The organism is Vibrio sp. KUL80 (assembly GCF_059725495.1).
In genome coordinates this window covers 1,672,124-1,787,466 of sequence record NZ_AP045842.1, presented here as the reverse complement: position 1 = coordinate 1,787,466, position 115,343 = coordinate 1,672,124, and the positions used below count along the sequence as shown (strand labels likewise).

Genomic DNA, 115,343 nt, shown 5'->3' with positions numbered 1-115,343 from the left:
TAAAGAAAACACACCTATTGTCAAACTTTGTATCAAGCCATAATCAGCGTTACGCCTTATTGTACTGCGAAAACGGATCAGAAAAGAAAAACGCCACAAAATGTTTCAATTTTATGGCGTTTATTGGTTCAAAGTATCATTGCGTTCTATGGCACACCATGTCCTTTAGATGCAACCCATACTCGGTACCATTGCTCACGCGTTAACTCGATATCAAGCGCCGCGATTGCAGCTTTAACGCGATCGATTTTACCAGAGCCAATGATTGGTAGTGGGTTCGATGGTAACTGCTTGACCCAAGCATAGATAACTTGATCAATACTTGTTGCACCGACTTCTGCACGAATTGCCTCTAGCTCACTACGCACTCGTTTTGCCTGCTCAGATTGACCATTGAAGATCTCACCACCAGCCAAGGTAGACCAAGCCATAGGAAGAACGCGCAGTTGCTGAAGTTGATCAAGAGTACCGTCGTGAGCAACCTCGAAATTAAGTGGATTAATCTCAACTTGGTTAGTAACCAGCGGCTTACTTAGGCGTGACTGTAAAAGCTCGAACTGACGAGGTGTAAAGTTTGACACACCAAAGTGCTTAACCTTACCAATCTTGTATAGTTCATTGAATGCATCCGCAACTTCGTCAGCATTCATCAACACATCTGGACGGTGGATGAGAAGCACATCCAACTCATTCACACCCAGTCTTTGCAATGAGTTATCTACCGACTCGTAGATGTGTTTTGCACTCGTATCGTAGTGGTTGATCTTACGATCCGGAAACTTGTCACTACAAAGTTTGATGTCGCACTTCGATACGATTTGGATTTCTTTGCGAACCGATGGGTCTAGCGCTAGCGCCTCACCAAACAGTGTTTCACACTCATAGTTACCGTATATATCCGCGTGATCAACAGTCGTCACACCTAACTCGATATGCTGCTTAAGGAAGGTAAGACGCTCTTGTGGTGTCATTCCCCAGTCAGCCAAACGCCAATACCCCTGAACCAACTCCGAAAAGTCAGGTCCACTTGGCGCCATCGTTACTTTAGAAACCATGGGTTATCTCCTTATTTAACTCTGCCCACATCCTAAGCTTGTTTACAGGTGCCCACAACGGCTAAAATTCGAAAAAACGAACTGGAGTACGAAGTTGTGAGCTTTGCTGAAAGACTTAAAGAATTGATTGGACAAGAAAGCGTCAGCGGATTTGCACGTCGCGTCGATCTGTCCGAAGCTCTCATTCGCAAATACCTTAAAGGTAGTGAACCAAGCTTAGCAAAAGCCAACCAAATCGCTATGAAAGCCAACTGCTCGCTAGAGTGGTTAGCAACAGGTTGCGGCTACTTATATAGACAAGCAGAAGTCGTCGACATGCCCGCCTATCAACTTGCCCATGAGACTGTTTTGGGTACAACCCTAGCACCAGAGGAGATTCTTACCCACCGTAAGCTCATTACAGCTTATCAGTACTTACGAGCCACCAAGAAAAGCGACGGTCATCTAGATGCTCATGGCATGAAAAGGCTTCTCGCCACCGTTGATAACTAATATATCTCTCAATATGACTTTCAGAGCATTTACACTAACAAAACAATCTCGATCATTTTGTTAACATCCATTTGAGAAACACGTAATAGTCCACTCATTCCATTCGAAATAAAAATAGATCATCATTCGCCGCTTAAATAAATGTGACCGAGATTAAACACACGTTTGAATAAAATACTTTACACTAATATCAACAAACAGATTTATTAAGAGCGCTGGAAATATTCCCTTTCTTGAATATAACCTCCTCTCCAATAATGTCCCCCAATAGTGGTATTCAAAAATAGAAATATTTTTTGAAGGGGATTCTTATATCCGAAGAAACGGAATAAATATAAAAAGGAACACATATGAAGACTCTATTCAAACTTTCTACATTGGCGGTGAGTGTATTTGCTGCCTCGCAAGTTGCGGCTGTAGAGCTATATAATAATGAAGGAACCTCTGTAGAACTTTCGGGGGTATTAGCGGCACACATGGCATCATATGGCTATGACGAAAACAGTGCTGCTGCTGCAGTGTTTGATAGTGAAAACATCACTATCGAAGATCCAGGTTCAAATTTTGCCCTAGATATCAGACATCAACAAGGAAAGGTGTATGGTTTAGGACGCCTAGCGTGGGATGTGAACTTCCAGACTTCATCGGCAGCTGAAACAACGATGAAAATAAACGAACCATTGACTGCTCGTGAGACATACATTGGTTTCGGCCACGATGATTTTGGTTCGGTCACTATTGGTCGTCAAACTAGCCCATATATGAAAACTGACAAAGGTTTCTACTCCATTTGGGCAGGTGGTTTCAACCAAAGCTTCTCGGATGAACTGGGCTCACGACGTGCTATCAATGCTGTGGTTTGGCAAAACGATTTCGACAACCTTTATGTCGGTCTTCAATATCAAGCAAAACGCGAAGTGGAAGGCATCGCATTTGGTAACGGTGGTACTTACGGCGAAGTATTCTTGGGTGATACGACAATCGACAGCGGTTATGCAGCTGCCATTGCATACACTTTCGAAAGCACTGGTACTTATGTAGCTGCAGCATATAACCGCTCAGATGATATTACAGGTGATGTTAACAACTTCTTTGGCGACCCTATCTCTCTTCGTAATGCTGAATTCTCTCAATACTCTATCGCGCTAGAGCAACACTTCATGGAAGGTGCAATATCTGTATCAGCGCGTTATGAGCACTATGACTCAAAGAATGGCGCATCAAGCACATTCTATGATGTCAGCGGTAACAGCTTTGGCGCGGGTGCAAACATGTATCTAAGTGATCAATGGCGTATCTATGCAAACTATGAGATGGGTGCTGAAGAGAACAACCAAGGCGGTCCTGACGTTTCTGACTTCAGTATGGTTGCTCTTGGTACAGGTTTCGCACCTGTTGCTTGGGGTGAAGTCTATCTAGAGGCGTACAACGATAAACTTAAGTTTTATGGTGAAGATGGCGGCAAAGGAACACACGTATTCTTAGGCGCTGCTGTATTCTTCTAAACCATCCTAGCTAAGACAATATATTTAAAAGCTCTTTGTAAGCTATGTATAAAGAGCTTTTTGTGATCTATCTGTAAAACTGTTGACCACAGTTATTTTATCAGCACAATAACAAAGGCACATTCCTTATATTCCACCATCAATAACGGACCCACAGTTAATTACAGAAACCACGATAAATATAAAAAGTCAAACACAGAAAGAGAAAACAATCGAGTTCATAAATATAAGTTCGGACAAGCTTGCCAGTACTGCCCAGCCACTTTAACCTGCTAAAAATCGAATAGAAACAACAACTATAATGACTGCTGATTTTGATAGCTACCGATTAACTAGCCACTTACGCTGAACGTTTTTCAAGTTCTTATCCGAGCCAAGAGAACTGAAAGGATTGATAAAGCGAGTCAACAATCGCCAGTAGAAGCCAAACGTATCACCACGTCGTCTTGGTATTAGATGCAAATGCACATGAGGAATGTGCTGCCCTGAAAGCTTTCCGTTGTTCACTAACAAGTTGTAGTCTTCAACCCCTTCCATGCAAGTAGGAAGTCGCCTCCCAAGCTCTCGGGCAAATTCAAACATGGCATGATACTCATCATCAGCTAAATGTTCTAAATGTGACTCATGAGTTTGGCTAATAATCAGTATGTGACATTCGGTAATGGGATAGCGATCAAGGACTGCTTTTAGTGGACCTTTCTGAGCGATTAACAGATGCTCCAACTTGTCGTCATTGATATCGCAAAAGATGCATGGTTTCATCGGATTTTAGCCTTTTCCTTGGTTGTAGTATCGGAACTCCTTGGTGTTGAGCGCGTGTTCTCTCGATCCTCACCCCACAGGCCGCTATTGAACACCTTCTTACATGAATTGCGATCAATATTCAGTCTGGAAATATTCCCTCAACAGCTTACAATGCATGCTAAAAATGCTAGCTAGAGTATACCACCAATGATCCCCGACTATACGTTCGACACCCTAAACACCATGCCACGCGAAGAACTAGAAGAATTTGCAGCACGCATGATCAGCCGCATGGTACCTGAAGACGTCATGAATGAGCTTTTCACATTCGACCAAGAGGAAGTCGATAATGAAGAGCGTATGATGGCGAGTCAGCTTGACGCTATTCTGAGAATGACGGCAATTGCGCTTAGCGAGATTCAGCAAGCTTTTGATGATTCTGAGAACGCCAATCAAAACAGTGAACGAATGACGCGCTTGGTGCTTTGGCACTTCTATGCAGTCTCTTTCAACCTAGAGAAAGCCATTCCACTGCAAACACACTGTAATCACGTAGAAGCTCTACTGGGTAATAGACCACAGGATGTTTTAGGCTGGGTCAAAGTACTCAATGACCTATTACATACCTACGCGGGAATCAACGAGGGCAAGTAATTAGCATTCGCAGTCGGTAATACCACTCCCAACCAACACATATTAGTGACCTTGGGTAGTCTATGCTTATGAGACGAAAATCTTCGTTAGCTTATGAGCAAAGGGGGAGTGAACATGTCAGAGATCGCTATACAGCTTGAACGCCCACGAGTTGAAATGCTCTTTAGTCGATACCAAGAAATCATTGGTAATGACTATATAGGATATAGAAACCATGTCTATCGCACCATTACTTACGCTATGCACTTTCTGAACAATGCCGAAGAGTACGAGCAAATTGTTGAGACCGCATTTGTGTACCACGATATTGGTTTATGGACAGATCACGAGCTTGCCTACCTTGAGCCTTCAGAAGCCGTAGCCTTAGCGGATAACGAACAATATGAATGGGGGCTAGACCCTGAATTACTTAGGGGTGCCATCCATTGGCACCATAAGATCACGCCGTACACCGGTCCACATGCAAAGGTGATTGAAGCATGCAGAAAAGCGGACTGGATCGATGCTTCCAAAGGTATGGTGCGCAAAGGACTAAGCAAAGAATCCATTGCCAAAGTAGAGGCAGCCTTTCCCAACCATGGATTTCATGACACCTTGCTTCGCTTAGCTAAAGACTATGGTGGTTCAACACTCGTTGGCGGTATTAAGGTCACCAAAGGCATTGTTAAGTGGTAGAGTTCAAAAAAGGTCGGGACATGCCGACCTTTGTCTCCAATATTTAATCTGTTAGCCAGTCCACGGCAGATTGATAATCACCAAATGATTCCATGTCCCCAGATATAAACCAACTCCCTACTTTAGCCGCAAGCTCTTGCCAATTTTTATCACCGTAGATTGCAATCTTGTCTATGCTAGTGCCGACCTTTAGACCAAGTTTGAAATCATCCCAAGCAGCTCTCAGTTCCCAGCCTGTTAGCTCTGTGATATCTACCAGCATCTTAAAACTCCCAGACGATAAGCCGGATAAGCTCGACTCCAATACGGGAACAATGGTTTCATAATCACTATGTGTTAGCTTGCCTGAAGCTTTCAGCACCAGAACGGATTCCGCATTAAGTCGCTCAATACCTATGGTGATACCGTGACGTTCTGTGTTCATAACCAATCCCCTTTTCTGTGTTTTCATTCTATAGCCTAGGATACATACGAGTTCACAAATGAGAGCGAACTAGCACTTGTAGCGTTTGATAAATGAGAAATGAAAATGCTAAAACGAGTAGGAATATGGAGGTACCTCGCTAGGTGAGATGTTGGATATGTGATAGTTGCATAAGAAAAACTCTAACAAGGTCGCTACAATCTAGCTCCCCCGAAAAGATAAAAAAATGGACCACGATGAAAGACCTTATTTATGAAACGCTTGTCAGCCTATCAAACCAAACCCCGGAGCAACATTCTAGAATTCGACAAAGTTTGTATGAGCAATTAGATTTGCCATTCGACAAGCAGTTGGATCTCTACGCTGCAGCATTAGGACCAGCGAGTTCAGGAAAACTCGACAGCGAGCAAGCGATGAACAGCGCAGTAGAAAGCGCGATTCGATTGCTAGAGACACCAGAGCGTTAAGCCCCTAAAACAGCCCATTCCCCCTGGGCTGTTTCTCTTTAAGAGCACCCTCTTCACTTTTCGGAAGTCATCTCGGACAAATCCATCTCTTCAATTCCACATACTGCTTGTATGGTTGGATTATCACACATTCTCCTCAGGTAGCGGGCTAAATGCTCGAATGTCATCGGTGACTTTGGTACAGGCAATGACCATTCAGCAAGCATAAACAAGAAATAGTCACAGGCCGACAGTTTGTCACCGAGTAAAAAATCGTTCTGAGCGAGCTGCGCATCAATAATCGCCAGTGCTTCAGCAATGCGGTCATCTTGCGCGGCGAGAATATTGGGTATGGTTGACTCATCATCAGTATGTCTATGCGGATAATACTTCACCATCAACTCGGCTTGGAGCGTATTAGTCAAAAACGCGAGCCATTGGAAAAACAATGGACGCTTTGGGTCACCAATTTTAGGCAAGAGCCCAGATTCAGGGTAAAGCTCACATATATGGATGCATATTGCCGCACTTTCAAATATCGGTTGGTCATTGACAACCAACGTTGGAATGCGACCTGCAGGGTTCAATCGCAAATAGTCTGGCGACTTTTGAGAGTTAGATGCCTTATCGACCAGAATCAACTCATAGTCAGCACCAACGTGATGCAGTAGAAAGTGAGGGGCTAAGCTTGCGTTGTTTGGGTAATAGTAAAGCTGGAACAAAGTATGACTCCATGTCTTGTACACTCAGTTTTTTATCATGCCTGCCTTAGCTAACCGTCACAACCTTTGATTTGTGCTTAAAAACGTTAGTTGCATACGAATTTACGAAATCAAAAGTCGCTTAGTGATTTTATATAATCTTCCTACACAATAAATGGTTCCATCGTCGAACCAATAACTTTTCCAATATAGGGCGATAGCTAATCATAAGGCCCTTCCCTATTTTGGTAAAATTGCACTGCTTTTGTTCATATCCCCCTAATATACGGCTAACCAAATCCTAATACGGTACTTAAATTTGGAAACACTCACCTCATAAGATACCGCATTTAACTTTAAAATAGTCGTACACCCAATCATCACGTTCTTAGATAGACTGAAAGGTGGTATGCCATGAATTACAAAGCTCAACAACTTCTTAAACATCTATGCTCTCAATATGATCAGCTATCAAAAAAGTATCAGTCTGAGCCCTTCCCTGTTTTCGCAACGACATTTAAAAGCGAATACGGACACTGCTTAGTGCGTAGCATGGCCGGCAGTCAACGCTTTAGTATCGTGTCGATTAACTTTTGTCCTTCAGCAAGAAGCCAAGGCGTACTGACTAAATTTATCGAGTATATTGAGAACCACCCCTACCACTACCGTGGTGTAGAGGTCGCGATTATTGAAAATGCAGGGTTAGCTGCTCGCCTAAAGCGTTTAGGTTGGGAGTATAAGTCACTGTTCAGCAAATTATTTTTTTCTAAGAAACCAACGCTAATCCATGACTTCTAATTCCTGTCGAACTGACTGGCTATACCAGTGATCATTGAAGACGCTTGATTTTTCCTGAATAGAGGATCATGCTAGCAACTATGAAAATTACTCTGACCAATGAACAGAAGCAGGAACTAAAAATCCAGCACAGCACAACGCGTGACGGACGAGTTCGTGACCGTATAAAAGCGGTTATTCATGCGAGTAATGGTTGGTGCCCCGAAGAAATTGCAGACGCACTTCTTATTCATGAATCCACTGTTCGTCAACATATCAAAGATTACCTAGAGTCGAACAAGCTCAAGCCTGAAAATGGCGGTTCACAAAGCTATCTATCGGCTCAGCAAACCCAAGAGTTGGTTCAGCATCTAACTGAAAATACATACCACCATTCGTCCGAGATTATTGCGTACGTATTTGAAAGGTTTCAGATTCACTATAGTGTTCCTGGCATGAACAAATGGCTTCATCACAATGGTTTCAGCTACAAACAGCCGAAAGGCGTTCCACATAAGTTCGATGAGGAAAAACAGCAAGCGTTCATAGAGGCTTATGAAGCACTGAAAGCAAGCTGTGGCGAGGATGAATCGATAGTGTTTATCGATGCCGTTCACCCCACACTGTCAACCAAACTCTCCCATGGTTGGATACGTACAGGTCAAAGTAAAGTTCTGGACACAACAGGTAATCGTAGCCGATTGAACATTGTTGGTGCTTTGAACCTATCAGATATTGGAGCGACCATTGTTAGCGAATACGACAGCATTAACAGTGAAAACATGGTTCGATTTTTCTGTAAACTCAGAGAGAGCTACCCGTTAAATCACAAGCTCCATGTCATCTTAGATGGAGCTGGATATCACCGCAGTGATTTAGTCAGAGATGCGGCATTTGTCCTTAATATTGAACTGCATTATCTCCCACCTTACAGCCCGAATCTTAACCCAATAGAGCGGCTTTGGAAGGTTATGAATGAGAAGTCAAGGAATAACGTTTACTTCAAAAGTAAACGGGATTTCAAGGAAGCCATTACCCAATTCTTTACTGTGACTCTTCCAGAGATTGCAGGCTCGCTGACGTCTCGAATTAATGATAATTTTCAGGTGTTCAAGCCTGCATCTTCAAGTTGATTGGGTATATAACAAAATCGTAGATACAAATGATAAAAAAAGAGCCGCTAATTAGCGGCTCTTCGATAATTCAAGGCTCAGATTTACTCTTTACCAAACACGTTGTTTTCTTGCTCTTGTACACGGATGAACGTAGTACGCTTAGTAAGCTCTTTAAGCTTAGCTGCACCTACGTAAGTACACGTAGAGCGAACGCCACCAAGAATGTCTTGGATAGTGTTGTTTACGTCGCCACGGAACGGAAGAAGAACTGTTTTACCTTCTGCTGCGCGGTAGTTTGCAACGCCACCAGAGTGCTTGTCCATTGCAGACTGAGAAGACATGCCGTAGAACTTCATGAATTTCTCGCCATCTTTTTCAATAACTTCACCGCCAGACTGTTCGTGACCTGCTAGCATACCGCCAAGCATTACGAAGTCTGCGCCGCCACCGAATGCTTTCGCTACGTCACCTGCACATGCACAGCCACCGTCACCGATGATCATGCCGCCAAGGCCGTGTGCTGCGTCAGCACATTCAATGATTGCAGAAAGCTGTGGGTAACCAACACCTGTTTTAACACGTGTAGTACATACAGAACCAGGGCCGATACCTACTTTAACGATGTCTGCACCAGCAAGGATTAGCTCTTCACACATATCGCCAGTTACAACGTTACCTGCAGAGATAGTCTTGTTAGGAAACTCAGCACGTACTTTTTGTACGTACTCAACTAGGTGCTCTGAGTAACCGTTCGCGATATCGATACAGATGAACTCTAGGTCTTCGCTTAGCGCTAAGATTTCTTTTGTTTTCTCGAAATCACGCTCAGATGTACCTGTTGATACGAATACTTTATTTAGCGTCTCTTTTGATGCGCCTTTTACGAACTCTGCCCACTGCTCAACTGTGTAGTGTTTGTGCATTGCAGTCATTACGCCGTACTGCGCAAGAGCCGTTGCCATTTCAAAACTACCCACTGAATCCATATTTGCAGCGATTACTGGTGTACCAGACCATTGACGACCACTGTGCTTGAATGTAAAATCGCGCGTTAAATTTACTTGAGAACGACTTTTCAGTGTTGAACGCTTAGGGCGAAACAGTACATCTTTAAAGCCTAACTTAAGTTCTTGTTCGATACGCATTGTAAAAATTCCTCGATTTATTAGTACATGTTCCAGTGGGCATATGTCTAAACATGATGCGTTGGCTTACCGTTGGCAGACGGTTTACCTTTCTTCGGACACAAAAAAACCGGAGCGTTGGCAGACGCTCCGGTTTTCAGCATTATAGGTCGCGAAAACTTTCTCGCAAGACTGATATTTCATTTTTTTTTGTGATACCATTCCGAAAAGCTACAAATTCGCCTCCAGCAAACTTCCAAAACCCTCTTATTTTCGAACACATACACTTATATTTCAACAGCTTAAATAAAAATCCACTAACTACTCGCAACAAAAACATGCCTAAGCAAACGTTTTTCTCCTGTTGATTTTGTCATCAAACGCATCAAATTGCGGCTTTTTGACCTAAAACTTGCGGTTAATTAGCGAGCATATCATCAAGAAAAAACAAACTTTTTTAATCCATACTGCACATTTCTTACGTCCAAAGGCCGTTGACACAAAGTCGAATCTCATCAAGCAAGTCAGAAGCCATTAACCCTGCTTCTCCGTATCGAGTCACATTTTTATCAGCAGCAAGGCTATGAACTAATGTACCAATTACAGCGGCCTTGAACATTGGATAGCCCTGAGCGAGTATAGAGGCAATTACACCTGCCAGAACATCTCCCATACCACCCGTCGCCATGCCTTCATTGCCTGCATGGCAAACAACTACGGTTTTTCCGTCACTGATTAAAGTCCCTGCACCTTTTAATACAACCACACCGCCATACTTTGCTTGAAGCCGTTTAATCGCATTGAAACGATCAGCTTCGATGTCAGTTGTCGCGCAGTTTAAAAGGCGCGCTGCCTCTCCGGGATGAGGGGTGAGTACGTAGTTTGAGTAAGCTTCCACCTTCTCTTCGGCAGCTAGCCAATAAAGTCCGTCGGCATCAATAACCATTGGCCTTTCATGTGAGAGAGCTTGATTAAATACATGGGAGAACACGTTTTTTCCCCACTCATCTCGACCTAAACCAGGACCAACACATACTGCTTTGCTCCACACGGAGCGTCGTGCCAGTTCCTGAGAATCCGCCTCGCTGACCATAGCCTCTGGCAGTAATGAACGTATTGAATGCAAACTTTCAGCGTGACATAGGGTTGCAACTAATCCTGCCCCTGCACGAAGCGCCGAACACGAAGCAAGATACGCCGCGCCGCCCATGCCATTGTTACCACCGACCAGCAAAACGCTTCCTTGAGTCCCTTTGTGAGCATCTAGCGGCCGTTTCTTTATAAGATTTAGCCATGAATGATTAGTGAGTAAAGCACTCGGTGCATTCTGCTGTGCGAAAATAGAATCAACCCCAAGACCTGCGAAGTGCAACTGACCAGTAAACGCTCGGGCTCTTGCCGTCACTAGCCCTTGTTTTGTTCCAATGAACGTAACGGTTGCGTCAGCGAGCACGGCATTACCGGCTATAGAACCCGTGTCGGTATTCAATCCAGATGGGGTGTCGACAGCAATCACAGAGGCTTTAGATTGGTTGATACGATCAATAACATGCGAGTAAAAATCGCGGACATCACCACTAATACCCGTTCCCAGCAAGGCGTCTACAATGACATCGGTATTTTCTGGGACGACATTCTTAGGTGATGAAATCGAGCCACCCGCAGCTAAAAAATCATCGCGCGCCCTCGCCGCATCTCCAACAAGTACGTTTGAAGACCCTAGCTGCCATAGTTCGACGTCAATGTTGTGCTCTAAGGCGAGCTTACCAACCACATAGCCATCACCACCGTTGTTACCCTTACCACAGCAGACCAAGATACGAGATACATTCTCAAATTGACTTATAAGACATTCAAATACCGATTGCCCAGCGCGTAACATCAAAGTGTACATATCGATATCACAAGCCTTAGCTGCAGCCCTTTCACCTTCTCTGACTTGAAGAGAGGTATAGAGCGCTTCAGGAAGTGTGGTGAAGTGATGATTGGTATTCATAGCGCATTCCGTTGTTGTCGTCACCAATGACTAGTTGGTATTAGCATAACAAACGTACTGCGCTACGAATGTGAGAAGAATAGACGAATCAGAAAAGCGTTGGCTTACAAGGTATATTGCGGCCACAGAACGTGCAGAGCAAACCTAAGTACAACTGCGAAAATAACAAAGGCAACGCCAAGACGATAACGCTTGTACTCGCCTACGTTCATTGGTACTCGCTTGTAGAACATGGTCACAACACCCTTCCAGTCATGACTGCGGCGTCCATATTGCACAATACCCGTGAGTATAAAGAGAACGCCGACTACCAATAGTGCCTTCTCAGTCCAAAATAACCCTAGTTCCATCATACAGGTACTCGCTCCTTAAATTAGTACCTGTTCAGTGTAAGACGTAAAGACTAAAAATTCTCTTGGACTATGGTCTAATGACATCGACGTCATCAGGTCTTCTGCAATGGTTTTCCACTCATCAATTTCTGACGCCAAATGAGATTGCTGCTTGGCATTAATACTGTTTACTGCAAGCGCAATGTACTTAGCAGCCAACGCGCGATTGTGCGCGATCTTAGAGGCAAGCTCTGGAGTGTAATAGCTTTCTGAATCATTCAAAAAACGCTGGAACTCAGGCTGGTAATAGGCAAGGTCTGCACGGCGGTTGAGAAGCTGACGCATGTAGTAATTCATCTGCTTACGGTGTTCCTGCCAGTCAAATACCGTGACTTTCATACTGCTTGCCCACTCTTTAGCTAACAGCTTTTGCGTATCATTGATAGAGCCGAACCAACGCTCGAAGTTTTCCTCTATGCGCTCGTGATAAATCTCCCGAACTTCATCATCATTCATACCTTCATATTTCTTTACGAAGTCTCGATTTTTTTCTTCAAAGTTCTCAATGAGTTCTTTTACTTGCTCATCACTCATTTGCTGAGTCAAAGCGTACAAGTCAGGAGTGATCTGCTCTACCAGGCGCTTGGTGTGTGTTTTGACCTCATCCATTTGTGCTAGCACATAGTCGCTATCTACTTGCTTAGGGTCTTTATTACTAATAGCATCGAGCTGTTTGACGTACTGTGGTAGCTCATTTTCTTTATGCCATTGCCCAAGCACAAGAATCCGTTCACTAAGAATGTCCTCCTGACCATCGTTGAGCGTCACATAGTCGTCAATATATTCCACCAACAACCAATCTAGGTTGCTATAGAGAAACTTAGTCGTACAACCCGTAATGACAAACAGCAAGCCAACCGCCCATAGCCTTGATTTCTTGAACACTTTGCTCTCCATTTCAATTCTGAAAACCCGACAAACGCTTATACGCTTTCTACAACAAGATTAGATTGAAAATGCAAAAAGCGCCCATCAAAGGGCGCTTCTAGTGCTTTATTTTTGAGCTAAAGGTTCTGTGGGGATTATGAGCGAAAGGCCATTGCTCCCTTGCCAACACCTTCATAAGCGACAACCTGCAATGACTGCTCAACGGGCATGGAAGCCTTCACTTCATCGGCTATAAAGTTTGCAAGTAACTCAACGGTCGTATCTGTATCAAGAATCTCAGTCTCTTGCTTTGAAATCGCGAGCTCAAATTCCCCTTGCGGTGCTTGATAGCGGAAACCAAAATGGGTTGAGTCATCGATTCCATTCGCTTGTTCGCTAAGACTTAATGTAGAAATATCGACTTGGTCTTCTTTGGACCCTAGATAAATGTCTTGCCAACGCTTTGCGAACGCTGACTCTTTTTCTTCATCTCGCTGACCATCGACGATAAGCTCAATCGGTGAACGGTGTCCATGAGCGATGCGTTGGCAGTTACCATCGTGTTTTTTCAAGCCGTGAGTGTAGTGATAAAACGCGCCATTAATGTTTTCATGGCGAAGCGTAATTTCAAGACCTTCAACGTTTTCTGGCAAGTTACCGTTTAGGATCTGGTAGATGTATTGCTTTACCGCTTCAATGGTGATTTCATCGGAATCGATCAAACAAAACGCTTCATCGGGGCTGTGTAGATGGATACTTTTGTCACCGCGCATAAAATCGAGTGTCGAATAGCCAGCTTTAGTGGCAGCGTGGTGAACGGCACTGCTTTTCATTGGTACGAGCAAGCGGTGATCGACATACTCATCGATAAGACGTTTGATCTGCTTCTTAACTTTGCCAAAGTCTAGCACCATGCTCATCTCGTTGAGCTCACCGGACAAAATGACGTCCACGATCCAACTTTCTCCCACCATGCCTCGTGTTTCGCAAAGGTAAGAAGAGTCGATAACGGTAAGATCTCTGACAAATAGATTCAAACTGGTTTCCTTATTGATAGTAGTTGTCATTACGCTCGGACTGCGCATTATACCTATGTCACAAAAAGAAGCATGCTATGCGTAAAGAAAATTTCTGATTTTTAATATCTTGAGACACATCAAGTCTAGTCTATGAGCGTTTATTGGTCTCAAAACGAACAAAAGCTCCCTATGGGAGCTTTTCAGACTGCTGACAAAGGTCTAGCTTTCGAGCCAGACCTTTGATCTAATAGGAGTATCGAAATATGGATACTCCGATATGCTTCAAGAACCTTCTCCTCAGCAATACGAACTTGAAATGGTCACTATGGAACAGCTTGTTCCACAAAATCATCTCGTACGAAAAATTGATAATGCCATCGACTTTGAATTCATCAGAGACGAAGTGGCACATCTATACTGCAAAGATAACGGCCGCCCGCCCGTAGACCCTGTTCGTTTATTCAAAATCATTCTGCTTGGCTACCTATTCGGCATCAAAAGTGAGCGCCAACTGGTCAAAGAAATTGAAGTGAACGTCGCCTATCGTTGGTTCTTGCGAATGTCACTGACCGAAAAAGTTATCCATGCTTCGACGTTAAGCCAGAACCGAATTCGACGCTTCAATGGTACTGAAGTCTTTGAGCGCATCTTCAATAACATAGTGCTTCAAGCGATGGAGAAAGGCTTAGTCGCAGGACAGGAGCTCTTCACTGACAGTACACACCTTAAAGCCAATGCTAACAAGAACAAGCACATGAATCGTCTGCGCCCAGTTAGTGCAGGCGCTTATCTTGATATGCTGAATGAAGATGTGGCCGCAGACCGAGAAGCCGAAGGTAAAAATCCATTCAAGGAGACGCCACCAAAGACAGACGTCAAAAACACCAAAGTCAGCACCACCGACCCTGAAAGTGGCTTCATGACCCGGGACAATAAGCCTCAAGGCTTCTTCTATCTTGACCACCGAACCGTGGATGGCAAGCACGGTATAATCATAGACACATACGCAACACCGGGGAATGTGAATGACTCACAGCCCTATATCCGTCGTCTCGACCACACGCTAGAGCAGTTCAACCTCAACCCCATCGCAGTTGGTATCGATGCAGGTTACTTCACAGCGCCTGTTGCTGAATCACTCGAGCGCCGCAGTCTATTAGGTGTGTTCGGGTATCGCCGCCCATCAAGAACTAAGAACAAATTTAAGAAGAAAGACTTCAAATACCAAAAAAGAGACCGATACCTATCGCTGTCCAGAAGGGCAGGAGCTCGTCTATAAAACCACAACACGCGCAGGCTATCGCTCATACGCTTCCGACCCGAAGCAATGTGCGTTTTGCCCCGTTCGGGACGACTGCACCAAGAGTGAAAACATGCAGAAGGTCATAACGCGTCACCTCTACAGCGAGGCGGTGGAGCGAGCCAATCAAATGCGACTCTCTTGCTACGGAAAAAAGACGTATCGGAGGCGAAGTGAAACGGTAGAACGAAGCTTCGCCGATGCAAAACAACACCATGGTCACCGTTACGCGCGCTACCGTGGTCTCGCAAAAAGTGCAGATGCAATGTTGGTTAGCCGCTGCCGCTCAAAACATCAAGAAGATAGCGTTGGTGGTGAGCTATCTGCGAAAAATGGGCTTAAATAGGGCAGAAATACGTCAAATACTGGCCTCTGTATGCCGGTTTAGGCTCAACTCACTTCAGAGCGCTATCTAACAAAAAATATCGCGATCGCGGCCTATGGCCGCTCAGAAAAAGAACCCCGCTTGAAAAAGCGGGGTTCGTCAGCAATCTGAAAAGCTCCCTATGGGAGCTTTTGACTCTTCAGTTTATCACTTTAAATCTGTGGTCTTGCTGTCTCATTAGTCGACGGTGGCAAATGAGGCAATGTGATTACAGGCTGCTCTCCGGTAAGAGAATGAAGGAACGCGGTGATTTTCTTCGCCTCTTGTTTTGTTACTGGAATGCCCAGTTGGATATCCGCCATCACCTCTACCGCTTCTTGTAAATCCCAAACAGAACCATCATGGAAGTACGGATAGGTGAGTTCGATATTACGTAACGTCGGCACCTTGAACACATACTTGTCAAAGTCATTACCTGTTATAGCGGCTCTACCAATATCTGTATTGTCGGTTTCAAACGTCTTCACCAAACCCATCTTTTGATACATCTGCCCACCAGCCAATGGGCCACTGTGACAAGAGGTACAGCCTTTCTGCTTGAAGAGTGCGTAGCCTTCAACTTGCTCTGTGCTAAGTGCGCTGTCGTCGCCCTTAAGCCATTGGTCAAAAGCAGAATTTGGAGTGCGAAGTGTTTTTTCAAACGTTGCAATGGCATCGGTGACTTCGGTAATAGTAAAGTCTTCTTTTCCATATGCTTCTTTAAACCATTCTCGATATTGCGGAATAGATTTTAAAGTGCCAATAGCTAAGTCATGAGAAAAAGCCATTTCAATTGGGTTTTCAATTGGTCCGGCCGCTTGTTCTTGCAAATCTTTTGCGCGTCCATTCCAAAACTGTACAAAATTCAAATCTGAATTAAGTACTGTTGGGGAATTAATTCCACCTACAGCCCATTTATGGCCAATTGAGCTAGGTAAATTATCCACCCCACCCTTTGCCACATTGTGACATGAATTACATGAAATCGTATTTGAAGCCGAAAGCCGAGGTTCAAACCATAGCGTCTTACCGAGCTCAACCTTTGCACTATCTAAGCCTTTGGCCGGCTCGATAACTTTGATAGGCTCACTGCTTTCGCGAGAAGCGTAGGCACTGCAAGACACAACCACCATCATTGATATAATAATATTTTTGTTCATGCTACTTCCTTTTGTGTATTCAACAACAATTTGGCATGCAAGTTTTAATAGAAATTTATAGTTATATTGACGCCGAATTTAATATTCGACTTAATCCATCCATTTGGTGTGGAAATAATAATTAACAGAGCGTCGCAAATATAATGCAAAAACTCGATTGGATTTATAGAAAAAAGGAATGTTAAAACCTATTCAAGCCTGTAGCCCTTGAAAATATAATGACTACGTCGTTAGTAATGATTTTGTTAGTACAATTTATTCACACATTCCTTACGCGTTCGATTGATTAAAATCAATTTGTTAGTCATTAGCGTACAGCACTTCGCAGTATGACCATACTCAGCTCATTATTGTCAATTAACACTGTAAATGCCCAGTATTACAAGGTTTCAGGCTCCCACCTATCAACAAAATGGTCGTCCGTTATTCTTCTGGTAATAATTGATATTCCAAAAGGTTTTTTACGTTGGATTACCATAGTAGCAAACCAATTAGAGTCGTGATTATGAAAAAAACTGTCTACGCCGTTGCACTTACCTGCCTCACTTCATTCTCTAGTTTTGCGAATGTGATTATCGATATGGAAGGTGTTGACGAGAAAGACTACGTCTATGACTTACACAAATGTGAAGAGATGGCCGGTCAAGTGCAGAAGCAACAAGCTTCAGGTGGTGCGATCAGTGGTGCAGCCAAAGGCGCAGCGCTTGGCTCAGCAGGCGTGGCTATTGCAGGCGGTTCAGGTACTGAGGGTGCGAAGAAAGGCGCAGCCGTGGGGCTTGCAGCTGGCGTTCTCGGTCGCGGGCGTGCCAACAGAGACAACGCAGAGCAATATAAACAAGACCAGCAAACTGTTGTCAAAAACTGCATGACCAATCGTGGATATGTCGTATTAAATTAACTCGTTCGAGTAAAGTTACATTTCTATTCTATACAAGGCATTGAGATACCCTGAATCTTCATATACGTTTATAATAATTTCATTCACTTAATGGATATCGACATATATGAACGATCTCAATGCCCTTCGCGTATTTCTCACTTTAATGGAGACTGGCTCTACCTCTAAAGCCGGTGTCGCTTTGGGTAGATCGCAGTCGTATATCTCCAAAGTGCTTGCCCAGCTGCGCGAAGAGCTCGATGACCCTTTGTTCATAAGAGATGCAAGCGGACTCACTCCAACAAGTTATGCGATTGGACTGGAGCCAAAGCTAAAGCATGCTATCAGCCAAATTACAGACGCTCTTAAGCCCGATACATTCGCCCCTAGCGCTGTCGATAAAGTAACAATACATTTAATCGAGCCTTACTTAATTTCATGTGGCAAAGAGATAATCCAAACCATACGCCGGCACACAAACGCGCCTATAGAATTAAGAAAATGGAGTAAGGTGTCCGAGTCATTGCTTCTCACCGAGCAAATTGACATTGGTGTTCATGCGCTAACAGACAGGCCGCAATCCATTTATCAGAAATACGTGCATACCGGCACCGGTGAACTGTATGGCAACAAGCAAGGCGAGTTTGTAAAGTACTTAGTCGATGACCTAAACGAGAATCTCAACTTATACAAACTCCTCCAAAGCGACGCAGAAGCTACCCTCTTTGTCGACAACCATGCCTTGATGACGCAGTTACTCGATGACTGCTACACACTCCGCTACCACATGTCTGAAGATCCGGAAAGTGCACCTGTACAACTAGACTTAGCAATACTAGCCAAAGCAACTCGCAAGAATGAACACAAGATCCAATGGCTAATTTCAATAATCGACCCAATTCTAAAACGATACAGGCCACTTTCCTACGAACGACTATCAGCAATTTCTGACAACTAACCAGCTACAAAACGTTCGTCAACCACCAAAAAAGCTGCAAAGTATATGAAACTTATTTGTTTATTTTTGAAAATGGCGAAAAGCTAACCTATTTTTATCATTGATGTATCGAATCGCATCGTTAACGATAAAAAGGACGTCATTATGAGAAAAACAGTGGTAGCAGCATCAATAATAGGTGCCATGACGGCAGCAGCACCCGTCTTGGCCGATGAAGGTTTCTACTTGGGTGGTCGTTTAGGGGGTTCGCAGCTCTCCGACGCCTGTAACATTTCTGGCGCTGAATGTACTGATAGTGGCTTCAGTGCAGGTTTCTTCGCTGGTTATGATTGGAATGATTATATCGCGTTAGAATTCGCTTACGATTGGCTAGGTAGCTATAAAACATCGTTTATCGAAGGTAGCACTGGTTATCGCCAAGACGCGAACATGAGCGCATTAACGCTCGCTCCTAAATTTGCTTATCCGTTTACTGAGGACTGGTCTGTATTTGGTAAGATTGGTGCGGCATACACTACTTATGGCGATCGTAACGCTACTGCCCTAATGGGGGGCGTTGGTGTTGAATACGATTTTGCAACGGCATGGTCCGGCCGCCTTGAATACCAACGTATTAACGATGCTAAAGATGATTGGTTTAATACCGACGTTGATACATTCTGGCTGGGTGTATCTTACTCATTTGGTAATGCAGCCGCCGCTGCTGCAGCTGCGACAGCTGCTGCAGTGACTCAAGCGCCCGCTGAAGAGCCACCAGTAGTAGAAGCTGTGGTTATGACCAAGACATTTGAACAAGTGTCTGGTCAAGAGACCTTCGCATTTAATAGCACAGAGCTAGACGAAGAGAAGAAAGCTGATTTTGATCCTCTCATCGCGCTAATGAAAGAGCATCCAGAAGCGACAGTGACTATTGTCGGTTACACAGATTCATCTGGTCCTGAAGAAGTAAACCAACGTATTTCTGAAGAGCGTGCTGAATCTATTGCGTCTTACTTAGAGTCTCAAGGTATTGATCGCTCAAGAATGTCTGTGAGCGGTATGGGTGAAGCTAACCCAGTTGCGGACAACTCTACGTCTGAAGGCCGAGCTCAAAACCGTCGTGTAGAAATTACAGTTCCGGAATTTGAGTACACAGTAGAAGAGATGATGGAAAAAACTCAATAGTTTCCAATAATCATCTAAAAGCGGGTCCATTTGGCCCCGCTTTTTTATCTCATTAGACTAGGCTTTGAGTGCCTGTTCTAGGTCAGCCAAAATATCATCAATATGTTCAATTCCGACAGACAGACGGATCATTTCAGGTCTTACGCCAGCTTCTAGCTGTTCACTTTCACTCATCTGACGGTGAGTTGTCGATGCCGGATGGCAGGCCAGAGATTTGGCATCCCCAATGTTTACCAAGCGTTTGAATATCTGCAGCGCATCATAGAACCTGACACCTGCTTCGTATCCATCTTTAAGACCAAAAGAGAGAATGGCGGAAGGTTTCCCCTTCATATATTTACCCGCCAACTCGTAGTATTTAGAGCTTTCGAGTCCTGCGTAAGACACCCAGCTTACCTTCTCATGATTTTGCAAGAACTCAGCAACTTTAATGGCGTTTTCAGTATGACGCTCCATTCTCAGTGACAAGGTTTCTAAGCCTTGTAGCAGCATGAAAGAGTTCAGTGGTGATAACGCAGAGCCTGTGTTACGTAGTGGCACGGTTCGAGCACGTCCAATAAACGCCGCAGGGCCAAATGCTTCGGTATAGACGACACCGTGATAAGAAGGCTCTGGCTGATTAAATACAGAAAAACGATCTTTGTGTTGATCCCAAGGGAATTTACCAGAATCGATAATAACGCCCCCGAGCGATGTACCATGGCCGCCAACGTATTTAGTAAGCGAGTGGACTACAATGTCCGCACCAAACTCGATAGGTTTACATAGCACAGGAGTCGCGACTGTGTTGTCCACAATGACCGGCACACCTGCTTTATGGGCGAGTGTTGAAATGCCCTCGATATCAACAATATTACCCGCAGGGTTACCAATAGACTCACAGTACACAGCTTTCGTGTTTTCATCGATTAGCTCAGCAATAGACTCAGGGCGATCATCTTTAGCAAACTTCACCTGAATGCCCTGCTTCGGCAGCATGTGTGCAAACAAGGTATATGTGCCGCCGTAAAGCTGTGGTGTGGAAACAATGTTGTCGCCCGCTTCCGCCAACGTCAAAATCGCATAGTTAATCGCGGCACTACCTGCGCTTACCACTAAACCAGCAATTCCACCTTCCAGCGCCGCCATTCTCTGCTCAAGCACATCGTTGGTTGGATTCATGATTCGAGTGTAGATGTTGCCAGGTACTTCTAGATTGAAAAGGTCCGCACCGTGCTGGGCACTATCGAACTCATAAGCGACCGTTTGGTAGATAGGAGTTGCTACCGACTTGGTTGTTGGATCCGTTTCGTAACCGTGATGTATTGATAGAGTCTCGTCTTTCATCGTTATTCCTTTCACGTAGTAGTCCAAATGGTTTAGGCGCAAGCCACTTCAAGCACAAAGCAAATTTTTGCGTTAGCCCCAAAAAAGTCTACCCCAAACCGCCTACAATAACAGAGACTAGGACCACTAATGTGATGTATGGACACGAGATGAACAGTGAAAACAATCGAGCTTTAAATTCCGTTATCGGTGCGTTGGTTGCCGATGCCGCTTCAATGGGCTTTCATTGGCTTTATGATCAAGTCGCCATCAAGTCCTTATCCAACGGCACTCCAGAGTTTCATGCGGCAAACGAAAAGGACTATATAGACAAAGGCCACTACGCACATCATGGCAAAAAACCTGGGGATTACTCTCAGTACGGCGCCCAACTGATCGCTATGTTGGACGCGATAGCCAGAAATGGAAAATACGATGAAGCGAGTTATATTCGAGCATTCCGTGATTGGTTTGATCTTGGTGGAAAATGGTGCGGATATATAGATAAGCCCACTAAACTCACCATACTCAATATTCATGCCCTAGAAGCTCAAGAAAAACCACTTCATCAAGTGGGCGCTGATGATACGCAAAACCCTGCCCTGTCAAAGCTACCACCACTTTTGGCAATTCATCACAGCGACAAAAAACTTAGTGACCTTGTCGAGTCTGCCGTTAGAGTCACTAACAACAATGACAATGCCGTCGATTATGCGCTAGCTTCTGCAATGATGATTAAGCAAGCGATAGCTGGGAAAACGCCAGCAGAGTGCGTGAAAACCGCTAAAGGGATTTCTGAAGTCTCTGATAAGGCGATACAAGCAGCCGAAGAGCGAATTCTGAAACCATCAAATGAAGTGGCACAAGAATTGGGAATGCACTGTGGGCTTGAGGCCTCATTAGCGGTGACCGCTCATCTTCTTCTCAATGCCACCAGCTACGAAGCATCGATTCGGGAGAACATACTGTGTGGTGGAGATAGTTGCGGCCGTGCGATTTTACTTGGCGCGGTGTTAGCCGCGTGCTATCAGAGAACAGACGAAGATATTCCACGTGACTGGGAATTGAAAGTATCGTTACCAAAATCGTTGCTAGCATGCCAAAGACTGCTGTTTACCTAGTATCTTTAGCTCTACGAAATCACTCAGGGGGTTGAGCTCCCCTGAGCTTGGTTATTTATCTAAGGTCGTGCGCAACATAGAAATTGAATGCTGGCTGAAGACTCTGATCTCGTTGGCTTCTAACAAAGCGGCTGTTACGCCAGCGCCATCAACTTTGATCCCTTGAAAGCTCCCATCATAAATCTTTGAGCTACCACAGGACGGACTCGCTTCAGCGAGAATCGCGTACTTGATATTCTGTTGCTGGCAGATTTCCAGTGCATTCCTCGCACCGACTAAAAATTGAGTTGTAACGTCAATACCATCATCTCCAACAACGCTCGCTGAGCCTCCAATTACATTGACCCCTTCTCCCCCGATGATCTCTGCAGGGGCCCTTGGCGTTGTTAAACCTGACGAAACTTCAGGACAGATAGCGACTAGTTCGAAGTTGGCGTTCAACCACTTAAGATCAGGCTCAGAGATTGATAAACAACTGCCATTGTATCTTACTTTATTTCCTAACAAGCAGGCGCTGACAAGTACCTTTTCCAACGATTTACTCCGCAACAACAAACTCAATCACGTACAACTCATCTTCTTCTGGATAAATTTCACGTATCACCTCTCGAAGCTGAGGAAGCGTCATATTTTCTTGGAGAGCATGCGTTTCGTTAATGTCGTCAAACGACATTGGTGTAATCGACAGGATCTTGAGGTTACCGAACACTCTACCATCCTCAAACGTAGCAACAGGTATAGTGCGGTTAAGCTCAAAGTCGATTTCTGACTTATCGCGGATAGTGATTGTCTTTTTACCCGATATGATATCGGCTTCAAAGCGTTCGAAAAAAGTGATTTGGTCACGCATTATTTTCTGTCTCCTAATTGACCAAACTTACGGTGCTACCTATTCGAGATGCATGGACATCTAAGCGAAGCGGCATTTGTTCTTTAAGCTCCGACACGTGAGAAATAATCCCTATCGTGCGACCTGATTGTTGCAGATCAACGAGTGTTTGAACGGCAAGATCTAGAGATTCCGGGTCTAAACTACCAAAGCCTTCATCGATAAATAGCGTATCAAGGCGAATACCGCCGCTGTATGACTGAACGACATCAGAGAGGCCCAATGCCAAGGACAGCGCTGCCATAAACGACTCACCACCCGATAGCGTCGCTACGTCGCGCCATTTACCTGTGTAGGCATCCTCGACAATAAGATCGAGACCGGAGCCTGCGTTACCTTTCGTTCGGGCTTCTTTGCGTTTTAAATCGTAGCGACCTTTACTCATCAGTCTTAAACGCTGTGACGCCTGAATCAGCACATCATCAAGCAGTACACCGAGTACGAAGCGATGCAGGCTGATTTTATTACCTGTGCGACCATTAGCGACGTCACTTAGCGTACCGACTACTTGATATTGTTTATCAAGCTCTTCATTTTGCTCACGTAGCGCATCAATACGCTTGCGCACTTGAGTAAGGTTATTGAACTGAGACTGGTGCATTTGGAACTGCTTGAGTGCAGACTGATACGTCTCCTCCATTTGCGACTTAACAAGCTTTAACTGCTCTACATCGGGCAGAGTCTGCTCGCCTATCTGAGCAGAGATAAGATTTAACTGCTCTTTGATACGAATGCCGTCGTGCTGATATTGCTCTATACGTTGGCTAAGCTCTTCAGCCTGAGCATCAACTAACTTAGCGTTCAGGAACGCGTTCTCATCAGTAAATGGACTGCTGGATAATTGCGATTGCCAATGGCTTTGAGCGTTAATTCGTTCTTTTTCGCGTTCATCGAGGTCTTTTTGTAAGGTCTCAAGATGTGATTCGAATTTGGCTAGCATTTCGCTCGCTTGATTCAAAGACTCTTGGGATTGTTCAAGTGCCTTAGCTTTTTGAGCGATATCTGACTCTAAAACTTGCTGACGCGCCACCACGGCTTGTGCATTATCAAATCCAGTGTTATTGCTTTGCGTTAACGAGCTTACGACACCTTGTAAGTGTTGCATCACGTTAGTGGCATCGGCAATTAATGTGGCCTGTTGTTCAAATTTAGCCTGTAGCTGCACACGCTTATCTGAGGATTGCTTCAACTGACGCTCCAAGCTATCGAGGTCGATAGCTTGGAGTTTCGCTATTTGGCTCGTGAGCTCGGTAATATATCTATTCACGGTTTCAGCAAAGCGTGGCAACTCGGTGGACTCAATACCAAGTGAACTCAGTGTGTCCTGTTTTCTTTCCGATAGCGAAGCTAGCTTACTTTCTAGCTCTGTCTGCTTTTGCTTGTATACGGTGAGTGCTTGGCTCGCGCGAGCTTCTTGGTCTCTTAACGCATTGACTTGATCAAGCGTCACAGCCTCTTCTACTGACTCGGCAACTTTAGGATGATCCAAACTACCACACACGGGGCAAGGCGAGCCGGTTTCTAAGCTCGCCGCAAGTAACGCTGCCTGACCTGTATGCCACTGTATTTCCGCTTCTGTCCTCATTTGTTGCGCTTGTTTAACCTCGGTCTCCTGCGCAGAGAGCGATGACATGAGTATTGCTTTCTGTTTAAGACCCTCCTGCAGAGAGGCTTCGATACTTGAAAGGCTGAGTAGCGACTGCTGCTTCTTGGTTTCAAGATCGAGTGCAAGGGTTAGTTCATTTAACTGAGCCTTTTCTTTTTGAGCAAGAGTAAGAGAGCTGTTCTGCTCCTCTTCCAGCTTAGTAATCAGCTTTAATTGATCGCTCAGAGCAGCTTGATTTGCCGTCAAAGATTGGACTTGTTGAGTTGCATTAGTAAGCTCGATTTTTTTCTCATCGAGTTCTTTCAATCGACCGACAAGGGCTTTGAGCTCATACAGCTCTTGGTGCGAAGCTTTCATCCCTTCATTTGCTTGGTGAGCGTGTTCAAAAGTCGCAGTCGCCTTCGTTTTCTCAGCTTTAGCTTCTGAAATCTTAGTAAGCCCATTCTTGATACGATCAGATAGTACCGACACCTCTTTGCCAAGTCGCACGCTGCTATCGTAGCTGCTCTGAATTGCCAAAGCAGATTTATGTGCATTGAGCTGAAGTGTCGCTTGTTGAATCTCATCCGATCTTTGACTATGCCTAGTTTGAGCTTGCTCTAGCTCCGCCTTAGCTGTGAACTTTTGCTCAATCTGCAGAGCAGCGTCTAAGGTTTGTTGAGCATTAGCCCTCGCCGTTTCTGCTTGTTTAAGCTCTGCTTCGGATTTTTCAATAATCGGCGTCAGCTCTGCTAAAACCTGAATCAGGTGCTGTTCTGACTCAATCGAGGCGACATCTAAAGCACCTTTGATCTGATTATCAAACTCTTCTTTAGCTTTGCGAATGCCCGCAGCACGTTCAAACAAAACACGCTCTATGGTGGTATAGATCTGAGTTTGAAATAGCTGACCAAAAATAGACTCGCGCTCTTTAGAGCTAGCAGTTAACAATTCTCGAAATTTGCCTTGTGGAATCACCATTACTTGACGGAACTGCTTAACATCCAGGCCAATAAGGGTTTGGACTTCTGTAGCGACCTGTTTAGGCTTACTGGCAATCAGCGTATCGGTATCGAGGTTAATCAACTCGGCAGAGTGAGACTTCTTGGTCATGCCCTCACCGCGCTGTTTTGGCACTTCTTGATCTGGACTACGAGTGATTTGGTAGCGCACGTTAGCGAGTTCAAACTCAAAGGTAATCGTCGTCAATAACTTGGCATCTGCGTAATCACACCGCATCTGGTCACCGGTGCGCTCACTACCCGTTGTTTCGCCATATAGGGCGTAACAAATGGCATCTAGAATCGAGCTCTTTCCTGAGCCCGTCGGACCGTTGATGAGAAATAGCGGCGATTCACCCAAAGAACGAAAGTCTATCTGTTCGACACCAGAAAATGGGCCAAAGGCTTGCAGAGTCAGTTTAATCGGTTTCATTCTACTTACTGCTCCTCTGTCTGTTTGCGCAGTGACTGTAATACATCCGAGACCATGTCGGTTTGGTCTTCTGTCATTGCATCACCCTGAACCTCAAGGAAGAAGTCTTGGAACATATCGATCTCTGAGCGCCCTAGCCTCGCTTGCCCCATTTCGGTCTCTACGCCAATCAGCATGCCAGGCTTCTCTAAATGAAGTACGTTAGGATACACCTCACGAAGCTTCGCCATTGGGTCTAGGATCGCGTGTTTGTCCGTCAGCCTGACTAACAGATAGTCATCTGCATTTGGGTCTTGCTTACCCTGCTCAATAAGGTCGAGGAGGTCACCTTCGATAATACGCATATCGTGAGGTGCAGTAAGAGGTATGGTTGATATCACAGGCTCACTTTGCTCAGGAGCAAGCTCAACCAAGGTCATACCTTTGTTGTGAAACTGCTCAGAGAAGGAATACTTCATTATCGAGCCAGAATATCGAATGTGCTCAGCTCCGCGCTTTTGCGCCTGATGCAAATGACCCAGAGCGACATAATCGAACTGCTTAAAGTGCTCATAACTGACTCGATCAGCACCACCAATTGAAAGCGTACGCTCAGATTCACACGTCTGCGCTCCATCTATAAAGCAGTGGCTCAGTAGGACATTTTGCTTTGAATAATCCACCACTGCATTTAACTGTTCAGCCATATGTTGGTGGGCTTCATCGTGATTACTGACCGAGACTTTGTAGTGATGGCGTACTTGCTCAGGATCGGCATAAGGTAAACCATAGAAATACACTGAATGACCTTGCTTATCGGTGATTTCTATCGGGGTGGTGATTTGTTCTAGTGAGCTAATGATATGCAGACCCGCTTGGCCAAACTGTCTTGAACCGAACCCAAGTCTTTTGGCCCCGTCATGATTTCCAGAGATCATGATGACAGGGATAGCAAGCTCTTGAACCACGTGATTCAAAAACTCATCCAAAACTTCAATGGCAGACGTTGGCGGTACAGAGCGATCGTAGACATCCCCTGCAATAAGCAGTACATCAATATCATGCGTAGCCAAGTAGTGTTTAATTTGTTCGAGGACGTGTTTCTGGTCATCGAGTAGAGACACGTTGTGAAACTGACGACCGAGGTGCCAATCGGAAGTGTGGATAAATTTCATTCAGTTCAATTTGTTATGGTCCAACCTTAGCATGCAGTATATCACTGGACGCGCAGCGACGTCTGCAAACATGCTAGAGGTTGGTCAAACATTGACGTGAATGGGAGCGCAAACTTTGCGCCTAGTTCGATGGCTCTTTTGGCAGAACTAAGGTGAAGCAAGCGCCGCCTAACTCACTATGGCTGACTTCTACATCGCCACTATGGCGGAGCATAATATGTTTAACGATAGCAAGGCCAAGTCCATAACCACCTGAAGCGCGGTCTCGTGCTTTGTCGACGCGATAGAAAGGGTCAAACAGACGCTCCCAGTGCTCTGGGTCAACACCAATACCGTCATCATGGACTTCAATCGCGACTTGATCATCATCTTCAGTGAGTTTTACAAGGATCTTGTTCTGTTTGTAACGCTTAGCATTACTAATTAGATTCACCAACGCGCGACAGACGAGGAATCTGTCCATATCCACTATGGTGTCTTGTACATCGACCTGTAGCTCGAAGCTCTGACCAAGTTGATTTTGCCATTTGTCTTGATGCTCAAGTAACCAAGCGGCAATATCGATACTTTCAACATCCAAAGCCGCGTCTGGTCGCTCTACTCGTGCATAGTACAAGAGCTCATCAACTAGATGTTCCATCTCTTCCGTATCTTCAATGATACTTGCGAGTTGCTTTTTCGCATCAGGGTCGGTGATTTGCTCCATCAACACCTCGCTTTGCCACTGAATTCGAAAAATCGGTGTGCGCAGCTCATGAGCAACGGCATTCGTTAGCGCCTTGTTACTCACCATGAGATTAGCGATTTTTGTCGCCATACGATTAAAGGTTCGATTAAGTCGACCTAGCCTCACCCACTGCTTTTCCGATGCTCTTGCCTCAAAGTTTCCACTCGCAAATTCGATTGCAGTCTTCTCTAAAACCCGCAATCGACGGCTTAAGAACCAGATAAGAACAAAGCTAAATGCCACGAATCCGGCAAGGAAGAATAACCATACAGAATCATTAGCAAATTCAATCGCCTTTAATAGCTCTGAGTCTGGATCATCAGACATATGGAAGTAGTTTGGATTGTTATCAAACTTGAGCCATAGATGATCATCGTCATCGAGCAGGAAATGGACGCCCGGATTTTGATTAAAGTGCTCTGCAATCTCTTCAGGAAGTTGCTCCACGGAATGGGCATCAAGAAGTCGATGGGTCTTTTCAGCAAAAGTGGTGAGCAGTTCAATTGCTTTCTCGTCGCTCTCATTGGTTGAGACATGATTCATGATGTCTCTGAATGCTTCAACTCTTAAGTTAGCATCCACCAGATCAACGTCAGTTTTACCGTAAATAACGTACTCATAGCCAAAAATACTCGCTGCGAACAGCAAGATAAGACCAATGAGTGACTCAAGAAACAGGCGCCACACAGTAACTAACCTTACGCTTTCCAGCCGTCAGCAACGAACAAATAGCCTTTACCACGAACAGTAATAATGCCTTTCGGGTTGGTCGCGTCGTCAAATAATTTTTTACGGAGCGTCACAATACGGTTATCAATAGTACGGTCGATGCCATCGTAGTCGATACCGCGCAGCTGGCGCGTAAGGTAATCACGCGATAGCACGTCTCCAGCAGATTTGGCCAATAGCCACAGCAAATCAAACTCACTATCCGTAAGCGAGACTGAGCTCTCTGCGAGATGACAACTGCGGCTACTTTGGCAAATCTTTAAGCGACCGATTTGAATCGTATTCGACTCAGCGGCTAGGCCTTCGTCCGTTGGGCGACGAAGTAAGTTTCTCACTCTGGCGAGCAATACTCGTGGTTTAATAGGTTTAGAGACAAAATCATCTGCCCCGGTCTCCAATGCGGCAACGTGGTCAAAATCGTCATCGCTCGCGGTAAGCATCAAGATTTTACCGTTGTAGCTATCACGCACTTCGCGGCAGATCGATAGACCGTCTTGGCCTGGGAGCATTAAATCGAGGATTGTTACGTCTGGTTGAAACGATTCAATCAGTTCCACTGACTCGTTTCCTTCATGAACTGTTTTTACTTCAAAACCTTGCGTTTTAAAGTAGTCACCAAGCATCGCGTTTAGCTTTTCATCATCTTCTACGATTAACAGTTTTTGATTTACCATCGTTCAATCCACTACATCTATCGAATTTGCCGCAAAGATACATAAATTTACAGAATACTACAAACCTCAGTCATTCTAGTTTTGTAGGTGTATTCTTATTGAGAATCCCGTTACAAATCACTAACAAATAAGAGATTAGCTTTATTTTACAGTCACTTAAAAACTGGCTATTAATCGCTCAATCAACGATGATGGTTAAAAAGGCTTGATTAACTGATTCTGTTGATAATGTAGAGAATTGTCAGGACACCTTGACAGTCGATTACAAAACAAAAAGCCCCTCCGAGGAAGGGCTTTTTAATGAGTTCTATGTTAATTACTCATCGTCTTCTAGTGGCACCAGTTTAGTGTTTCCACCATGGATCTTTTCACGGCGATGCTGGATAAGCGCATAGAAGCCAGGGATAAGGAACGTACCTGCCAATAGCACACACAATAGACCACCAACTAGGGAGATACCTAGTGAGTTTTGACTGATGTGACCTGCACCCGATGCAAAGATCAGTGGAATCATGCCTAGGATAAACGACCAAGAGGTCATGTTTACCGCACGGAAACGCAACATACCACCGCGCACTGCCGCATCATCAACTGGAACATCTTTCTCTTCACGTTCAATTTTGGCGAACTCCACGATAAGAATCGCGTTCTTCGCCGCCATCGCTATGAGTAGAACGAGACCTATCTGAGCGTATAAGTTCAACGGAATACCCGCTAGGTTCAATGCTATAAACGAGCCTAGTGTCGCCACCGGTACCACGAGTATGATGGCAAGCGGGATACCCCAACTCTCATACTGAGCAACCATGAATAGGTAGATAAAGATCAGAGCAAGCGCAAACGCATAGATGGCTTGGTTACCTGCTAGGATTTCTTGATAAGCCATACCTGTCCATTCGTACTGGTAACCCATTGGCAGTACTTCTGCAGCCACACGTTCCATTGCCGCGATCGCATCACCACTTGAGTAACCCGGTGCTGGTTGACCTTGGATAACCGCACTGCGGTACATGTTGTAACGCCACGCTACATCTGGTTCAAAGACCTGCTCGTAAGACACTAGCGTGCTTAGCGGGATCATCTCACCTTTAGATGAGCGAACGTGGAACAGCTGAAGATCGTCCATACCACTACGGTATTCAGCATCGGCTTGCATCGTCACGCGGAAGTTCTTACCAAACATGGTGAAGTCATTCACGTACAACGAACCTAAGTTACCCTGTAGCGTTTGGAATATCGACGATAATGGGATACCAAGTTGCTGTGCTTTCTCACGGTCAATGTCGACATAATAGTGCGGAACATTGGCACGGAAAGTACTAAAGGTATAAGCGATCTCTGGTTGTTGGTTCGCAGTTTGAATCACATCCTGCATTACCATCGCGAGATCCGTTCGGCTTCGACCCAGTGTATCCTCCAACACAAATTCAAAACCAGACGCCGCACCCATACCAGGAACTGCAGGAGGACCCATTGCAAACACAACCGCGCCCGGAATTTGCTGAGCAGCCATACCGTTAATACGCGCAGCAATAGCGTTCGAAGAGTGATCCCCTTCAAAACCATTACGGGTATCCCAGTCTTTTAGCTTGATGAACAGCGATGCACCATTCGATGCAGCCGCGCCAGTCATGAACGCGTAGCCGTTCGCCACAGTGATACCATCGATACCAGGCTCTTGCTCAACCAAGTTAACCAACTTGTCGGTTGTTTCTGTGGTACGAGACAGCGAGGCTGAATCTGGTAGCTGAACGTTAACCAGCAAGATACCTTTATCTTCCTGCGGTACAAACGCCGTAGAGGTGTTTTTCGCAAGGAAGGTTACTGCGCCAACCGCAATAATAAAGAAGGTAACCAGAAGTACTGCCTTCTTCACTAGGAACCCAGCAACTTGACCGTAGCGCAATGTAATACGCTCTAGTGCGCGGTTAAATGTTTGGAACCAGCGAGCCGTATTGCCACCACCCTTCTTCAGTACCAACGAACAGAGTGCTGGCGACAGCGTTAGTGCGTTGATCGAAGAGATAACTACCGAAATACAGATAGTCAGAGCAAACTGACGATACATAATGCCGGTAATACCTGGCAACAGCGTTACCGGAATAAATACCGCAAGTAGTACCAGCGTCGAGGTAATGATTGGACCCGTCACCTCTTTCATCGCGATAAGAGTCGCTTTTCTAGGTGACATATCTGGGTTGCGTTTCATGATGGTATCAACGTTCTCGATAACAAGAATCGCGTCATCCACCACGATACCAATCGCTAGAATGATACCAAACAACGTCACCGTGTTGACGGTAAAGCCCGTCATGTTCATCACAGCAAAGGTACCGATAAGCGATACTGGAATCGCAATAACCGGAATAAGCGTCGCACGAGCACTACCAAGGAACAGGTACGTTACCGCAATAACCAGAATAATCGCTTCGATTAGGGTCTTAACTACCCCTTTGATCGACTCAGCGACAAACAACGTGGTATCGTAGCTGGTTTCATAAGCCATACCCTCAGGGAAGTTCACACTTAAGCGTTCAAGAAGGTCCATCACCGCCTTGCCACTCTCCAGCGCATTCGCATCCGATTGAAGGTTTAGCGCAACGATAGAAGCATCTTCACCACGGAACTGACCACTACCATCGTAGAACTTCTTACCAAGTTCGACACGAGCGACGTCTTTAAGGTAAACCGTTGAACCATCTGAGTTTGCACGAAGAACAACGTTCTCAAACTCACCAACCGACTCTAGACGACCTTTGGTTACTAGATTGAACTGGACCTCTTGTGGGTTTGCATATGGCGCAGCACCTACACGACCAGCGGCAACCTGCACGTTTTGCTCAGCCAGAGCGGCATAAACATCAGAGGTGGTCATCTTCAGATTGGCGAGCTTATCTGGGTCTAACCAAACGCGCATTGCATACTCACCACCACCGATTACGTTAACTTCACTGATGCCCTTAACGCGAGCAAGCTGATCCTTAACGTTCAGGTTGATGTAGTTAATCAAGAACTTGTCATCATAACGACCGTCTGGCGAGTAGAAGTTCAGTACCATCAATAGGTCTGGCGAACGTTTTTTCACCGTCACACCAACCATACGAACTTCTTGTGGCAATTTTGACTCAATCTGTGACACGCGGTTCTGTACGTTGACCTGAGCCATGTCAGGGTCGGTACCGATATCAAACGTCACATTGAGGCTATAAGAACCATCATTTGCACTCTTTGAAGACATGTAAATCATATCTTCAACGCCGTTTACCGAGGTTTCAATTGGATCGGCTATTGCTTCCTCTACTACCTCAGCACTTGCACCTGTATAAAATGCCGAGACACTGACCGACGGTGGACTGATTTTAGGATACTCAGCAACAGGCAACACCATCAAAGAGATGGCACCTGCTAGCGTGAGTATGATTGAAATGACCAAAGCAAACTTTGGCCTTTGAATAAAGAAACGACTTAGCATCTATTACGCACCTTGATCTGCTGGCTTCGACTCATCGATTCGAACAGGCACGCCATTCCTTACACGCTGTAAGCCTTGAGTGATGACAACATCAGTCGGTTTCAATCCTGATTGAATGATGATGCCAGTTTCAACTTGAGTACCAAGTACAACATTGCGACGCTCAGCAACATTACCTTCCGTTACGACCATAACGAAATCGCCTTCAAGGTCGGTCTGAACCGCACGGCGTGGTACTGTTACTACATCAATCGCTTCTTTTTCCATCAGTTCAACGCGAACGTGCTGACCCGGAAGTAAGCGCTGCTCTGGGTTTTCAACAATGGCACGCATCGCTAATGTACCCGTGTTTAGATTAATACGGTTACCTAAGAAGTCGATCTGACCTTTTTGATCGAACACTCGACCATCTTCTAGGATAATATTTACCTGCACGCCATCAGACTTGTCCGAACCATCGCCTTCAATCTCATCCATACCAAGAGCCAGACGCTCACGCTCACTGATGCTGAACGATGCGTAAATCGGGTCCATGCTAACTAATGTAGTTAATACACCTGAGGATGGAGAAAGCAGATCACCTTTACTTACTTTACTGTCGGCAATACGTCCGGTAAACGGTGCAAGAATTGTGGTATATGAAAGGTTAACCTCAGCCACTTTTAGCTGAGCTTTACCTGCTTCAAGTTGCGCGCGAGCACTCATCAAGTTTGCTGTCAGTGCATCGAATTCAGCTTGAGAAATATTCTTTGACTTAACTAGGTTTTTACCACGTTCAAAGTCGAGTTCAGCTTTTTTAAGTGCTGATTCCGCTTCTGAAACAATGGCTTTCGCACTTGCTACTTGTGCTTCGAAAGTAGAAGGCTCTATGGTGTATAGCTTCTGACCCTTTTCAACTATTTGACCTTCTTGGAAATGACGTTCCATCAAGTAACCCGTTACCTGAGCGGTAATGGCAGTATCTTCAACCGCGTCCATACGTCCAATGTAAGACTTGCTTTGTTGATGTGGGACGACCTCTACGGCAGTAGTCTGCACAAGAGGTGCTGGCGCGTTTTGCGTCGCTGTTGTTGATTCACCGCAACCTGCTAAGAACAGTGCAGAGATAACGCTAGCAACTAGTATTTTTCTAGGCATTGAAACACCCTATTTATCTTCTGAAATTGGAACAAGCTTTGGCAGACTAACAAATCACAAGTCCGATGAATGTCCGAGAAGTATTAATAGTTACCATAAAAGTGTTTCAAAATACAACAAGCTGTTTTTACGACGCTTTTTCACTTTCCGGCGGGAACGCGAGATCATGTAATGTCATAAAATCAGAACGAATTTCTTGCTCTAGGTGTGTGGCCAGTTCCGTCGGGCAAAAAATCATGACATGGACGATTTGCTCGCCAGTCGCGCCACTTGAGATATGAATATGTGGCTCAGAGCCCGGTAGATCTACACCAGCATGTTTTTCTATGACGCCGTTGTAACGCCTAGCAACATCGATAAAACTCTCGCTATGGTGCTCTATTTTAGCCGTCAGTTTGGGTAACAATGGGAATAGGTTTTTAAACCCTGGAACAATGATAGAAAAGCCATGGTAGACATAGCGCTTCATAAAGTTAAGATTCTTTACCGGATAGGTAAAAAACATGCTGTTAGGTAGAGTTATGGTTTTTCCTGTGAAATGGTATTGACCGTGATAAAGATCGATCTCTTGTATCACGGTTGCCATCAGGTTGTGTTCGATGACTTCCCCACTCGTCTTGCCAACTTCAATCCAATCACCGATACGAAACGACCGAGAGCTCGCGCGCTGTATCGATCCCGTAAAACACAGAATAATTTCTTTGGACGCCACTACAATAGCAACAGCAATCGCCGTCACCGAGAGCGCAAACTCGCTAATTTCTGACTTCCAGACCAAGAACAAGGTCACTACGATAATGGCGAACGAGCCATTTTTAGTGCGCGACATCCATTTACGTTGGTCCTCAGACAAAAAAGCCACATCTCCCCGTATTCCTGACAGGGTAATACGGCGTATTAAGAGTATGAGAGTGACAACCAAGACGCTCAACAGCAGTTTGTTTTCTGCCAAAAATGTGATGATTTTCTGAACGTCTTCCATGGTCGCCTACTGCTGCATTATGAATGTCTCCTAACGATAACGAATCGCTGTGTCTTTCGCAATTTGCACTATCACATTCACAGCCAATTCCATCCCTTGAAGCGTAATAAACTCATGAATGCCATGGAAATTGTAGCCACCAGTGAACACATTTGGGCACGGTAAACCCATAAACGAAAGTCGAGCCCCGTCCGTGCCACCGCGAATTGGTTTGATGTTTGGTTTAACCTCACACGCTTCCATTGCAGACTTAGCAATTTCGATAATATGTGGGTGAGGCTCCACCTTCTCACGCATGTTCGAGTAGTTGTCAGTGATCGTTAGCGACACTTTGTCACCATGAGCATTAAACGCTGCTACCTTATCTTCTAGGTAGGCTTTACGTCTTTCTAGCTCTTCACTATCAAAATCACGAATAATGTAATTCAACGTCGACTTAGTGACAGACATCTCTGCATTGCTTAAATGATAGAAACCTTCATAACCAGATGTGCACTCTGGCGTTTCTGCTGCCGGCATGTCAGCATGGAATCTTGACGCTGCCGTCATCGCATTAACCATTTTACCCTTTGCGGTGCCTGGATGAACGCTCACGCCAAGAAACTCAACCACAGCTGCTGCGGCATTAAAGTTTTCATATTCAAGCTCGCCTACAGGACCACCGTCTACCGTATACGCCCACTCTGCGCCGAATTTCGCTACGTCAAATAGATCGGCACCGCGACCAATTTCTTCGTCGGGTGTAAAGCCAATTTTAATGTCTCCGTGAGGGATCTCAGGGTGCTGAAGAAGATACTCGACCGCTGAGATGATCTCTGCAATACCAGCTTTGTTGTCAGCACCAAGTAGAGTTGTACCATCTGTCGTTATAATGTCGTGACCGTGCAAATCGTGAAGGTCTGGGTATTGAATTGGGGATAAGACTTCATCACCTTTGCCAAGCGCAATGTCACCACCTTGGTAGTTCTCAACCAGCTGTGGTTTGACGTTTTTGCCTGACGCATCGGGTGCCGTGTCCATGTGGGCAATAAAGCCGATCGCAGGCACTTGCTCTTGGATATTCGATGGAAGGGTTGCCATCAGATAGCCATTAGCATCTAAAGAAACGTTTGATAATCCCAGTGAGTTCAACTCTTGCTCAAGAAAACGAGCAAAATCTATCTGTCCTGGAGTACTCGGACAGCACTCTTGCGACGGGTTGGATTGCGTGTCAAACGTGACATATTGAAGAAACCTGTCGAGAAGACTTGTCATATTTTCACCTATAGCTTTGGGGGGAATCTCTAAACTCATCATACGGATTAAGCCCCGAGGAAAATTGCGATGAATCAGGTTTATCTGATTTGAAGGTAACTTTCTTAACTTAATATACTCATTTACAAACAAATATACGCCTAACGACCTACGCCCTAGGTTCAGCGTTAGAGGGGGGATGTGAGTTATATATCTAACTGGAATAATAAGTGACAGTTCTATGACGATGAGAGCAGATACGATGAACCATCCACATTTTCTATCGACACCAATTGCGCGACAAACGCAAACGAAACGTCAAAGCACAGCTTGTCCAAAAGAGCTAGAGCGAATCGCACTGGTTAAACAGATGCAAAAGCAAGGCGGCTTAGACGCTCATACGCCTTGTCGTTAGACAACAGATACAAAAAAAGCACCTTAAAGGTGCTTTTTCTCAGATTGCTGACGAACCCCGCTTTTTCAAGCGGGGTTCTTTTTTCTGAGCGGCCATAGGCCGCGATCGCGATATTTTTGTTAGATAGCGCTCTGAAGTGAGTTGAGCCTAAACCGGCATACAGAGGCCAGTATTTGACGTATTTCTGCCCTATTTAAGCCCATTTTTCGCAGATAGCTCACCACCAACGCTATCTTCTTGATGTTTTGAGCGGCAGCGGCTAACCAACATTGCATCTGCACTTTTGCGAGACCACGGTAGCGCGCGTAACGGTGACCATGGTGTTGTTTTGCATCGGCGAAGCTTCGTTCTACCGTTTCACTTCGCCTCCGATACGTCTTTTTCCGTAGCAAGAGAGTCGCATTTGATTGGCTCGCTCCACCGCCTCGCTGTAGAGGTGACGCGTTATGACCTTCTGCATGTTTTCACTCTTGGTGCAGTCGTCCCGAACGGGGCAAAACGCACATTGCTTCGGGTCGGAAGCGTATGAGCGATAGCCTGCGCGTGTTGTGGTTTTATAGACGAGCTCCTGCCCTTCTGGACAGCGATAGGTATCGGTCTCTTTTTTGGTATTTGAAGTCTTTCTTCTTAAATTTGTTCTTAGTTCTTGATGGGCGGCGATACCCGAACACACCTAATAGACTGCGGCGCTCGAGTGATTCAGCAACAGGCGCTGTGAAGTAACCTGCATCGATACCAACTGCGATGGGGTTGAGGTTGAACTGCTCTAGCGTGTGGTCGAGACGACGGATATAGGGCTGTGAGTCATTCACATTCCCCGGTGTTGCGTATGTGTCTATGATTATACCGTGCTTGCCATCCACGGTTCGGTGGTCAAGATAGAAGAAGCCTTGAGGCTTATTGTCCCGGGTCATGAAGCCACTTTCAGGGTCGGTGGTGCTGACTTTGGTGTTTTTGACGTCTGTCTTTGGTGGCGTCTCCTTGAATGGATTTTTACCTTCGGCTTCTCGGTCTGCGGCCACATCTTCATTCAGCATATCAAGATAAGCGCCTGCACTAACTGGGCGCAGACGATTCATGTGCTTGTTCTTGTTAGCATTGGCTTTAAGGTGTGTACTGTCAGTGAAGAGCTCCTGTCCTGCGACTAAGCCTTTCTCCATCGCTTGAAGCACTATGTTATTGAAGATGCGCTCAAAGACTTCAGTACCATTGAAGCGTCGAATTCGGTTCTGGCTTAACGTCGAAGCATGGATAACTTTTTCGGTCAGTGACATTCGCAAGAACCAACGATAGGCGACGTTCACTTCAATTTCTTTGACCAGTTGGCGCTCACTTTTGATGCCGAATAGGTAGCCAAGCAGAATGATTTTGAATAAACGAACAGGGTCTACGGGCGGGCGGCCGTTATCTTTGCAGTATAGATGTGCCACTTCGTCTCTGATGAATTCAAAGTCGATGGCATTATCAATTTTTCGTACGAGATGATTTTGTGGAACAAGCTGTTCCATAGTGACCATTTCAAGTTCGTATTGCTGAGGAGAAGGTTCTTGAAGCATATCGGAGTATCCATATTTCGATACTCCTATTAGATCAAAGGTCTGGCTCGAAAGCTAGACCTTTGTCAGCAGTCTGAAAAAAAGCACCTTAAAGGTGCTTTTTCTCTCGCGATATTATCGATAAAGACCGATATCACGCTGCATATGGCTAGATAGCTCATTTGCGTGGTAAGTTGGTTCTACATCACCTTTACCGAACAAAATATCTAGGAAGTGTGCAATCAATCCTTTGAAGTTAACCGCGTAGGTTTTCTTATCCATAGAGGGTGCGATAGCGATGGTTTCGATGTTCATTGCTTGTGCCATGATTGCCTCTCTTAAAACTGGGTAACTCGTTGTTGTTGATGACAATATTAGGCAAAAAAACGCTGTTTAAAAAATGACAAATTTTGGATGTTCGGATTAGTTATTCTAATAAAACAGAACATTAACAAACACTTGTATGACACATGCAATAATGACGACTATTTATTCACAAACAAACAATTCCGCCGAATTATTACGCATTAACCTTGTTGAGTTGCACAAATTGTTACCAGAATGATAAAGAGAAACCTCTCATTAAATGAGAGGTTTTTCGCAATTAGCGTTAGCTATTCTTATTGACGACTTCAGGAAGCTGTTTTTCTTTATAGATAGAAGCGAGTGTCGCTACTGTCATCGTCGTCATAATGACGCACAGAGAGATCCAAGTTGGGATTTCCCAAGCCGATCCAACCAACGCCATCTTGATACCAATGAATATCATGATGAACGACAGAGCTGGCTTAAGGTACACGAAGCGATTCATCATTCCCTCTAACACAAAGTAGAGCGACCTTAGCCCCAATAACGCGAACACGTTAGCTGCTAACACCAAGAAAGGCTCTCTAGTCACCGCAAATATCGCAGGAATTGAGTCTAATGCAAACAAGATATCCATAAACGCGATGACACCAATAACGACCAACATCGGCGTAAACACGCGCTTGCCGTTTTCAATAATCGATAGTTTGTTGCCATGGTATGACTCAGTCACTGGCAATAAACGTCTGATTAAACGCTCTGGCAATGGATTAATTTCATCCTCACCATGGTCACGAGCTAATTGAATACCGGTCCAAATCAAAAACGCCGCAAACAGATACATCACCCAGTGGAACTGAGACAACAGCTGAGCTCCTACACTGATCATGATTGCTCTTAACACTAGCGCGCCAATTACACCCCAAAGCAACGCATGTGGGCGCAAATGCTGAGGTACTGTGTACTGATGGAAGATAATTGCAAACACAAATAGATTGTCGACACTCAGTGACTTTTCTAATAGGTAACCGGTTAAGAAGGATACGGTCGCCTTTTTAGCCGTGTAATCACTGTCCGGCGCGTAAAAGTCCCAAAAGAAATAGATAGTCGCTGCAAAAACAAATGCCAACACAAACCAAAAACCGCTCCAAATAGCTGCTTTTCGAATCGTGATTTGTCCGCCGCGAGTTTGATAAATATCCAGTGCCACCAACGTAAGCGTCAATAACAGGAAACCAAGATAGATTGATGGGCTCATAAGTCCTCCAGACGGAAGGACGAGGGATCTTGGGTCGACCTTCCGCAAACCAATAAAATACCAGTGCACTAGATACACTGATTCTATGATTGCGTTGGTCTCGTCAAAGCACGTTAGAGCGCTCTTATTTGCCGGATAAGTTGCTTGCTATACAGAGCAATAACTTAACGAGATGACGACAAATAAACGGGTGACTACTCCCCAAAACGGGTGAATTCTATGACTATAAATTAGTGGTGTCTATTAAAAAGATCCCAAAAACGAAAAAACCAGCATAATGTAGGATGCTGGCTTCACGTCTTGGTATGTAAAGTATTGATTATGCTTTAACTTTAGTCGTTGTTTTCTGGTTTGTTTCTTTCCAGTACTGAATACGACAACGATGAAGTTGGGCACGTCTCATTTTTTTCATGGTTAACTCCTTCTAAACTTTACGCAATCCACGTTACTCATCGAATGTAACAGTGAAATGACAACCGTAAGACCATTGTGTGACACAGTGAAGGAAGTCGTTGTTTGCCTCTAGTTGGCGTTCGACTCACGATTCCAAATAAGTTGAATGCTCTCTGTGTCGCTGGTCATCAATAGCGTTTCTGTTGCTAATGTATTTTGAATCTCATTTTTCCTGACCCAGGTAAATAATTTGGACGTGGAAATGGGATATAAGTTCAAAAATTCAATCAGTTTCTTATCCGCAGTTTGAGCTGTGCCCTGATTGAGCAATTCTTCAACAGTCACGTTTCCCCCGCCAACACTGGCTTTAATGAGGTGATAACTGTCTTTGCGAAGCGACGTTTGTACATGCGTGTAGTTATGTACATTGAATGGAAATGTGTAGGTAATTTTGCTCACCAAGTCGTCGGGCTCTACGTGAATTATCACATCTAGTTCGATGCCACGATAAGTCTGTTCGAAGCTGCAGTATTCGACGCCCTCGGTTTCACCACAGTCGTAGATCTCCGACAGGGTTTGTACTTGCTGTTTTGTACTGATATCGAGAGCACCAGAGACAAACTGTGTCACCCATTGTTCGCTCGCAAGCGATGCATTGCCATACAACAAAAGCAAAAGAAGCAGCGTTTTATTCATTGTACTCTCTTAAATGACATGACGAAGAAAAACGGCCTAAGATAGCCTATCAACTTATCTAACAACTCCCCTCCTCCCCTCACTCTCATCCCCTGAGGCGATTTTGTGAGCAACTGCAAATTATGAGGCGTAGTCATTCGGAAGGATGTGGCGATGATTCACTCAATCTATATTAGCGTTGGAAAACTAAAATAAATGGAATGAACATGAGACAAAAGACCCTACTTGCCTGCATGCTACTTGCTTCGCCAGCACTATTCGCATCACCGTATCTTACGGTTTCGACGTCGACGACAAGCCGTGACTATCCTATTGTTGCCGACGAACCACTAGTTATTCCTCTGACTAAAGACAAATACCAGCTTAAAATCTCTGGCATTGACGGTAACTGTACTCATGAGTTACCGAACAAAGTGAAGTTTAATACCCCAATTCCGCTGCTCTGTGGCAGCGACTCCGTGTTGCCACTAAATATACGTTTTACCGGAGATTATTCGTTTACTTACAGTGCAGAAGACAATTCTTTAGTTTTTAAACGACAACCTAAAAAAGTCGCTAAAAAAGAGTTCAAGCGGCCAATTCCAAATGTCCAGTGTGAAACTCTTCCAACTGAACCTCAAGTTATTGCGGTTGGAGACAGTTACTCTGATGGCACGCAATTGCGCGACGTGTTTACCAATGACATTGTGACCGTTAAGTCAGGCAAAGTCACAGTGAAACCGAATCAAGCTACTGGTGGCTTAACTTTACTAGAACCCGTTGAAACCACTCCAAAATCGGAAGCGCTTAACTATCGCAATGCCAACATCTATTTTGTCATGGTTGATAGGTTCAATAACTCGAATCCTGAAGCACCACAACCTTATGGTCGCCAATCTGATGGCAAGGATAACATTGGTACATTCCATGGAGGGGATCTCAATGGTATCACTGAGAAGCTCGATTACATTAAAGCACTAGGGACCAATGTCATCTGGCTCTCACCAATTGTTGAACAAGTCCATGGTTTTGTTGGCGGCGGTGATAGCGGCTCTTTTCCATTTTACGGCTACCACGGCTACTGGACACGCGACTTTACCAAAATTGATGAAAGCTTCGGTAACGATGAGGATCTAAAGCGTTTAGTTGATGAGGCACACAAGCGCGGCATTAAGGTTCTGCTAGATGCCGTGGTTAACCACCCTGGCTACTCCACGCTTGCAGACATTCAGTTTGATGAACTAAACGTACTTAAGCCAGAGCACCAACTGCCAGAAAACATCGCTACTTGGCAACCAAAATCATCAGAAAACTGGCATAGCTACCATTCTAATATCGACTATCAAAGTGATGAATGGACGCACTGGTGGGGACCAGACTGGGTGCGCACAGGCTTACCTGGCTATGAACAACCGGGGTCAAGTGCCATTACGCTCTCACTTGCTGGGTTACCTGACTTTAGAACCGAATCCACCAAAGCCGTAACGCCACCTAAATGGCTTCTAGAAAACCCTGGTACGCGTGTAAAAGCGAGAGAAAATCAGACCGTTGCGGATTATCTTATTGAATGGCAAACCGATTGGGTCAAGCGCTTTGGTATCGATGGCTATCGCGTAGATACCGTTAAACACGTTGAAGGTGAAGTTTGGCAACGCTTAAAAGCAGAAGCAACGACCAGCCTTGAACAGTGGCGCAAAGAAAACGGTAAGCAAGGCCAACCATTCTGGATGATGGGCGAAGTATGGGGCCATAGTGCTCACCGCACGCCTTATTTTGATGATGGCTTCGACGCATTGATCAACTTTGATATGCAGAAGAAACTGGATAAAGGCGCCGCGTGTTTTAGCCAAATGGCGGAGACATATCAGAACTATGCCAACTCGATTCAAGAGTCAAAAGATTTCAACCCAGTAAGCTACATGTCATCGCACGATACCGAGCTGTTCTTCAGTCGTTTCAAAGATTACACCATGCAGCAAAACGCCGCGAACGCGCTACTGCTTAGCCCTGGTGCCGTTCAAGTCTACTATGGTGATGAAGTGGGTCGAAACATAGGACCATACGCCGATGACTTCCACCAAGGTACTCGCTCAGATATGGTCTGGAAGCTTAGCAAAGACAAGCAAGCACTGTTAAAACATTGGCAGACTCTTGGTCAATTCCGAGACCGTCACCCAGCGGTTGGGGCGGGTGAGCACAAGGTCATCGATAACGATAACGCCTATGTTTTCTCTAGAGAACTAGGCCAAGATAAAGTCATCGTTGCTTACTTTGGTAAGTAGAGAAAAAGAAACGTAGAAGCATTAAAAAAGGCTCCTCTGGGTACATCCATGGAGCCTTTTTGTTTGCTAAAACACTCAATGAGTACCCTACTTTGTCGTTCTTTCTCGACGTAGAGCACGTCAACTTATAACTGATTTCAACAGCAACCTATTCCCCATAATCCCAAACTACAACATGTACTCCGTTTTAAGTCCCTAAACCTAGCAAAACCTTTTCTTCTAAGGAAAATATTCAGGCGGTAAAGCGTGGTGATATTTACAAATTTGTTCTAGTTAAATAGGTAACGATCAAAAAAGGAACATGATTATGGCAGGCGCAAGCTTACTCACCCTCATTGATGACATCTCGGTACTCATGGACGATGTCGCCGTTATGTCGAAGGTTGCAGTTAAAAAAACAGCCGGTGTACTTGGTGATGATCTTGCCGTAAATGCTGGACAAGTTAGCGGCGTTTCTACCGAAAGAGAGCTTCCCGTGGTTTGGGCAGTCGCTAAAGGCTCACTCCTCAATAAGGTAATATTGGTCCCCGCCGCCTTGCTCATAAGCTTGTTTATTCCGTGGCTCATCACGCCGTTACTTACTCTTGGTGGTGCTTTTCTTTGCTTTGAAGGGTTTGAAAAAATTCATCATTGGTGGGCCCACCGCGGTCAAAAAGCATTTCATGTAGAAAATGAAGCTGCGGTATCAATGACGGCTGAAGAGTTTGCCGAACTCGAACAACAAAAAATCAAAGGCGCAATCCGCACCGATTTTATTCTCTCTGCTGAAATTGTGGTGATTGCTCTCGGCACTATGATGGCTCAATCACTGACCATGCAGGCCGTCAGTTTAAGTATCGTTGCTGTGCTAGTCACTGCTGGCGTATACGGTTTAGTCGCTATCATCGTAAAACTCGATGATGCTGGACTCTGGCTTATCAATAACAATCCTTCTAAAAGTGTCTTGAAACAAAAACTAGGGCTCGGTCTTTTAAGCTTTGCACCTTGGTTAATGAAAGCTCTCGCAGTCGTTGGCACGATCGCGATGTTCTTGGTTGGTGGCGGTATTATTAGCCATGCGATTCCTTGGCTCGAACACTTAAGTGCTGCGCAGGCAGATACCTTTAATCATATTCCGAGCCTTGACCTGTTCTGGGAGAGCATTGGTGCTACCATGATTCACCTGTTTAGCGGTGCTGTTCTCGGTGCTGTTTGTTTTGGGTTGCACCACGTATACACCAAGATAAAAGGGACTGCCTGACCAAGGTAATATCGACGGCGTATAACTCGTCTAGATACAAACTTAATGACCTATTCACGACACAGTAAGATAGCCACAAACTACGACTGATTTAATACCAATTCAAACAACAATAAGCCTTGATAGGCATTAAGGAAGTTGAAATGAAAAGTGTATGGGTCGGTGGGTTGATGATCTCCAGTTTGGTCGCTTTTAATGCAAACGCATCAGCGCCAGCATCGATTAATCTAGGTATTTTAGGTGGTGAGAACTCGGAAGCGCAGATTGGCAACAACCAATGTGTAGTCGAGTTTATGCAAGCGGAACTTGGTGTGAAAACCAACATCCGCAACTCGAGTGACTACAACTCAGTTATACAAGGTTTACTGGGTAAAAAAATCGACTTGGTCATCAACATGTCGCCTAAAGCGTTTGCCGAAGTCCATCTTAATGATCCAGAAGCAGTAGACATCATCGGCTTGATTGCCGATAACACGGATAACTCTCGAGGCTACCACTCTGTTGTCATCGTAAAAGCTGACAGCCCTTATCAAAGCATCGACGATTTACGTGGCAAGGTATTCTCTTTTGCAGACCCAAATTCTACCTCCGGCTACTTGATACCAAACAACCAACTTCAGCAGCAGATTGGCGGCACGATGGACAACCGTTTTAACGGTTTCTTCGACACAATCAGCTTCTCGGGCGGACACGAGCAAAACATCGTTGGCGTTATCAATGGTCAGTTTGATGCTGCAGTCTCTGCATCAAGCATGGTAGGTGATGAATCAATAGGTTATTCAGCTGGCGCTCTCCATCGCTATGCGAAGCACGACCCAGAGGTCATTGATAAGATCCGCGTCATCTGGCAGTCACCACTTATCGCTAATGGCTCTACGATTGTCAGCAATGATTTAGACCCAGCGTTTAAAGAAAAGCTGGTTGCAGCCGTGAAAAAGTTGGATAAAGAAGACAACGAGTGCTTCTCGAAAGCAGCTGGCGGATTAAGGCATCTAGCCGATACGAGCATCGAAGAGTATCAGTCGATTATCGATTTGGTGTATGCGACGAAGTTTGTGCAGCGCTAAACCAAGCTTGCACAGGACTCACTAAAGCACAAAAAAAGTAGGCTCATTGCTGAGCCTACTTTTCAATCTAAATTGCTAAGCGTGTCTATGACAGCTCTGACAATTGGTCTGAGAACCAGATTTTGCGTTGAAAGCGTGGGTTCTTAGATGACATATCGATTTTATATGGGTTCTTCTCAAGCGCACGCTGAGGCACGTTAAGGATCTTACAAAGCTCTTGCGCCAAGAACTTCTCAATCTTCAACACAACCATCTTCTTGCGCAGACGCCCCTGCTCATCACGGTTTAGGATCGTTGGCATGGTGTTCAGCGTCAGAATCTCACCAAGTGCTGGGTGAGACATACGCTCACGTCCTTCTGTGCTCGCATAGAAGTGCGACACAGTAAATACCATACGCTCAGGCTTTAGCTGCTGCAGGAACTGACAAGATTGAACCACTGTTGAGCCAGTGCGAACCATATCATCAAACAGCACAATACTTGGGTTCTCTAGACCCTCAAATGTATCTTCACTCTCTTTGTGCAGCGTGATCTCTACTTTGCGCTCGGCCGTACGCTCTTTGTCCAGCATGATGAACTTCGCTTTGTTTAAGCCCAGCTTCTTGTAGATCTCTTTAACGAAATCACGAGCGCCTTTGTCTGGTGCACATAGGACCAGACCTTCGCCCTCTGGACCATAGCTTAGAATGTTTGAGTTCAATAGGTAATGCGCATAAATCTCGTAAGGAATCAGGTTGTAGAAACGCCCTTTGAACACTTCAGTAAACATCTTCTGCACGGAAACCGAGTGGTTATGGACAGTGATAACATCATCTACACCAGCAAGCTTAAGCATTTGCGCGTAAAGCATTGCCGTAAATGGCTGACCATCAAACTTCTTGATATCAGCGACATCACGCTCCGCCGACTTATCACCCAACTCAGGACGAGCACCACGGTCTTGAGCAGAGAAAAACAGGTCAGGTTCAACCAAAGTCACACGGCTAGCGCCATTTTCTTTCGCCGCACGTGCAATGATCAGGTTGTGCATTGCAAGCTCTTGACGGCTTGTAACCAGATTGCCTGTGCTGACAATCACTACGGTTTTGCCCGCGAGGCTATTACCAATGTTGTCCATGTCGTTCTCATCAGAGATAAAACGTGGGCAAAACTCGGTATTCATAAAGTGCTTCATGCTGATGACATCGGAGATATCTTCATGCTGCCCCATCGCATAGGCGACATCGATTGCAAATGGGTTATCAGATGAGTTGCTAACAATCACTACGTCACTAGATTGTTCGTTCAGAGTGCTCATGGTATTCCTTATCAAGAAGAAGCGAAGTGGGTTGCGGGTATTCTAGTGGTAAACCACACAAAATGGCATCGGAAATAGTAAGTTTATGCGTAATTAGGTCGAGAACGGCATGAAGCAAACGTTTTCCAAATGAAAATTGCGTCTATTTTCATCACATCGTTTAGTCGAAAGCGCTAATTTCGTCATTTTTTCGTCAAGTAATTGATCTTACGCAGCGATACCTTCATCTATCGCCCCTCCCCTATATTCAGCCAGCAAAGCAAACGCTAGAATCCCCTCCAAATTTTATTTGGCAAAACAGGAAACGGCTTCTGATGACTACTCCAACTCAGTTTGAACTTTATGACATCCTCAAAACCTATGAGGACAACTACCAAAATGGTCCATTCTTTGATGCCAAATACCCGACTCGTCCAGCGGTAACACAGACTCATAAGATCTTCGATTTTGAGGTTAACTCTCGTCTTGGTGTTCCTGCGGGTCCTCTACTAAACAGCCACTGGTGCGATGTTTACGCGAAACTAGGTTTCGATATCCCGGTATACAAAACAGTAAGAAGTGTTGAGCGCACCTGTCACCCAGCACCAAACTGTGTCTTCCTTGATACCAACGAACAGTTCAACAACCGCGACATCAACACAGAGATCCACCCAGGTGCTCGCCCATCACTCGATGAAAAAATCACTATCACTAACTCGTTCGGCGTACCTTCTCTAGCGCCATCGGTATGGATGAAAGACATCGAAGAAGGTAACCGTAAGATGGGCAAAAACCAGCTTATGATTGTTTCGGTAAACGGTACTCCTGGTCTTGCAGAGCGCGATCTTGTTGAAGACTACGGCTACGTTTCATCAATGGCGAAAGAAGCTGGCGCTAAAGTTATCGAAGTGAACTACTCTTGCCCTAACCTAGGCGGAAGTAAAGAAGGCGCGCTGTTCTCTGATCCAGAAAACTCTGCTCTAGTGTCTAAGAAAATCCGCGAATCTATCGGTGACACACCACTTCTTATCAAACTAGGCTGGATGCCAGCGGAACAGCTAGAAAAAGTAATCGAAGCAAACCGTCCATTCGTTGATGGTTTCGCTGCAATCAACACCATCCCTCGCCAAGTAATCACTCCAGAGGGCGTTGCTGCGCTACCAGGCGAAGGTCGTCTGCAGAGCGGTACGTGTGGTTACGCGATTGGTAACTTGGCTGAAGAAGTCACACAAAACCTAATCGATCTTCGCACTAAATGGAAAGATGACTTCGTTATCTGTTCTGTAGGCGGCATGATGAATGCTGAAGACCTACACCGCCGTCTAGACATGGGCGCAGACATGGTAATGAGTGCGACTGCAGCAATGTGGGACCCTTACTTGGCTCAGAAATTCCATGAGTACAAGTAAGCGACTGGGTTAGTTTTAGCTAATAAGTTAAAAAGGCTATTGGTGCTAGGAATGGTACCAATAGCTTTTGTCCCTTTATCAGCGCGCGTGTTCTAAATCCGTGCGTTCCTTATGAAATCACACATTTTTCAATCATGCACCAGCCAATATAGATAGCTGCCCCACCCAGCACTAACTCGGAAAGAATTAAGAAGAAAAACAGCAGCCACTTGTTCTCAAAGTAAATATTGTTGAGGGTCCGAGTGTAAAACGCTGGAACAAGACTTCTCGCGACGTAGATAACAATAGCGATAAAGAGAAAAGAATTAACAAGTTCTGTGTTGGTTATACAGCTAAACATAAAATGCCTTTACGATTTACCCAGATAGGGTGTCAGAAACTCACTAACTTGCTCACTGCACAAACCAACCTCCACCTCTACTCCAGCTTCTCTTAGAATTGCTATGCCTTTGCCGCTATTGCGAGGGTCTGGGTCTAACATGGCTACGACCACTTTCTTGACCCCAGATTTAACGAGTGTCTCTGCGCAGGCTGGTGTTCGGCCTACGAATGAGCATGGCTCTAGCGTCACATAGGCTGTGATGTTTTCCATCGGACCTGTGTATTTGTTTAATGCTTCTACTTCAGCGTGATTGCAACCGATGGGTTGTGTGAAGCCTTCGGAGACGATCTGATCACCGTCGACGAGGACGCATCCGATTGGTGGGTTGGGTTTGCAGTTTGGGAGGGCGGATTTTGAGAGTTCAAGGGCTTTGAGCATGTGGGATTTGGGCATTGGGGTATCCGTATAAAAAGTTGTTGTGCAGTCGCTGACATAATTGCTCCAAGGCAAACGATAGAAGCTTAGAACAGAAGATTGGCTGAGACACAAATACACAGCTATTATCGCTATAGTCGTTTGTTAGCTTCACACCCCTCGCTAATGTTATTAAGCCGTTTGATACCATTCATTGTAGTGTATATGTTAATGGCATGATTTAAAGGAGTATTATCATGAAAAGGACAAATGTTATTGCGTTGGCAAGCCTTCTTACGTTTATGGCACCATCAGCTTTGGCGGAAAAACCTGAATGGGCGGGAAAAGGGAAACCAAACCTAGAGGACGTAAAATCGCTTTCCGATTTGAAAAAAGCTGAAACCCAAATTGAAGAACGTGAAGATGAACTTGATAAGCTAATCGAAGAAAAAAAGGAAAAGGCGAAGAAAGCTAAAAGTAAAAAAGACAAGAAAGCTTTGGAACGCGAGTTGGAAGAACTTGAAGATGAGCAAGAAGAAGTGGAAGAGCTAAAGGAAAAAGTTAAAGACAAAAAGTCTGGATTCGAAAAGCAGAAAGAAAAGAAAGCAGACCAAGCTCAAAATGAAGTAGACAAAGGCTCAGAGCAAGGGCAAGAAAAGCGCGAAGAGAATAGTAAGAAATGGTGGAAGTTCTGGGAGTAAACTTAGCCAGTAAGTGTCAATTACGATTTCAGGGTAATTCAATGCAAATTGTTTACCCTTTCCAATTTCTTCGTTTCTCTCGGGTTCCCAGCCACAAGAAAATGTCCAAAACAACAACTAAAACTAGACTCGTTATAACCTACTATTGCCTTGAAAGGTGCGGCTATCGAATTGTTCTCCAGTAAGCGGCGAATATTGTTTTGCGAATTCTGCGAGCAAATACCATGAGGAAGATGAGAAAACTTAGTGACCACGTCTTTGATGCCTTCAAACAACATTACTTCCGTTGCATTCTTTTCTTGATGTTCCGCCCACATACCTCCAGCAATTAACATTTCCTCATGTGTTAAACCGTAATAGTCAACGTAAAGTTCTTGCCAATTTTTAGCACTATGGTTGGCTTCATGATACGACTCTTCGTCGCGTAAATACTTAGGCAAAAACTCTCCAGTTAAATGTGGTGCGACAACGGATAAGATAGCTTTTGTAATATCAATATTCTTAGGGACTGAGTTTACAAGAGTCCCATCATAGTCCCACAACACTGCATCTAGTTTCATTTTTACCTCTACACTGAAACACCAAATCTGAACGTACAATTTACTTCAAAATGGCGAATTCGCATAACGCATTGTTAAGGTCTGAGCAACGCAATGCCGCTGCATTCCACCTTAAACACTAAAACTCACGCGTAGCAAAAATACCACGCGTTGCGAACACTCTTAAACAGAATGTTTTACGCATTTCAAAGAACTCCGGAAGGTAAGTTTATATATTTCTTTCCCGATAGTAAGTCATCAAGTAATCCATTGGGTATCGACTCTTGATCATCAAAGCGCATGATGAACGACAGGCTGTTTAAGTCTACCTTAGGGCGAGCATACTCTTCTTCTCCAAGTACAATCTGCATCCCAAGCATATATAGTGACGTGTCAGTATATCCAATACCATTTGACGCATAATATGTTGTGATAATTATCGGGACTTCCCTATCTGCAATTTTCACAAAGCCGCTTTCTGGCTTTACTGATTCTAGAAAAAGCTCTTCTAAGTCAAACATAACTGCACCCATTCGTAACACCTGTCCGTCAGAGGCTATAGGTACAGGTTCACCATAGATCTTTGATGGAAAGACAACTTGCCCTTTCATAAAATGAGCGCTATCTGAAATCGGTAAAACAGACATACTGAACTTGTCCTCTCCAGAAAACACACCCTTTAGTATTAATAACCTTTCCTGCTTGTACTGAGCTATTGCTAACTGATTAGCTTGATACGAGAAAAAAGCACTGATGCACGAGATAAATACCGCAAATATTGAAATCAATATAGGTAGAGATTGATTTTTAGCCAATTTAACAAATCGGCTTTCACTAGTTAGTCCTGTGTCTTCTTGTTCCTGAGTTTGGTCGCTCTTATTCATAAATCTCACTTAAAAATTGGCACTTTACTAAATGCGTATAACGCCCGGTTAAGTGGTGAGTGACGCATCACCGAACTAAAATTAAACACCGTAATCGCATAAGCCAATATTGCCCCAAAAGTGCCAAGCGTTGCGAATCCACTTGAACCGTTTGTTGAACGAAGCCGCTCTGCGGCAGAGTAAAGCGCACAACCCACCATACTCCTAATAACCCCATCACCCAATGGGCAACATAGGAGTAAATATCATGACACCCGCTGAACTTGAACGCTACAACTTCCTTTATGACCAACACCTTACCAATCTTAAACTGCAAGGTAAACGGCCTGCCACCATCGATGCCTACTCTCGTGCAGTACGTCGAATTACCCAGTTCTACGACTGCTGTCCCGACACCTTAACGACTGACCAACTCAAGCATTACTTCGCAAGTCTCATCGAAACCCACTCTTGGAGTACCGTAAAGCTCGACCGCTGTGGGCTGCAGTTCTTCTATCGCTATACTTTGACCAAAGAGTGGGAGTGGCTCGATATTGTCAGGCCACCTCGTACCAAAAAACTGCCCGATGTCTTAACCCCACCACAGGTAGCATTGCTAATCACGATGACACGACAACGGCGCTATCAGGTGTTCTTTCTTACCTTGTATTCCATGGGGCTACGACTGAGGGAAGGGCTGAGCCTAAAGGTGCAAGATATTGATGCCCACACCATGCAGGTACATGTTCGTAATGGAAAAGGAGGCAAAGACCGGTTGGTGCCACTTCCACAGCGCACACTAAACGCACTGCGTAGCTACTGGCTGACTCACCGTCACCCACAGCTACTCTTTCCTGGTAAAGAGCTTATGACTGATAACCCTATGGACAGAGGTGGCGTACAAAAGGCCATGAAGTTGGTCCTTAAAGACTGTGGTATTAGTAAGCCCATCTCACCGCACTCGCTTCGACATTGCTTTGCAACTCACTTACTTGAGCAAGGTCTGGATTTACGCTCTCTGCAGATTTTGCTAGGACACGGTAGCCTCAACACCACGGCTCGCTATACCCGTATGACCCAACTGAAACAAAAAGATGCAGCGCTGGCAATTAACCAGCTTACCGATGCACTCGTCATTCAATGGGAGGAAGTATGAGCATCTTTATCGACCTACTCCGCGCCCATCTCGATGTTTTTGAACGTCATTACGACAACCAACTCACAGCTGACATGCGTTCAGCTATCCAAGCCATGCTCCGCTGCAAAACAGAGCAGCAAGGTCGCTCACAATGGTATTGTGCTCACTGCCATCATGACGACCGGCTGCCACTCTCATGTGGGCACCGACACTGCCCCCAGTGCCAGCACCGCACCACTTCTGATTGGCTAGAGCGCCAAAAACAGAAGTTGCTGCCTGTTCATTACTTTATGGTGACCTTCACGTTACCTTACCAGTTAAGACCGTTGGCTAGGCGAGCCCCTAAAACCCTCTACAGTGCCATGTTCCAAGTGACATCGAGTGTGCTCAAAAGCTTTGCCCAAAGACAGAACAAAGGCGCGCTCGGATTCACCGCCGTACTGCATACTCACAGCAGGCAGCGAAATCTGCATCCCCACCTACACGTGATTGTCGCAGGTGGGCGGTATGACTCATCAAGAGAAGTATGCCACAAAGATAACAAGCAATACCTGTTTAATGCCTTCGCTCTGGCTAAGGTATGGCGGGCAAGGTTGTTAGAAGTGATAGAGCAACATCCACAGTTGTGGCTCCCCAAGCGCCTCCCCCACAAATGGGTGGTTGACTGTCGATGTGTGGGAAAAGGCCAGCCAGCACTGGAGTATCTATCACGTTATCTTTACCGAGGCGTATTGCCTGATAGCGATATCATCAAGGTAGAAGAAAACACAGTGACGTTCCGATACAAAGAGAGCCAAACCCAACAATGGAAGCTGCGAACACTACCCACTCTTCAGTTCTTGATGCTCATCTTACAGCATGTACTTCCCAAAGGATTGCAACGAGTTCGTGACTATGGCTTCTTGCGAGGACAGGCTCGACAAGCACTTAGGCGTATACAGCGATTGCTGCTTGGGCTGTTTTATCAGCTCCCAAACCTTGAGCCTGTGACCAAGAATAAAGCAACACGCTTCTGCCCTTGCTGCCAGCATGAGATGGCTTGTGTTGGGGTCACTCGACCGAGATAGCCGAAAGGCAGACAGAATAAGGATAATGTTGAAGTACAAACCGGGAGAAAACGTAAACGCTAGAGACTGACGGACAACAGCTAACCTTCTGATAAAGCTATACTCTTGGCTTTATCATGGCAGCGCTCGCCTTGAAAAAATCATCAAGGTGAGAGCACCGCAGACAAAGATCGCACAATTTACTTATATAGAGGCATCGGGCTTGTTCAACACTTGGGATTAAGCGCTGGCTTCGCAGCGTTTAATCCTTATTTGTTATATTTTTTCACACACTAGTTTCACCACGTCCTGTGCCTTAGCCCCTGATTTAAAACTACGCCCAAGATCGTAAGCCATATTTTCAAGGGGAGCGTCATCGTAACCAAACTCATTTATTTCTTGAACGTACCTTTTTAAAAAACCCTTTCCACCGAGTTGCTCCCATTGAACCGTATGCATTAGTTCATGAATATGTATCTCTAGATCATCTTGGTGCTGTGGCTTCATAAAGTACATGTATTTATAGGTTATCGCACCACAATCCATATCGAGGAAGTCCCCCAAACCTATTTGTCTAAGCTCAGGGATATCCGGCTTTGGAATGTTATCAACTACAACAAATTTACATTTCGATAAATATTCTGGAGAGTAGTAGCCTGAAAATACATCAGAGAACTTCCTGCAAGATTGAGCCTGTCCTTCGTAGTCTGAAACAATCTCGTCGATCCACACATCGAACTTTTCAATCGGCATATTTCCTCCGTAAAATATAACGCTTAAGCATTTATCCATTGTCGCAGCACACTCGATAAATGCCTGTTGGACTGAGCCGCTTCTTTCTATGGATTTTGCTTTTTATCGCTCATTGCCCGTTCATCGCTACTCTGTCCAAGTGAGGTCCACTATCACCCACCATTCACACCGTAGCCACCCATTTCCATAGTGCCAACTATACTTGTTGCATAGCCATTTTTGAAGCGAACGATACCTCTCCCTCGCACTTCAACTGCGATTTTTTGTCTTGCTATCAAGCAACTAGCTCAGTCGTTCCTTTTCAGCAACGACTCGCGGCCGTATCGCTAATCTTATCAAGACCATAGATCGGCGTTTACACTTGGGGCAACTTGGTTTTTCTTTCGGTACCTCTGCGGCTTCATTCGGGACTTCACTGATACTTTTTCTGATTTCTGATAAAGCACGAGCCCGTACTGCATTGGCTAAAAACCCATAGTAACGGATCCTCATCAACCCTTTAGGCAGCACATGAAGCAGTAGCCGTCGTAGCATTTCTCCCGGGCTACAACTCATTCGCTTCAATGTCTGTGCTTGATGATCTTTATAAGTCATCTCGATACTACCATTGTTACCATAGCTCAACTGGTGAGGGTTAAGCCCGATCCGATTGCAATACCGAGACAAATACCCCACCACGGCGAGGGGGCTGTGTAAGACCGGTTTGCTGTACACTACCCATGCTTTCCTACTCACTTCTAAGAGTATGTTTTCATAAGTATCTATCACCTGTTGAACATGCTGCATCATTTCTCTTTTAAAGCGAACTGACAGTGCTTTTACTGGAAATAGATAGCCCTCTTTTCTCGTTGGAACCCAAGACTTATCTTCGGTTAATACACCACCTGGGATTAAGCAGTGCACATGAGTGTGCTGGCTAAGGTTTCTGCCCCAAGTGTGTAGAACCATCAGCGCTCCAAGTTGCCCTTTAAGATGATGACGTGGGTTGGCAAAGGCTTGTAACGTTGTCCATACTGAATGAAACAAGCACTGATAAACTTCTCTAGGGTAAGCTTTGATCATCGCATTGAATTCATGAGGCAAGGTAAATACCAAGTGGTGATACACGACCGGTAAAATATCTTGGCTACGTTTCACAAGCCATTGCTGCCTCATTTGCTCTTGGCAATTGGGACAATGACGATCTCGACAAGAGCAGTACCAAGTCACGTCATGACCACATTTCTCACACCGCCAATCATAGGTGCCCATTCGCTCCGTCCGACAGTCTCGCAAGTGGTGAAGCACTTGCCACTGCCTTGGCGTGATCTTAGCTTTGTTAATTTCATCCAACCCTTGAGTGAGCACAGTTTGATAAGGAGATAAGACACTCATTCGGCACTCCATAGCTGCTCAATCAGGTCAAACTCATTATGACTTTCTCCCTCGCTATAGTGACCAATCCAATGTGTGTATCTCAAGGTGGTTTTTATGCTCGTATGACCAAGATGTCGCTGCAAGACATTCAGTGGCATACCTGACTCAAGTTGATGGGTAGCATAAGCATGTCGCAAAGCATGAATGCCTCCCTCCTTTTTAACACCCGAAGCACGCTTTGCCGCCTTAAAACACCGCTGCACTGAGCTGATATCAAGGTGTTGCTCTGGCTCTCGGCTAGGAAAAAGGGCGATGGTTGGGTGGTAGTGACGCCAATAATTCCTTAAATGGTTTAATTGGCTATCACACAATGGAACAAACCTGTCTTTCTTACCTTTGCCTTGATGAATATGCAGACGTTTCGCCACACCATCGATATCTTTTACATCGAGAGCGACGACTTCACTCACTCGTAATCCACATCCATAACAAAGCTCGAGTGCCGTTTGATATTTCAAACTGCGACAGTGACTGATGATAGCCTTTACTTCGTGGCGATTTAACAGCTGTGGTATTTTACTGTCCCGCTTAGTTGGAGGGACAAGTCGCTCCTTAAACTCTCTCTTTAGTACCGCTCGATAGAAAAACACAATGGCATTAAGCGCCTGCGCGCAAGTACTCGCGCGAAGATGTCTTTCATTGGTTAACGAGCGTAAATACTGACGGATTTGTTCATCACTTAGTCGATCGGGTGAGCTTTGGTAGCACTTCGATAACTCAATAACCCAGCGTAGGTAACATTTATGGGTGCGTGGAGAGAAACGCCGAAGCGTCATTTCATCGATAAACTGCTGTCTTAATGGCGTCATGATGTATTCCTCTTTCAATGGATACATCATAAGTTTGGCTCATCGATGAGGGGAAAATGCGGATCTCCGCGAAGCGGCTTAGTTCAACGCTTATTAGACGGACTATTTCCGTATAAGTCCTAGCATTTTGCACCGAGTCTATATGAAACTCAAACACTATCAAGCAGTTATGTGACCATCCCCAGTTGAAGGGAGAAACTACGGAAAAACTCCGTAATTATTCTGAAAATCAGGGTTATACGGAAAGGTGGATGCGGGCGAATAATGAAGGATTGGAGCCCGTGGTGAGTAGATTCCTGCCTGCGCAGGAATGACGTGAACTGGGAGTTTTGGACTCGTAGAAGTACTTTATCAGCTAGAATGTTGGCGGCGTGGCGGCGCTGATTAGTTCACATTCTACTTTGCCTTTGTTACGGAAGCGGTGAGGCTTTCTGGTTTCGAAGTAGTATGAGTCGCCGGCTTTGAGCACGCGGGTTTGGCTGCCGACGGTGATTTCGATTTCGCCACGGATGACGACACCGCCCTCTTCCCCGTCGTGTTCGATGAAGTCTGTACCCGTATCTGAACCTGGTGGGTAGATTTCGCGGAGGATGGCGAGTTGTCGGCCTTCGCGTTTGGCGCCGACGAGGAGCATTTTGATTTTGCCGTCGCCCAAATCTGCCATTTGTTCGGCAGAGAAGAAGATGTCATCTTTGGGTTCGACGTCTAGGGTGAAGAATTCGCCCATTGAGATTGGGATGGCATCAAGGATTTTCTTGAGTGAGCCCACGGATGGGTTCACCAAGTTTTGCTCTATTTGAGAGATCATGGAGTTGGTGACACCGCTTCGCTTGGCGAGTTCTCGTTGTGACAAGCCGCGCATTGTGCGAATCGTTTTTAGCTGTTTCCCTACATCCATGTCTCTCTCCCTAAATTAAGCTGTGATCTCAGCAAGTTATTTCCGTTTACTGCTGACTCATCTTCATTTCTAGAAGCCTACGCTTTTCTGCCTTTGCCATCAACCACCACGCGATAAATGTGGCACAGGAGACAGCGAGTATCGTGAGTGTTGCCAGTGCGTTTATCTTCGGACTCACCCCTAGCCTTACACTGGAGAACACCACCATTGGTAAGGTTGTCGCACTAGGCCCAGACACAAAGCTCGCAATCACCAAGTCATCGAGCGACAAGGTAAACGCCAGTAGCCAACCCGCTAGGATCGCTGGTGCAATTGACGGAAGCGTGATTTGGAAGAACACCTTCCAAGGCGGCGCACCTAAATCCATCGCGGCTTCTTCGATTGAGCGGTCGACTTCTTGAAGCCTCGAACTAACCACCACGGTGACATAAGCCGTACAAAACGTCACGTGTGCTATCCAGATGGTCATCATGCCACGTTGGCTGAAGATATCGAACACCTGCCCCATCGCAATAAACAGCAGCAACAGTGACAAGCCGGTAATCACTTCTGGCATAACCAATGGCGCAGTAATCATAAACGCAAAGCCCGTCTCGCCTTTGAACTTACCGAATCGGTTAAGGACGAAGGCGGCGATAATGCCAAGAACCACTGCGGCACTTGCTGATAAGAACCCGATAATTAGGCTGAGTTTTACGCCGCCCATTAACAAGTCATCTTGTAGCAGCTCAGAGTACCACTTGAATGAGAAACCTGACCAAACCGTTACCAAGCGGTTTTCGTTAAACGAGTAGATGATCAGAATCAGGATCGGCAGATAGAGGAACGCAAAGCCCGCGCCCAATATCACCCACTTAAGCTTGCTGTTGTAAACTGGGATGTCGTTCATCCTTGAGCCTCCAATTCACGTTTTTGATAGCGGTGGAACCATAGAATTGGCAGCATCAGAATCAGCAGCATCACTATGGCGACGGCTGATGCCACAGGCCAGTCTCGGTTGTTGAAGAACTCTTGCCACAACACCTTACCGATTAGAACCGTATCGGGGCCGCCCAATAGTTCTGGGATAACAAACTCGCCCACGGCTGGGATAAACACTAACATTGAGCCTGCTATGATACCTGCACGTGTAAGCGGTACTAGAACCGTAAACAGTGTCGTCATTGGCTTAGCGCCTAGGTCGCTCGCGGCTTCAAGCAGTGAATAGTCCACTCGCATGAGAGCGGTATATAGCGGTAGCACCATAAACGGCAAGTAGGTGTAGATGATGCCAATGTAGACGGCGGTATCCGTGTGCAGGATTTGCAATGGCTCGTCGATAACGCCAGACATCATCAGGACGTTATTGAGCAGTCCGTTATTTTTTAAGATACCGATCCACGCATAGACTCGAATCAAGAAACTCGTCCACGATGGCAGAATAATCAGCATCAAAAGGACGTTTCGAGTACTTGGCGAAGAGTGAACAATCGCCCAGGCAATCGGAAAGCCAATGATTAAACACAGTACCGTCGAGATAAAGGCGATACGAATCGATTGAATGTAAGACGACGCGTAAAGATCATCTTCAATCAGGTACTGGTAGTTGCCGACATTGAGCAGCAGTTGCAACTGTTGCTCAGCGTAACTCAACAGCTCTGAATACGGTGGAATCGATATCTGAGCTTCTGCAAAACTGATCTTAAATACGATAAGAAACGGCAGTAGGAAGAACAGTAGGAGCCAACCGTACGGCACGGCGAGTAGCAGACACTTAGGTGTCGGTACCACGCTCCAAATATTAAGTTTGGCTGGTTTCTTCATATCTTGAGTACCACACAACTTTCCTTGTCCCAGCAAAGATTGACTCTTTGCTCCCATGTAGGCATTCCTTTCCTAACACGACTGGTATTTTGCAGTGTTGCGGTGACCAGTTTTCCTGAGTCGAGTCTTACGTGATAGATCGACTGATTACCCATATAGGCGATGTCTTCGACGAGTCCACTACAATGATTCGGCGACGGATTCATATGATCGCACAATGTAATTTTCTCCGGTCTCACAGCAATCGACACCGGAATACCTGGTGCACCAGAGATACCGTGGCTGATAGAGATAGGATTGCTCATATCTGGTGTGCGAACGGTTGAATGATCGGCCTCATTGGTTTCAAGCACACCTTCGAAGATGTTGACCGAGCCAATGAACTTGGCCGCAAATTTGGAGTTCGGGTGCTCGTAAATCGACTCTGGCGAGCCAATCTGTACAAACTGCCCTTTATTCATAATGGCGATGCGAGTTGCCATCGTCATGGCTTCTTCTTGGTCGTGGGTGACCATCACACAGGTCACGCCGACGCTTTCTAGAATATCGACCACCTCAAGCTGCATCTTTTCTCTAAGGTTTTTATCTAGCGCACCCATTGGCTCATCAAGCAGCAGCAGTTTTGGTTTTTTCGCTAAGCTTCTTGCTAGCGCGACACGCTGTCTTTGTCCGCCGGATAATTGATGAGGTTTGCGCTTGGCGAAATCGGTCATTCGTACCAGCTCGAGCATGTGCTTCACTGTAGCGTCGATCTCTTTGCTTGGCATGCCGTCTTGTTTGAGACCAAAGGCGATGTTCTTCTCCACCGTCATGTGTGGGAACAGCGCGTACGACTGGAACATCATGTTCACAGGTCGTTTGTAAGGCGGAATGTCTGCCAAATCTTCGCCATCAAGGGTGATTTGGCCGGCCGTTGGCTGTTCAAAGCCTGCTAGCATGCGAAGCAGCGTTGATTTACCACAGCCAGAAGCGCCAAGAAGCGCGAATAGCTCGCCTTGATTGATGGTGAGATCGATATTGTCCACGGCGACGTGACCATCGAAATCCTTAGTCAGACCTCGAATTTCTAGAAGTGGTTTCGGTGGCACTGGGGCAACGTGTTGATGGTTGAGCTCTGTATCGAGTGACATCACTGTCATGGTAGTCTCCAAGCAAACGCGGCGACCCAAGTTGGGTCGCCAAATAGTACTAATCAGTTTTTAAGGAAGTCGGTCCAAGCGCGAGTCATGGCACGAGATGTTTTGTGTGGCAACATCTTCGAGCTGTATAGCTTCGCTTGCGCTTCTTCTGTTGGGTAGATCCCTGGATCTTCTAGAATCTCTGCGTCGATAAACTCACGCGATGGTGGATTCGGGTTCGCATACCAAACATAGTTACTGATCTCAGCAATCACTTCCGGACGAAGTAGATAGTTGATAAACAAGTGAGCGTTCTCTGGGTGCTTCGCCTCTTTTGGAATCGCCATTAGGTCGAACCAAGCCAATGCACCCTCTTTAGGAATCGAGTACGCCACTTCAACACCATTGTCTGCTTCAGCAGCGCGATCAGCCGCTTGAAGGACGTCACCAGACCAACCGATCGCGACACAAATATCACCGTTTGCTAGGTCATTGATGTACTGCGACGAGTGGAAGTAGGTCACGTATGGACGAACTTGTTTAAGCAGCTCCAAAGCGTCTTTCTTGTAGTCGTTTGGATTGGTACTGTTTGGGTCTTTGCCGATATAGTTCAGCGCAGCCGCCATGATTTCGGTAGGCGCATTCAAGAAGCCCACACCACACTTGTTGAGTTTTTCCATGTTCTCAGGCTTGAACACGAGATCCCAACTGTCGACAGGCGCATCTTCACCAAGTACCGCTTTTACTTTCTCAACGTTGTAACCAATACCCGTCGTACCCCATAGGTAAGGGACTGAGTAGTCGTTACCTGGGTCGACAGTGTCAGCAAGAATACCCATCAATTTTGGGTCAAGGTTCTTGTAGTTGGTTAGCTTAGACTTATCGAGCTTTTGGAAAGCCCCCGCTTTCGCCTGACGACCTAAGAAATCGTTACTCGGTACAACTAGGTCAAAGCCTGTGTTGCCCGATAAGATCTTCGCCTCTAACACTTCGTTTGAATCGAATACGTCATACACCACTTTGATGCCGGTTTCCGCTTCAAACTTCGCAATGGTGTCTTCCGCTATGTAGTCTGACCAATTGTAAATGTTGAGCACTTTTTCCTCAGCAGCAATAGATGTCATTGAGGTAAGCCCCAACGTCATCCCTAACGCTACACCAAAGTATGCTTTTGCTTTCTCCATTTGGACCTCCGTTTCCTGTTTGCTCTTTGCTTAATACCTTTGTTGTGTTTTTCTGGTATTGTGTGTCTCGTCGGCTACTGCGAAACGTCGGCGAGTGTTTTATCGAGCGCGAGTTTTGCTTTTTCGATGAACTCATCGATCTCGTCTCGGGTGATAATGAGCGGTGGCGAACAAATCATGGTGTCCCCTACCGCTCGAAGAACGACACCTGAGTTAAAGCAATGCTCGCGACAACGCGTACCTACATCGAGGTCTTTGTGGTATCGCTCATTAGTCTGTTTGTCTTTGACCAGTTCAATCGCACCAACCAGACCTTTACTTCTTGCTTCACCGACCATTGGGTGCTCTAAAAGCTCACTCCAACGTGAAGCAAAGTAAGGGGCGGTATCTTCGCGAACTTGGTTGATGATATTGCGGTTCTGCATCTCCTTGATATTGGCGATGGCAACCGCACAGGCAGCTGGGTGACCTGAGTAGGTAAACCCGTGCGCAAATTCGGTGTCCGCATCCGTCAGCACTTTGGCAACATGGTCTCGCACCATGACGCCACCAAGTGGTAGATAGCCCGAGGTAATACCCTTCGCCATACACATGAGGTCTGGTTTGATGTTGTAGGTTTGGCTAGCAAACCATTCACCTGTTCGTCCGAAACCACAGATCACTTCATCAGCAATCAAAAGGATTTCATACTTATCGCAGATGCGTTGGATTTCTGGCCAGTAGCTATCTGGCGGGATAATCACGCCACCAGCGCCTTGGATAGGCTCAGCGATAAACGCAGCGACATTCTCTTCACCAAGTTCAAGGATCTTCGCTTCAAGCTGACGTGCGCGCTCCAAGCCAAACTCGTTCGCATCCATACCCTGACCTTCACCAAAGTGATACGGCTGATCGATATGAGTAATGTTTGGCAATGGCAAACCACCTTGCGCATGCATAAACGCCATACCACCCAAGCTTGCGCCCGCCATAGTACTTCCATGGTAAGCATTCTTACGGCTGATGATGGTTTGTTTGTTTGGTTTGCCAAGGCTTGTCCAGTAATGACGAACCATGCGAACCACAGTGTCGTTGCACTCAGAGCCCGACCCGGTAAAGAACACATGATTCATGCCCTCTGGCGCGACTTCAGCAAGCAGCGTCGAAAGCTCAACAGCAGGTGGATGCGTAGTCTGGAAAAACAGATTGTAGTATGGCAATTCCTTTAACTGGTTGGTCGCCGCTTCAATAAGGGGCTCACAGTTGTAGCCCATATTCACGCACCAAAGACCCGCCATTCCATCTAAGATTTTATTGTCGTGCTCATCGTAGATGTAGATGCCTTCTGCACGAGTAATCACTCGTGAACCTTTATCGTTTAGTGCTTTGAAGTTAGTAAATGGATGGAGACAGTGTGCGCTGTCTTGCTCTGTCCATTTTGATCCGTTTTGTACTGACATAAATTAATTTCCATTTCCTGCTGTTTAATTGATGCTCTTTTGGATAGCGTTGCCTTAGTTACACGTTTAAAAGTAAGAATTCTCGCTCCCAAGAACTGATCACTTGGAAGAAGGTTTTGTACTCCTTGCGTTTGATTGCCACATAAGCCGATACAAATCGATCGCCTAGGATTTCTCGTAATTCATCGCTATTCTCTAGCAGAACCAATGCATCCTCTAGGTTGTGAGGAAGCGAGTATGGTTCAGTAGTCATGTCGCCTGTGCTCTTCGCCGTTGGCGTGAGTTTTTCTTTCATGCCAAGGTAACCACACGCTAAGGTAAGAGCCATCGCCAGATACGGGTTAGCATCTGCGCCCGCGTAACGGTTTTCTAAACGTCTTGAATCTCGATCCGATACTGGGACACGAAGACCAACAGTGCGGTTGTCTTCACCCCAAGCGACGTTAGTTGGCGCTGAATCACCAAACACCAAACGGCGGTACGAGTTCACGTTTGGAGCAAAGAACGCAATCGCTGCTGGCGTGTATTTCTGCATGCCACCGATGTAGTTCATGAACAGTTCGCTGTTTGAGCCATCTTCGTTGGCGAATAGGTTTTTACCTTTGTCATCAACTAGGCTTTGGTGAATGTGCATCGCACTGCCCGGCTCATCTTCCATCGGTTTTGCCATAAAGGTGGCGTAGACATCGTGTCTGAGCGCCGCTTCTCGTACCGTGCGTTTGAATAGGAATACTTGGTCTGCTCTGTCTAGTGGCTCGCCGTGGTCAAAGTTAAGCTCCATCTGCGCTGCGCCAGACTCATGGACCAAGGTATCGACATCCAAACCCTGCGCTTCGCAGTAGTCGTACATGTCTTCAAAAATAGGATCGAACTCGTTAACCGCATCGATACTGAATGACTGTCTTGCTGTTTCTGGGCGACCATTGCGACCAATTGGTGGCTCAAGTGGGTAGTCCCAATCAAGGTTTTTCTGAACTAGGAAGAACTCCAGCTCTGGCGCGACAACTGGATGCCACCCTTCTTTTTCGTAGAGACTCAACACACGGCGTAACACAGCACGTGGTGAGATATCGACTGGGTTACCCTCTACGGTGTAGCAGTCGTGAATCACTTGCGCCGTGGGCTCTTTGGTCCAAGGAACAAATCGAATCGTGTTTTGGTCGGGTTCCAGAGTCATGTCCTTCTCGGTCAGATCGATCATACTTTCATCGTCTGGCCAATCGCCGGTCACGGTCTGGAAAAAAACCACTTCGGGAAGACGCATGCCCCCTTCTCGAAGGAATTTTTTCGCTGGCATGATTTTGCCTCGAGCGTTGCCCGTGATATCCGGGATCAAACACTCAACTTCAGTAATACGGTTCTCTTCTATCCATTTCCTAATCGTTTCCATAAATCCTTCTTTTCGTTACTCGCTCAACGAATTTATCAATAAGCTCCCATTTAGCATTGGCATCGACCTGTATAAATGTCAAACAAAGATGTTAATTATTTTGCAACTTTTGAGATGACGATTAACATTTTAGATACATTAGTGTTGTGTTTTACTGAACATTGTGTCTATGGTTAAAAAGCAACCAACACGGTTGAGCCCAATTTAGGGCTTGATACATAAGGAATCGTTGGGAAAAGTGGAGGAGCCACAGTGGGAACGAGTCAACTTGCGAGTAGTGCAGACAACATCGAACCAATTCAACTTGGTCACGAAAAGCTTACAATTGAACGATTTATTGAACAGCATCCAGACGTCACCAGTTTGGATTTGATCCTGTTCGATATGAATGGTGTTGTTCGAGGCAAACGTGTCCCCATCACCCAACTCAACAAAGTTTTGGAACAAGGTATTTGTCTACCCGCTTCGGTATTCGCACTGGATATATGCGGCGAGACGGTAGAAGAAACCGGACTGGGTTTTGAAAAAGGTGACGGTGATAGGATCTGCCGTATGGTGGCAAGCTCACTCACCACCACGCCTTGGCAAGAGAACAGTGCCCAAGCGATCGTCACTATGTTTGAGCCAACCTCGAACCAACCTTTCTTTGCCGACCCAAGACACGTACTCGAAGTTCAGCTAGAAAAATTCGCTGACAAAGGACTCAAACCTTGCATCGCAGTTGAGCTGGAATTCTATCTACAAGATCTTGAACCCGACGAAGCTGGCAACCCACAACCACCATTGATGCCAATCAGTGGTGAACGCATGACACAAACTCAAGTCTATTCCCTAGAAGAGCTCGACGAATTCAAAGCCTTCCTCGATGAGATCATCAGCGCCTGTGAAGAGCAAAATATCCCAGCTGAAAACATCACAGCCGAGTACGCCCCTGGGCAGTTCGAGGTTAACCTAAAGCATACTGATGATGTTCTACTCGCTTGTGACCAAGCCATGCTGTTAAAGCGTGTGGTTCGAGCGGTCGCCAAAAAACACGGCTTCTACGCCAACTTTATGGCGAAACCTTACACCGAATACGCAGGCAACGGCTGTCACGTGCATATCAGCCTGCGAGATGAAACCGGAACCAATGTTTTTGGTGAAGATGAGAGCGTTCTTCTCAATGCGATTGCGGGCGTACTAGCACACCTTGAAGATAGCATGGCGATCTTCGCGCCTAACGCTAACTCTTATCGAAGGCTACAGCCTAATATGTTTGTGCCATTGCACGCGACATGGGGTTGGGATAACAGAACCGTGGCGGTTCGAGTACCTGCAAGCGGTCAATCAGACAAACGTATCGAACATCGACTCTCTGGTGCCGACGTAAACCCCTACCTCACCGTCGCAGTGTTGCTCGCGTCTATTCTCGACGGCATTGAAAACAAACTCACTCCGCCAGAGCCAATAGAAGGCGATGCAACATTACTCGAGCTTCCTATGCTGCCTATCTCTTGGGATATGTCACTGCATGAATTTGCTAACAGTCAGTTTATGAAACGTAGCTTTGGAGAGGAGTTCTGCAAGGTTTACCTAGCAAACAAAAAACATGAGCAAGCTCGCTTCTCGGCGCAAGTCTCGCCATTAGAATATCAGTGGTACAAGTAAAGTAAGGATACAAAATGAAAGTGAAGCACACAGACTCTTATTACGCCGCATCGCGAAATCAGCAATTCGATTTTCCTAAACTAATGGGAGATCATATTGCTGACGTCTGTGTTATTGGCTCCGGCATCACCGGAGCCACCGCCGCACTCGAGCTTGCTAACAAAGGCTTTAAAGTGATCGTCCTAGAAGCCAATCGCGTTGGCTGGGGCGCTTCTGGAAGAAGCGGTGGCCAAGCGATCTTCGGTTGGGCTTCCGAGCAAGACACCTTAGAAAAGTTGGTCGGTAAATCCGACGCAAGAAAGCTCTGGGATATTTCAGTTGAAGCGTTAGCGCTGACCAAGTCAAACATCAACAAGTACAACATTGATTGCGATTGGCGAGATGGCATGGTGCATGTCGGCGTTAAGCCTCGCCACGATAAAGAGCTTAAAGCTTGGTATGACGACCTCACCGAAAACTACGGCTATGAGTCGCTAGAGATGTGGGATCAAGAAAAGACGCATCACCACATCGCAAGCCAAAAATACACATCTGGTATGTTCGATAGCAACAGCGGCCATCTGCATCCACTCAATTACACGCTTGGCTTGGTAAACGCTGCCAAACAGGCTGGTGCAGAGTTCTATGAAGACAGCGCCGTGACCAAAATCGAGCATGGTGACCCGGCTACTCTATTCACTAAAAACGGCACCGTAAAAGCTAACCACGTTATCCTCGCTTGCAACGCGTATATGGATGGCTTGGAGACCAAACTTGAAAACAAAGTGATGCCCGTTGGCACCTATATATGTGCCACCGAACCCTTGGGTGAAGACGTTACCGGTGCTCTAATGAAAGATCACATCGCCGCTTGTGACATCAACTTTGTCTTAGATTACTTCCGCTGCTCTGGCGATCACAGGATGCTATTTGGCGGACGAGTCAGTTACTCTGGCGTCGCTCCGTTTAATCTAGAAAAAGCGATGCGTGGACGGATGGTAGACATATTCCCTCAGCTATCAGACGCAAAAATCGATTATGCATGGGGTGGAAATGTCGCCATCACAATGAACCGCGCGCCACACTTTGGCCGACTCAAACCCAATGTCTACTTTGCCCAAGGCTTTTCCGGTCACGGCATCGCGGCAACGGGGATGGCAGGCACACTGATGGCAGAGTGCGTCGCAACCACCGCAGAGCGCTTCGCGATTTTTGATAAGATCCCGCATATGCCCTTCCCTGGAGGAAGATTGTTTAAGACTCCAGCGTTGGTTTTGGCAATGTCCTATTATCGCGTGAGGGATATTCTTTAGAGCATATTCCAAAGGTAATAAGGGGTAAGGATGCACAGTACCCTCACCCCGTATCACTTATCAGATCTTCTGTATTCCAGTATAACCTGACTCTAGCGCAATGAGTTAATAAGATACTCTAGTGTTGGTTCTAGCGTCCCACCTTTATCATCGAATCGATACTTTGGCGGGGTCAACCAGTCTCTTTCCACCATTTCACTTATCAAGTCAAGATACTTAATACTGCATTTACCAATCAGTAGATTATTTAAGTTACTGTCCTCCTCTGCCTTCAATATACTTAAGAAGCCTGTGAGATAAAGGTAATCTTTGGTAAAGCCGCCACCACGATAAACGCGTGTCGTGGTCATAAATGCAGCGTCTTTTTGAATGCCAAGCTCCTCGACTAGGTAAGAATAAGTATTGTAGAAGTTATGCTCCTTCAGCATCGAATCGACAGCCAACACGCGAGTCGAAAGGTCCTTCAACCTGTCCAAAGACATGTACCCGGCCTTATACTCGGCCATAATAGCCATACCTTCTTGAGTAAAGGTAGAACCCGGTAAGCCCAACTGAAAAATCTTCAAAGCCTGTTGCTTAGCGTTGTATGTCGTCGCCATGTGTACACCTAACTCATGCTGTATAAGTCGCTGTACTTCCTCATGAGTAAACGTTGCGCCCTTATTCACAAACAACGTCGGAGGCACGGAACTCACCATTGCTCGTGCTGCAAGTGAGCTGGTTAGCGTTATTTTGCACTTCATCCCCCAATTTGTAGCAGCGACTTTCATTTGCTCTGCCGCTTCTGATGCTGAATATATTTCACGCGGCGCAGATGAAATATCTTTTGCATACATCAAAAACTTCGCATTGCTTACTGCAGCTTCATCAGGACGTCCATGATAAGCTAAACTGTTGTATAGAAAGTGTTCTTGACCAACACTCGTTAGTAGATCGACTTTCTCGCTGAGTTTGTCAATCATGTCGCTATAAAGCTGACGCATGTCAGGATCAGCAATATCCTCTATTGGAAGCCTATAGAGCTGAAACTTAAACTCGTTCGCATTGATTGGAAGTTGTCGATACCGGTAGTTAGGTTGATAGCGAGCTGCGTTGGCAAAAAACCGCTTCTTCTCACTCGGGATATTTGTTGGCGTCACATATTTCAGCGTCTCTACTTTATGAGCCAATCTGTATAGAGCACGATCAACAGACAAAACTGCAGGATCGATAGCTGAGCTCAACATATCTGTCTTGCTTACTTTGGGCTTTCGATTGTAAATGCGTTGAAAATAAGCACTGGTCTGGCTGAACGCTTCTTTAAGACCAGATTGTAAAGCTTCTAGAACGAGTGGGTATGGGGTGCCACTTTCCTCTTCCATGAACACTTTTTTGACCTCTGTGGGAAGTACCAAAGTCCGGTCAAAGTTCGCATTAGTGTGCGCGATAAGATAGCCACGTCCTTCAAATACTGAGTTTTCCTCAGCCGTTACTTGTATGTTTGGGAGTTCTATTTTACGAAGCTCTTGCATGAAACGAGTGACTGTCTTGCCCCATCTCTCACCATCAACCTGAGACGTTCCGATGTTAAAAACGGGAGTGCTCTTCTCTATGCGTTTGTAATTGTATGAATGCATATCAAAAACAATGACAAGACCAAACATCGACTCAAGTTTCTGTATCAGTGCAGAGTATATCTGATAGAACGCAGCGTGCTTGCCTTGGCTATTCATACGCTGCTTTGCAGGTAAAGGCTTATCCCAAACCTTTTGCTCCCAGGCACTACGGTAATACGTACTCAATGACATCGCACGATTTAAGTCGTACTCAAACCTCGAGTCCAACCCAACTAGAGTAATCGGCTGAGAAGAAATCATATCATCGGTAAATGGGTCTTCTTCAAAATACCGTTGCTCTTTAGTTAGTAGACAATGTTTTATCAAATCTTCACGCAGACGTTCGCCTGCGTGAATGGCGGTACACACCACTGGTAAGTACTCGTCGATTTTCAAAACACAACCGGTCTCTTCCACCTCAGCATGAAAAGTCGTGGTATTTTGAATACGTTGGAGAACATCAGATACAGAGAGTTTTTCCATCGTTAAGACTCGATTTGGTGCGCGTTTTGGACCGCAAGCCTAAATGCACTCTTTCTCTGCTGAAGAAGATCTTTGGAATGCACAATATTTTCAACAAAATCAATAACTTGCCTCTGCAAACGCACTCGATTTAGCTTATTGATGCGCATAATACCGCCGGGACTAAGCACGTTAACTTCGACAAGCTTGCTTCCTATCACATCCAGTCCTGTGAAGTAGAGTCCATCGCGAACCAACTTGGGACCGATCGCCGCACATAGACGCTTTTCTTCTTTAGTAAGCGTATGTTTCACTACTGTGCCACCAGCATGAATATTTGAGCGAATTTCACCTGAAGCAGGTACTCTCCTCATCGCGCCAATAGGCTCTCCGTTTAGCATCAAGATACGTTTGTCGCCGTCTTCTGCGCCTTCGATGTAGTCTTGCAGGATCACGTAGTTACTCGTCTCACCTTCACCAATGTAAAAGTCGAGCAAAGATCTAAAGTTCTGCTGGGCATTTTTTTCTATGACGATGACACCATGACCACCATATCCATTGAGCGGTTTAAGTATCATTTTCTCGCTGGTACTTTCTTCCAATACGCGTTGCAAATAGTCGCGGTTTTTCGAAACGTGTGTCGCAGGGATAAACTCGCTCGCAGTGCCACCCATACTCGCAGTGTAAAGCTTGTTATTCGCTAGGCGCAGACCTTCGAGATCATTGATGATTAACGTGTCATCCTTTATTGAGTCTAGAAAGTTTAGTGCTAGGTTATCTAGCGGAGGGTTAGCTCGCATAAAAATGACGTCGAAACCAGCCATAGGTAGGCGAGCTTTGCGAAAGTCCGCATTACGATAAAAAGTAGGAATTTTATCGGATACTTTACCTTTCTTTAAAACCTGACAGAAACCAAATACCGTACTATCTCTTATCGTCAGACCACTCGTTGTTGTAATCGCGACCGTATGGCCGCGCAACGCGCACTCGTGAACTAAACGCAGAGTGGTATCTGTCTCGGGGCATACTCGTTCCCAAGGGTACATTAGAAAGCAAATGTTCATTAATCGTCCTCAAGTGTTTCAACTATGTCGTCTTCTGACGCTTCGGGCTTATTGCGCCCATTGAGGGTATGAAACTTCTTTCTACCGCGAGCTAAGTTAATATATTTAAACCATGTTTTTTCTATCTTCGATTCTGGTTCTACTTCAAAGTGAGCGACTTTCACAAGACGTCTTTCTTCTTCATTTATCGCTTGAAGTTCGCCAGTTTCTAGACTCAATAGTGTCTTTCCATAAAACGTCAAAATTTCTTCTTCAGCTAGAGTGAAATCACCAGATTTAGCAAAGCCACGAGGGTATTTGAGATTGTCATAGAATCTCGTAGCGCCTTGGCGTATTGAAGTTGGGGTCATAGTTACCTCGAATTTACCAATGGGTGAGAAAACTTGATGAATCGAAAGGTAATTCTTTACAGAAAAATTAAAAGGAAATTTTCTTTGTCGTGAAGATAAATAATTTTTATGGACACAGTTGAACTTGCATTTCCGCCTAATATGCCTGCATTTTGGTGATCGATTAGACAAATAATCTAATTTGAATGGATATTGAATGACCAAGTTTTGGTCATTTATTTGATGAGGGTAAAAAAGAACAGTGACAGTAGAAATGGGGAGCTAAGTAACTAGCTCCTACTCGATACAAATTTTGACGCAGTACTCGTCTTTGATTGCATAACTTTGAGTTGCGTTACTCAACCTCATCTATAACTTCCACGCGAGTCACTAACAATTGATCCACTTTATAATCATCAATATCAACAACCTCAAACTTATACCCAGAGAACACCACAGAATCAGTGCGACGCGGAATTTTCTTCAACATAAACATCATAAAGCCAGCGATGGTTTCATAGTTTTGCGAATGCGGTAGCTCATCAATTTGCAGTGTGCGCATAACATCCGTAATAGGCGTGACACCATCGACTAACCAAGAATGCTCATCACGGGCGACGATCTGCTCCTCACCTTCTGCTAACACCCAACTACCCATTGCTGCGCTTTGTAAGTCATTAAACGTTACGACACCAAGCACTAGCGCATATTCGTTCAATACCACTGCGAAATCTACGCGGTTAGATTTAAAATACTCCAGCGCTTCGGACAAGCTCAATGTATCGGGAATGATCGGGCAGCTTTGAACCACACTGCTGCTTTTCAAATCCAAAGTCTGTTCATTAATGAGACGAATCAACAGCTCGGTTGAGTTAACAAAGCCTTTGATCGCATCAAGCTGCCCGTCACAGACTAAGAACTTGTGATGAGGGTTGTCAGCTATTTTGCGTTTAAGCATCGATTCATCATCACTAAGTGAGAGAAAAGCGATGTCTTCACGCGGCGTCATGGCAGAAGTAATAGGGATGGATTGCATCTGAAATACGCTTTCCATCATTTGTTGCTCGTTGGTATCCAGTACGCCCGCTTCCGCGCCTGCATCCATAACCGCATAAATATCATCACTTGTGATGTCATCATCGCGCTCAGCTGGAACGCGTAGCAAACGAAAAATCAGAGTCGCCAAACCATTAAACACAAATACGATGGGTTTAAGGATGAGTATGCAAACCACTAAAGGCTTTACCAACGCCAAAGCGACGGTCTCGGGCATCGCCATGGCGATACGTTTAGGCATAAGGTCAGCAAACAGAATAAACAGACTGGTAACCAAGGTAAAAGAGAGAACAAAGCTTGTTTGAGCCACCCATGTTGCTGGAATCCAATTGCTAAGCATTGCGGCGATATAAGGGGTGAACGCTGATTCCCCGACAATGCCGCCCATAATAGCTACTGCGTTTAGACCAATTTGCACAACAGTGAAAAAGTTACCTGGGTGCGTTTGTAGCCCAAGCACTAAAGTCGCTCGTTGATCGCCATCGTCCGCGAGTTGGCGCAAACGAATTTTACGCGCCGCAGCCAATGAGATTTCTGACATCGAGAAAAAGCAACTGATTAAGATCAGCGCCATAATTATAGAAAGGTTTTCAAGTAGACTCATGGAGACTATCCGAATAGAAAAGTGGCGCCATTCTAGCCACAATTGGCGAGGATATTGAGAAAACTTCCACGAAATTATTTTGTCGAGACGATAACTTGGCTAACACTCTCTACATGAAGTACATTACGCCTAAATGCCCCAATTATCTCGCTCGACCCCATGCTAGATCGAATGATTGTAAAGGAAGCAGCAGTAAAGAGTTAACTGGAAGAGTCTTAGTAGCAAACAGTCATGCTAAATGAGTCAAACACAACTGCTTGCTGAGGTGGTTCAATACTGTACTAGCGTTATTTCAACTTCAAATCACTTGGTCGCCAAGATTTATCAAACCAAGCCTCCGTAGGACCATACGCTCTAAAGATAACGTTGTAGCCCTTACCTGGCATCGTTTGTACCCAGTTCCCCTCCCAACCTTTTGGCGCCTCAGGTGCGAAGTGAACAGTTACAGAACCATCCTCATTTTTACGGATATTCTCACTTAGACCATCAACACCTGCTGATTTTTGGTCGGTTTCCAACATAGAACGGGTTTGATTGTCGTACACCATGAATGACCAGAAGTTAGCAACCGGTACATCTTTAGGTAATGTTACTGTGTAGTGTTTTCCGCCATCAAGAAGATTGTCATCTGCATCACGAGTCGCCAATAAATAAGCAGAGCCTTTACCGACTGTATTTGCAACCATATCAGGAGTGATTCCGGTCGCCATAAAGTGGAATGTCGCCCTCTCATCTACTGAGATGACACCCTGCTCATCTTTAAATTCATGACCCGAGATCAGGGGTGTGAACCAATGGCGGTCATCGTAAACCTTCAAATTTTCTTCTGGATAAAAGTAAGTCGCGCGCGCTTCAGCAGTAGCAATTTTTGCAGCTTCTGCGAGTACAGACTTCATTCGATCATCTGGTGCAAACACTTTTCCTTTTTCGATCCCCAAATCTTGAGCTAAAGCAATCCATTCTTGGTCCCAAATCTCAGTGGGTTCATACTGAATCAAGGTATTGATCTCATCAAAGAACTTCTCATTCATGGCGTGAACGGTGTTGTACTGACGATCTGTTAGGTTGATAAACTTAGTCTTGTTACTTTTTCCATAAGGATACAGCTTCATTGTTTGTTTGAGCTTAGCGATGTTTCCTTCAACATCCGATTTTTGCCCGACAATGCGCAATAGTAACCAGTGTTGGTAGCCGTCCGTTTCAATCGGAATGTATCCGTCAGGCACTTCTCCTTTATAGGAATTGTGGTAGATGAAATACTTACCACCCTTACCCTGATCCATTGGGTGTGTGACGCCTACTTTGCCTGCAAACTTAAATGCTGCATTATCAAGCAACCCAAGTACAGGAGTGCCTACCTCCAACACAACAGGTCCGTCTTTGACGTCTACTTCACTTGTTACATAAGGTGTTGTCGTATTCGGGGTTAGCCAAATGCTACGTGCATTGAGCATGCCTTCTGAAATACCGATCGTTTGGTTTGGCTTCATACCGATACTTTCGTGTCCTGCAAATAGACCTTGCATTGATGCCACAGAAATACCTGACAAGAACACTCGCACTGCTGTTGCAGTATCAACAAAATCACGAGCTTTGATGTAGGTTTCGAGAGACGGTGCACCAGACGTATATTCCATCTCACCTAAGTAGATAGATTGAACACCATCTGGAGTAATGATTTCTTCTGGCACGTTGGCGCTATATTCTGGTGAGGCGAAAGCCGCGAATGACACCGATGAGACAAGTACTGATACCAACAATTTAGACATGTAAAACCTCGCAAAGGATAATTCTGAACGCGCACCTAACTCCTTTAACTCATTCAGTTTATTGCTGAAACAGTCCTTAGCGCGTCAAACATGTTCAAATATAGGCAACCAATCACCTTCATTCCAATAATAACTTTTAATATCAGATATGCATCATACGCATAATAAAACACCTTAAAGAGTTGTTCTGCATTGCCCTACATACAAATAGGGCAATGGGGCTTCCTAAATAGCAGATTAGAAAAAGTATCGAATACCCATATAAACATCAGAGTTCCACTGATTCTGTAGCTCAATACCTGAAACACTCAAGTCAGAATGATCAAGCTCCAACCGAGTATTGATCCACCATTTACGGTCACCAGTCAGCGGCGCGTTGACGATGAGTTTTGTCGAAAGATTTTCAGTTTCTACACTTTTACCGCTTAGCTTTCGGTACTCAGGCCAAATCATCATAAATGCACCACTGCTACCCAATGGAATAGATGCAGCAAGAGATACATTGACGCCATCAACGTCATCTTTTAAGCCTCCTACATCAAATTGGCCATAAACATAGCTCGCGATTGGAAATAGCATAAAGCCTGGCGTGTACTCGTGGTTGATCGCACCAACGCCGCCAAGGGCTAGTAGATCAGATTTAAGCCCTGAAGCGCGGATGTTGATGTAATCTGCGGAAAGACCAGCCCTTGGCATAAAGTTGACGCCAGTATCTGCTACTTGGAAATACTGGAATCGTGAGGAACCATACTCAAGTCCAAATTCATTGTCACCGTTATCGCCAGTGTTTCCGAATTTAGCTTCGGCCATAAACGCGAATTGATGACCATTGTCATAGCCCCCAGAAACCATAGCAACAGGCATTATGTTGCTATTACCACTCACCATAACAGCAGCTTGAGTGTATACATTAGTCAGATCAGAAGGGTCAATATCTTCACCGCTGGCTTCGGCAAAGGTGTAAAACGAGATAAAGGGAGTGACTGCTAAAAGAGTAAAGAGTTTTTTAATCATTGAAATATCCAGAATAGGAGGCGAAAACGCCTCCTAGAGGTTTGCTTGCTTGTCAGAAGGCCGATGTCAGAGTTTGCTTGTTCACCATCGGCATGCGAACGTTGCGATCGCTTGGTGCTTAATGATGAATCCGGCTTGAAACCGAACTCGATGGGATTAGTTGATCAGGTAGTGAGACATGACACCAATACGTTCTGAAACTTGGCCTGTGACATCACCAAATAGGTCAGCCCTGTCCGCCTTGATGCTGTAGTTTTTGCCATTGTTCAGCTTGTCGAAGTCAACCATGAAATGGGTGTATGCGTCGCCATATTGATAGCGAACCTGCATTACTTTTTGGTCCAGGTTATAGCCCATAGAATAGAGTGTGGCGTACCCACGCATGACTCCCTCGGCATCTGGACGATTTGCCGCATCCAACGGAATTTTGTAGGTGACACTATCTAGTTTTGCTAAGCCATTTACATAACTTGTCGGCTCTTTTAGCTGCGATTTCATGTACTTGTTCCAGACAAATCGCTGAGCTGAGTTGATGTTTCCAGGGATTGGGTATTCACCATCAATCACATCTGTCGTTGTCGGCTTTGCTTGTTCCCAGTTGGCAAGGTGCTCTTTAAATGTTGGGCTATTCGTCATCACGTCATATTGTTTACCGCGATAGATTTTCCAACCGCCATCAAGAAACTCGAGCACGGCAGAATCGCCGCTTTGATCCTGAACTGAATAGTGCCCACGCATTGAATGGCCGTTGTGCTCAAAACGTTGGATCTCTATATCGTGAATGTTTTGCAGCGCTTCCTCTACTGTCGAGTAGTTATCGAGTAAATAAGCTACAAATATGGCATTAGAGATCTGGTCAGCACCGCTTTCTATGTTGCCAGTTGATTCTTCATCTAAGAACAGACCATTGGCCGAGAAGCCAGCCTCATTAAAACCATCTACAAGACCAATGCCATATAACGTCATTCCGATAGATGCGTATTTAGATGTCCACGTTTTACCATTTTCCGAGTTATGACCTTTGTAGCTTTGACCTGCATGACGAACTTCGATAGTTGGCTGGTTTTCTTCCATCCAATCCATGGTGCGACTAACAAATACACCGTGATCTTCCGTTTCCCATAGGATGCGAGAGCATGCTTCAGCCGTTGCACTGATTGTTCCAATAGAAATGGCTGCGGCTAGGGCTAACACAGATTTGCTTTTAAGAGTTTTCATCATTTTGCCTACTTAACGTTATTGTCTGGAAATGACTTTAAACAGTTAATCGCAACAGTGAAAATCACATATGTTGTATAATCTACAACATAAGTTAGTTTGCTAATGGAGAATTCTAATATGCCGAGAGCGTCATTTGACCAACTTAGTGCCTTTGTGGCGGTTGCTGAACAAGGCTCATTTAGCAAAGCGGCAAGAGCGTTAAATAAAGATCGTTCTACTCTGCATCGCCAAGTTTCCGAACTCGAGATTGATTGGGGAATAGATCTGTTCGAGCGAAGCGGGAAGTTCCCTAAATTGACAGAGCAAGGAGCAAGTTTAGTCCGTCCATCTAAATTCATTATCTATCAGATGAACGCGTTAGAATCGGCGACAGATAGCTTATTCTTGGGAGAGCAAACGAGCCTCTCAATTTGTCATGATGCATCCATTCCTAGTTCAGCGGTTAAGCAAATTGATCGGGAGATTCGACAACGTCACCCAATGACAACGATTAACTGGCTCTCTCGTTCACGTGATACAGCTTTGAATCACCTCATCGATGGCAGTGCGGATTTTTCTATAACACTTAATCAAGGAGCCGTTCATCCCGAAACTGGTGTCAGCTTCATCAATCTTGGCTACCCTGCCTTCGATTATTACGTTCACAGAAACTCCCCACTAGCCAAAAGCAAAGGCTTATCCTTGGCAGAAGTTCAACTTCATCGGCAGTTTGTATTAGAGGATTTGCAACAAAGTCAATTTGGGCAGCAAACTCTTATATCGTCGAAGATTAGCTCAATAAGCGACCCGTCAATGTTGCTAGATCTATTAGAAACGGAAGGATTTAGTTTGTTACCAAAACACCTTCTAGGAGTTAGAGAGGACGAGTTTGTATCACTAGATGTTGAATTTGCGGTTCAGTCTGGGCACTTTGGCTACGTACTACTTTACCCAGCGAGTGCAATAATTAAACCTCTTCAACAAGATTGTATTGAGGCTGTCAGCAAGTGGTTTAAGCAGGTTTGTGCTCCGGAAAAGGCTAACTAGTAGAGAGAATGCATACCGCTTTTCTATTTAATCCTTAAGTGATTTCCAGAAAACCACCTTATCATCACCTTCATCATAGTAATCAGGTATTACAGCTACTTGCTTATATCCGCACTTGGGATAAAACTCCCTCGTCTTTTCATACGCTGGAAGCCCCGATGTTTCGACCAACAAAATGCGCGCCTCTTGACCTTTAACCTGACTCTCAGCCTGTTGCATCATAGCTTTACCGATACCAACGCATTGATACTTAGGTTGTACAGCGATCATGAGTAGGTTCCATGTGCCCTCGGTCATTCTTTCTGGGGAACAAAAAGAAACAGCAACAATGCCCGCTTTCTCATTGTCTGCAACCGTCCAAACTTCTTGCGAGTCACCAGAGAAATACTCGGACGTCATTTCATCGAGATATTCAGAGGGAAACATTTCATTCGCATCGATGATGGATTTAACCGCTGGCAGGTCATTTTGTTTCATGGCACGAAGTTGGCTATCGGTAATCAATTGTCTGGCTCTCATATTTCTTAAGGAATGAGTTAAGAATAGCTTAGTTTGTGTTTGCCAATGAATGGTGAACTTTTACTCAACATTGAGCTTATTACGCATTTCTTCGATGATACGTAAAGTATCAATCGTCGCTTTCATTGGATGCTTATCACTCTGGATTTTGTTTTGTCTTAGACACTCCATCGCCTCCGCAATTTGATACTCAAAACCGGCACCCAAGTGCGGTGCGTCGAATATTTCGGAGTCCCTGTCAGTAACCAGCGTTGCTTTCTCTGCACCAAAAAAAGGTTCTGCGACTTCGATTCGTCCCTGTTCGCCAAATATGACCATGGTGTTTGGGGTATTGATATTGAAACTGCACGTAAACGTGGCACTAACGCTATTTTCATATTCAAGAATCGCCGAGACACTTTCTTCGACCCTCGTTTCCCCTACTTCACCTGTGATTTGCCAGTTTAGAGGCAGTTGCTCGAAGACATAATTTGATAATGCGATGTTGTAGATACCAATGTCATGCAGTGCACCTCCTCCCTGCACGGGGTCAAAGAGGCGGTCACTGTAGTTACGCTCAGCTTTAAAGCAGAAGTTTGATTGGACGAGTTTTATTGGCCCTATTCGCTGCTTCCAGATTTGGATTTGATCCCAAACTGGAAGGAACTTAGACCAAAAGGCTTCAATGATAAATAGGCCTTTCTCGATAGAGACCTCACGCAGATGCTCAGACTGCTTGGCAGTCATTGTGAGTGCTTTTTCGCACATGACTGGTTTGCCTGCATTCAAGCACATCAAGGCTTGTTCATAGTGAAAGGCGTGAGGCGTCGCGATGTAGATAATATCGATATCGGGATCTTGTGTTAACGCTTGATAATCTCCGTAAACGGTCGCTATCTGATATTCATCTGCAAACTGTTGGGCTCGCTGCTGATTTCTGCTTGCTACGGCTTGGATAACAGCGTCTTCGGTAACACTGATCCCTTTAGCAAAATTGTGGGCTATTCTACCCGGCCCTATCACACCCCATTTGATCATAAGCCTTCATCCTTTAATGTCATTTATTGAGCGTACTGGCAACCTTAGCAATTTGAGTTCTTAACCATTGATGTGCCGTATCCGAATTTCGGCTTGGGTGCCAAACCATACTTAGTCCGTGCACTGAAGCGCCAAATGGCATTGGCAGCGCCTTTACGTTGAGTCCTTGGGAGAACTTGGTAAACGTAGAGTGCGTGACCAGACCAATGGCCTCGGTCTGGCTAATAGCTGGCAACATATCCACTTCGCCTGGTGCACGATACACGATCTTACGCTTACCAAATTCAGGGAAGTCTTTCTCGCTAAAGAAGCTTTGACGAGTATGCCAACGAGACATTACGACGTGTTGCTCGGCTAAATACTCTTCGGTAGTGATGGTCTCACCCGTCAGCCTTGGATGGTCGTTCGATGCGACAACATAAAGCGTTTCTTTGAAGATCTCTTTGGTCTTCAACGTAGTGACATCAGTGCGCGTTCTATCAATGACCAAATCATAGCGCTGTAAACGCAGGTCGGACTCATGGTCTTCGGTGAACAACGGATGCACTTCAAGTGATACCTTGGGGGCTATCTTAGCAAACCTTACCAATAGCTCAGGTAATACTGCATAGTTCGCAGCAGACACAGAGGCGATAGAGAATGTCTTGGTCGAGGTCTTAGGATTAAAATCGCGCGACGCTTCCAGTGTCGAATTGAAGTTTTTAAGCGACGTTGCCAATGCTGGATAGATATCGTTAGCAAAGGTTGTTGGCTCTACGCCACTAGCGTTGCGGTGGAATAGAGAATCGTCATAGATTTCTCGAAGACGCTTGAGTGCTTTGCTCACTGCTGGCTGGCTAATACCAAGCCGTGTTGCCGCACTGGATAAACTTTGCTCTTCGTAGATAGCAACGAAGACTGGAATAAGATTAAGTTCGGTGTTTTTCATTCTAACCTTTTTGTTTTCACCAGCTCGGCTCAAGTACTCTAACGCCACTTATCTAAACCCTTGAGTACAGATGAACGTTCGCTGCGCTTTTTTGCCTTAAGTCTTTTCCACATTCTGCGACTCAACGCGGCGTCTGGTGTTTCATTTTGTATGCTGTGACTCGCTTGCTGCCATGAAGGTTCGTCATGGATCTTTTTGAGTTCAACTTCTCCGCTAACTTCACGACCTTTTTTGTAGATCAAAGCCCTCACTAACGCCCACTCTCCGTGTCGTAGCGCTTTCGCCAATTGCCACCACTGTGGTGTTGGGTGCGTTTTGTAGAAGCGATACATTAGCTTGAACATTGTAATTAAGGCGAGCATTACTACAAAAAGTATAACGAGTTCAGTTTTATACGTATTGATCAGCGAGCGCCAAGTGTGAGCGACCTGCACTTTTTTCGCAGCTAAAGTGACAGACTTGACCGATTGCGACTCCACATCCCACCAGCGAATCTCCTGCTCAGGGAACGTCACTTCACCGCCTGTCGTGAGAATATACGTCACCTCGTCGGTACGTTTCGATTTGTATACACCACGGGTCTGGCTATCGTTCAACACACTTGGTTTGGGATAACCTTTTACTCCTTCTACACTCGGCTCGCTCAGAGGCGGCAAAAGTATCGATAAGGTATCGGCGGCTTCGATATTCAAGGTTCTTACTAAACTATCGCCCGCTTTTAAATCCTCCGAGGATGCCTCCCAAGACTCATTAACTTTGACATCTTGAGCAGAGAACCAGGGTTCATCTTGAGTGAACGACGCATCCGGCAGGTAGGTAAACAGCGACATCGGTTCGGTATACAGAGTGCCGGAGACGGTCGAGCCGTCCTGAGCTGAAACCTGAACGCCCACAGGGACTTTCGGTAGTCGATATTCACCACTTTGTTGAGGATAGAGCGTTATCTCCCAACGCTGCCGAGACCATGTCTGCCCATTTTTACGCTCGGTGTAGTTGGTCGCTAGTTGATTCCGCTGTTTTACAATCAGATCGGGCATCCCAAATCCAGAGATACGAGTACCGCCTGTAAACCACCTTGGCGTTGCCACCTCAATATAGAGAATCACCTGTTCTCGAATAGCGGCAGGCTCTGCTGCGCTATCACCTTTACTTAGCCAAGATTTTATTTCGACACCGCCTTCACGCTGCAACTGGTTTATCGTCATGTCCGCGTGTGCGGGCATCGACAAAGATACCAGAGTGGCGAAGAGAATCAGTCCCAGCTTAGCTATTGCTTTTAGGGAGTTACGTCGGAAATTAATCGCTCGTCGGAAGTTAATGGTTTTCATTGTTGACTCCCTTGTTCACGAAGCTGGATTTGGAATTTATTCCTCAAAAAATTCTTTGGATCGGCTTCCACTTTCCTCAGCCATTTATCCGCCAGTTCTTGACTGCCCAATATTTCGTTAGCATTAAGCGTTTCTTTTAGCATTAGCTGTGACGCTGTTTCTTCATCCGCGCCATCAGCGGTTCGAGGATTATCCCCCAGCTCCATAGATTCTTCAGGTCCATCAGTGGTACCTGATTGGCTCTCACTTACACGATTAATTTCATCCACCAGCTCACTCATGGCTTGGTAGTTTTGCTTGGCAACATTGGCAATATCTTCGTCGTTGGTTTTTTCCATAAGATCTTTATAAAGGTTTCTTGCAGCAAGATATTCACGTTGCCTCGCTAACGTGTTGCCAAGATAGAGGATCGCTCGTTCATCGCCTTGCACCTGAACAAACTGAGATTGGGCTAAAACAAAATCACGCCCATAATAAAAGGCGATACCTTTGTTCATCGGCTCTTGATAATGGTTCGCCGCTTTAATGAACTCGCCTTGATTGAAGTACCATTGTCCCTGCTGTTCAGGGGTTAGCCATAGATTCATCCAAATCTGTTTCGCGCTGTCCCAAAACTCTTCAACATTCGATTTGGGTTCTGTGATCTGCTCAGTTTTTGCCACCACAGAAACAGTTTCGGCCTGAGCTTGGCTTATTATCAAATTAGGACTGATTAACGATGCTAATAGCACCCACTGAACCAGCCATCCTTTTCTAAACCAAAGCAGCGCAAGAATCATCACAGGAAAGATGAGGTAGTATCCCATGTCTCTCCACGGCATAGCCGACTCCCCTGAGATTTGCATATGTCGCTCGACATCCGATGCGATTTTGTTGATGTCACTATCATCAGTTGTGAGCACGTAATAACGACCATCTGTATCGCTAGCCAGCTTTTTCAAGCTCCCCCAATCAGTCGCTGAACTACTTTGGATAGCATCGTTGCCCACACCCAATACCATGATCAGTTGGTTAGTATCTTTAAATGCCTCTTGATACTGCTGAATACCTTCTTGAGAAACGCCATCAGAGACAATCAAAATAGATGCAGACGGAAAGCCTTTTAACTGAGATTGCAACTCAGGAATTGCCGATTGGACACTCTTACCTTGTACCGGAATCACCTCAGGCGTTATCGCATTGAGAAATGGCAAGAACACTTGATTGTCCTCTGTCATCGGCATCGCTGTGTGTGCACTTCCACCGAAGACAATAAGTGACGTTTTGCCACCTTTTCTAGCTTCTAGAAGGTCTCGGATCTTGTATTTGGCACGCTCTAAGCGCGACGGCGGCAAATCCGTTTGCTCCATAGAAGTACTGACATCCAGCACAATAGCGAGCGCCCCTTGGTCTTCTCCAAATGGTGACGGTTCGCGCTCCCAGGTTGGTCCCGCACAGATAACTATAGCAACACTAAGAATCGCACTGAGTAGTTTAAGGGGAAGTTGGCTTTTCCAGCCCTGCTCGCCAATGATCAATGCCTTTTGTAAATGCTCTGGGATGATGGTTTTCCATGCAGATTTTGACTCTCTACGCCAACGAAGCAACAGCAGTACCACAAGTGGGATAAACGCCAACAGCCAATAAGGACGCATAAAATGAAACTGAGAGAAGAACTGCTCAATCGCTAAACTGCTCATGATTTGCCCTCCGTTTCGATAGAGGCAACATCTTGCTTTCTGGCTAAATCCACTGGCTCAGAGTTAAACATGGAACGACGAATCGTAGCGGTGGTAAACGCGATAAGATAAAGAACGACGACAATCATAATTAAGTAATGATGCACCGTTTGTTTAGGTAGGTATTGTGTGCTTTCGTATAACTTTGGCTCCAACTCCCCAATAGCTTGATAAGCACTTTGCAATGCTTCTTGGTCCATCGCTTGAAACGCTTCGCCGCCCGATGAGCTAGCGATGTTTTGAATTGTTTCCATATCTAACGCTTGCTCGCCTACGGTTTCTGGATCGCCCATTGCTATCACATGGATCCTCACTTGTTTCGCAGCGGCAACGGTCGCGGCATCTTTCGGCTCAACAAAGCTCCCTGTGTCGTTGCCATCAGTGAGAACAATCACCACTTTCTCTCGCTCCGCTTCCCCTTGCGATTGTTCAAACACCTTGATTGCCAGGCCAATAGCATCACCTAAGTGAGTACTTTGTCCTGCCATCGCGACTTCGGTTTGATCGAGCAATGCCAGCCAAACATCGTGGTCGGCAGTAAATGGCGTTTGTAAGTAAGCGGCATCGCCAAACAAAATCAAACCAAGACGGTCACCATCTCGCGTAGCGACAAAGTCTTTAAGTACACCTTTGACTGCATCCAATCTTGATATCGCTTGACCATCTGGAGATAGAAAATCCATCTCTGCCATTGAGCCCGACAGATCGACAGCGACCATCACATCTCGTCCGAGTTTCTCGCGCGTCTGTGGTTCGCCAAGCACGGTGGGCTTAGTCATTGCGACAACCAACAAAACCCAAGAAGCAACAAGGATTGCACGCTGCCACCAAGACGGATTCAGCTGACTCGCCCCCTGCTCGGGCTCTTCACCAAGAATGTCTAAGAGGCTTCTAAAAAACGGCACCTTAATCGCACTCTGTTTGGTTTTATAAGCTGGGACTAAGCGGTAAACCAGAATCGGTAGGGGTAAGAGCAATAGCCATATTGGGTAAGTTAGAGAGAGGCTTTCCCAGTTCATGATGACTCCCCCTTGAATTGAATCAACGATCGACGAACACCACTCAATTTTCGCTGAGCTGTATTTTTAAGCGACCAGTATTCTCTTAGCCAAGAGGGCGTTTTATGAGAATCAATCCAAAGCGATACCGCGCTATGTATATGCTGAGTTTCCGCATTCGTTAACACCACCGATTTGGAGATGAGAGACTGTAGCCACTTATCTCCCAGCTCAGTAGCTAGGTTGCTATTTTGATCTAAAGACTGTTGACTCAAATACTCCAACCAAACCTTATTAAACTGTTGAGGCTGATTTGAATATAGGTAGTGGTGGATACTTTTTAGCACGTCATAACAAACCATCGAAACATTCTCGGACTGTCGATGTTGTTCAAGTACTCGTTTCGCTTCTCTCCGATAACTCTGCATCTGATGGTCACAGTAGGCTATGGCGAACTTGTAGATAGCAAATAGAACGATGAATAATGCCAGCACTTGCCATCCTATGGTTTGTGGAAGCCACGAGATAACATCTGGATTTGGGACCTCTGACATATTGCGAAGAATATAGGAACTAGGCGCTGTTTGACTCATGAAGACACTCCTCCCACAGCACGCTTAAACGCATCGATATGTTTACCATCAGTTGATAGCTCGATAACAGGAAGTCGCTTCATCGCCATTAGCTGACCAAGTCTCTCAAGACGTTGGTGAGATTGCTCCCGGAGCCCAAGGTTGGCTTTATCTAATTTCGTTTTTTCAGTCACGCTTAGCTGATATTTGCCATCTCCAAATACCAAAGAAGCTGAGTCGAGAATGTCTGCTGGTAACGCCGCTTCAAGCGGATCGGAAATGACTACGCTTAAGATGTCGTTGTGCTGCTGTAGGTACTTCAATCTATCGAGATCGAATTCAGACGCCCCAGACCAATCACTAATGAACAAGACAGTGGCGTTCTTAAGCCCGAGATTACCAAGCATACGAATGGTGGCTGACAAACTAGATGCGTTACTGTCTTCACTGGAGATATCAAGCGCATTATTCGCTTCATTGAGCCGTTTTAAGGCATGCAAAAGATGGTTTTGCGAGCGTTGAGGCTTTAAGTATTCAACCTGTGTTGTGTGGCTAATGATAAAACCAACTCGATCATTGTCTTTCAAAATGCGCCACGCTGACAGAGCTGCGATCTCAGAAGCAACCACGGACTTCATGGTATCGATAGAAGAGAAATACATGCCACTCCGCTGGTCAACACAAATGATAAAGTTTCGGTCTTTCTCTTCGGTATAAGTGCGCACGTGCGGTTTGCCAGTGCGCATCGTGACCTTCCAATCTAGATTTCGAATATCATCACCGAGCTGGTAATGGCGAAGCTCTTCAAAGTTAAGCCCACGTCCACGAAACGGCGAGCCGTGTCTACCTGACATGCGAGATTGCGCCACGAGATGCGGTAATAATGAGAAAGCTTGCACTTGTGATTGCAGCTTAACCAAGCGCTCATAAGAGGTATGAATTCGACAATCTTGGTTGTTAGCGTTTTTAGAAGCCATAGTAGTACCTCTGGCGGCTTAGCCTATCGCAACAACATCAAGAAGGTGGTTTACAACATCTTGCTGGGTCACTTGTTCTGCCAACGCGTTGTATGACAGTGCAATTCGGTGTCCGAGCACCATGTTCGCTACCGCTCTAACGTCATCAGGCTCGACATAGTTTCGACCCTGTAACCAAGCATAAGCGCGGCTGCATTTATCTAAAGCGATAGACGCACGCGGGGAAGATCCAACGAGAATCCAATCTGACAGTGACGATTCTGGGTAGCGCTGCGGCTGTCTTGTCGCCATCACGAGACTGACGATATAATTCTCGACGATGTCCGATACCTCAATCTCTGGCATTTCTTTTCTTGCGGCAAAAACCGAATCTGTTGAGATAGTGATAATGTCATTGGAGGTGGTAGTTTCAGAATCCGCAGCAACCAATATTGAACGTTCTTCATTTCGCACTAAGCGAATGATGTCTCGTTCTGCCTCGTCCTCTGGATAATCTACCGTCACCTTCATGATGAAGCGGTCCATCTGCGCCTCAGGTAACGGATAGGTACCCTCTTGCTCGATTGGGTTTTGTGTCGCGAGAACCATAAAAAGCTCTGGCAATTTATGGCTGTCTCCCCCTACCGTCACCGTCCCTTCTGCCATTGCTTCCAACAAGGCGGCCTGAACTTTCGCTGGTGCACGGTTGATCTCATCCGCCAAAACAATGCTGTTGAAGATTGGGCCAGCTTGGAAGTGAAGCTGAGGCTTACCATCCATATCTTGGTAAATTTCAGTACCAGTCACATCGGACGGTAATAAGTCTGGCGTGAACTGAATACGCCCAAAGCTTGTATTCAGGCGATCGGCCAATGATTTAATAGAGCGTGTTTTCGCCGTGCCCGGCAAACCCTCAAGCAAGATGTGACCATTGGTAATCAAGCCAACCACCAGCGCTGTGACCACATATTGTTGACCGATAACCGATTTACCTACTTCTGTAATCAGGCGGTTAAGTTCTGTTTGTGCTTGATTCATTGGTTCACACCTTTTGATTGCTCGTCTTCGTTAAATGAATGGACCTCAATGTAGTGCTTAATTTTACCTAGCCACTCTATAACTTTTGGTTATAGAGATAATGCTATACGGCCCCTAATAGCGTGATTTTAGCTGCTGTATAACTTCTGGTGGTGCAACTTTGGACAGTTGGCTCAGACATTGAGGCGCGCCTTGGTGTTTGTACTTGAGCATCAAGTCGCACTTCGAGAATAAATGCTCTGGGTTTCGGCTCAATTGATAGGCTTTGTCTACGGCGTTAAGCGCGACATTCAAATTGGCAGTTTCCATAGACAAACCATATACGAACCAATATTGAGGATTACTTGCCTCTAGCTCGGTAGCTTCTGCCAGTAACTGGCTGGCAGTCGCTTTATCACCCTGTCTTAGTTTTGAAAGCGCGGCACTGTAATGAATGGCTGCCGAGTTTGGCTGATTTTTCATACCTAGCTTGAGTGTTTGGTCTGCCAACTTCTCATCGCCAAGTCCTCGGTAGTGATCGGCAAGATTGATGTAGCTATTTTCAAAATAAGGCTCTATTTCGATGGCCCCTTGGTATTCTGCAATTGCTTGTTGGCTTTTACCCTGTGCCGCGTAGATATTGCCAAGATTGGTTCTTCCAAACCCTCGGTCTGAGTTGTACTCCTGAATTTCTATGTACTCTTTCAAAGGGGCTTTTAGTTGGTCTTTTTGGAGTGGGTTTAACTCTCGCCAATATTGAGCTAGAGCACCTGCGGCTTCCGCTCGAACGGCGAGCACTTCATCTTCAAGGAGCGGAGAAATAATCTGCCAGCGCTGTAGAGCCGGATATGGCGCGCTGCCTTGTATCGCACCAATTCGAATCATGGGTTGCTGGTTTTTCACGGCCCGTCCTAACGCGATCAAACTGTTTTGCCCTTGAAAACCAGCCATTCGTTGCAACGCTGACGCTCGTACAATGGATGGTTGGTTCACATCTTGCGCAATGTAAGAGAGCGCGTCTGCAGCCGCTGGGTGACCAATATCCGCAGCATAGAAAGCTACACCATAGTGTTGAGTATTTTGGTAGTTGGATTTAGGGAACCACTGAGCCAAAGTTTCGCTCGCCCAGTCAGCATCTTTGTCCTCATGACAGGCAGTACAAACATTCGGCGTGCCGATGTGTTTACTCATATCTGGTCTAGGTATGTGCCAGCTGTGATCTCTTCTCGGATCGACTTCCATGTACGTCGTCTCTGGCATATGACAGGTTGTACATTTATTCGCCTCTGTTCCTGCTTGGTGGAATGTATGCTTTTCTGGCGTGTATTCAGAGGCAACATGGCACTGAGCACAAACAGCTTCTTCTGGTATTTTGAGCTTTGCGGAATGGGGATCGTGACAATTGGTACAAGTCACACCCTTTTGGGCCATCTTTGATTGTTCAAATGAGCCAAAGACATACACTTCATCGTAGATCTGACCATCTGAGTGATAAAGTTCTGGCGTTAAATTGGAGACTAGATACCTATCAAATAGATCCCCTTGAACGTGATCATACTGCTCTGACAACTGAACACGGCGACTGTGGCATTGAGCACAAACCTTAACCTGTTGTGTCTCTTTGATGGACTTTGGTTGTAGTGTCGAATAGCCCTCTTGATAAATCCATTCCGAGACCGCTTTGGTTAAATCGCGATTAAAACCATAATGATTATCTTGAGAAAAGCTGGTCGGATTTTCCTGCTTTGAGAGAGTAACATGCAAGCTGCCTGGTCCATGGCACGCTTCACAACCTACGGTGATTTCTGACCACGTTGTGTCATAGCGGTTCGTCGCTTTGTCGTATTTTTTTTCAAGATTCGTTGAGTGACAATCGGCACACATGAAGTTCCAGTTTTGACCAGTGTTGGTCCAATAAAACTCATCATTGGTCGTTGTTTCTGGATAGAGGTGATACCAACGCTGCCCACCCTGCGCTTTAGCCCTAGAATCCCAAGTAAAGGGGATTAACTGTACGCGACCATCATCAAACTCGACCATGTACTGTTGAAGGGGATAATGACCGAAGGTGTACTGGATTTGGTAGTCATGAAATTGACCATCAGGACCTTGGATATTGACCCAAAATTGGTCGTCCTTTTTAAAGAATCGGTTGTCTTTGCCTTTAAACTCAAATACAGCGTTATCGAAATCGCCTAAGACACTTTGCTCTGTTGCGTGGTCCATCGCTCGCTCATGGTCTGAGCCCTTCCATTGCTCAACTTCTTTTTGGTGACACTCAACACAAGCTTCACTACCCACAAAACTCGCTTTCAAATTGTTTGAGGTCGACATCTTGCCATCACCGCCACGTGCCGTGACGCTTGCGAGCAGTATCACAACCACACTAAACACTCGAACCACTACGCCCATCTGACATTCCTTTGCTTTGTTGCAAGTTATTGTTATTTCAATAATAACAATAGCGTAGAATCATCACTGAGCAAGGTGAGTTATTTGATTTGGCTTAGATTTATACAAAAAAAGAGAGGCGCTTTGCCTCTAATGCCGATCAGTTAAACATTAATCGGCAGATCAATTGAATGATCCCTCCAGTGTGTAAAAATCCGATAGACCCTGTTTATCGGATTTTTTTATGCACGTTTCTCAAGCCCTCGATATCATAAATAACTACAAACCGAATCAAGTCGAAACTCTCGCAGACCTCCTACCGATTGAGCTAATCAAAGATGCCTATGAGCTGACAGACACAGTCACTCTTAGAAAGCGAAAACTGACTTTGGAATCGATGGCATGGCTTTTGGTCGGAATGGCTATTTATAACGACAAATCTATGGCTGATATCGCCAATATGCTTGATATTGTCGACCGTTCAGGTAAACCGTTTGTTGCCCCGAGTGCATTGACACAGCGTAGAAAAAATCTCGGTGAATCCGCGGCTAAAGCCCTATTTAAGTGTACGCAAAGGCATTGGTTTGAGCATGCAAGACTACCCAACTGGAACGGACTCACACTGCTTGGTGTTGATGGGGTTTTGTGGCGAACAGAAGATACTAATGATAACGCCGAGGCTTTTGCAAAGCCTACCAATCGTGATGGTAAAGAAACACAGTACCCTCAGCTACGTATGGTGTGCCAGATGGAACTAAGCAGTCATCTAATAACAGGCAGCGCTTTCGGCTGTTATACCGTGAATGAAATGACGCTGGCCGAGCAACTAATAGAAACGACTCCCGATAACAGTCTAACCCTTTTCGATAAAGGCTTTTACTCTCTTGGGTTACTTCAAGAGTGGAGCGCTAAAGGTGTAAATCGACATTGGCTCATCCCAATGAAAAAGGGATTAAATTACGAAGTCGTTCAGTCCCTTGGTCGACAAGATAAACTCATTAAACTGAAGAGTAATCCGCAAGCTCGCAAGAAATGGCCAACGCTAGAACGAGAAGTTGTTGTCCGTCTAATCACGAAGGTCAAGAATGGCAAGTCATATGATGTTCTTACCTCAATGACCGACCCGATGCTTTACCCAAAGTCAGACATAGTTGGTCTTTATGGATACCGCTGGGAAATTGAGCTCGGATACAGAGAACAAAAACAATATATGCTTGGCAACCGACTTACACTAAGAAGTCGACTTCCAGAATTAGTGAAGCAGGAGCTATGGGGATCTTGCTAACGTATAACTTGGTCAGGTATCAAATGGTTCAAATGTGTCACACGTTGAATGGAGATTACCTGCCATACCAACTAAGCTTCAACGGTGCATTAGCCCATATTATGCGCTTACTAGTAGGCCTTCCATATTCGTCACCAGGAGCAATACCTAGGCAACTCCAGAACTTTTACTCAATAAGCGAGAGTTTAATATTAGAGCCAAGACGGGAAAGATCCTTCCCTAGAGTAGTGAAGAAAAAACCATGCCGATACCCTAGAAAAAACAATGCCGCTCACCTTAAGTGAACGGCATTAGCGCTTTGCCTCTCTTTTCTTTGACAAATATCGCTACGCCTCATTCAAGCCGCATAGCTTTAAAAGTATCGATTCTAGGTCTTGCCACGGCATCAGTTGCGAGTCGATAACCTCAATTCGAGATTCATAACCCTCCAGTGACATTTGATTGACGGAAACCACGCGGTTAGCCACATTGAATGCAAAGCAGCCCTTGTCTGTATTGACCACCGCCTTCACGCGCTCAGCATTTAGATCGCTAAACAGCGAGAATAGCTGGTCGAAATCAAACCTGTGTTCTTCACCGATGATCCATCCACAGCTAAAATAGCCTTGTCCCTGGTTTTCACGACGTATATACGGTTTTTCTGGTGGCAACTCAAATACTGGTTCAAGGTCGCTATGGTCATGATCGTCGTGATGATGACCATGTTTAGCGGCCTCTTGCGCCACTTCGCGTCGTTCTATATCAAGTACTTCAAGGGGAAGCTCACCATTTTTAACCAGTTTGTGGAAGATTTTTGCTGGCTCTTGATCGGTCAGCCAATCATTAAAGACATCAATATCTTCTGCTGTGCACTGATCAACTTTGTTGCCAATAATGACTTCCGCCGAGGCAAGTTGGTCATTGAAATTTTTATTCTCTAGATGTCGCTCGTCTGACAGGTTACGCGGGTCAACCAACGCAATAGTGGCTCGTAAATCAATATACTTATCATATTGGTCAGACGTCAGCGTTTTAATAACCTGCTTAGGATGTCCCAAACCTGTTGGCTCGATGATCAGGCGATCTGGCTTTTGTCTTAATAGTGCATTGATGCCAACAGACATAGGAACGCCCGCTGTGCAGCACATGCAGCCACCTGGCACTTCCTTAATCATGGCGCCACCATCTGCCATCATTGCGCCGTCAATACCAACCTCACCAAACTCATTGACCAAAACTGCCCAGTTTTCATTCTCGGTTTTGTCTTTCAGTAGATTGAGTATAGTTGTGGTCTTACCGACACCTAAAAAGCCGGTGATTATGTTGGTTGGGACTTGGTTAGTCATAGTCTTACTCTGTGTTTGCTGTTAAGGAAAGTATAACCGCAAATTATTCAATGATTCTAGAGTGATAGAGAGGACAACAAGAAGTGTTCAGGTATTTACTTTATCGCATACGACAAAAGGCGCACTTTGCGCGCGCCTTGATCCCTCGTGACTCAATCGTGAGTTTGCGAATCTCTGAACCAAATCGATCGGCTGAGATAATATACGAGGCAGTAGTATGTGTATGTTGCACATCCAAATTGTAGGTAGGGATTTGAATCCTCCATGTAAGTCGAATATGAACCCTACACTCTAACTATGGTACAGAAACGATAAATTACAAGTTTTGAAGTGTGCCTGACATCACATATGTTGAACGGTGGTTCGAAATTGGACAGCAAAGCACACGGTCTATGCATAACCTCAGTTAGGCGAGTCGTTTTCGGTGTATCAGCGAATAGTGAAATACTACTTTTCATTCTTGCCACTGTTGCCAACTTTGTGAAGTCGTATAATTTTACCTTAAGTACCCATCAGTTAAGCCAAAAAGGTTCTTACTACAATGACCAAAAGAGAGAAAATTAAACAGTCGTTACTTGCCCACGTGCCAAAAGAAACGATCAATCAATTTCTCTCTAGAGACAAAACCCCGATTTCGGTTCTTCTTCTGTCATGTGTGGTCGGCGTATTTGCTGGGCTCGTCGGGACTCTTTTTGAGCTAGGTGTTCATTTCGTTACTGAGACTCGAACGGATTGGCTAAAAGACGAAATAGGCTCCGTCCTTCCACTCTGGCTACTTGCTTTTCTGATTAGCGCCCTACTCGCGTTCGTCGGTTATTTTCTGGTCCACAAGTTTGCCCCAGAAGCAGCGGGGTCAGGTATTCCAGAGATCGAAGGCGCGATGGATAATATGCGCCCTGTTCGTTGGTGGCGAGTCCTGCCAGTAAAGTTCTTTGGTGGTCTTGGCGCACTCGGCTCAGGCATGGTATTGGGACGTGAAGGCCCTACCGTTCAAATGGGTGGTAATATTGCCCGTATGGTGACAGATATATTCCGGGTGAAAAACGATGATAGTCGCCATACCCTTCTGGCCTCTGGTGCCGCGGGAGGTCTTGCCGCTGCGTTCAATGCCCCTCTAGCGGGCATTATGTTTGTTGTTGAGGAGATGCGCCCACATTTTCGCTACTCCCTTATCTCTATCAAAGCTGTGCTGATCTCCGCTGTGACGGCAACGATCGTTTTTCGCGCCATCAATGGACAGCACGCGGTCATTACCATGCCGCAATACAACTCGCCTGACCTGCAAATACTATGGCTATTCCTGTTACTTGGGGCTTTGTTTGGTGGATTTGGGGTTGTGTTTAATCGCCTAGTGACGGTATTTCAGGACTTGTTTGTCCGTATTCATAAAAACGACCTAAAGCGTTTCCTTTTCACAGGTTCAATGATCGGCGGTACGTTTGGCTTATTGCTGCTGTATGTACCAGAACTTACTGGCGGAGGTATAGGTTTAATCCCCGAAATAACCAATGGGAGTTTCAGCGCTCAAGTCTTGATACTTCTCTTCATCGGACGGGTTCTGACAACGCTTATCTGTTTTGGCTCGGGTGCGCCTGGCGGTATATTTGCGCCAATGTTGGCGCTTGGTACTTCCTTTGGTTACGCTTTTGGCCTAGTCGCACATACCCTTTTCCCAGAGCTTCCCATAGAGCCTGGAGTGTTCGCTATCGCAGGAATGGGAGCGCTATTTGCTGCCACTGTGCGTGCGCCAATCACAGGAATTTTGTTGGTTATCGAAATGACCAATAACTATCACTTGATATTACCTTTGATCATCACAGCGGTTGGCGCTACCATCGTCGCCCAGATGCTTGGTGGCCAACCTATCTATAGCCAACTTCTACATCGCACCATTAAAAACGAAAAACTCCAGCAAGTTGATCTACCTAGAAAAGAGTGAATTTAATCATACTGTAAGATGTTTCATGGTTACGTGATCTAGAAAAGCATGTATAATTAGACGGCTAGACTGCTAAAAAACTCGCAGCTATTAGATATGGAATTTCAAGAGAGCCCCCTGTGACAATAAGCTTTGCTCCCCTTAAACGTCTTACCCAGTTTCATAATGTACCGACTTCTCAAGCCTCCTTGGCGCTTGGTATGATCGGCTTAGGGCATGCTTGGGCGCTGTATATTCCTGACATAGGTAAACAGATTCAGCCTATATTAGCGGCATTAGGCGCTATTCTACTGCTACCGGTATTAATCAAATACCTACTGAATAGACATATCTTCTCGGCGGATATTAAGAATCCCTTAACAGGTAGTTTGATGGCGCCAATGAGCATGGCACTGTTAATTCTATGTGACTACCTCGCGGTTATTCAGCCAATCGTAGCCTATCCCCTCTGGTTTGCCGCTTTAACACTTCATGTATCAATGGCTGTGTTATTTTTCTTCCACCAAATAAAAAACTTCCGAATGTCGAATATAGTGCCTAGTTGGTTTCTCTATCCAGTGGGCCTAATCAGTAGTTCATTGGCTGGAACACAATTTGGGCACACCGTTTACTCGGAAACTATTGCTTCAGTTTGTATTACTATTTACTTTTTTATGCTGCCGCTTGTTCTATACCGTTTGGTATTCGAAGGGATGCTAAGAAAACGTGCAAGACCCACTTTGGCCATTATGGCAGCGCCGATCAACCTCACATTATCTGCATACTTAGTCAATTTTCCCGAACCTGATCCTATACTCACTGGTGCGTTAGCTGGTATCGCCATCACAATGACTATGTTGATCTACTTGTGCTACTTCCGACTACTTAAGCTCAAATTTCAGCCTTCAATTGCAGCAATTACGTTTCCCTCAGTCATTAGTTCTATTGCGATGCATAGACTTACTACGTTTTTTGAAGCGGAGCACCCACATTGGCACTGGCTGCATAATTTTGGATTTCTCGAACTGACTGTAGCGACGTTAGCAGTGGTTTGGGTGAGTGTAGGATTTGTTAAAATGTACTGGCCTGAGCTTGGTAGAAGTAGCTAATATTTTGTGATACAAATATCAATAATGAGATAGGAGCGTAGAGTTTTCAATCACTTAGACCCCCAACAGGTATAAGCAAAATAAACATAATCCCATAGAATATAGTTCATTTTGCAAACAGAACCAAAAAATAAAATATTCACTAATGACAGCAGCTCGTTTGTCGGCAATAAATAAGTGCATCGGCCGACATATGATTTCAATTACATAGAGAATAACTGCTATGCACTTAACTCAGATTAAAAAGTCTCTCCCAGAATTTATTACTAAAAAGCATGAGCATTTTATTGCCGACAGGATCAGTTCGAATACAGAAAATCATCCTGTTGTTTGTGGCGGTCGACCAACTAGCAACGATGTTGTAATGCAAACAAATGACTACCTTTGCCTTCATGACCACTACGAAATTCAAGAAGCTCATATTCAGGGAATACGCGAAACCAAAGAAAGCTTACTCATGTCCGGTGTTTATTTGTTGGGCGAAGAAAAAGAGAGTGACTTCGAATCAAAATTGGCGCGTCATGTTGGGTTCGAAAGCTGCTTAGTGGCTCAGTCGGGCTGGACTGCTAATGTAAACCTTCTGCAAGCTATCTGCGACAAAGATACAAACGTCTACGTTGATTTCTTTGCCCATGCTTCATTGTGGGAAGGGGCACGCATCGCAGGGGCCAAGGTGCACATGTTTATGCACAACAATATCAAGCATCTGAAGCGTCAAATATCGAGAAACGGTAGTGGCATCATTCTTGTGGATTCCATTTACAGTACCGTTGGCACGGTTGCTCCACTAGTGGATCTCGTTTCGCTTGCCTACGAGTTTGATTGTGCCTTGGTCGTTGACGAATCTCATTCGCTGGGAACCCATGGTCCACGAGGGGCTGGCCTCGTTGCAGAGCTGGGGCTTACCGAGCATGTTGATTACATTACCGCAAGTCTCGCTAAAACATATGCCTATCGCGCTGGTGTTATTTTAGCCAATGAGAAAACCAACTATTGCGTGCCAATGGTCGCCTTTCCGGCAATTTTTAGTTCGACAATGCTGCCTTACGAACTCGCTCGACTAAGCAAAACACACGACGTCATCGTTAGCTCTGAGAAGAGACGACAAACACTCAACGAGAACGCTCAATACCTAAATAAGGAACTGCGTTCCATTGGCTTTGCCATTCAAAGTGAATCGCAAATCATAGGCTTGGAAACTGGTGATGTGGAAAACACGATTAAAGTAAGAAACTACTTTGAGGAGAACGGAGTGTTTGGCTCAGTGTTTGCCCCACCAGCGACACCTAACAATAAGCACATACTAAGATTATCAATCAATGCGATGCACACTAAGCAAGACCTCGATAAAGTCATAGAGGTTTGCCGATCAGCTTGGCTAAACAACGACCTCATCTTCTATTAAGATCTAAAAACGCCTACATCAATGTAGGCGTTTTCTTCTTTGTTAATCCAGTCCCTTTACAGTCGTAGTTCAACTACAACCAAGTCGCTACTTTATCAATTAACTCATCTTTTGGCGTTGGCTTAACAATATAATCATTCATACCACTTTGGTTGATCTGAACGACAGTTTCTTCGCTTTTATCACCGGTATAACCAACGATTGGAACCGACGAGTAAGGCATGTTCGACTCACGAATTTTCCGAGTCGCAGATAAACCATCGAGTACTGGCATCTCTACATCCATAAGAATTAAGTGGACGTCTTCTTCATCTAGAACATCTAGGGCGACCTGCCCGTTTTCAGCTTGTATTACATGTAAGCCTTGTTTTTCAAGCATAATACTAGTAATCGAGCGCAATGAGTGGTTATCATCGACAATCATGACTGTTTTCTTAGTAGAGATTTCATTATAAGCCTGTTCAGGTTCATCATCTTCTAAAGAATCAAACAATAGGTAGTCTAACGTAGCCAATGGTTGGCTAATGAACGTTTCCCTGCTATTGAGAACGATATTTACATATCGTTGGAAATAAAGGTTACGAGTAGCATCCTCTTCGTTGAGGAACACAATCCTAGCCTCAGTGAATCCCAACTTACCTTCAAGGCGTGACATTAATGACCAGCCATTGCTATTAAACTCGCCATCTATAAGTATCAAACTATATTCAAAGTGATGTTCATCTCTCTCACAAGCATCCTCTAAACTCACAAACTCGACTTTCATCTGAGTGATGCCTTGCAGTTTTATAAGCTCAGTTGCAACATCCGATTTTTCATCTCCGATAAATAGCACAGATTTAGCCTTGACCAGCTCAATTTTGATATTTTTTACAGCTGTCGAGGAATAATTAGGGAAAAACAACTCAAACTCCGTCCATTCACCAACACTTGAGCGACAGACTATCGTGCCGCCAAATGAACGCATTACCTTCTTACAAAAAGACAACCCTAAACCAAACGTGCCGTTTTTGCCCGTAGTATAAAAATCATCAAATATATTTTTTATAAGCTCAGGCTCAATCCCAATACCTGTATCTCTAAATAAGATACTATTGCCATTCTCAGTCGCCTTGGAGCTAATCACAATGTTGAACTTACCCGCACCTCGATGTCGGAAAGAGTTCTTTAAGAGGTTATATACAACATACTTTAAAAGTGTGTCACTCCCGAAATAGCTAAAATCTTCCTTAATATCGAAGAAAACTAGCCTTTTATCAGCTGCATTTTTATAACTGAAACTATCAACTGCATTATCTACAATTGACTTGGCATTCAACTTACAAAACGTTGAAGTTGAAACTCTATTTTGATCTATTGATGTCAACAATAAGTCTATGGTTTCGTTACCAGTCCAAATTGCTTTCATAGAATCATCAATAATATCATTGAGTATTTGTATTTCTTGTGCATTTAATTGATATGTATTCCTGTAAGATGAGTTACCACTTGGTATGATACTCTTGATTACTTCAAACGAAGACAACAATGCACTCAGTGGGTTTCGCATTTCATGTGCAATACCTGCCCCAAACGATCTAGCAACAGTAAATTTCGCTTCATGTTCTGTTTGGTTTCGAAAATAAAACAAATTACCAAATAAATACGTAAACGCGAAGATCGGCAAATATACCAGATGATCAGAAAAGTTCACACCGTCAGGTAAATTAAAATGAGCTATTATAGCCGCACTCATTACACAGATTAACGCCTGCAATAACATAACTCTAGTATCATAAACCAAGAGAATATGCAGAAATATAGATGACATAAATGATAATACCCATACATCATTCCAGCCATTCATAAACATCATATAGGAGAAGAAAAAAGGAAGACAAAAACCTATGGAAACTAGGTAATAATATGGAACTACCTTCTTTAATCTATTGGTCATCACGCCACGAAATGCTAAAACGAAAACCAACAGCGAGCAGAGCAGTCTCAGCCATAAGTTTTCGTAGGGCTGAGGATAGAGCGTATCCCACACCCAATAGTATACAGGGTAACCAAGCCCGCCCATCACCACGACCAGAGTCGTATTAGGCTCAGCATAACTGTAGATTTTTTGAATTCTGTTCATTTCAACCTAGTCCAACTATAAGAACAGCGTACCAGGACGAGGTATTTTTTTGTTTTGATCGTCCATGGTCTAACTGGCTAATTTCTTAGCAAATCCTTTATGTAATCAATAGTATGAACGAAAAGCAGTGACAAATACAACAACGCCCTCTGAAATTAGAGGGCGTCTAAAGCTTTTTATTTACAATCGAGAGATTTAGCGCAAACCATGCAGAAACTCATGGCGTGTTGCAGGATTTGATTTGAAAATACCGCCAAGCGCTGTTGTTGTTGTCTCACTCGTTGCGTCCATAACCCCACGAGATTTCACGCAGTAGTGTACCGCATCCATCGTTACCGCAACGTCATCGGTTTCTAGCAAGGTTTGTAGCGCGACTAAAATTTGCTGCGTCATGCGTTCTTGCACTTGAGGGCGCTGAGCGAAAAATCTGACGATTCGATTGATTTTCGATAGGCCGATGATCTTGCCGCGTGGGATGTAAGCGACAGCTGCTTTACCATCGATAGTCACTAAGTGATGTTCACAGGTACTGGTCACAGTAATGTCTTTTACTCGCACCATTTCACTGACATCCATCTTGTTTTCGATGACGGTGATTTTTGGGAAGTTACTGTAATCTAGGCCTGAAAAAATCTCATCCACGTACATCTTAGCAATGCGATGTGGCGTCTCCATCAAACTATCATCCGCAAGGTCAAGTTGAAGGAGGGTCAAGATCTCACGCATGTGATGCTCGATACGCTCTTTCTTTTCTTCTCTTGTTACTTCATTCGGCAACATTGGGGTTTCCAGTCCACGTTCTGACAACGCTTCTTTCACCAATTTTGCTGACTCACTTAAACCTGACATCTTACTTCCTCGCACTAACTCCCGTAAGGGGAGACAAGGATACTCGGATTTACACGCAATTACACCCACAAATTCCGTATTGCTTTGTATCCGCTATGATTTGGAGCAACATTTAGCTGCTTTTATCCAAAGGGATAAGCCTCTCATCCAATAAAGTGTGTTAGAGTCGAATGGTTTTATTGAATCAATCAGGATGACTTATCTTATGGGTTGCTGCGACGCACCAGGCTTAATGCCTATCGAAGAAGCATTGGATAAAATGCTCACTCCAATCACCCCTATTTCTGACACCCTAACCCTTCCGCTAGCTGAAGCATTAGGCTATGTACTGGCTGAAGACATTCTGTCACCTATTAATGTTCCACCGTTTGATAACTCAGCAATGGATGGATACGCCATTCGCTTGAGCGATCTCGAGCAAAATACCACCATGCCTATGGTCGGAAAATCATTTGCTGGCGCTCCCTTCGAAGGTGAGTGGCCTGCACTAACGACTGTACGCATCATGACCGGGGCGAAAATCCCTGAAGGTTGTGATGCAGTCATCATGCAAGAGAACACCAGTGTAGAAGGTGACAACATCACTTTTTCTCAGCCTAGTGTCAAAGCTAACATGAACATTCGCCCTACCGGCGATGATATTTGTGCCAACGACATTGTGCTAAAGAAAGGTGCTCGCTTAACAGCTCGTGATATTCCTATGATAGCCACACTTGGAATCAGTCATATTAGTGTCTATCGCAAACCAAAAGTCGCGTTCTTCTCAACCGGTGATGAGCTCAAGCCTTTAGGCACCGAACTCGAAGCAGGTCAAATATACGACAGCAACCGATACGGTATTAAGCCGCTCATCGAAAACTTTGGTTGCGAAGCCATTGACCTAGGTATCATCCCTGATTGTCAGGACACACTTAAAGCGACATTCGAGAAAGCTCAACAACAAGCAGATGTTGTCATTACGTCAGGTGGTGTGAGTGTTGGCGAAGCCGATTACACCAAAGACATTCTTGAAGAACTTGGTCAAATTGGCTTTTGGAAACTTGCTATTAAGCCTGGTAAACCTTTCGCGTTTGGTGAACTTGATAATGCTTGGTTCTGCGGATTACCTGGCAACCCCGTGTCAGCAGTATTGACTATGTATGTGCTGGTACAACCGCTCATTGCAAAGCTTGCAGGCAACACAGAGTGGAAACAGCCAGAATCGATCCCTGCGACAACCCGCAGCGCATTTAAAAAAGCACCGGGTAGAACAGACTACCAACGCGGTATCTATACTATTGAGAATGGTCAGTTCGTCGTAGAAACAACGGGTAACCAAAGTTCAGGTGCGTTCCGTTCGATGAGCCTTGCTAACTGCTTTGTCGTGCTTGAAAGAGAGCGTGGCTCAATAGAAGTTGGTGAAATGGTCCAGATTCAACTGTTCAACCCTACGCTTTACTAAGAGGTGACCTTGGATATTCTCTCTGATGAAGAGATGCTTCGATACAATCGGCAGATCATTCTCAAGAACTTCGATTTCGATGGACAAGAAGCGCTTAAACAGTCTTCAATCTTAATTATTGGAGCTGGCGGACTAGGTTGCGCAGCAAGCCAATACCTTGCTACTGCCGGTGTTGGCACCATCACCCTAGTCGATGATGATAAGGTGGAGGTGTCGAACCTCCAACGTCAAGTCCTACACTCTGACGAAACGGTTGGAAAAAACAAAGTAGATTCCGCCAAACAATCATTGTGTAAACTCAACCCCTTTATCACTGTCAATACAGTCGCTAAGCGACTCAATGACGAAGAGCTTGAGCAGCAAATCCTTCAGCATTCATTGGTTTTAGATGCAACAGACAATGTTGAGACGCGAAATCAACTTAACCGTCTTTGTTATCAGCATAAAAAACCTTTGGTGTGTGGTGCGGCTATCCGCATGGAAGGACAAGTGTCGGTATTTACCTATCAAGATGATGCCTTGCCCTGCTATGCGTGTTTGAGCGCTCTATTCGGCGACACGAGCCTGAGCTGTGTTGAAGCTGGCGTGATGTCTCCGATCGTCGGTATTATCGGAGCGACACAAGCGCTCGAAGCCATTAAGGTACTCGCCAACTATGGTCAGCCAAAGATCGGCAAGCTGATGTTGTTTGATGGCCTTACCTTAACTTGGCGTGAGATGGGGCTTCCTAAATCCAAATCCTGCCAAGTTTGTGGCTAAGCGCGTAAACCAATGACGGAGTGAGCAAATGAAACCATTTTCCATCGCTATCACGCTACTCTTAGCTGGCGTCGGTCTTTTGGTACTTTTGCTCACTTTTCAATCCTCTGATGATAACCAAACCATCACCGCAACGGTGCAAAGCCACGTCCTAACTCAGTCACTTGATGGTAATCGCCATTACATGGTAGTTATTTTTGATGATGGCACCTCAACTCGACTCCTAACCAATGCCCTATCTCTTTGCCCTGTCGGCGATAAAGTCGTACTGAGCGCTTCCTCATCGTGGGGAGATTCAACCACCTATCAGTTGGACCATTGCGTACCTAAATAGTGTTTTACACCTAGACACTTGCGTTTTTTGCCTGCATGCTGAAACAGCATAATAGTGGAACAAAACAATAATAAGGAACGGCACATGACAGATACCCTCATCTCTCCGCAGTGGTTAAAAACGCAATTAGATAATAATCCAAACACCATTGTTTTAGACGCCAGTATTGAATTCCAAATCCCGCTCGAACCCAATAAAGATAAGAGTGGCGTCATTCCAACCGCCCAGCGCTTTGATTACGACAATGAGTTCTGTGACCCACAGGCATCACTACCCCACATGATGCCGTCCGAAGCGCGTTTCAATGAACTCGCAGGTAAACTCGGAATTACGCCAGAAAGCACCATTGTCGTCTACGACAACTCAGGAACATTTGCCTCACCTCGTGCATGGTGGATGTTGAAATCTCTTGGCCTTAAGCACGTGCATATCTTGTCCGGTGGTCTACCAGCATGGAAGGCGGCGGGTTATTCTGTTGATGAAAACTACAGTGCGCGAAACACCTCTACCCTATCTCAACCCATTGATGGCAACTATTTCATCGCCGCTGAGCAAGTGTTGCAATACTCAGATAACAGGTGCGCACGTATCGTTGACGCTCGTTCACTAGCACGCTTCAAAGGCGAAACTCCCGAACCGCGTGAGGGAATTCGTAGCGGTCACATTCCAAATTCAGTGTGCTTACCGTTTGCTGAATTAATGGAGGAAGGTACTCTCAAGCCACTTGAAGAGCTTGCTCCATTGTTTTCGTCTATCAGTGCGAGTAAGCGTGAGCATCTAGTGTTTAGTTGTGGGTCGGGTGTGACAGCGTGTATTTTGGCACTAGGGGCGTACTTGTGTGGCTACACTAACTTGTCTGTGTACGACAGGTCATGGACCGAGTGGGGTCAGCGAACTGACCTACCTGTCCAACTCTAACATAGAGAAGAAATAGCCTTCATATAAAACAACGCCCCACTTGTATGTTGGGGCGTTCGAATCAAAAACCTTCGTTGTTTAGCCTGTGTAAGCACCACTTGAGTAATGCAACTCATAGCTATGAGAGTAAATCTCTAGAATATTGCCAAAAGGGTCTTCCATGTAGATCATGCGGTAAGGCTTCTCACCCGGATAGTAGTAGCGAGGCTCTTTCATTCTTCGTTTGCCACCAGCAGCTACGATTTTGTCCGCTAACCCCTCCACGTCTGGGTCTTGTACACAGAAATGGAATATACCGGTTTTCCAATACTCAAAGTTATCCTCTGGGTTTTCTTGATTATCGAACTGGAATAACTCGACACCAATGCGATCGCCTGTCGACATATGAGCAATACGGAAGTGCTTCCACCCTGTCCCAAATACGTCGGTACACATTACTCCGATTGCGGAATCATCTTCAGTGACATCGGTTGGTGGCATGATCAAGTACCAGCCTAAAACCTCAGTGTAGAATTTCACAGCAGCTTCCAAGTCGGGCACTGATATTCCGATATGGCTGAAAGTACGTGGATAGGTGAGGTTTGTATTGGGTGAAGTCATGAGTGGTGTCCCTCTCTCTCGTTGAGAATAAGATACTTCTGATGGATTCGTTGTTATTTATCATATATTCTTCAGACAATAAGAATTTGTTATCAAATATTGAGTGTATGATTAACACAACTTGGCTTAATACGTTTAAAACTCTAGTAGAGATTGGTCACTTTACCCAGACTGCAGAAAAGCTGTTTATGACGCAGCCTGGCGTGAGCCAGCACATTAAAAAGCTCGAAGCGAGTCTCAAAGCGGAACTGATCACAAGAGAAGGTAAAACCTTCGAACTGACGGAGCAAGGGCGACTGGTTTATAACTACGCATGCGACCTAGCCAAGCAAGAAGCCTCACTACTAGAAAAGCTCAAATACGATGACCCTGAATCAGGAAATCTAAGCTTTTCTGCCTCTGGAGCAATAAGCACCGCGCTGTACCCCAAACTGCTCCTACTTCAAACTCAATACCCGGGTTTGCGCGTCAATATTGAAGCGGCTCCAAACCGGCGAGTAATAGAGAGCGTCACCAACGGCACGATAGACTCGGGCATTGTTACCGCGGTACCCCAACATCCAGACTTGTCCTCGGAGTATTTGGGGCAGCTTGAATTATGTCTGATTGGCTCCAAAGCCTCCGTGTCTAACCTTAGTCCGCGTGACGCACTTGAGCAGTTGGGCGTGATTGACCACCCAGATGCTCAGTACTACTTACAAAAGCTATTTGATCAAAGCGGGCTCCAAGAACTCGAAGAGGCTGAGTGGCAGGATTTTAGAAAAGTTAGCTATATCAACCAACATAGCCAAATTCTGCAGCCTGTTTCGATGGGAATTGGAGTTACCGTCTTGCCTAAGGTCGCTATCGAATACTCAGAGTACAAGGATAAAGTCGACATTTGGCCAACCGCAGAGCTGGTTAGTGAGCCGCTATACTTTGTGAAGAAGAAACGTAAACAGCTGGCGGCGCGTTATTCGTTTCTTCTTGAGGTCATAAAAGAGACGGAGTTTTCCTAGTCGTCTTTTGATGTGTCTGGCAGGCTTAGCATTTGTTCGTCAAGGTTAAGTACTGTCAGCGCGTTACTAACGCTTGTTGCAACAACATCAACTACGCCCGTTCGAAGCGCACCCAGCAATGCCATTGGTTTGCTGTTTTCGGAAGCAATGGCGATGACTTCTGAAATGCGGCGGAACTCTTCAAGCCCTAATCCGATGACCCGATCACTCATGACTGTGTTGGCAGCTCTGCCCTGAATGTCAAAGAAATCATAGCCTGCAAAATCACCGACAACCCCTTGATTCAGCCGTGATTGAACCACTTCATCCGTAGTAAACCATCCCAGATCAACCATATAGCTGTTCTCGCTCATATCGCCCACACCAACAATTGCCACATCCGCTTTGCGTGCCAAATCGAGCGTTTGCTTGACCGTAGCGTTTTGCATAAACGCCATTTTCTGGTCTCTATTTTCAGCGTACGCCGGCGCATAAAGCGTTTCTGACGTTCCCCCGTACTTTTTCGCCAGTTGTCGACAAATATGATCAGCATTAAAGCGTCCGCCCCTTGGGTGGATGCCTCCGATTCCGCAAACAAACTTACAATCACGGGGAGAAATAACCCCCATATGATGCGCTACTGCCGAGACATTCCTTCCCTGACCTACGGTAACAACCGTTCCCCCACGCAAGGTTTGAGCAAGGTAGTTCGAAACCAAACCGCCCACCTGAGTCCGCTGTGACTCCTCATCTGGCTGGTCGAGAGCGATAAGCGCCCGCTTAATACCAAATCGCTCAATCAGGCGCTGTTCTATCTTGGCACTGTATACCGGGTGATACTTCACCGTGATCTCAACAATGCCCTCGTCTCTCGCCTGTTTGAGTAACCGGCCTATCTTTGCTCGCGATACCCCAAACTTTTTGGAAATCTCTTCTTGAGTCGCGCCATCTTGATAATAAGCCACCGCGATTTCGGTCAATAAATCGTTGCTGGTTTCGTTGCTGTCGTTTTTCATCGGCTGTACTACTCCGCGATTCTATTCAGGCGAGCATTGGCTCACATATCAATCATTTGCTCAATGATAACCTTACCGTACCATTCGCTCAATAGCGTGACATTTTCTCAGCTGCATTCTTGACCATTGAAATTCTCCTCTAGCCCACGCTAGCACTGATTTTCAGTTGCAATTCGGGTCGCGCTAACAAAAACCAAAAATAACCCATGGAATACGAATTTTTGTACCAGTATTTGGTTGACATTATTTCTGCATGGGGTAAATATGAATCCAACATTTACTCACGAGTGATGCAAATGTTCACAGCAATCTGCGCACTCTGTACTGAAAAAATTTAAAGCGGATCGATAGTCGAATGAAACTTTGAACCGCTGAGCAACATTTGTATTTAGAGCCTTAGTCTCAAATTCTCTGCCCTCAAGAATAGGAACGAACCGATGAGCAACAAATTAGAGCAACTTCGCAAACTAACAACTGTCGTTGCAGACACTGGTGATATCGAAGCAATTCGCAAGTACCAACCACAAGACGCAACGACTAACCCTTCTCTGATTTTGAAAGCGGCGCAGATCGAAGAGTACGCACCACTCATTGACCAAGCGATTGAGTACGCGAAATCTCAAAGTGACGACAAAGCACAACAAGTGCAAGATACGTGCGACATGCTAGCGGTTAACATCGGTAAAGAAATTCTAAAGACAATTCCAGGTCGCATCTCAACAGAAGTTGACGCGCGTCTTTCTTACGACATGGAAGGCAGCGTAGCGAAAGCACGTCAGCTAATGAAAATGTACAACGATGCTGGCATCGCGAATGACCGCATCCTTATCAAGCTAGCTTCTACTTGGGAAGGCATTCGTGCTGCAGAGATCCTAGAAAAAGAAGGCATCAACTGTAACCTAACGCTTCTATTCTCATTTGCTCAGGCACGTGCATGTGCTGAAGCGGGCGTTTTCCTAATCTCTCCTTTCGTTGGCCGCATCATGGACTGGTACAAGGCGAAAGAAGGTCGCGACTTTGAAGCATCAGAAGATCCTGGCGTGATTTCAGTAACAGGTATCTACAACTACTACAAAGACCATGGCTACAACACAGTAGTAATGGGGGCGAGCTTCCGTAACACAGGTGAAATCCTTGAGCTTGCTGGTTGTGACCGTCTAACTATCAGCCCACAACTGCTTGCAGAGCTTGAAGAAGCGGAAGGCGAAGTCGTTGAGAAACTAGTTGACTCTAAAGGCTCTAAAGAGCGCCCTGCTGCAATGACTCACGCTGAGTTCCTATGGGAGCACAACCAAGACCCAATGGCGGTAGAGAAGCTTGCAGAGGGCATCCGCAACTTCGCTATCGACCAAGGCAAACTAGAAGCTATGATCGAAGCTAAGCTTTAATCAGCACAGATATTCAGAGGGGAACGTTTGCGTTCCCCTCTTCAATTCTCTCTCTTTAAAATCTATTTTTTCGGAATGTATTATGGATCGTAAACATCTCGCTAATGCTATTCGTGCTCTAAGCATGGACGGCGTTCAACAAGCAAACTCTGGTCACCCTGGCGCGCCAATGGGTATGGCTGATATCGCTGAAGTTCTTTGGCGTTCACACTTAAACCACAACCCATCTAACCCAGAGTGGGCTGACCGTGACCGTTTCGTGCTATCAAACGGCCACGGCTCTATGTTGATCTACTCACTGCTTCACCTAACAGGCTATGAGCTACCGATTGAAGAGCTAAAGAACTTCCGTCAGCTTCACTCTAAAACACCTGGCCACCCTGAGTATGGTTATGCGCCTGGTATTGAGACGACAACAGGCCCGCTAGGTCAAGGCATCACCAACGCAGTCGGTATGGCGCTGGCAGAGAAAACACTAGCGGCTCAGTTCAACAAAGACGGCCACGACATCGTAGACCACTACACGTATGCATTTATGGGTGATGGCTGTTTGATGGAAGGTATCTCTCACGAAGCATGTTCTCTTGCAGGCACACTAGGCCTTGGTAAGCTCATCGCATTCTGGGATGACAACGGCATCTCTATCGATGGCGAAGTTGAAGGTTGGTTCTCTGACGACACGCCGAAACGTTTTGAAGCATACGGCTGGCACGTAATCCCTGCAGTTGATGGTCACGATTCGGACGCTATCAATGCCGCGATTGAAGCAGCTAAAGCAGACCCTCGTCCTACTCTTATCTGTACTAAGACCATAATTGGCTTTGGTTCTCCAAATAAATCAGGTTCACACGACTGTCACGGTGCACCTCTAGGCGCTGACGAAATTGCAGCAACACGTAAAGAACTAGGTTGGGAGCACGGTCCTTTTGAGATTCCAACGGACATCTATGCGCAGTGGGATGCGAAAGAAGCGGGCGCAGCTAAAGAAGCAACGTGGAACGAGAAACTTGCAGCGTATGAAGCAGCATACCCAGAGCTGGCAGCTGAGTTCAAACGTCGTGTAAATGGTGAGCTACCTGCTGAGTGGGAAGAGAAAGCAACACAAGTCATTGCTGATCTTCAAGCTAATCCGGCGAACATCGCCTCTCGTAAAGCGTCGCAAAACGCACTAGAAGCATTTGGCGCAATGCTGCCAGAGTTCCTTGGTGGTTCTGCTGACCTTGCTCCGTCTAACCTAACCATGTGGTCTGGGTCTAAATCTCTTACTGCTGAAGATGCATCTGGTAACTACATTCACTACGGTGTTCGTGAGTTTGGTATGACGGCGATTATGAACGGTATCGCGCTTCACGGCGGTTTCGTACCTTACGGTGCAACCTTCCTAATGTTCATGGAATACGCGCGTAACGCAATGCGTATGGCTGCTCTAATGAAAGTGCAAAACATCCAGGTTTACACTCACGACTCTATCGGCCTGGGTGAAGATGGTCCTACGCACCAACCTGTAGAGCAAATGGCATCGCTTCGTCTAACACCTAACATGAGCACATGGCGTCCATGTGACCAGGTTGAGTCGGCAGTTGCATGGAAGTTTGCGATTGAGCGTAAAGACGGTCCTACGTCTCTCATCTTCTCTCGTCAAAACCTTGCACAGCAAGAGCGTGACGCGCAACAAGTGGCTGACATCGCAAAGGGTGCATACGTCCTGAAAGATTGTGAAGGTACTCCAGAGCTTATTCTAATTGCAACAGGTTCTGAAGTTGAGCTAGCCGTTAACGCAGCCGCAGAACTCAGCGCTGAAGGTAAGAAGGTACGTGTGGTATCTATGCCTGCAACTGACGTGTTCGACAAGCAAGACGAGGCATACCGTGAGTCTGTTCTGCCTTCGAGCGTAACAGCGCGTATTGCAGTTGAAGCGGGTATTGCCGACTTCTGGTACAAGTATGTTGGCTTCGGTGGCAAGATCGTTGGTATGACAACCTTCGGTGAGTCAGCACCAGCTGGTGAGCTATTTAAGATGTTTGGCTTTACAACAGAGAATGTTGTAAGCAAAGCAAAAGAGCTGTTGAAGTAAGCTTCTCTTTCAACACATAAGGCTGAGCGAGTGCTCAGCCTTTTTTATGTGTGACTGTTTTAGATTCAACATGTCTCATATGTTAGACACAATTTTGCTTGAAGGAGTAATCTCGCTTTCTACACTGTACGGTATGGTCAAAAAGGATTTTTACTATGCGAGCTAGAGCATTTCTCATCACCCTTGTCTCACTACTCTCAATTTGCCTGACTACGGCCCACGCTACTGACCTTGCCGTCAAAAGCGGTGGCGTTTTGCTAAAAACCTACTCCGATAGTGACTTGTCAAACATGCCCCAAGCAACCATAGATACAGAGTTGCCATGGTTAGACGGAAAAAACTCATTTACTGGGGTAAGCCTTGAAGATTTTTTCGTCCAGACTAATACCCCGCTTCCAGAACTGGTCACTTTTATCGCACTCAATGACTACAAAGTCACCATTAGGCAAGAAGATATCAAGGAATACCAACCTATCATTGCTAATCGGAAAAACGGCGAAAAAATGTCTGTCCGCGATAAGGGGCCATATTGGGTGATCTTCCCGTTGTCACAACACCCAGAGATCGATAATACCGATTACCACGCCATGATGATTTGGCAATTAAAGGAAGTACGGTACTAGTATGACAGCCAAGGAGTGCGTTGAACGATTCCCAATTAGTCTAATAAAGATCATTTTGGCGACCATAACCGCTTGCGTACTCGCCGTGAATGTCATAACCATAGACCGTATCAATCAAATCAACGAAGACCTTTCTGACCGCAAAAACGAAGCGACCTGGTTTATTCTTCAGTTAGTCAAAGAGTACTCAAATTTCATTACTCAATCGCATATAAAGCCGTTAAGAAAGGACGAGATCTGGCTGGCATATGACCTGACGTGGAGTCGATTCGACATCATATTGCACAGTAAAGAATCATCAAAGTTTATTGAGCAAGCGAGCTATAAAGCCTTTATGGAAGCGCAGTTTGATAAGTTCAAGGCCTTAGAAAAATCTTTAGTACTACTCGACACCCAACCAGAAATACAGAATGCCCTCAAGCAACGCATAGAAGTTAACTTTGAGGAAATCGTTCATTTCATCAACGAGAAGTTTCAGATTGAGAGCCCTATTACAGTGAAAAACCGGACTGAGCTTGAACGTCTCCTAATGTACCAAAAAGCCAGCACCGTCGCGCTCATCGTCCTATTTCTTCTAATCTCTTGTATTTTCTGGATAGATTCGAGCCTTCGTAAAACGCTCCAGCGCAAAGACGCGCTCACTTGTTTATTAAACCGCACTGCGTTAACCAATGACATCAAAAGCCAACTGAAACAACCCTATTACCATTTGCTATCAGTGCGTATCCTCAACATCTCAGAAATTAACCACAAGTACGGCATTGATTATGGTGATGTGTTGATTAAAGCCACTGCTGACAGGCTACTCAACTTCATCAACGCTGACTACTCACTGTACCGTTACAGTGGTTCTCAGTTTATTATTTTGAGCAACACCCCGGACTCTAAAATCACCCCTTCTCTTGAACAAACGATCAAAGACATACTAGCTGAACCCATTGAACTGTCTGATATGGCTTTGATTCTCGACATTTCAATGAGTCGTGAATCGAACTTAGTAAGACGAAGTTTGATTGAGAAGCTGACCCAATTATCCAGAAAAGCTTTGTCAACAGCGCTTTAGGGCGAGTTCCTTTATACGAAAAAATGTAAACTACGATATGCTTAATGCTTGATTATGGTGATATCCGCCATCTTAGCTTTAAGGTCGGTTAGCCTATCCTGAACATAAAAGTCGCAAAACGCCTCAAAACCCAGCGGTTTACTAAACCAATAGCCCTGAAGATAATCACAGCCTAAATCGGAAAGATATCGACATTGGTAACCTGTTTCGACGCCTTCGCCAACAACCTTCGCATTGCAGTTGTGACCGAGTGCAATAATGGAGTTAAGCATTCGCTCCTCCGTACCATCGGTGCCGATACGTTCAACAAAGCTCTTATCCACCTTCAGCTCATCAACCGGGTAACTAAGCAGTTGATTTATTGAAGTAAAGCCCGTTCCAAAATCATCCAGTGACACCCTAAACCCTATATCTCGCAAACCAGCGATAATCGCTATCGTGTCTTTCGTACTCTTAACGTAACTCGTTTCCGTTACTTCTAGGATCACGCGGTTTGGCGTGATGTTATGCGAATGACACACACTACAGATGAGCTCAATAAAATCATTGTTGTAAAGCTCAAGGGCAGAAATATTGATTGAAATATCTCCGACGTATCCCACTTTTGATTGCAACATCGATAAAGATTTGATCGCATTATTAATGACCCAAGTGTCTATATCGCCAATTAAGTTAGCTCGCTCTGCTGCCGGAATAAACTCTTCTGGTCCAATCCCCATTGCCCGTAATTTAGGGCACCTTACTAACACTTCAATACTAGCAACCTGATAGGTCGTAGAATCAATGAGCGGCATATAGTTCAGCTCAAACTCGCCATTTCCACAGCAGCTCAGGAGTATTTTTTCTATCTCATCTCTTCGTTTTAACTCTTCAAATAGAAGATGATCAAAATAGACCAACGGCGCTTTGTTTTTGATCTGTTTCGCTTTGCTTAACGCCGCCTCTATGCCTTTCTGCCAAACTCCTCTCTGAGATTCGTCACAAAGAGGAAAAATAGCCTGGGCAAAATCAAGGTGAAGCGGGACGCCCTCAACCCGTATCGCGGTTTTGAGGGACTGCTCAAAGTTGGCCATCAGTAATCTAATGGCCTGCTCGCTATCCGCGTTCACTAAAGCGTAGAATGTATTGCTGCCGTATCGACTGATTGAGTAATCGCTGCAACCACATCCTGTGCTTGATTGATTGGTGCAAATACACCGCTCGATTTCCCTAGCGATTTTGACAAGAGCACGGTCACCCTCGAACAAACCATGCAAATCATTAACTCTTCTGAAGTCTATGACATCCCAGGCCACAATATAGGTATGCTCATTACAATAGCTTTCGGTTCTCTGGTCGACAAACCTAATAAAAGAAGCTCGATTAGCTAACTTTGTTAAACTATCAAATTCAGCCTCAAACTTTACTTTGCTCAAACTATCTATATAGGCGTTTTTTAGAATAGAGACTTCATCATTATCTTTAGCTCGTTTAAAGTAGCGTAGCTCTAAGCCTCCTCTTTTTATATCTTTCAATAGACCGTTGATTGGTTCGAGCACTTTCGTTCTCACAATCACGTGAATAATAAGTAACAACGAAATCACGACCGCAAGCATATAGGCCAACACGTGTGTCGCTATCTGTGATTTAACATTGGCATAATGGTCATCCAGTATATCCAATTCTATCTCGACTTCTGGGCCAAAGATCTTAATCACTTTTCCGTCAACGAACTCATTGTCTACTACCTCGAAGTGGATGTCAGACCAAAGTTCGGATGTCTCGGTAACTTGATTGAAGTCCAAAATAATGTTTTCGTGGTTTGACGCATCCTTAAACAACTGGTTTAGCTTTCTTAAAGGTCCATCAACAACAAGCAAGCTCCTGCTTTTGCGTGTCATCGCTTGTTTATCGTCTGGCAAGAGTTTCGGATCATAAGCACCGATGTAGCTGTACCTGATTTCTCCTGTTACCGATTGGTAGGTGTGCCCTGTATTACAAAATTCTTCGCCTAAAGAGACTAAAGTGTATGAGTCGAAGACAGTTTGATAGATGTCATCAGCTAACGCGTTTGCTTCAAACGGATCGGATTTAAGTGAACTAGCCGTTAGATTGAAAAGAGGGTCCAAGCTATAGACTTCGACATTCCCTAACTTCATAGCTCGTTCTTGCTGAAGCAGGTAATTAATGTGAGACTCGAGAAAGCCCCGCAATACATAATCACTCGTGTCCTGAATGTGATTTATAAACTGGGCGCTGCCTGAAATCTCATGTCCAAGCCCCTCTATACCACTTCGCTCAAACTCAGCCGCACTCAACGCATTTTTGACTTTTGTGACCCACTTGTCCTGTTCGAGTGTTTTTTGCTCGCTTAACTGCCAAAAATAAAGCCCTGTACCAGCAAGCGCGGCGACAACCGTCATTACTGGTACGAGAACAAGATCTAACCTTCTGAGTAGTCTCATCGATCACCTCAAATCTTCTACAATTCTTTGGCGAATGAGTAAGCCGTTGTCGCTCACGGGCGTGTACAGAAAGCTTTTCTCAATGAGGTTTGAGGCTGGACTGATTGCAGGGTCTTCACGGTATTCTCTACTCAGCAGAGCTTCAACATTTGCATTAGGTGTTGAAAACCAGGCACTTTGAGCATTAAGAGCGGCCACTTCAGGTGAGGTCAAGTAGTCTAAAGCTACTGTTGTTTGTTCACGGAAACGGCTACCAGCGGGTATCGCTAAACACTCCAACCAGACAATTGTGCCCTCATTAGGCACAACATACTCCCATACATCTTTGTTTTCAGCTTCATTTAATACATGGTGATCACCTGCATAACCAAAAGCTATATCGATGGTCTCAAGCGCACTTGGTGTAGCAACGTCTGCAAGAATGTAGTCTGTGGAAGCAAGCGATGACCGTTGGGTCTGCAATAGCTTATGCGCTTGCTGAAGTGATGCTTCATCATCAGTAAATGGACTTTTGTTGGATGACAGTAACGCTACCCCTACAAGGTCTATAGGGTGGTAGTACATAGACACTTTGCCGTCGAGACCCTTGTTCGGCTTGAGTAGCGTTTCCCAAGAATCTACCGGCTTCGAAAACTTATCACGTCTATAAAGAATACCACTGGTACCCCACGCATAAGGAATACCAAAATCACCACATGCCTCCATCCATTTGTGCTCAAAGCGACCTGACAGTTTTTGTCGAAGCTCTGGTATTGAGCGGACTACACCGAGTTGACCCAATGTTTGTAATCGGACACTTTCAACGACAACAATATCAATGGTTTTACCACGTTCACTCAGCAGTAGCTCATCACGAACTGACTCGTCAGAGAAATAGATTTGTTCGATGCTAATTTGATGATCTTGTCTCAGCTTCTCGATGACAATCGGCGCTAAAAACGCTTCCCAGTTATAAAGGTGAACGGCGTCATCGCCTTGGTGGGCGTATAAGGGCGAGCAAACAACAAACAACAGATATAACCAACAACTGAGTACAGCCCTTCCTTTGACCAAACTTCGTTTCGACATCTGCTAAGTCCTTTAGCTTTTACTAACATAAAGAGCCTAGGACAGTAGCAGGGTGATGGCGAAGTCTTTATCATCTCAAAATTGAGAATTATTACTCTTTAGCCGGCTCCTGTCCGTTGGTGTTGGGACGCATATCCAATTCTGATTCTCCAGTAACCATATCTATGGTAAATAGATAGTGGTTATCAGGGTCTCCATGATGCTTGAAGTCAAATTGATACGTATGAGCAGGGAAAAATATCGGCACTTCCTCGACCTGTGTTAAGTCAAAACCGTCTTGTACATAGATCTCTTGTACTTCAATTTGCAGCCTTGCTGCTTCTAACTCTCGGCTCCTATCATATTCGGGCTCAACCGATGGATTAGCAGGGTAAGATTTTCCATCAAATGCCATGGTTCTAAGAGAGCCATCACTCCACACATAAAAATTCTTCCACCCGTTGGTTTCGCGACTAGCAAGGAGTACAGGCGTATTGGTTACTGTCATTCTATTAATTAGCTCTCCGGAATCTTGAAATAGATAAGCCGTACAGCCACCCGACCCGCAAAAGTAAGGATCTTGCATTAATACAAATAACTCTTCACTGCCATTTCCGTTGAGATCGGTTGCCCCCGTCAGGTACTTATAGTCTTTTTCTCGAGGATCGAGCTTCTCTGGAATTAGAATATCTTCAACCACTAATCTGTCGATATTCTCTAGGGTAAACACATCTGGGCGAGGCTCATCATAGTCGTGATTACACCCTTGAATCACAGCAACAGTAAACACACTGAGTAGTATGGTAGGTAGTTTCAATTTGTTCTCCGAAACATGAGAGAGATATCTAAGTCTATGAAGATAAACACCATATCTCAAGTTTCAGTGAACAAACTTGTTTATTAAACTGTGAGGTTTAGCGAGAAAACTATAGAGTGGTGACAACTCTTACCGCAAGAAGAATCAGTACCACGCCGGACAACTGGTCAATAAGTTTCGCTCTAGACTTTAGCGTATTCAATAAGCGTGGCGATGAAAGCATAAACGTAATTAACGTATACCAAAGTCCGTCAACGATAAGGGGTGTCGTGACGATAATGGCTTTATCAGTAATTTCGCTACCCACGGCAACAAACTGACTAAATAGAGCCGTGAAAAACAGAGCGATTTTCGGACTCAGTAACGAGATAAGCAGCCCTTCTCTTGCAGCTGACGCTACCGATACTTGCTTGCCTGACTCTAATCTATCAACAATGCCACCTTTGGAGCGAATCGCGTTGTATCCAAGCCATGCGAGATAAAGCGCCCCCAGTAGAGAGATCGTCTTAAATAGCATCGGGAACTGGTGCAGAAGCACTGACAGACCAAGCACAGTAACTAACGCATACACACCGATACCAAACGCATGAGCCCATGCAGTTGCCAGACCGTGGCGTCGTCCACCTGCCAAGCTATGTTTAGCAACAATCGCTAAACTCGGACCTGGGGACATAGCCCCTAATAAGCAAATGGCTAGTAGTGATAACCAAATCGTAAACGTCATGATGTATTCCGTGTGTAATTCCAACTCGTTGGGTGAACTCTATCACCTCAATGTCATGATTTGAAATCACAATTAATCATGACCACCATCACATGAAATCATAATACATAGAGAATCAACTTTTCACGGAATACATAGACGATTGCATATACGCGAGAACTTTGTCTCTTACCCACTTGTGGGCAGGATCTTGTTCGTACTTTGGATGCCATATAAGCCAGTACTGATGTGTAGGCGGACTAAATGGCAGTGAAAAGGTGCGCAGTGCTAAGCGTTTCTCTAGATTATGAGCAATGTGCTCTGGTAGCGTTAATAACCCATCACTTTGCTGCACCATCGCGAAAGCCGAGCTAAAAAACGGGGTGGAAACTAAAATTCGACGCTCAAGGCCTCTTTCCTTCATTGCAGAGTCGAGAAAACTGTCTTTGTCTCCTCCAGCGGAAATTCGGATATGTTGATAGGACTCTAAATCATTGAAAGTGATGTCAGATTTCGAACTCAAAGGGTGCCCTTCTCGAACTACCACCACAGGTACATCTTCGCCAATCTTACGCGAACATAATGATTCCGGCGCACTAGGCAACATTGTCGAGGCCAGTTGAACATCTTCATCGCCCAACTTCTGTAACAACTTAGGTTCCC

The 115,343-nt window shown here is 45.3% G+C and carries 98 protein-coding genes and 4 pseudogenes (1 of these 102 cut by a window edge); 36 read left to right on the top strand and 66 right to left on the bottom strand.

What is annotated here, in order from left to right:
* Window positions 1–146 precede the first annotated feature (146 nt).
* Entirely contained in the window at window positions 147–1,055 is a 909-nt protein-coding gene (locus AC6I8U_RS24540; RefSeq protein ID WP_234496874.1) for an aldo/keto reductase, read from the bottom strand.
* A 96-nt stretch (window positions 1,056–1,151) separates the two neighbouring features.
* Here AC6I8U_RS24540 and AC6I8U_RS24535 point away from each other — a divergent pair, with 96 nt between their 5' ends.
* On the top strand, window positions 1,152–1,547 hold the full coding sequence (locus AC6I8U_RS24535; RefSeq protein WP_498018884.1) for a helix-turn-helix domain-containing protein: 396 nt from the start codon (window positions 1,152–1,154) through the stop codon (window positions 1,545–1,547).
* 350 nt (window positions 1,548–1,897) lie between these two features.
* The gene (locus tag AC6I8U_RS24530) at window positions 1,898–3,052 is read left to right on the top strand and encodes a porin (protein WP_498018883.1); all 1,155 of its coding nucleotides are present in this window, start codon (window positions 1,898–1,900) and stop codon (window positions 3,050–3,052) included.
* 321 nt (window positions 3,053–3,373) lie between these two features.
* Here the strand turns inward: AC6I8U_RS24530 and AC6I8U_RS24525 are convergent, their stop codons facing one another.
* Complete coding sequence (locus AC6I8U_RS24525) at window positions 3,374–3,814, bottom strand: HIT family protein (protein WP_498018882.1); 441 nt, start codon at window positions 3,812–3,814, stop codon at window positions 3,374–3,376.
* Between the two features lie 189 nt (window positions 3,815–4,003).
* Between AC6I8U_RS24525 and AC6I8U_RS24520 the strand changes: the two genes are divergently transcribed.
* Both AC6I8U_RS24520 and AC6I8U_RS24515 read left to right on the top strand, forming a co-directional pair.
* Window positions 4,004–4,450 (top strand): exoribonuclease R, encoded by a 447-nt coding sequence (locus AC6I8U_RS24520; protein WP_498018881.1) that lies wholly within the window; start codon window positions 4,004–4,006, stop codon window positions 4,448–4,450.
* A gap of 114 nt (window positions 4,451–4,564) precedes the next feature.
* Window positions 4,565–5,125, top strand: a complete 561-nt coding sequence (locus tag AC6I8U_RS24515) for a phosphohydrolase (protein ID WP_498018880.1) — start codon at window positions 4,565–4,567, stop codon at window positions 5,123–5,125.
* 43 nt (window positions 5,126–5,168) lie between these two features.
* Here the strand turns inward: AC6I8U_RS24515 and AC6I8U_RS24510 are convergent, their stop codons facing one another.
* Window positions 5,169–5,549: a SpoIIAA family protein gene (locus AC6I8U_RS24510; RefSeq protein ID WP_234496886.1), complete on the bottom strand. Its 381-nt coding sequence runs from the start codon at window positions 5,547–5,549 to the stop codon at window positions 5,169–5,171.
* 236 nt (window positions 5,550–5,785) lie between these two features.
* Between AC6I8U_RS24510 and AC6I8U_RS24505 the strand changes: the two genes are divergently transcribed.
* Window positions 5,786–6,016 carry a PAS factor family protein gene (locus AC6I8U_RS24505; protein ID WP_042471375.1) on the top strand — a complete coding sequence of 77 codons (231 nt, stop codon included), beginning with the start codon at window positions 5,786–5,788 and terminating at the stop codon, window positions 6,014–6,016.
* Window positions 6,017–6,069: 53 nt separating this feature from the next.
* Here AC6I8U_RS24505 and AC6I8U_RS24500 read toward each other — a convergent pair whose 3' ends face one another.
* Window positions 6,070–6,717: a glutathione S-transferase family protein gene (locus AC6I8U_RS24500; RefSeq protein WP_498018879.1), complete on the bottom strand. Its 648-nt coding sequence runs from the start codon at window positions 6,715–6,717 to the stop codon at window positions 6,070–6,072.
* Between the two features lie 393 nt (window positions 6,718–7,110).
* Between AC6I8U_RS24500 and AC6I8U_RS24495 the strand changes: the two genes are divergently transcribed.
* Window positions 7,111–7,494 (top strand): hypothetical protein, encoded by a 384-nt coding sequence (locus tag AC6I8U_RS24495; protein ID WP_498018878.1) that lies wholly within the window; start codon window positions 7,111–7,113, stop codon window positions 7,492–7,494.
* An 80-nt stretch (window positions 7,495–7,574) separates the two neighbouring features.
* Window positions 7,575–8,606 (top strand): IS630 family transposase, encoded by a 1,032-nt coding sequence (locus tag AC6I8U_RS24490; protein ID WP_498018877.1) that lies wholly within the window; start codon window positions 7,575–7,577, stop codon window positions 8,604–8,606.
* 83 nt (window positions 8,607–8,689) lie between these two features.
* Here the strand turns inward: AC6I8U_RS24490 and AC6I8U_RS24485 are convergent, their stop codons facing one another.
* From AC6I8U_RS24485 to AC6I8U_RS24465, 5 genes are all read right to left on the bottom strand, one after another.
* Window positions 8,690–9,733, bottom strand: coding sequence for a GMP reductase (locus tag AC6I8U_RS24485; RefSeq protein ID WP_498018876.1), 1,044 nt, complete (start codon window positions 9,731–9,733; stop codon window positions 8,690–8,692).
* A 457-nt stretch (window positions 9,734–10,190) separates the two neighbouring features.
* Window positions 10,191–11,708 carry an NAD(P)H-hydrate dehydratase gene (locus tag AC6I8U_RS24480; RefSeq protein WP_498018875.1) on the bottom strand — a complete coding sequence of 506 codons (1,518 nt, stop codon included), beginning with the start codon at window positions 11,706–11,708 and terminating at the stop codon, window positions 10,191–10,193.
* Window positions 11,709–11,812: 104 nt separating this feature from the next.
* Window positions 11,813–12,058, bottom strand: coding sequence for a hypothetical protein (locus AC6I8U_RS24475; RefSeq protein ID WP_042471859.1), 246 nt, complete (start codon window positions 12,056–12,058; stop codon window positions 11,813–11,815).
* Window positions 12,059–12,076: 18 nt separating this feature from the next.
* Complete coding sequence (locus AC6I8U_RS24470) at window positions 12,077–12,985, bottom strand: DUF6279 family lipoprotein (protein WP_498018874.1); 909 nt, start codon at window positions 12,983–12,985, stop codon at window positions 12,077–12,079.
* A 137-nt stretch (window positions 12,986–13,122) separates the two neighbouring features.
* Window positions 13,123–14,004 (bottom strand): 6-pyruvoyl trahydropterin synthase family protein, encoded by an 882-nt coding sequence (locus tag AC6I8U_RS24465; protein ID WP_498018873.1) that lies wholly within the window; start codon window positions 14,002–14,004, stop codon window positions 13,123–13,125.
* A gap of 259 nt (window positions 14,005–14,263) precedes the next feature.
* On the opposite strand from AC6I8U_RS24465, the pseudogene AC6I8U_RS24460 reads away from it, so the two are divergent.
* Window positions 14,264–15,702: pseudogene (locus AC6I8U_RS24460) on the top strand (IS1182 family transposase).
* A 121-nt stretch (window positions 15,703–15,823) separates the two neighbouring features.
* Here the strand turns inward: AC6I8U_RS24460 and AC6I8U_RS24455 are convergent.
* Window positions 15,824–16,810, bottom strand: a complete 987-nt coding sequence (locus AC6I8U_RS24455) for a cytochrome-c peroxidase (RefSeq protein ID WP_498018872.1) — start codon at window positions 16,808–16,810, stop codon at window positions 15,824–15,826.
* A gap of 505 nt (window positions 16,811–17,315) precedes the next feature.
* Between AC6I8U_RS24455 and AC6I8U_RS24450 the strand changes: the two genes are divergently transcribed.
* The 3 genes from AC6I8U_RS24450 to AC6I8U_RS24440 all read left to right on the top strand — a co-directional run bounded on the left by AC6I8U_RS24450 (window position 17,316) and on the right by AC6I8U_RS24440 (window position 19,809).
* Window positions 17,316–17,708 carry a glycine zipper family protein gene (locus AC6I8U_RS24450; RefSeq protein ID WP_394150967.1) on the top strand — a complete coding sequence of 131 codons (393 nt, stop codon included), beginning with the start codon at window positions 17,316–17,318 and terminating at the stop codon, window positions 17,706–17,708.
* Between the two features lie 106 nt (window positions 17,709–17,814).
* Entirely contained in the window at window positions 17,815–18,645 is an 831-nt protein-coding gene (locus tag AC6I8U_RS24445; protein ID WP_498018871.1) for a LysR family transcriptional regulator, read from the top strand.
* A 144-nt stretch (window positions 18,646–18,789) separates the two neighbouring features.
* Complete coding sequence (locus AC6I8U_RS24440; RefSeq protein ID WP_498018870.1) at window positions 18,790–19,809, top strand: OmpA family protein; 1,020 nt, start codon at window positions 18,790–18,792, stop codon at window positions 19,807–19,809.
* A 57-nt stretch (window positions 19,810–19,866) separates the two neighbouring features.
* Here AC6I8U_RS24440 and AC6I8U_RS24435 read toward each other — a convergent pair whose 3' ends face one another.
* A complete protein-coding gene (locus AC6I8U_RS24435) occupies window positions 19,867–21,135 on the bottom strand; it encodes an O-acetylhomoserine aminocarboxypropyltransferase/cysteine synthase family protein (protein WP_498018869.1) in 1,269 nt (422 codons plus the stop codon).
* Between the two features lie 149 nt (window positions 21,136–21,284).
* Here AC6I8U_RS24435 and AC6I8U_RS24430 point away from each other — a divergent pair, with 149 nt between their 5' ends.
* Window positions 21,285–22,235 carry an ADP-ribosylglycohydrolase family protein gene (locus AC6I8U_RS24430; RefSeq protein ID WP_498018868.1) on the top strand — a complete coding sequence of 317 codons (951 nt, stop codon included), beginning with the start codon at window positions 21,285–21,287 and terminating at the stop codon, window positions 22,233–22,235.
* Window positions 22,236–22,286: 51 nt separating this feature from the next.
* Here the strand turns inward: AC6I8U_RS24430 and AC6I8U_RS24425 are convergent, their stop codons facing one another.
* From AC6I8U_RS24425 to pepT, 10 genes are all read right to left on the bottom strand, one after another.
* Window positions 22,287–22,769 (bottom strand): 2-thiouracil desulfurase family protein, encoded by a 483-nt coding sequence (locus AC6I8U_RS24425; RefSeq protein WP_498018867.1) that lies wholly within the window; start codon window positions 22,767–22,769, stop codon window positions 22,287–22,289.
* Window positions 22,770–22,773: 4 nt separating this feature from the next.
* Window positions 22,774–23,085, bottom strand: a complete 312-nt coding sequence (gene yqfB / locus AC6I8U_RS24420; RefSeq protein WP_498018866.1) for a N(4)-acetylcytidine aminohydrolase — start codon at window positions 23,083–23,085, stop codon at window positions 22,774–22,776.
* A gap of 13 nt (window positions 23,086–23,098) precedes the next feature.
* Window positions 23,099–26,143 (bottom strand): AAA family ATPase, encoded by a 3,045-nt coding sequence (locus AC6I8U_RS24415; protein WP_498018865.1) that lies wholly within the window; start codon window positions 26,141–26,143, stop codon window positions 23,099–23,101.
* Window positions 26,144–26,148: 5 nt separating this feature from the next.
* Complete coding sequence (locus AC6I8U_RS24410; protein ID WP_498018864.1) at window positions 26,149–27,297, bottom strand: exonuclease SbcCD subunit D; 1,149 nt, start codon at window positions 27,295–27,297, stop codon at window positions 26,149–26,151.
* A gap of 121 nt (window positions 27,298–27,418) precedes the next feature.
* Window positions 27,419–28,711 carry an ATP-binding protein gene (locus AC6I8U_RS24405; protein WP_498018863.1) on the bottom strand — a complete coding sequence of 431 codons (1,293 nt, stop codon included), beginning with the start codon at window positions 28,709–28,711 and terminating at the stop codon, window positions 27,419–27,421.
* Window positions 28,712–28,722: 11 nt separating this feature from the next.
* Entirely contained in the window at window positions 28,723–29,427 is a 705-nt protein-coding gene (locus tag AC6I8U_RS24400; protein WP_498018862.1) for a response regulator, read from the bottom strand.
* 316 nt (window positions 29,428–29,743) lie between these two features.
* Window positions 29,744–32,899 (bottom strand): efflux RND transporter permease subunit, encoded by a 3,156-nt coding sequence (locus tag AC6I8U_RS24395; RefSeq protein ID WP_498018861.1) that lies wholly within the window; start codon window positions 32,897–32,899, stop codon window positions 29,744–29,746.
* Window positions 32,900–32,902: 3 nt separating this feature from the next.
* Window positions 32,903–34,036: an efflux RND transporter periplasmic adaptor subunit gene (locus tag AC6I8U_RS24390; protein ID WP_498018860.1), complete on the bottom strand. Its 1,134-nt coding sequence runs from the start codon at window positions 34,034–34,036 to the stop codon at window positions 32,903–32,905.
* Between the two features lie 127 nt (window positions 34,037–34,163).
* Window positions 34,164–35,018: a mechanosensitive ion channel family protein gene (locus tag AC6I8U_RS24385; RefSeq protein WP_498018859.1), complete on the bottom strand. Its 855-nt coding sequence runs from the start codon at window positions 35,016–35,018 to the stop codon at window positions 34,164–34,166.
* Window positions 35,019–35,048: 30 nt separating this feature from the next.
* Complete coding sequence (pepT, locus tag AC6I8U_RS24380; protein ID WP_498018858.1) at window positions 35,049–36,272, bottom strand: peptidase T; 1,224 nt, start codon at window positions 36,270–36,272, stop codon at window positions 35,049–35,051.
* A gap of 220 nt (window positions 36,273–36,492) precedes the next feature.
* Between pepT and AC6I8U_RS24375 the strand changes: the two genes are divergently transcribed.
* A complete protein-coding gene (locus tag AC6I8U_RS24375; protein WP_234496907.1) occupies window positions 36,493–36,666 on the top strand; it encodes a hypothetical protein in 174 nt (57 codons plus the stop codon).
* Between the two features lie 119 nt (window positions 36,667–36,785).
* On the opposite strand, the pseudogene AC6I8U_RS24370 reads toward AC6I8U_RS24375, so the two are convergent.
* The 4 genes and pseudogenes from AC6I8U_RS24370 to AC6I8U_RS24355 all read right to left on the bottom strand — a co-directional run bounded on the left by AC6I8U_RS24370 (window position 36,786) and on the right by AC6I8U_RS24355 (window position 40,854).
* A pseudogene (locus AC6I8U_RS24370) lies at window positions 36,786–38,222 on the bottom strand (IS1182 family transposase).
* A gap of 114 nt (window positions 38,223–38,336) precedes the next feature.
* Window positions 38,337–38,528 (bottom strand): hypothetical protein, encoded by a 192-nt coding sequence (locus tag AC6I8U_RS24365; RefSeq protein ID WP_042471324.1) that lies wholly within the window; start codon window positions 38,526–38,528, stop codon window positions 38,337–38,339.
* 283 nt (window positions 38,529–38,811) lie between these two features.
* A complete protein-coding gene (locus tag AC6I8U_RS24360) occupies window positions 38,812–39,765 on the bottom strand; it encodes a TerC/Alx family metal homeostasis membrane protein (protein ID WP_498018857.1) in 954 nt (317 codons plus the stop codon).
* A 522-nt stretch (window positions 39,766–40,287) separates the two neighbouring features.
* The gene (locus AC6I8U_RS24355) at window positions 40,288–40,854 is read right to left on the bottom strand and encodes a hypothetical protein (protein ID WP_498018856.1); all 567 of its coding nucleotides are present in this window, start codon (window positions 40,852–40,854) and stop codon (window positions 40,288–40,290) included.
* A 206-nt stretch (window positions 40,855–41,060) separates the two neighbouring features.
* Here AC6I8U_RS24355 and AC6I8U_RS24350 point away from each other — a divergent pair, with 206 nt between their 5' ends.
* The 3 genes from AC6I8U_RS24350 to phnD all read left to right on the top strand — a co-directional run bounded on the left by AC6I8U_RS24350 (window position 41,061) and on the right by phnD (window position 45,422).
* Window positions 41,061–43,115 carry an alpha-amylase gene (locus AC6I8U_RS24350; protein WP_498018855.1) on the top strand — a complete coding sequence of 685 codons (2,055 nt, stop codon included), beginning with the start codon at window positions 41,061–41,063 and terminating at the stop codon, window positions 43,113–43,115.
* Window positions 43,116–43,422: 307 nt separating this feature from the next.
* A complete protein-coding gene (locus AC6I8U_RS24345) occupies window positions 43,423–44,355 on the top strand; it encodes a DUF808 domain-containing protein (RefSeq protein ID WP_498018854.1) in 933 nt (310 codons plus the stop codon).
* A 143-nt stretch (window positions 44,356–44,498) separates the two neighbouring features.
* A complete protein-coding gene (phnD, locus tag AC6I8U_RS24340) occupies window positions 44,499–45,422 on the top strand; it encodes a phosphonate ABC transporter substrate-binding protein (RefSeq protein WP_498018853.1) in 924 nt (307 codons plus the stop codon).
* Window positions 45,423–45,507: 85 nt separating this feature from the next.
* On the opposite strand, the gene AC6I8U_RS24335 is transcribed toward phnD, so the two are convergent.
* Window positions 45,508–46,719: a phosphoribosyltransferase family protein gene (locus tag AC6I8U_RS24335; RefSeq protein ID WP_042471307.1), complete on the bottom strand. Its 1,212-nt coding sequence runs from the start codon at window positions 46,717–46,719 to the stop codon at window positions 45,508–45,510.
* A 314-nt stretch (window positions 46,720–47,033) separates the two neighbouring features.
* Between AC6I8U_RS24335 and AC6I8U_RS24330 the strand changes: the two genes are divergently transcribed.
* Complete coding sequence (locus AC6I8U_RS24330) at window positions 47,034–48,107, top strand: beta/alpha barrel domain-containing protein (RefSeq protein WP_498018852.1); 1,074 nt, start codon at window positions 47,034–47,036, stop codon at window positions 48,105–48,107.
* Between the two features lie 349 nt (window positions 48,108–48,456).
* Here AC6I8U_RS24330 and AC6I8U_RS24325 read toward each other — a convergent pair whose 3' ends face one another.
* Complete coding sequence (locus AC6I8U_RS24325) at window positions 48,457–48,882, bottom strand: bifunctional diaminohydroxyphosphoribosylaminopyrimidine deaminase/5-amino-6-(5-phosphoribosylamino)uracil reductase RibD (protein WP_498018851.1); 426 nt, start codon at window positions 48,880–48,882, stop codon at window positions 48,457–48,459.
* Window positions 48,883–49,100: 218 nt separating this feature from the next.
* Here AC6I8U_RS24325 and AC6I8U_RS24320 point away from each other — a divergent pair, with 218 nt between their 5' ends.
* A complete protein-coding gene (locus tag AC6I8U_RS24320) occupies window positions 49,101–49,544 on the top strand; it encodes a hypothetical protein (protein WP_498018850.1) in 444 nt (147 codons plus the stop codon).
* Window positions 49,545–49,666: 122 nt separating this feature from the next.
* Here AC6I8U_RS24320 and AC6I8U_RS24315 read toward each other — a convergent pair.
* Window positions 49,667–50,104: pseudogene (locus AC6I8U_RS24315) on the bottom strand (HAD family hydrolase); the annotation flags it as partial.
* A 185-nt stretch (window positions 50,105–50,289) separates the two neighbouring features.
* On the bottom strand, window positions 50,290–50,967 hold the full coding sequence (locus tag AC6I8U_RS24310) for a hypothetical protein (RefSeq protein ID WP_234496922.1): 678 nt from the start codon (window positions 50,965–50,967) through the stop codon (window positions 50,290–50,292).
* Between the two features lie 247 nt (window positions 50,968–51,214).
* On the opposite strand from AC6I8U_RS24310, the gene AC6I8U_RS24305 reads away from it, so the two are divergent.
* Window positions 51,215–52,102 (top strand): site-specific integrase, encoded by an 888-nt coding sequence (locus AC6I8U_RS24305; RefSeq protein ID WP_498016953.1) that lies wholly within the window; start codon window positions 51,215–51,217, stop codon window positions 52,100–52,102.
* Entirely contained in the window at window positions 52,099–53,151 is a 1,053-nt protein-coding gene (locus AC6I8U_RS24300) for an IS91 family transposase (protein ID WP_498016951.1), read from the top strand. Before AC6I8U_RS24305 ends, AC6I8U_RS24300 begins: the two co-directional genes overlap by 4 nt.
* A 255-nt stretch (window positions 53,152–53,406) precedes the next feature.
* On the opposite strand, the gene AC6I8U_RS24295 is transcribed toward AC6I8U_RS24300, so the two are convergent.
* The 10 genes from AC6I8U_RS24295 to AC6I8U_RS24250 all read right to left on the bottom strand — a co-directional run bounded on the left by AC6I8U_RS24295 (window position 53,407) and on the right by AC6I8U_RS24250 (window position 63,940).
* Window positions 53,407–53,883 carry a hypothetical protein gene (locus AC6I8U_RS24295; protein ID WP_498018849.1) on the bottom strand — a complete coding sequence of 159 codons (477 nt, stop codon included), beginning with the start codon at window positions 53,881–53,883 and terminating at the stop codon, window positions 53,407–53,409.
* Window positions 53,884–54,165: 282 nt separating this feature from the next.
* A complete protein-coding gene (locus AC6I8U_RS24290) occupies window positions 54,166–55,257 on the bottom strand; it encodes an IS91 family transposase (protein WP_498018152.1) in 1,092 nt (363 codons plus the stop codon).
* Window positions 55,254–56,138, bottom strand: a complete 885-nt coding sequence (locus tag AC6I8U_RS24285) for a tyrosine-type recombinase/integrase (RefSeq protein ID WP_498018151.1) — start codon at window positions 56,136–56,138, stop codon at window positions 55,254–55,256. The genes AC6I8U_RS24290 and AC6I8U_RS24285 overlap by 4 nt, the downstream gene beginning before the upstream one ends.
* A 325-nt stretch (window positions 56,139–56,463) precedes the next feature.
* Window positions 56,464–57,006, bottom strand: a complete 543-nt coding sequence (locus AC6I8U_RS24280; protein ID WP_498018848.1) for a cupin domain-containing protein — start codon at window positions 57,004–57,006, stop codon at window positions 56,464–56,466.
* A 46-nt stretch (window positions 57,007–57,052) separates the two neighbouring features.
* Complete coding sequence (locus AC6I8U_RS24275) at window positions 57,053–57,895, bottom strand: ABC transporter permease subunit (RefSeq protein WP_042471290.1); 843 nt, start codon at window positions 57,893–57,895, stop codon at window positions 57,053–57,055.
* Complete coding sequence (potH, locus tag AC6I8U_RS24270) at window positions 57,892–58,809, bottom strand: putrescine ABC transporter permease PotH (protein WP_042471288.1); 918 nt, start codon at window positions 58,807–58,809, stop codon at window positions 57,892–57,894. Before potH ends, AC6I8U_RS24275 begins: the two co-directional genes overlap by 4 nt.
* The gene (gene potG, locus AC6I8U_RS24265) at window positions 58,806–59,948 is read right to left on the bottom strand and encodes a putrescine ABC transporter ATP-binding subunit PotG (RefSeq protein ID WP_498018847.1); all 1,143 of its coding nucleotides are present in this window, start codon (window positions 59,946–59,948) and stop codon (window positions 58,806–58,808) included. Before potG ends, potH begins: the two co-directional genes overlap by 4 nt.
* A gap of 53 nt (window positions 59,949–60,001) precedes the next feature.
* The gene (locus AC6I8U_RS24260; RefSeq protein WP_498018846.1) at window positions 60,002–61,111 is read right to left on the bottom strand and encodes an extracellular solute-binding protein; all 1,110 of its coding nucleotides are present in this window, start codon (window positions 61,109–61,111) and stop codon (window positions 60,002–60,004) included.
* Between the two features lie 74 nt (window positions 61,112–61,185).
* Entirely contained in the window at window positions 61,186–62,550 is a 1,365-nt protein-coding gene (locus AC6I8U_RS24255; protein WP_394150423.1) for an aspartate aminotransferase family protein, read from the bottom strand.
* Window positions 62,551–62,608: 58 nt separating this feature from the next.
* Window positions 62,609–63,940 carry a type I glutamate--ammonia ligase gene (locus AC6I8U_RS24250; RefSeq protein ID WP_112462557.1) on the bottom strand — a complete coding sequence of 444 codons (1,332 nt, stop codon included), beginning with the start codon at window positions 63,938–63,940 and terminating at the stop codon, window positions 62,609–62,611.
* Window positions 63,941–64,237: 297 nt separating this feature from the next.
* Between AC6I8U_RS24250 and AC6I8U_RS24245 the strand changes: the two genes are divergently transcribed.
* Entirely contained in the window at window positions 64,238–65,587 is a 1,350-nt protein-coding gene (locus AC6I8U_RS24245; protein ID WP_498019649.1) for a glutamine synthetase family protein, read from the top strand.
* A gap of 14 nt (window positions 65,588–65,601) precedes the next feature.
* Window positions 65,602–66,879, top strand: coding sequence for an NAD(P)/FAD-dependent oxidoreductase (locus tag AC6I8U_RS24240; RefSeq protein WP_498018845.1), 1,278 nt, complete (start codon window positions 65,602–65,604; stop codon window positions 66,877–66,879).
* A 92-nt stretch (window positions 66,880–66,971) separates the two neighbouring features.
* Here AC6I8U_RS24240 and AC6I8U_RS24235 read toward each other — a convergent pair whose 3' ends face one another.
* The 7 genes from AC6I8U_RS24235 to AC6I8U_RS24205 form a co-directional block, all read right to left on the bottom strand.
* Entirely contained in the window at window positions 66,972–68,957 is a 1,986-nt protein-coding gene (locus AC6I8U_RS24235) for a flavohemoglobin expression-modulating QEGLA motif protein (RefSeq protein WP_498018844.1), read from the bottom strand.
* Between the two features lie 2 nt (window positions 68,958–68,959).
* The gene (gene gshB, locus AC6I8U_RS24230; protein WP_394150420.1) at window positions 68,960–70,000 is read right to left on the bottom strand and encodes a glutathione synthase; all 1,041 of its coding nucleotides are present in this window, start codon (window positions 69,998–70,000) and stop codon (window positions 68,960–68,962) included.
* Window positions 70,000–70,350: a MaoP family protein gene (locus AC6I8U_RS24225; protein ID WP_498018843.1), complete on the bottom strand. Its 351-nt coding sequence runs from the start codon at window positions 70,348–70,350 to the stop codon at window positions 70,000–70,002. Before AC6I8U_RS24225 ends, gshB begins: the two co-directional genes overlap by 1 nt.
* A 334-nt stretch (window positions 70,351–70,684) precedes the next feature.
* Window positions 70,685–71,989 carry a polyamine export protein PaeA gene (paeA, locus tag AC6I8U_RS24220; RefSeq protein WP_498018842.1) on the bottom strand — a complete coding sequence of 435 codons (1,305 nt, stop codon included), beginning with the start codon at window positions 71,987–71,989 and terminating at the stop codon, window positions 70,685–70,687.
* Between the two features lie 287 nt (window positions 71,990–72,276).
* Complete coding sequence (locus AC6I8U_RS24215; protein WP_498018841.1) at window positions 72,277–73,758, bottom strand: DUF1254 domain-containing protein; 1,482 nt, start codon at window positions 73,756–73,758, stop codon at window positions 72,277–72,279.
* A gap of 237 nt (window positions 73,759–73,995) precedes the next feature.
* Window positions 73,996–74,772: a hypothetical protein gene (locus AC6I8U_RS24210; RefSeq protein WP_498018840.1), complete on the bottom strand. Its 777-nt coding sequence runs from the start codon at window positions 74,770–74,772 to the stop codon at window positions 73,996–73,998.
* Between the two features lie 156 nt (window positions 74,773–74,928).
* Window positions 74,929–75,990: a linear amide C-N hydrolase gene (locus AC6I8U_RS24205; RefSeq protein WP_498019648.1), complete on the bottom strand. Its 1,062-nt coding sequence runs from the start codon at window positions 75,988–75,990 to the stop codon at window positions 74,929–74,931.
* Between the two features lie 120 nt (window positions 75,991–76,110).
* Between AC6I8U_RS24205 and AC6I8U_RS24200 the strand changes: the two genes are divergently transcribed.
* On the top strand, window positions 76,111–77,019 hold the full coding sequence (locus AC6I8U_RS24200; protein ID WP_498018839.1) for a LysR family transcriptional regulator: 909 nt from the start codon (window positions 76,111–76,113) through the stop codon (window positions 77,017–77,019).
* Between the two features lie 27 nt (window positions 77,020–77,046).
* On the opposite strand, the gene AC6I8U_RS24195 is transcribed toward AC6I8U_RS24200, so the two are convergent.
* The 10 genes from AC6I8U_RS24195 to AC6I8U_RS24150 all read right to left on the bottom strand — a co-directional run bounded on the left by AC6I8U_RS24195 (window position 77,047) and on the right by AC6I8U_RS24150 (window position 88,484).
* Window positions 77,047–77,538 (bottom strand): GNAT family N-acetyltransferase, encoded by a 492-nt coding sequence (locus AC6I8U_RS24195; RefSeq protein ID WP_498018838.1) that lies wholly within the window; start codon window positions 77,536–77,538, stop codon window positions 77,047–77,049.
* A 60-nt stretch (window positions 77,539–77,598) separates the two neighbouring features.
* Complete coding sequence (locus tag AC6I8U_RS24190; protein WP_498018837.1) at window positions 77,599–78,555, bottom strand: Gfo/Idh/MocA family protein; 957 nt, start codon at window positions 78,553–78,555, stop codon at window positions 77,599–77,601.
* A gap of 19 nt (window positions 78,556–78,574) precedes the next feature.
* Window positions 78,575–79,483, bottom strand: coding sequence for a LysR family transcriptional regulator (locus AC6I8U_RS24185; RefSeq protein WP_252017219.1), 909 nt, complete (start codon window positions 79,481–79,483; stop codon window positions 78,575–78,577).
* A gap of 38 nt (window positions 79,484–79,521) precedes the next feature.
* Window positions 79,522–80,811 carry a BatD family protein gene (locus tag AC6I8U_RS24180; protein WP_498018836.1) on the bottom strand — a complete coding sequence of 430 codons (1,290 nt, stop codon included), beginning with the start codon at window positions 80,809–80,811 and terminating at the stop codon, window positions 79,522–79,524.
* Window positions 80,808–82,490 carry a vWA domain-containing protein gene (locus AC6I8U_RS24175; RefSeq protein WP_498018835.1) on the bottom strand — a complete coding sequence of 561 codons (1,683 nt, stop codon included), beginning with the start codon at window positions 82,488–82,490 and terminating at the stop codon, window positions 80,808–80,810. The genes AC6I8U_RS24180 and AC6I8U_RS24175 overlap by 4 nt, the downstream gene beginning before the upstream one ends.
* Window positions 82,487–83,548 carry a VWA domain-containing protein gene (locus AC6I8U_RS24170; protein WP_498018834.1) on the bottom strand — a complete coding sequence of 354 codons (1,062 nt, stop codon included), beginning with the start codon at window positions 83,546–83,548 and terminating at the stop codon, window positions 82,487–82,489. The genes AC6I8U_RS24175 and AC6I8U_RS24170 overlap by 4 nt, the downstream gene beginning before the upstream one ends.
* Window positions 83,545–84,120 (bottom strand): DUF4381 domain-containing protein, encoded by a 576-nt coding sequence (locus tag AC6I8U_RS24165; RefSeq protein ID WP_498018833.1) that lies wholly within the window; start codon window positions 84,118–84,120, stop codon window positions 83,545–83,547. The genes AC6I8U_RS24170 and AC6I8U_RS24165 overlap by 4 nt, the downstream gene beginning before the upstream one ends.
* A complete protein-coding gene (locus tag AC6I8U_RS24160) occupies window positions 84,117–85,076 on the bottom strand; it encodes a DUF58 domain-containing protein (RefSeq protein WP_498018832.1) in 960 nt (319 codons plus the stop codon). The genes AC6I8U_RS24165 and AC6I8U_RS24160 overlap by 4 nt, the downstream gene beginning before the upstream one ends.
* Before the next feature lie 18 nt (window positions 85,077–85,094).
* Window positions 85,095–86,093: an AAA family ATPase gene (locus tag AC6I8U_RS24155; RefSeq protein ID WP_498018831.1), complete on the bottom strand. Its 999-nt coding sequence runs from the start codon at window positions 86,091–86,093 to the stop codon at window positions 85,095–85,097.
* Between the two features lie 114 nt (window positions 86,094–86,207).
* Window positions 86,208–88,484, bottom strand: a complete 2,277-nt coding sequence (locus AC6I8U_RS24150; protein WP_498018830.1) for a tetratricopeptide repeat protein — start codon at window positions 88,482–88,484, stop codon at window positions 86,208–86,210.
* Between the two features lie 223 nt (window positions 88,485–88,707).
* Between AC6I8U_RS24150 and AC6I8U_RS24145 the strand changes: the two are divergent.
* A pseudogene (locus AC6I8U_RS24145) lies at window positions 88,708–90,032 on the top strand (IS4 family transposase).
* Between the two features lie 42 nt (window positions 90,033–90,074).
* Here the strand turns inward: AC6I8U_RS24145 and AC6I8U_RS24140 are convergent.
* Window positions 90,075–91,073: a CobW family GTP-binding protein gene (locus tag AC6I8U_RS24140; protein WP_498018829.1), complete on the bottom strand. Its 999-nt coding sequence runs from the start codon at window positions 91,071–91,073 to the stop codon at window positions 90,075–90,077.
* A 541-nt stretch (window positions 91,074–91,614) separates the two neighbouring features.
* Between AC6I8U_RS24140 and clcA the strand changes: the two genes are divergently transcribed.
* From clcA to cqsA, 3 genes are all read left to right on the top strand, one after another.
* A complete protein-coding gene (clcA, locus tag AC6I8U_RS24135; RefSeq protein WP_498018828.1) occupies window positions 91,615–93,012 on the top strand; it encodes a H(+)/Cl(-) exchange transporter ClcA in 1,398 nt (465 codons plus the stop codon).
* A 119-nt stretch (window positions 93,013–93,131) separates the two neighbouring features.
* Complete coding sequence (locus AC6I8U_RS24130; RefSeq protein ID WP_498018827.1) at window positions 93,132–94,100, top strand: TDT family transporter; 969 nt, start codon at window positions 93,132–93,134, stop codon at window positions 94,098–94,100.
* A gap of 223 nt (window positions 94,101–94,323) precedes the next feature.
* Entirely contained in the window at window positions 94,324–95,505 is a 1,182-nt protein-coding gene (gene cqsA / locus AC6I8U_RS24125) for an alpha-hydroxyketone-type quorum-sensing autoinducer synthase (protein ID WP_042471269.1), read from the top strand.
* A gap of 73 nt (window positions 95,506–95,578) precedes the next feature.
* On the opposite strand, the gene AC6I8U_RS24120 is transcribed toward cqsA, so the two are convergent.
* Together AC6I8U_RS24120 and folE are read right to left on the bottom strand one after the other, a co-directional pair.
* Window positions 95,579–97,627 carry a hybrid sensor histidine kinase/response regulator gene (locus AC6I8U_RS24120; RefSeq protein ID WP_498018826.1) on the bottom strand — a complete coding sequence of 683 codons (2,049 nt, stop codon included), beginning with the start codon at window positions 97,625–97,627 and terminating at the stop codon, window positions 95,579–95,581.
* Between the two features lie 195 nt (window positions 97,628–97,822).
* On the bottom strand, window positions 97,823–98,476 hold the full coding sequence (gene folE, locus AC6I8U_RS24115; protein WP_042471267.1) for a GTP cyclohydrolase I FolE: 654 nt from the start codon (window positions 98,474–98,476) through the stop codon (window positions 97,823–97,825).
* 205 nt (window positions 98,477–98,681) lie between these two features.
* On the opposite strand from folE, the gene moeA reads away from it, so the two are divergent.
* The 4 genes from moeA to AC6I8U_RS24095 all read left to right on the top strand — a co-directional run bounded on the left by moeA (window position 98,682) and on the right by AC6I8U_RS24095 (window position 101,928).
* On the top strand, window positions 98,682–99,917 hold the full coding sequence (gene moeA, locus AC6I8U_RS24110; protein ID WP_498019647.1) for a molybdopterin molybdotransferase MoeA: 1,236 nt from the start codon (window positions 98,682–98,684) through the stop codon (window positions 99,915–99,917).
* A 9-nt stretch (window positions 99,918–99,926) separates the two neighbouring features.
* On the top strand, window positions 99,927–100,676 hold the full coding sequence (moeB, locus tag AC6I8U_RS24105) for a molybdopterin-synthase adenylyltransferase MoeB (protein ID WP_498018825.1): 750 nt from the start codon (window positions 99,927–99,929) through the stop codon (window positions 100,674–100,676).
* 28 nt (window positions 100,677–100,704) lie between these two features.
* Window positions 100,705–101,010, top strand: coding sequence for a hypothetical protein (locus AC6I8U_RS24100; RefSeq protein ID WP_252016925.1), 306 nt, complete (start codon window positions 100,705–100,707; stop codon window positions 101,008–101,010).
* Window positions 101,011–101,094: 84 nt separating this feature from the next.
* Window positions 101,095–101,928, top strand: a complete 834-nt coding sequence (locus tag AC6I8U_RS24095) for a sulfurtransferase (RefSeq protein ID WP_498018824.1) — start codon at window positions 101,095–101,097, stop codon at window positions 101,926–101,928.
* A gap of 78 nt (window positions 101,929–102,006) precedes the next feature.
* On the opposite strand, the gene AC6I8U_RS24090 is transcribed toward AC6I8U_RS24095, so the two are convergent.
* Window positions 102,007–102,528 (bottom strand): lactoylglutathione lyase family protein, encoded by a 522-nt coding sequence (locus tag AC6I8U_RS24090; protein ID WP_498018823.1) that lies wholly within the window; start codon window positions 102,526–102,528, stop codon window positions 102,007–102,009.
* Between the two features lie 107 nt (window positions 102,529–102,635).
* Between AC6I8U_RS24090 and AC6I8U_RS24085 the strand changes: the two genes are divergently transcribed.
* Complete coding sequence (locus AC6I8U_RS24085) at window positions 102,636–103,526, top strand: LysR family transcriptional regulator (protein ID WP_498018822.1); 891 nt, start codon at window positions 102,636–102,638, stop codon at window positions 103,524–103,526.
* Here the strand turns inward: AC6I8U_RS24085 and AC6I8U_RS24080 are convergent.
* Window positions 103,523–104,521, bottom strand: a complete 999-nt coding sequence (locus AC6I8U_RS24080; RefSeq protein ID WP_498018821.1) for a sugar-binding transcriptional regulator — start codon at window positions 104,519–104,521, stop codon at window positions 103,523–103,525. The two genes, AC6I8U_RS24085 and AC6I8U_RS24080, sit on opposite strands and share 4 nt — an antisense overlap.
* Window positions 104,522–104,958: 437 nt before the next feature.
* Here AC6I8U_RS24080 and tal point away from each other — a divergent pair, with 437 nt between their 5' ends.
* The 4 genes from tal (at window position 104,959) to AC6I8U_RS24060 (ending at window position 109,669) form a co-directional block, all read left to right on the top strand.
* On the top strand, window positions 104,959–105,909 hold the full coding sequence (tal, locus tag AC6I8U_RS24075) for a transaldolase (protein ID WP_042471254.1): 951 nt from the start codon (window positions 104,959–104,961) through the stop codon (window positions 105,907–105,909).
* An 82-nt stretch (window positions 105,910–105,991) separates the two neighbouring features.
* Window positions 105,992–107,983, top strand: coding sequence for a transketolase (tkt, locus tag AC6I8U_RS24070; protein WP_498018820.1), 1,992 nt, complete (start codon window positions 105,992–105,994; stop codon window positions 107,981–107,983).
* 155 nt (window positions 107,984–108,138) lie between these two features.
* Window positions 108,139–108,606 (top strand): putative pterin-binding protein, encoded by a 468-nt coding sequence (locus AC6I8U_RS24065; protein ID WP_498018819.1) that lies wholly within the window; start codon window positions 108,139–108,141, stop codon window positions 108,604–108,606.
* A gap of 1 nt (window position 108,607) precedes the next feature.
* Entirely contained in the window at window positions 108,608–109,669 is a 1,062-nt protein-coding gene (locus tag AC6I8U_RS24060) for a diguanylate cyclase domain-containing protein (protein ID WP_498018818.1), read from the top strand.
* Between the two features lie 41 nt (window positions 109,670–109,710).
* Here AC6I8U_RS24060 and AC6I8U_RS24055 read toward each other — a convergent pair whose 3' ends face one another.
* The 5 genes from AC6I8U_RS24055 to AC6I8U_RS24035 all read right to left on the bottom strand — a co-directional run.
* A complete protein-coding gene (locus tag AC6I8U_RS24055; protein ID WP_498018817.1) occupies window positions 109,711–112,113 on the bottom strand; it encodes an EAL domain-containing protein in 2,403 nt (800 codons plus the stop codon).
* A 3-nt stretch (window positions 112,114–112,116) separates the two neighbouring features.
* Window positions 112,117–113,181: an ABC transporter substrate-binding protein gene (locus AC6I8U_RS24050; protein ID WP_498018816.1), complete on the bottom strand. Its 1,065-nt coding sequence runs from the start codon at window positions 113,179–113,181 to the stop codon at window positions 112,117–112,119.
* Between the two features lie 91 nt (window positions 113,182–113,272).
* On the bottom strand, window positions 113,273–113,977 hold the full coding sequence (locus AC6I8U_RS24045; protein ID WP_498018815.1) for a COG3650 family protein: 705 nt from the start codon (window positions 113,975–113,977) through the stop codon (window positions 113,273–113,275).
* A gap of 109 nt (window positions 113,978–114,086) precedes the next feature.
* Window positions 114,087–114,701, bottom strand: a complete 615-nt coding sequence (locus AC6I8U_RS24040) for a LysE family translocator (protein WP_234496961.1) — start codon at window positions 114,699–114,701, stop codon at window positions 114,087–114,089.
* A 115-nt stretch (window positions 114,702–114,816) separates the two neighbouring features.
* Window positions 114,817–115,343, bottom strand: the 3' portion of a protein-coding gene (locus AC6I8U_RS24035; RefSeq protein WP_498018814.1) for a LysR family transcriptional regulator. Its footprint extends 391 nt past the window's final position; only the last 527 of its 918 coding nucleotides appear in the window; its start codon lies off the right edge, out of view — the gene reads right to left on this strand; its stop codon occupies window positions 114,817–114,819.

Excerpts from the sequence above, each read along its gene's own strand:
- AC6I8U_RS24255 (WP_394150423.1), bottom strand. The coding sequence starts at position 62,550 with ATGTCAGTACAAAACGGATCAAAATGGACAGAGCAAGACAGCGCACAC.
- AC6I8U_RS24170 (WP_498018834.1), bottom strand. The coding sequence starts at position 83,548 with ATGAACTGGGAAAGCCTCTCTCTAACTTACCCAATATGGCTATTGCTC.
- AC6I8U_RS24225 (WP_498018843.1), bottom strand. The coding sequence starts at position 70,350 with ATGACCCCAACTTCAATACGCCAAGGCGCTACGAGATTCTATGACAAT.
- cqsA (WP_042471269.1), top strand. The coding sequence starts at position 94,324 with ATGCACTTAACTCAGATTAAAAAGTCTCTCCCAGAATTTATTACTAAA.
- AC6I8U_RS24320 (WP_498018850.1), top strand. The coding sequence starts at position 49,101 with ATGAAAAGGACAAATGTTATTGCGTTGGCAAGCCTTCTTACGTTTATG.
- AC6I8U_RS24450 (WP_394150967.1), top strand. The coding sequence starts at position 17,316 with ATGAAAAAAACTGTCTACGCCGTTGCACTTACCTGCCTCACTTCATTC.
- AC6I8U_RS24385 (WP_498018859.1), bottom strand. The coding sequence starts at position 35,018 with ATGGAAGACGTTCAGAAAATCATCACATTTTTGGCAGAAAACAAACTG.
- AC6I8U_RS24330 (WP_498018852.1), top strand. The coding sequence starts at position 47,034 with ATGACTACTCCAACTCAGTTTGAACTTTATGACATCCTCAAAACCTAT.
- potG (WP_498018847.1), bottom strand. The coding sequence starts at position 59,948 with ATGACAGTGATGTCACTCGATACAGAGCTCAACCATCAACACGTTGCC.
- AC6I8U_RS24415 (WP_498018865.1), bottom strand. The coding sequence starts at position 26,143 with ATGAAACCGATTAAACTGACTCTGCAAGCCTTTGGCCCATTTTCTGGT.
- AC6I8U_RS24300 (WP_498016951.1), top strand. The coding sequence starts at position 52,099 with ATGAGCATCTTTATCGACCTACTCCGCGCCCATCTCGATGTTTTTGAA.
- AC6I8U_RS24505 (WP_042471375.1), top strand. The coding sequence starts at position 5,786 with ATGAAAGACCTTATTTATGAAACGCTTGTCAGCCTATCAAACCAAACC.
- AC6I8U_RS24350 (WP_498018855.1), top strand. The coding sequence starts at position 41,061 with ATGAGACAAAAGACCCTACTTGCCTGCATGCTACTTGCTTCGCCAGCA.
- AC6I8U_RS24445 (WP_498018871.1), top strand. The coding sequence starts at position 17,815 with ATGAACGATCTCAATGCCCTTCGCGTATTTCTCACTTTAATGGAGACT.
- AC6I8U_RS24430 (WP_498018868.1), top strand. The coding sequence starts at position 21,285 with ATGAACAGTGAAAACAATCGAGCTTTAAATTCCGTTATCGGTGCGTTG.
- AC6I8U_RS24325 (WP_498018851.1), bottom strand. The coding sequence starts at position 48,882 with ATGCCCAAATCCCACATGCTCAAAGCCCTTGAACTCTCAAAATCCGCC.
- AC6I8U_RS24475 (WP_042471859.1), bottom strand. The coding sequence starts at position 12,058 with ATGGAACTAGGGTTATTTTGGACTGAGAAGGCACTATTGGTAGTCGGC.
- AC6I8U_RS24140 (WP_498018829.1), bottom strand. The coding sequence starts at position 91,073 with ATGACTAACCAAGTCCCAACCAACATAATCACCGGCTTTTTAGGTGTC.
- AC6I8U_RS24410 (WP_498018864.1), bottom strand. The coding sequence starts at position 27,297 with ATGAAATTTATCCACACTTCCGATTGGCACCTCGGTCGTCAGTTTCAC.
- AC6I8U_RS24520 (WP_498018881.1), top strand. The coding sequence starts at position 4,004 with ATGATCCCCGACTATACGTTCGACACCCTAAACACCATGCCACGCGAA.
- AC6I8U_RS24540 (WP_234496874.1), bottom strand. The coding sequence starts at position 1,055 with ATGGTTTCTAAAGTAACGATGGCGCCAAGTGGACCTGACTTTTCGGAG.
- gshB (WP_394150420.1), bottom strand. The coding sequence starts at position 70,000 with ATGAACATTTGCTTTCTAATGTACCCTTGGGAACGAGTATGCCCCGAG.
- AC6I8U_RS24260 (WP_498018846.1), bottom strand. The coding sequence starts at position 61,111 with ATGGAGAAAGCAAAAGCATACTTTGGTGTAGCGTTAGGGATGACGTTG.
- tal (WP_042471254.1), top strand. The coding sequence starts at position 104,959 with ATGAGCAACAAATTAGAGCAACTTCGCAAACTAACAACTGTCGTTGCA.
- AC6I8U_RS24190 (WP_498018837.1), bottom strand. The coding sequence starts at position 78,555 with ATGATCAAATGGGGTGTGATAGGGCCGGGTAGAATAGCCCACAATTTT.
- AC6I8U_RS24205 (WP_498019648.1), bottom strand. The coding sequence starts at position 75,990 with ATGAAAACTCTTAAAAGCAAATCTGTGTTAGCCCTAGCCGCAGCCATT.
- AC6I8U_RS24525 (WP_498018882.1), bottom strand. The coding sequence starts at position 3,814 with ATGAAACCATGCATCTTTTGCGATATCAATGACGACAAGTTGGAGCAT.
- AC6I8U_RS24235 (WP_498018844.1), bottom strand. The coding sequence starts at position 68,957 with ATGGAAAAACTCTCTGTATCTGATGTTCTCCAACGTATTCAAAATACC.
- potH (WP_042471288.1), bottom strand. The coding sequence starts at position 58,809 with ATGAAGAAACCAGCCAAACTTAATATTTGGAGCGTGGTACCGACACCT.
- AC6I8U_RS24060 (WP_498018818.1), top strand. The coding sequence starts at position 108,608 with ATGACAGCCAAGGAGTGCGTTGAACGATTCCCAATTAGTCTAATAAAG.
- AC6I8U_RS24305 (WP_498016953.1), top strand. The coding sequence starts at position 51,215 with ATGACACCCGCTGAACTTGAACGCTACAACTTCCTTTATGACCAACAC.
- AC6I8U_RS24495 (WP_498018878.1), top strand. The coding sequence starts at position 7,111 with ATGAATTACAAAGCTCAACAACTTCTTAAACATCTATGCTCTCAATAT.
- AC6I8U_RS24310 (WP_234496922.1), bottom strand. The coding sequence starts at position 50,967 with ATGAATAAGAGCGACCAAACTCAGGAACAAGAAGACACAGGACTAACT.
- AC6I8U_RS24360 (WP_498018857.1), bottom strand. The coding sequence starts at position 39,765 with ATGAGCCCATCAATCTATCTTGGTTTCCTGTTATTGACGCTTACGTTG.
- AC6I8U_RS24490 (WP_498018877.1), top strand. The coding sequence starts at position 7,575 with ATGAAAATTACTCTGACCAATGAACAGAAGCAGGAACTAAAAATCCAG.
- AC6I8U_RS24335 (WP_042471307.1), bottom strand. The coding sequence starts at position 46,719 with ATGAGCACTCTGAACGAACAATCTAGTGACGTAGTGATTGTTAGCAAC.
- AC6I8U_RS24240 (WP_498018845.1), top strand. The coding sequence starts at position 65,602 with ATGAAAGTGAAGCACACAGACTCTTATTACGCCGCATCGCGAAATCAG.
- AC6I8U_RS24065 (WP_498018819.1), top strand. The coding sequence starts at position 108,139 with ATGCGAGCTAGAGCATTTCTCATCACCCTTGTCTCACTACTCTCAATT.
- AC6I8U_RS24530 (WP_498018883.1), top strand. The coding sequence starts at position 1,898 with ATGAAGACTCTATTCAAACTTTCTACATTGGCGGTGAGTGTATTTGCT.
- yqfB (WP_498018866.1), bottom strand. The coding sequence starts at position 23,085 with ATGCGTGACCAAATCACTTTTTTCGAACGCTTTGAAGCCGATATCATA.
- AC6I8U_RS24185 (WP_252017219.1), bottom strand. The coding sequence starts at position 79,483 with ATGAAAAACACCGAACTTAATCTTATTCCAGTCTTCGTTGCTATCTAC.
- AC6I8U_RS24055 (WP_498018817.1), bottom strand. The coding sequence starts at position 112,113 with ATGAGACTACTCAGAAGGTTAGATCTTGTTCTCGTACCAGTAATGACG.
- clcA (WP_498018828.1), top strand. The coding sequence starts at position 91,615 with ATGACCAAAAGAGAGAAAATTAAACAGTCGTTACTTGCCCACGTGCCA.
- AC6I8U_RS24290 (WP_498018152.1), bottom strand. The coding sequence starts at position 55,257 with ATGAGTGTCTTATCTCCTTATCAAACTGTGCTCACTCAAGGGTTGGAT.
- AC6I8U_RS24180 (WP_498018836.1), bottom strand. The coding sequence starts at position 80,811 with ATGAAAACCATTAACTTCCGACGAGCGATTAATTTCCGACGTAACTCC.
- AC6I8U_RS24390 (WP_498018860.1), bottom strand. The coding sequence starts at position 34,036 with ATGCCTAGAAAAATACTAGTTGCTAGCGTTATCTCTGCACTGTTCTTA.
- AC6I8U_RS24095 (WP_498018824.1), top strand. The coding sequence starts at position 101,095 with ATGACAGATACCCTCATCTCTCCGCAGTGGTTAAAAACGCAATTAGAT.
- AC6I8U_RS24080 (WP_498018821.1), bottom strand. The coding sequence starts at position 104,521 with ATGAAAAACGACAGCAACGAAACCAGCAACGATTTATTGACCGAAATC.
- AC6I8U_RS24155 (WP_498018831.1), bottom strand. The coding sequence starts at position 86,093 with ATGAATCAAGCACAAACAGAACTTAACCGCCTGATTACAGAAGTAGGT.
- moeA (WP_498019647.1), top strand. The coding sequence starts at position 98,682 with ATGGGTTGCTGCGACGCACCAGGCTTAATGCCTATCGAAGAAGCATTG.
- AC6I8U_RS24215 (WP_498018841.1), bottom strand. The coding sequence starts at position 73,758 with ATGTCTAAATTGTTGGTATCAGTACTTGTCTCATCGGTGTCATTCGCG.
- AC6I8U_RS24275 (WP_042471290.1), bottom strand. The coding sequence starts at position 57,895 with ATGAACGACATCCCAGTTTACAACAGCAAGCTTAAGTGGGTGATATTG.
- folE (WP_042471267.1), bottom strand. The coding sequence starts at position 98,476 with ATGTCAGGTTTAAGTGAGTCAGCAAAATTGGTGAAAGAAGCGTTGTCA.
- AC6I8U_RS24050 (WP_498018816.1), bottom strand. The coding sequence starts at position 113,181 with ATGTCGAAACGAAGTTTGGTCAAAGGAAGGGCTGTACTCAGTTGTTGG.
- AC6I8U_RS24400 (WP_498018862.1), bottom strand. The coding sequence starts at position 29,427 with ATGGTAAATCAAAAACTGTTAATCGTAGAAGATGATGAAAAGCTAAAC.
- AC6I8U_RS24160 (WP_498018832.1), bottom strand. The coding sequence starts at position 85,076 with ATGGCTTCTAAAAACGCTAACAACCAAGATTGTCGAATTCATACCTCT.
- AC6I8U_RS24480 (WP_498018875.1), bottom strand. The coding sequence starts at position 11,708 with ATGAATACCAATCATCACTTCACCACACTTCCTGAAGCGCTCTATACC.
- AC6I8U_RS24210 (WP_498018840.1), bottom strand. The coding sequence starts at position 74,772 with ATGATTAAAAAACTCTTTACTCTTTTAGCAGTCACTCCCTTTATCTCG.
- AC6I8U_RS24395 (WP_498018861.1), bottom strand. The coding sequence starts at position 32,899 with ATGCTAAGTCGTTTCTTTATTCAAAGGCCAAAGTTTGCTTTGGTCATT.
- AC6I8U_RS24285 (WP_498018151.1), bottom strand. The coding sequence starts at position 56,138 with ATGATGTATCCATTGAAAGAGGAATACATCATGACGCCATTAAGACAG.
- paeA (WP_498018842.1), bottom strand. The coding sequence starts at position 71,989 with ATGAGTCTACTTGAAAACCTTTCTATAATTATGGCGCTGATCTTAATC.
- AC6I8U_RS24510 (WP_234496886.1), bottom strand. The coding sequence starts at position 5,549 with ATGAACACAGAACGTCACGGTATCACCATAGGTATTGAGCGACTTAAT.
- AC6I8U_RS24195 (WP_498018838.1), bottom strand. The coding sequence starts at position 77,538 with ATGAGAGCCAGACAATTGATTACCGATAGCCAACTTCGTGCCATGAAA.
- pepT (WP_498018858.1), bottom strand. The coding sequence starts at position 36,272 with ATGACAAGTCTTCTCGACAGGTTTCTTCAATATGTCACGTTTGACACG.
- AC6I8U_RS24165 (WP_498018833.1), bottom strand. The coding sequence starts at position 84,120 with ATGAGTCAAACAGCGCCTAGTTCCTATATTCTTCGCAATATGTCAGAG.
- AC6I8U_RS24375 (WP_234496907.1), top strand. The coding sequence starts at position 36,493 with ATGACGATGAGAGCAGATACGATGAACCATCCACATTTTCTATCGACA.
- AC6I8U_RS24150 (WP_498018830.1), bottom strand. The coding sequence starts at position 88,484 with ATGGGCGTAGTGGTTCGAGTGTTTAGTGTGGTTGTGATACTGCTCGCA.
- AC6I8U_RS24295 (WP_498018849.1), bottom strand. The coding sequence starts at position 53,883 with ATGCCGATTGAAAAGTTCGATGTGTGGATCGACGAGATTGTTTCAGAC.
- AC6I8U_RS24040 (WP_234496961.1), bottom strand. The coding sequence starts at position 114,701 with ATGACGTTTACGATTTGGTTATCACTACTAGCCATTTGCTTATTAGGG.
- AC6I8U_RS24085 (WP_498018822.1), top strand. The coding sequence starts at position 102,636 with ATGATTAACACAACTTGGCTTAATACGTTTAAAACTCTAGTAGAGATT.
- AC6I8U_RS24345 (WP_498018854.1), top strand. The coding sequence starts at position 43,423 with ATGGCAGGCGCAAGCTTACTCACCCTCATTGATGACATCTCGGTACTC.
- AC6I8U_RS24515 (WP_498018880.1), top strand. The coding sequence starts at position 4,565 with ATGTCAGAGATCGCTATACAGCTTGAACGCCCACGAGTTGAAATGCTC.
- AC6I8U_RS24200 (WP_498018839.1), top strand. The coding sequence starts at position 76,111 with ATGCCGAGAGCGTCATTTGACCAACTTAGTGCCTTTGTGGCGGTTGCT.
- AC6I8U_RS24250 (WP_112462557.1), bottom strand. The coding sequence starts at position 63,940 with ATGGAAACGATTAGGAAATGGATAGAAGAGAACCGTATTACTGAAGTT.
- AC6I8U_RS24175 (WP_498018835.1), bottom strand. The coding sequence starts at position 82,490 with ATGAGCAGTTTAGCGATTGAGCAGTTCTTCTCTCAGTTTCATTTTATG.
- tkt (WP_498018820.1), top strand. The coding sequence starts at position 105,992 with ATGGATCGTAAACATCTCGCTAATGCTATTCGTGCTCTAAGCATGGAC.
- AC6I8U_RS24090 (WP_498018823.1), bottom strand. The coding sequence starts at position 102,528 with ATGACTTCACCCAATACAAACCTCACCTATCCACGTACTTTCAGCCAT.
- AC6I8U_RS24280 (WP_498018848.1), bottom strand. The coding sequence starts at position 57,006 with ATGGATGTAGGGAAACAGCTAAAAACGATTCGCACAATGCGCGGCTTG.
- AC6I8U_RS24100 (WP_252016925.1), top strand. The coding sequence starts at position 100,705 with ATGAAACCATTTTCCATCGCTATCACGCTACTCTTAGCTGGCGTCGGT.
- AC6I8U_RS24440 (WP_498018870.1), top strand. The coding sequence starts at position 18,790 with ATGAGAAAAACAGTGGTAGCAGCATCAATAATAGGTGCCATGACGGCA.
- AC6I8U_RS24435 (WP_498018869.1), bottom strand. The coding sequence starts at position 21,135 with ATGAAAGACGAGACTCTATCAATACATCACGGTTACGAAACGGATCCA.
- phnD (WP_498018853.1), top strand. The coding sequence starts at position 44,499 with ATGAAAAGTGTATGGGTCGGTGGGTTGATGATCTCCAGTTTGGTCGCT.
- AC6I8U_RS24485 (WP_498018876.1), bottom strand. The coding sequence starts at position 9,733 with ATGCGTATCGAACAAGAACTTAAGTTAGGCTTTAAAGATGTACTGTTT.
- AC6I8U_RS24455 (WP_498018872.1), bottom strand. The coding sequence starts at position 16,810 with ATGAACAAAAATATTATTATATCAATGATGGTGGTTGTGTCTTGCAGT.
- AC6I8U_RS24120 (WP_498018826.1), bottom strand. The coding sequence starts at position 97,627 with ATGAACAGAATTCAAAAAATCTACAGTTATGCTGAGCCTAATACGACT.
- AC6I8U_RS24355 (WP_498018856.1), bottom strand. The coding sequence starts at position 40,854 with ATGAATAAAACGCTGCTTCTTTTGCTTTTGTTGTATGGCAATGCATCG.
- AC6I8U_RS24365 (WP_042471324.1), bottom strand. The coding sequence starts at position 38,528 with ATGGCACAAGCAATGAACATCGAAACCATCGCTATCGCACCCTCTATG.